The 110,824-nt window shown below is 62.0% G+C and carries 108 protein-coding genes, 9 tRNA genes, 1 other RNA gene and 2 pseudogenes (2 of these 120 cut by a window edge); 32 read left to right on the top strand and 88 right to left on the bottom strand.

The window, feature by feature from the left end:
- The 7 genes in view from pglZ to BJD12_RS18730 are tightly spaced (at most 14 nt apart) and all read right to left on the bottom strand, a layout consistent with a single transcriptional unit that may run on beyond the window.
- A protein-coding gene (gene pglZ / locus BJD12_RS18760; RefSeq protein WP_005996541.1) for a BREX-1 system phosphatase PglZ type B crosses the window boundary here: on the bottom strand, window positions 1–52 show its start. It extends 2,294 nt beyond the left edge of the window; only the first 52 of its 2,346 coding nucleotides appear in the window; its start codon is at window positions 50–52; its stop codon lies beyond the left edge, outside the window.
- Window positions 43–1,875 carry a DUF262 domain-containing protein gene (locus BJD12_RS18755; protein ID WP_005996543.1) on the bottom strand — a complete coding sequence of 611 codons (1,833 nt, stop codon included), beginning with the start codon at window positions 1,873–1,875 and terminating at the stop codon, window positions 43–45. Before BJD12_RS18755 ends, pglZ begins: the two co-directional genes overlap by 10 nt.
- Window positions 1,872–5,228 carry an Eco57I restriction-modification methylase domain-containing protein gene (locus BJD12_RS18750; protein WP_005996545.1) on the bottom strand — a complete coding sequence of 1,119 codons (3,357 nt, stop codon included), beginning with the start codon at window positions 5,226–5,228 and terminating at the stop codon, window positions 1,872–1,874. The genes BJD12_RS18755 and BJD12_RS18750 overlap by 4 nt, the downstream gene beginning before the upstream one ends.
- Window positions 5,229–5,241: 13 nt before the next feature.
- The gene (brxC, locus tag BJD12_RS18745) at window positions 5,242–8,682 is read right to left on the bottom strand and encodes a BREX system P-loop protein BrxC (protein ID WP_042828568.1); all 3,441 of its coding nucleotides are present in this window, start codon (window positions 8,680–8,682) and stop codon (window positions 5,242–5,244) included.
- Between the two features lie 14 nt (window positions 8,683–8,696).
- A complete protein-coding gene (locus BJD12_RS18740; RefSeq protein WP_042828569.1) occupies window positions 8,697–9,248 on the bottom strand; it encodes a BREX protein BrxB domain-containing protein in 552 nt (183 codons plus the stop codon).
- Entirely contained in the window at window positions 9,235–10,035 is an 801-nt protein-coding gene (locus tag BJD12_RS18735; RefSeq protein ID WP_005996551.1) for a hypothetical protein, read from the bottom strand. The genes BJD12_RS18740 and BJD12_RS18735 overlap by 14 nt, the downstream gene beginning before the upstream one ends.
- A gap of 1 nt (window position 10,036) precedes the next feature.
- Window positions 10,037–10,963 carry a helix-turn-helix transcriptional regulator gene (locus BJD12_RS18730; protein WP_005996554.1) on the bottom strand — a complete coding sequence of 309 codons (927 nt, stop codon included), beginning with the start codon at window positions 10,961–10,963 and terminating at the stop codon, window positions 10,037–10,039.
- 337 nt (window positions 10,964–11,300) lie between these two features.
- On the opposite strand from BJD12_RS18730, the pseudogene BJD12_RS23890 reads away from it, so the two are divergent.
- A pseudogene (locus BJD12_RS23890) lies at window positions 11,301–12,052 on the top strand (IS5 family transposase).
- A gap of 421 nt (window positions 12,053–12,473) precedes the next feature.
- Here the strand turns inward: BJD12_RS23890 and BJD12_RS18715 are convergent.
- The gene (locus tag BJD12_RS18715) at window positions 12,474–13,064 is read right to left on the bottom strand and encodes an IS5/IS1182 family transposase (protein ID WP_005996556.1); all 591 of its coding nucleotides are present in this window, start codon (window positions 13,062–13,064) and stop codon (window positions 12,474–12,476) included.
- A 435-nt stretch (window positions 13,065–13,499) separates the two neighbouring features.
- Between BJD12_RS18715 and BJD12_RS18710 the strand changes: the two genes are divergently transcribed.
- Both BJD12_RS18710 and BJD12_RS18705 read left to right on the top strand, forming a co-directional pair.
- Window positions 13,500–13,787, top strand: coding sequence for a helix-turn-helix transcriptional regulator (locus BJD12_RS18710; RefSeq protein ID WP_005996558.1), 288 nt, complete (start codon window positions 13,500–13,502; stop codon window positions 13,785–13,787).
- 216 nt (window positions 13,788–14,003) lie between these two features.
- Entirely contained in the window at window positions 14,004–15,290 is a 1,287-nt protein-coding gene (locus tag BJD12_RS18705; protein ID WP_005996560.1) for a YagK/YfjJ domain-containing protein, read from the top strand.
- Window positions 15,291–15,454: 164 nt separating this feature from the next.
- On the opposite strand, the gene BJD12_RS18700 is transcribed toward BJD12_RS18705, so the two are convergent.
- The 4 genes from BJD12_RS18700 to BJD12_RS18685 are packed head-to-tail and all read right to left on the bottom strand — an operon-like array spanning window position 15,455 to window position 17,293.
- Window positions 15,455–16,093, bottom strand: a complete 639-nt coding sequence (locus tag BJD12_RS18700) for a hypothetical protein (RefSeq protein WP_005996562.1) — start codon at window positions 16,091–16,093, stop codon at window positions 15,455–15,457.
- A gap of 4 nt (window positions 16,094–16,097) precedes the next feature.
- On the bottom strand, window positions 16,098–16,367 hold the full coding sequence (locus BJD12_RS18695; protein ID WP_005996564.1) for a hypothetical protein: 270 nt from the start codon (window positions 16,365–16,367) through the stop codon (window positions 16,098–16,100).
- Window positions 16,368–16,369: 2 nt separating this feature from the next.
- A complete protein-coding gene (locus BJD12_RS18690) occupies window positions 16,370–16,588 on the bottom strand; it encodes a hypothetical protein (RefSeq protein ID WP_005996566.1) in 219 nt (72 codons plus the stop codon).
- A 24-nt stretch (window positions 16,589–16,612) separates the two neighbouring features.
- The gene (locus tag BJD12_RS18685) at window positions 16,613–17,293 is read right to left on the bottom strand and encodes a J domain-containing protein (protein WP_005996567.1); all 681 of its coding nucleotides are present in this window, start codon (window positions 17,291–17,293) and stop codon (window positions 16,613–16,615) included.
- A gap of 156 nt (window positions 17,294–17,449) precedes the next feature.
- Here BJD12_RS18685 and BJD12_RS18680 point away from each other — a divergent pair, with 156 nt between their 5' ends.
- Complete coding sequence (locus BJD12_RS18680; RefSeq protein ID WP_005996569.1) at window positions 17,450–17,836, top strand: helix-turn-helix domain-containing protein; 387 nt, start codon at window positions 17,450–17,452, stop codon at window positions 17,834–17,836.
- A 108-nt stretch (window positions 17,837–17,944) separates the two neighbouring features.
- Here the strand turns inward: BJD12_RS18680 and BJD12_RS25260 are convergent, their stop codons facing one another.
- The 8 genes from BJD12_RS25260 to BJD12_RS18645 form a co-directional block, all read right to left on the bottom strand.
- Window positions 17,945–18,454 (bottom strand): JAB domain-containing protein, encoded by a 510-nt coding sequence (locus BJD12_RS25260; protein WP_005996572.1) that lies wholly within the window; start codon window positions 18,452–18,454, stop codon window positions 17,945–17,947.
- Window positions 18,454–19,407: a DUF932 domain-containing protein gene (locus tag BJD12_RS18670; protein WP_005996574.1), complete on the bottom strand. Its 954-nt coding sequence runs from the start codon at window positions 19,405–19,407 to the stop codon at window positions 18,454–18,456. The genes BJD12_RS25260 and BJD12_RS18670 overlap by 1 nt, the downstream gene beginning before the upstream one ends.
- An 83-nt stretch (window positions 19,408–19,490) precedes the next feature.
- Entirely contained in the window at window positions 19,491–19,616 is a 126-nt protein-coding gene (locus BJD12_RS25125) for a hypothetical protein (RefSeq protein ID WP_255171906.1), read from the bottom strand.
- 235 nt (window positions 19,617–19,851) lie between these two features.
- Entirely contained in the window at window positions 19,852–20,502 is a 651-nt protein-coding gene (locus tag BJD12_RS18665; RefSeq protein ID WP_064509796.1) for a hypothetical protein, read from the bottom strand.
- A 40-nt stretch (window positions 20,503–20,542) separates the two neighbouring features.
- The gene (locus BJD12_RS18660; RefSeq protein WP_074059443.1) at window positions 20,543–24,544 is read right to left on the bottom strand and encodes an AHH domain-containing protein; all 4,002 of its coding nucleotides are present in this window, start codon (window positions 24,542–24,544) and stop codon (window positions 20,543–20,545) included.
- A gap of 31 nt (window positions 24,545–24,575) precedes the next feature.
- Complete coding sequence (locus BJD12_RS18655) at window positions 24,576–25,172, bottom strand: DUF1629 domain-containing protein (protein WP_005990057.1); 597 nt, start codon at window positions 25,170–25,172, stop codon at window positions 24,576–24,578.
- 587 nt (window positions 25,173–25,759) lie between these two features.
- Complete coding sequence (locus BJD12_RS18650; RefSeq protein ID WP_005990059.1) at window positions 25,760–26,668, bottom strand: hypothetical protein; 909 nt, start codon at window positions 26,666–26,668, stop codon at window positions 25,760–25,762.
- Between the two features lie 245 nt (window positions 26,669–26,913).
- Complete coding sequence (locus BJD12_RS18645) at window positions 26,914–28,146, bottom strand: tyrosine-type recombinase/integrase (RefSeq protein ID WP_005990061.1); 1,233 nt, start codon at window positions 28,144–28,146, stop codon at window positions 26,914–26,916.
- 264 nt (window positions 28,147–28,410) lie between these two features.
- On the opposite strand from BJD12_RS18645, the gene ffs reads away from it, so the two are divergent.
- Window positions 28,411–28,507, top strand: an RNA gene (gene ffs, locus BJD12_RS18640) — signal recognition particle sRNA small type.
- A gap of 499 nt (window positions 28,508–29,006) precedes the next feature.
- On the opposite strand, the gene BJD12_RS18635 is transcribed toward ffs, so the two are convergent.
- The 6 genes from BJD12_RS18635 to BJD12_RS18605 form a co-directional block, all read right to left on the bottom strand.
- On the bottom strand, window positions 29,007–29,450 hold the full coding sequence (locus tag BJD12_RS18635) for a molybdenum cofactor biosynthesis protein MoaE (RefSeq protein WP_005990063.1): 444 nt from the start codon (window positions 29,448–29,450) through the stop codon (window positions 29,007–29,009).
- The gene (locus BJD12_RS18630) at window positions 29,447–29,692 is read right to left on the bottom strand and encodes a MoaD/ThiS family protein (RefSeq protein ID WP_005990065.1); all 246 of its coding nucleotides are present in this window, start codon (window positions 29,690–29,692) and stop codon (window positions 29,447–29,449) included. The genes BJD12_RS18635 and BJD12_RS18630 overlap by 4 nt, the downstream gene beginning before the upstream one ends.
- The gene (moaC, locus tag BJD12_RS18625; RefSeq protein WP_005990067.1) at window positions 29,689–30,186 is read right to left on the bottom strand and encodes a cyclic pyranopterin monophosphate synthase MoaC; all 498 of its coding nucleotides are present in this window, start codon (window positions 30,184–30,186) and stop codon (window positions 29,689–29,691) included. The genes BJD12_RS18630 and moaC overlap by 4 nt, the downstream gene beginning before the upstream one ends.
- A gap of 385 nt (window positions 30,187–30,571) precedes the next feature.
- The gene (gene moaA / locus BJD12_RS18615) at window positions 30,572–31,606 is read right to left on the bottom strand and encodes a GTP 3',8-cyclase MoaA (RefSeq protein ID WP_005990073.1); all 1,035 of its coding nucleotides are present in this window, start codon (window positions 31,604–31,606) and stop codon (window positions 30,572–30,574) included.
- On the bottom strand, window positions 31,606–32,355 hold the full coding sequence (locus BJD12_RS18610; RefSeq protein ID WP_005990074.1) for an MBL fold metallo-hydrolase: 750 nt from the start codon (window positions 32,353–32,355) through the stop codon (window positions 31,606–31,608). Before BJD12_RS18610 ends, moaA begins: the two co-directional genes overlap by 1 nt.
- Window positions 32,355–33,104, bottom strand: coding sequence for a 3-deoxy-D-manno-octulosonic acid kinase (locus tag BJD12_RS18605; RefSeq protein ID WP_005990076.1), 750 nt, complete (start codon window positions 33,102–33,104; stop codon window positions 32,355–32,357). The genes BJD12_RS18610 and BJD12_RS18605 overlap by 1 nt, the downstream gene beginning before the upstream one ends.
- A gap of 20 nt (window positions 33,105–33,124) precedes the next feature.
- On the opposite strand from BJD12_RS18605, the gene BJD12_RS18600 reads away from it, so the two are divergent.
- Window positions 33,125–34,174 (top strand): glycosyltransferase family 9 protein, encoded by a 1,050-nt coding sequence (locus BJD12_RS18600; protein WP_039424924.1) that lies wholly within the window; start codon window positions 33,125–33,127, stop codon window positions 34,172–34,174.
- A gap of 208 nt (window positions 34,175–34,382) precedes the next feature.
- On the opposite strand, the gene BJD12_RS18595 is transcribed toward BJD12_RS18600, so the two are convergent.
- Both BJD12_RS18595 and BJD12_RS18590 read right to left on the bottom strand, forming a co-directional pair.
- Window positions 34,383–34,787, bottom strand: coding sequence for a DUF6165 family protein (locus BJD12_RS18595; protein WP_005990080.1), 405 nt, complete (start codon window positions 34,785–34,787; stop codon window positions 34,383–34,385).
- Window positions 34,788–34,886: 99 nt separating this feature from the next.
- Window positions 34,887–34,977 (bottom strand) — tRNA-Ser (locus BJD12_RS18590).
- A gap of 196 nt (window positions 34,978–35,173) precedes the next feature.
- Here BJD12_RS18590 and BJD12_RS18585 point away from each other — a divergent pair.
- Window positions 35,174–35,878, top strand: coding sequence for a PP2C family protein-serine/threonine phosphatase (locus BJD12_RS18585; RefSeq protein WP_005990082.1), 705 nt, complete (start codon window positions 35,174–35,176; stop codon window positions 35,876–35,878).
- Window positions 35,879–36,134: 256 nt separating this feature from the next.
- Here BJD12_RS18585 and dnaQ read toward each other — a convergent pair whose 3' ends face one another.
- Genes dnaQ through BJD12_RS18570 form a run of 3 tightly spaced genes read right to left on the bottom strand, consistent with a single transcriptional unit; the run spans window position 36,135 to window position 38,012 of the window.
- The gene (gene dnaQ / locus BJD12_RS18580) at window positions 36,135–36,869 is read right to left on the bottom strand and encodes a DNA polymerase III subunit epsilon (RefSeq protein ID WP_005990084.1); all 735 of its coding nucleotides are present in this window, start codon (window positions 36,867–36,869) and stop codon (window positions 36,135–36,137) included.
- An 8-nt stretch (window positions 36,870–36,877) separates the two neighbouring features.
- Complete coding sequence (rnhA, locus tag BJD12_RS18575) at window positions 36,878–37,330, bottom strand: ribonuclease HI (protein ID WP_005990086.1); 453 nt, start codon at window positions 37,328–37,330, stop codon at window positions 36,878–36,880.
- Window positions 37,331–37,358: 28 nt separating this feature from the next.
- Complete coding sequence (locus BJD12_RS18570; protein WP_042827744.1) at window positions 37,359–38,012, bottom strand: hypothetical protein; 654 nt, start codon at window positions 38,010–38,012, stop codon at window positions 37,359–37,361.
- 12 nt (window positions 38,013–38,024) lie between these two features.
- On the opposite strand from BJD12_RS18570, the gene gloB reads away from it, so the two are divergent.
- A complete protein-coding gene (gene gloB, locus BJD12_RS18565) occupies window positions 38,025–38,792 on the top strand; it encodes a hydroxyacylglutathione hydrolase (protein WP_005990089.1) in 768 nt (255 codons plus the stop codon).
- Window positions 38,789–39,973 carry a lytic transglycosylase domain-containing protein gene (locus tag BJD12_RS18560; protein ID WP_039428320.1) on the top strand — a complete coding sequence of 395 codons (1,185 nt, stop codon included), beginning with the start codon at window positions 38,789–38,791 and terminating at the stop codon, window positions 39,971–39,973. The genes gloB and BJD12_RS18560 overlap by 4 nt, the downstream gene beginning before the upstream one ends.
- A 638-nt stretch (window positions 39,974–40,611) precedes the next feature.
- On the opposite strand, the gene BJD12_RS18555 is transcribed toward BJD12_RS18560, so the two are convergent.
- The 10 genes from BJD12_RS18555 to BJD12_RS18510 all read right to left on the bottom strand — a co-directional run bounded on the left by BJD12_RS18555 (window position 40,612) and on the right by BJD12_RS18510 (window position 50,036).
- Entirely contained in the window at window positions 40,612–42,582 is a 1,971-nt protein-coding gene (locus BJD12_RS18555; RefSeq protein WP_042827754.1) for a peptidyl-prolyl cis-trans isomerase, read from the bottom strand.
- A gap of 281 nt (window positions 42,583–42,863) precedes the next feature.
- Window positions 42,864–42,940 (bottom strand) — tRNA-Asp (locus BJD12_RS18550).
- A 92-nt stretch (window positions 42,941–43,032) separates the two neighbouring features.
- A tRNA-Asp gene (locus BJD12_RS18545) sits at window positions 43,033–43,109 on the bottom strand.
- A gap of 27 nt (window positions 43,110–43,136) precedes the next feature.
- Window positions 43,137–43,211 (bottom strand) — tRNA-Val (locus BJD12_RS18540).
- Window positions 43,212–43,222: 11 nt separating this feature from the next.
- Window positions 43,223–43,495, bottom strand: coding sequence for an HU family DNA-binding protein (locus BJD12_RS18535; RefSeq protein ID WP_002806049.1), 273 nt, complete (start codon window positions 43,493–43,495; stop codon window positions 43,223–43,225).
- Window positions 43,496–43,709: 214 nt separating this feature from the next.
- Entirely contained in the window at window positions 43,710–46,181 is a 2,472-nt protein-coding gene (gene lon, locus BJD12_RS18530) for an endopeptidase La (RefSeq protein ID WP_005990095.1), read from the bottom strand.
- A gap of 144 nt (window positions 46,182–46,325) precedes the next feature.
- Window positions 46,326–47,612: an ATP-dependent Clp protease ATP-binding subunit ClpX gene (gene clpX / locus BJD12_RS18525; RefSeq protein WP_003483788.1), complete on the bottom strand. Its 1,287-nt coding sequence runs from the start codon at window positions 47,610–47,612 to the stop codon at window positions 46,326–46,328.
- 125 nt (window positions 47,613–47,737) lie between these two features.
- Window positions 47,738–48,364 carry an ATP-dependent Clp endopeptidase proteolytic subunit ClpP gene (gene clpP, locus BJD12_RS18520; RefSeq protein WP_002806026.1) on the bottom strand — a complete coding sequence of 209 codons (627 nt, stop codon included), beginning with the start codon at window positions 48,362–48,364 and terminating at the stop codon, window positions 47,738–47,740.
- A gap of 95 nt (window positions 48,365–48,459) precedes the next feature.
- A complete protein-coding gene (tig, locus tag BJD12_RS18515; protein WP_005990098.1) occupies window positions 48,460–49,752 on the bottom strand; it encodes a trigger factor in 1,293 nt (430 codons plus the stop codon).
- A 199-nt stretch (window positions 49,753–49,951) separates the two neighbouring features.
- Window positions 49,952–50,036, bottom strand: a tRNA-Leu gene (locus tag BJD12_RS18510).
- Between the two features lie 272 nt (window positions 50,037–50,308).
- Between BJD12_RS18510 and BJD12_RS18505 the strand changes: the two genes are divergently transcribed.
- Both BJD12_RS18505 and BJD12_RS18500 read left to right on the top strand, forming a co-directional pair.
- Window positions 50,309–51,577 carry a two-component system sensor histidine kinase NtrB gene (locus tag BJD12_RS18505; protein ID WP_005990100.1) on the top strand — a complete coding sequence of 423 codons (1,269 nt, stop codon included), beginning with the start codon at window positions 50,309–50,311 and terminating at the stop codon, window positions 51,575–51,577.
- Between the two features lie 666 nt (window positions 51,578–52,243).
- Window positions 52,244–53,506, top strand: a complete 1,263-nt coding sequence (locus BJD12_RS18500) for an alpha/beta hydrolase family protein (protein ID WP_042827745.1) — start codon at window positions 52,244–52,246, stop codon at window positions 53,504–53,506.
- Window positions 53,507–53,761: 255 nt separating this feature from the next.
- Here BJD12_RS18500 and BJD12_RS18495 read toward each other — a convergent pair.
- Window positions 53,762–53,837 (bottom strand) — tRNA-Lys (locus BJD12_RS18495).
- 84 nt (window positions 53,838–53,921) lie between these two features.
- Window positions 53,922–53,998: transfer RNA gene (locus BJD12_RS18490), tRNA-His, on the bottom strand.
- A gap of 576 nt (window positions 53,999–54,574) precedes the next feature.
- Between BJD12_RS18490 and BJD12_RS18485 the strand changes: the two genes are divergently transcribed.
- On the top strand, window positions 54,575–55,150 hold the full coding sequence (locus tag BJD12_RS18485) for a hypothetical protein (protein WP_229003528.1): 576 nt from the start codon (window positions 54,575–54,577) through the stop codon (window positions 55,148–55,150).
- Window positions 55,151–55,535: 385 nt separating this feature from the next.
- Here the strand turns inward: BJD12_RS18485 and BJD12_RS18475 are convergent, their stop codons facing one another.
- On the bottom strand, window positions 55,536–56,474 hold the full coding sequence (locus tag BJD12_RS18475) for an SOS response-associated peptidase family protein (RefSeq protein WP_005990109.1): 939 nt from the start codon (window positions 56,472–56,474) through the stop codon (window positions 55,536–55,538).
- Window positions 56,475–56,483: 9 nt separating this feature from the next.
- On the bottom strand, window positions 56,484–56,708 hold the full coding sequence (locus BJD12_RS18470; RefSeq protein WP_042827755.1) for a hypothetical protein: 225 nt from the start codon (window positions 56,706–56,708) through the stop codon (window positions 56,484–56,486).
- Window positions 56,709–56,769: 61 nt separating this feature from the next.
- Here BJD12_RS18470 and BJD12_RS18465 point away from each other — a divergent pair, with 61 nt between their 5' ends.
- The gene (locus tag BJD12_RS18465) at window positions 56,770–56,973 is read left to right on the top strand and encodes a hypothetical protein (protein ID WP_005990115.1); all 204 of its coding nucleotides are present in this window, start codon (window positions 56,770–56,772) and stop codon (window positions 56,971–56,973) included.
- Window positions 56,974–57,759: 786 nt separating this feature from the next.
- On the opposite strand, the gene BJD12_RS18455 is transcribed toward BJD12_RS18465, so the two are convergent.
- The 23 genes from BJD12_RS18455 to BJD12_RS18345 all read right to left on the bottom strand — a co-directional run bounded on the left by BJD12_RS18455 (window position 57,760) and on the right by BJD12_RS18345 (window position 78,279).
- Window positions 57,760–58,554, bottom strand: coding sequence for a DNA adenine methylase (locus tag BJD12_RS18455; protein WP_042827748.1), 795 nt, complete (start codon window positions 58,552–58,554; stop codon window positions 57,760–57,762).
- A gap of 143 nt (window positions 58,555–58,697) precedes the next feature.
- Entirely contained in the window at window positions 58,698–59,351 is a 654-nt protein-coding gene (locus BJD12_RS18450) for a hypothetical protein (RefSeq protein ID WP_005990119.1), read from the bottom strand.
- A gap of 2 nt (window positions 59,352–59,353) precedes the next feature.
- Window positions 59,354–60,031, bottom strand: coding sequence for a hypothetical protein (locus tag BJD12_RS18445; protein ID WP_005990120.1), 678 nt, complete (start codon window positions 60,029–60,031; stop codon window positions 59,354–59,356).
- Complete coding sequence (locus BJD12_RS18440; protein ID WP_005990122.1) at window positions 60,031–60,342, bottom strand: hypothetical protein; 312 nt, start codon at window positions 60,340–60,342, stop codon at window positions 60,031–60,033. The genes BJD12_RS18445 and BJD12_RS18440 overlap by 1 nt, the downstream gene beginning before the upstream one ends.
- Window positions 60,339–64,943 carry a host specificity factor TipJ family phage tail protein gene (locus BJD12_RS18435; protein ID WP_005990124.1) on the bottom strand — a complete coding sequence of 1,535 codons (4,605 nt, stop codon included), beginning with the start codon at window positions 64,941–64,943 and terminating at the stop codon, window positions 60,339–60,341. The genes BJD12_RS18440 and BJD12_RS18435 overlap by 4 nt, the downstream gene beginning before the upstream one ends.
- Window positions 64,934–65,326 carry an NlpC/P60 family protein gene (locus BJD12_RS18430; RefSeq protein WP_005990126.1) on the bottom strand — a complete coding sequence of 131 codons (393 nt, stop codon included), beginning with the start codon at window positions 65,324–65,326 and terminating at the stop codon, window positions 64,934–64,936. Before BJD12_RS18430 ends, BJD12_RS18435 begins: the two co-directional genes overlap by 10 nt.
- A complete protein-coding gene (locus BJD12_RS18425; RefSeq protein WP_005990128.1) occupies window positions 65,326–65,787 on the bottom strand; it encodes a DUF1833 family protein in 462 nt (153 codons plus the stop codon). Before BJD12_RS18425 ends, BJD12_RS18430 begins: the two co-directional genes overlap by 1 nt.
- The gene (locus BJD12_RS18420; protein ID WP_005990131.1) at window positions 65,784–66,140 is read right to left on the bottom strand and encodes a hypothetical protein; all 357 of its coding nucleotides are present in this window, start codon (window positions 66,138–66,140) and stop codon (window positions 65,784–65,786) included. Before BJD12_RS18420 ends, BJD12_RS18425 begins: the two co-directional genes overlap by 4 nt.
- Entirely contained in the window at window positions 66,140–68,830 is a 2,691-nt protein-coding gene (locus BJD12_RS18415) for a phage tail length tape measure family protein (protein WP_005990133.1), read from the bottom strand. The genes BJD12_RS18420 and BJD12_RS18415 overlap by 1 nt, the downstream gene beginning before the upstream one ends.
- A gap of 161 nt (window positions 68,831–68,991) precedes the next feature.
- On the bottom strand, window positions 68,992–69,468 hold the full coding sequence (locus BJD12_RS18410) for a DEAD/DEAH box helicase family protein (RefSeq protein ID WP_005990136.1): 477 nt from the start codon (window positions 69,466–69,468) through the stop codon (window positions 68,992–68,994).
- Window positions 69,465–70,220 carry a phage tail tube protein gene (locus BJD12_RS18405; protein ID WP_005990139.1) on the bottom strand — a complete coding sequence of 252 codons (756 nt, stop codon included), beginning with the start codon at window positions 70,218–70,220 and terminating at the stop codon, window positions 69,465–69,467. Before BJD12_RS18405 ends, BJD12_RS18410 begins: the two co-directional genes overlap by 4 nt.
- A gap of 30 nt (window positions 70,221–70,250) precedes the next feature.
- Window positions 70,251–70,685 carry a hypothetical protein gene (locus tag BJD12_RS18400; protein ID WP_005990142.1) on the bottom strand — a complete coding sequence of 145 codons (435 nt, stop codon included), beginning with the start codon at window positions 70,683–70,685 and terminating at the stop codon, window positions 70,251–70,253.
- Window positions 70,678–71,004 carry a hypothetical protein gene (locus BJD12_RS18395; protein ID WP_005990144.1) on the bottom strand — a complete coding sequence of 109 codons (327 nt, stop codon included), beginning with the start codon at window positions 71,002–71,004 and terminating at the stop codon, window positions 70,678–70,680. The genes BJD12_RS18400 and BJD12_RS18395 overlap by 8 nt, the downstream gene beginning before the upstream one ends.
- The gene (locus BJD12_RS18390; protein ID WP_005990146.1) at window positions 71,001–71,831 is read right to left on the bottom strand and encodes a hypothetical protein; all 831 of its coding nucleotides are present in this window, start codon (window positions 71,829–71,831) and stop codon (window positions 71,001–71,003) included. Before BJD12_RS18390 ends, BJD12_RS18395 begins: the two co-directional genes overlap by 4 nt.
- Window positions 71,828–72,043: a hypothetical protein gene (locus BJD12_RS18385; protein ID WP_229003530.1), complete on the bottom strand. Its 216-nt coding sequence runs from the start codon at window positions 72,041–72,043 to the stop codon at window positions 71,828–71,830. The genes BJD12_RS18390 and BJD12_RS18385 overlap by 4 nt, the downstream gene beginning before the upstream one ends.
- Before the next feature lie 20 nt (window positions 72,044–72,063).
- The gene (locus BJD12_RS18380) at window positions 72,064–72,636 is read right to left on the bottom strand and encodes a hypothetical protein (RefSeq protein WP_005990150.1); all 573 of its coding nucleotides are present in this window, start codon (window positions 72,634–72,636) and stop codon (window positions 72,064–72,066) included.
- The gene (locus tag BJD12_RS18375; protein WP_005990152.1) at window positions 72,633–72,911 is read right to left on the bottom strand and encodes a hypothetical protein; all 279 of its coding nucleotides are present in this window, start codon (window positions 72,909–72,911) and stop codon (window positions 72,633–72,635) included. Before BJD12_RS18375 ends, BJD12_RS18380 begins: the two co-directional genes overlap by 4 nt.
- On the bottom strand, window positions 72,908–73,369 hold the full coding sequence (locus tag BJD12_RS18370) for a hypothetical protein (RefSeq protein ID WP_005990155.1): 462 nt from the start codon (window positions 73,367–73,369) through the stop codon (window positions 72,908–72,910). The genes BJD12_RS18375 and BJD12_RS18370 overlap by 4 nt, the downstream gene beginning before the upstream one ends.
- Complete coding sequence (locus BJD12_RS18365) at window positions 73,369–73,797, bottom strand: hypothetical protein (protein WP_005990157.1); 429 nt, start codon at window positions 73,795–73,797, stop codon at window positions 73,369–73,371. The genes BJD12_RS18370 and BJD12_RS18365 overlap by 1 nt, the downstream gene beginning before the upstream one ends.
- A gap of 80 nt (window positions 73,798–73,877) precedes the next feature.
- The gene (locus BJD12_RS18360) at window positions 73,878–74,234 is read right to left on the bottom strand and encodes a capsid cement protein (RefSeq protein ID WP_005990159.1); all 357 of its coding nucleotides are present in this window, start codon (window positions 74,232–74,234) and stop codon (window positions 73,878–73,880) included.
- Between the two features lie 57 nt (window positions 74,235–74,291).
- Window positions 74,292–76,505 carry a ClpP-like prohead protease/major capsid protein fusion protein gene (locus BJD12_RS18355; protein ID WP_042827749.1) on the bottom strand — a complete coding sequence of 738 codons (2,214 nt, stop codon included), beginning with the start codon at window positions 76,503–76,505 and terminating at the stop codon, window positions 74,292–74,294.
- A gap of 2 nt (window positions 76,506–76,507) precedes the next feature.
- Window positions 76,508–77,935: a phage portal protein gene (locus BJD12_RS18350; protein ID WP_229006104.1), complete on the bottom strand. Its 1,428-nt coding sequence runs from the start codon at window positions 77,933–77,935 to the stop codon at window positions 76,508–76,510.
- 128 nt (window positions 77,936–78,063) lie between these two features.
- The gene (locus BJD12_RS18345; protein ID WP_005990165.1) at window positions 78,064–78,279 is read right to left on the bottom strand and encodes a hypothetical protein; all 216 of its coding nucleotides are present in this window, start codon (window positions 78,277–78,279) and stop codon (window positions 78,064–78,066) included.
- Between the two features lie 252 nt (window positions 78,280–78,531).
- Between BJD12_RS18345 and BJD12_RS18340 the strand changes: the two genes are divergently transcribed.
- The gene (locus BJD12_RS18340; RefSeq protein WP_005990167.1) at window positions 78,532–80,073 is read left to right on the top strand and encodes an N-acetylmuramoyl-L-alanine amidase; all 1,542 of its coding nucleotides are present in this window, start codon (window positions 78,532–78,534) and stop codon (window positions 80,071–80,073) included.
- A 342-nt stretch (window positions 80,074–80,415) separates the two neighbouring features.
- Here the strand turns inward: BJD12_RS18340 and BJD12_RS18335 are convergent, their stop codons facing one another.
- The 10 genes from BJD12_RS18335 to BJD12_RS25120 all read right to left on the bottom strand — a co-directional run bounded on the left by BJD12_RS18335 (window position 80,416) and on the right by BJD12_RS25120 (window position 87,766).
- On the bottom strand, window positions 80,416–82,500 hold the full coding sequence (locus BJD12_RS18335; RefSeq protein ID WP_005990170.1) for a terminase gpA endonuclease subunit: 2,085 nt from the start codon (window positions 82,498–82,500) through the stop codon (window positions 80,416–80,418).
- A complete protein-coding gene (locus BJD12_RS18330; RefSeq protein ID WP_005990172.1) occupies window positions 82,497–83,063 on the bottom strand; it encodes a hypothetical protein in 567 nt (188 codons plus the stop codon). Before BJD12_RS18330 ends, BJD12_RS18335 begins: the two co-directional genes overlap by 4 nt.
- 432 nt (window positions 83,064–83,495) lie before the next feature.
- Complete coding sequence (locus BJD12_RS18325) at window positions 83,496–84,905, bottom strand: virulence-associated E family protein (protein ID WP_005990174.1); 1,410 nt, start codon at window positions 84,903–84,905, stop codon at window positions 83,496–83,498.
- Window positions 84,902–85,081, bottom strand: coding sequence for a hypothetical protein (locus BJD12_RS18320; protein ID WP_005990176.1), 180 nt, complete (start codon window positions 85,079–85,081; stop codon window positions 84,902–84,904). The genes BJD12_RS18325 and BJD12_RS18320 overlap by 4 nt, the downstream gene beginning before the upstream one ends.
- Entirely contained in the window at window positions 85,071–86,129 is a 1,059-nt protein-coding gene (locus BJD12_RS18315) for a DNA primase (RefSeq protein ID WP_005990178.1), read from the bottom strand. Before BJD12_RS18315 ends, BJD12_RS18320 begins: the two co-directional genes overlap by 11 nt.
- On the bottom strand, window positions 86,126–86,341 hold the full coding sequence (locus BJD12_RS18310) for a hypothetical protein (RefSeq protein ID WP_005990180.1): 216 nt from the start codon (window positions 86,339–86,341) through the stop codon (window positions 86,126–86,128). Before BJD12_RS18310 ends, BJD12_RS18315 begins: the two co-directional genes overlap by 4 nt.
- On the bottom strand, window positions 86,338–86,538 hold the full coding sequence (locus BJD12_RS18305) for a hypothetical protein (RefSeq protein WP_005990182.1): 201 nt from the start codon (window positions 86,536–86,538) through the stop codon (window positions 86,338–86,340). The genes BJD12_RS18310 and BJD12_RS18305 overlap by 4 nt, the downstream gene beginning before the upstream one ends.
- Before the next feature lies 1 nt (window position 86,539).
- Window positions 86,540–87,070 (bottom strand): hypothetical protein, encoded by a 531-nt coding sequence (locus tag BJD12_RS18300; RefSeq protein WP_005990183.1) that lies wholly within the window; start codon window positions 87,068–87,070, stop codon window positions 86,540–86,542.
- Complete coding sequence (locus BJD12_RS25015; RefSeq protein ID WP_228861043.1) at window positions 87,067–87,642, bottom strand: hypothetical protein; 576 nt, start codon at window positions 87,640–87,642, stop codon at window positions 87,067–87,069. Before BJD12_RS25015 ends, BJD12_RS18300 begins: the two co-directional genes overlap by 4 nt.
- A complete protein-coding gene (locus BJD12_RS25120) occupies window positions 87,632–87,766 on the bottom strand; it encodes a hypothetical protein (protein ID WP_267473993.1) in 135 nt (44 codons plus the stop codon). Before BJD12_RS25120 ends, BJD12_RS25015 begins: the two co-directional genes overlap by 11 nt.
- Before the next feature lie 127 nt (window positions 87,767–87,893).
- On the opposite strand from BJD12_RS25120, the gene BJD12_RS18285 reads away from it, so the two are divergent.
- Complete coding sequence (locus tag BJD12_RS18285) at window positions 87,894–88,133, top strand: hypothetical protein (RefSeq protein ID WP_005990190.1); 240 nt, start codon at window positions 87,894–87,896, stop codon at window positions 88,131–88,133.
- Window positions 88,134–88,315: 182 nt separating this feature from the next.
- On the opposite strand, the gene BJD12_RS25370 is transcribed toward BJD12_RS18285, so the two are convergent.
- Window positions 88,316–88,528, bottom strand: coding sequence for a transcriptional regulator (locus BJD12_RS25370; protein WP_074059441.1), 213 nt, complete (start codon window positions 88,526–88,528; stop codon window positions 88,316–88,318).
- A gap of 497 nt (window positions 88,529–89,025) precedes the next feature.
- Here BJD12_RS25370 and BJD12_RS25010 point away from each other — a divergent pair, with 497 nt between their 5' ends.
- Window positions 89,026–89,409 carry a hypothetical protein gene (locus BJD12_RS25010; protein WP_228861044.1) on the top strand — a complete coding sequence of 128 codons (384 nt, stop codon included), beginning with the start codon at window positions 89,026–89,028 and terminating at the stop codon, window positions 89,407–89,409.
- Between the two features lie 7 nt (window positions 89,410–89,416).
- Window positions 89,417–89,749 (top strand): hypothetical protein, encoded by a 333-nt coding sequence (locus BJD12_RS18270; RefSeq protein ID WP_042827751.1) that lies wholly within the window; start codon window positions 89,417–89,419, stop codon window positions 89,747–89,749.
- A gap of 341 nt (window positions 89,750–90,090) precedes the next feature.
- On the opposite strand, the gene xopE is transcribed toward BJD12_RS18270, so the two are convergent.
- Complete coding sequence (gene xopE, locus BJD12_RS18265) at window positions 90,091–91,167, bottom strand: XopE/AvrPphe family type III secretion system effector (protein WP_005990199.1); 1,077 nt, start codon at window positions 91,165–91,167, stop codon at window positions 90,091–90,093.
- An 811-nt stretch (window positions 91,168–91,978) separates the two neighbouring features.
- Between xopE and BJD12_RS18255 the strand changes: the two genes are divergently transcribed.
- The 6 genes from BJD12_RS18255 to BJD12_RS24660 all read left to right on the top strand — a co-directional run bounded on the left by BJD12_RS18255 (window position 91,979) and on the right by BJD12_RS24660 (window position 93,705).
- Window positions 91,979–92,191 (top strand): hypothetical protein, encoded by a 213-nt coding sequence (locus BJD12_RS18255; RefSeq protein ID WP_005998156.1) that lies wholly within the window; start codon window positions 91,979–91,981, stop codon window positions 92,189–92,191.
- Window positions 92,188–92,460, top strand: a complete 273-nt coding sequence (locus tag BJD12_RS18250) for a hypothetical protein (protein WP_005998159.1) — start codon at window positions 92,188–92,190, stop codon at window positions 92,458–92,460. The genes BJD12_RS18255 and BJD12_RS18250 overlap by 4 nt, the downstream gene beginning before the upstream one ends.
- A complete protein-coding gene (locus BJD12_RS18245) occupies window positions 92,457–92,735 on the top strand; it encodes a hypothetical protein (RefSeq protein ID WP_005998161.1) in 279 nt (92 codons plus the stop codon). The genes BJD12_RS18250 and BJD12_RS18245 overlap by 4 nt, the downstream gene beginning before the upstream one ends.
- 186 nt (window positions 92,736–92,921) lie before the next feature.
- The gene (locus tag BJD12_RS18235; RefSeq protein WP_042828785.1) at window positions 92,922–93,221 is read left to right on the top strand and encodes a hypothetical protein; all 300 of its coding nucleotides are present in this window, start codon (window positions 92,922–92,924) and stop codon (window positions 93,219–93,221) included.
- Window positions 93,222–93,232: 11 nt separating this feature from the next.
- Window positions 93,233–93,532 carry a hypothetical protein gene (locus BJD12_RS18230; protein WP_005998167.1) on the top strand — a complete coding sequence of 100 codons (300 nt, stop codon included), beginning with the start codon at window positions 93,233–93,235 and terminating at the stop codon, window positions 93,530–93,532.
- Window positions 93,529–93,705, top strand: coding sequence for a hypothetical protein (locus BJD12_RS24660; protein WP_005998169.1), 177 nt, complete (start codon window positions 93,529–93,531; stop codon window positions 93,703–93,705). Before BJD12_RS18230 ends, BJD12_RS24660 begins: the two co-directional genes overlap by 4 nt.
- Window positions 93,706–93,715: 10 nt before the next feature.
- Here BJD12_RS24660 and BJD12_RS18225 read toward each other — a convergent pair whose 3' ends face one another.
- A complete protein-coding gene (locus tag BJD12_RS18225) occupies window positions 93,716–94,195 on the bottom strand; it encodes a hypothetical protein (RefSeq protein WP_005998171.1) in 480 nt (159 codons plus the stop codon).
- Between the two features lie 404 nt (window positions 94,196–94,599).
- Here BJD12_RS18225 and BJD12_RS18215 point away from each other — a divergent pair, with 404 nt between their 5' ends.
- Both BJD12_RS18215 and BJD12_RS18210 read left to right on the top strand, forming a co-directional pair.
- The gene (locus BJD12_RS18215) at window positions 94,600–95,838 is read left to right on the top strand and encodes a site-specific integrase (RefSeq protein WP_228861089.1); all 1,239 of its coding nucleotides are present in this window, start codon (window positions 94,600–94,602) and stop codon (window positions 95,836–95,838) included.
- Window positions 95,835–96,728 (top strand): DNA adenine methylase, encoded by an 894-nt coding sequence (locus BJD12_RS18210; protein WP_005998176.1) that lies wholly within the window; start codon window positions 95,835–95,837, stop codon window positions 96,726–96,728. The genes BJD12_RS18215 and BJD12_RS18210 overlap by 4 nt, the downstream gene beginning before the upstream one ends.
- Here the strand turns inward: BJD12_RS18210 and BJD12_RS24345 are convergent.
- The 4 genes from BJD12_RS24345 to BJD12_RS18195 form a co-directional block, all read right to left on the bottom strand.
- Window positions 96,703–97,713: a hypothetical protein gene (locus tag BJD12_RS24345; RefSeq protein ID WP_126936635.1), complete on the bottom strand. Its 1,011-nt coding sequence runs from the start codon at window positions 97,711–97,713 to the stop codon at window positions 96,703–96,705. The genes BJD12_RS18210 and BJD12_RS24345 overlap by 26 nt on opposite strands.
- On the bottom strand, window positions 97,710–98,840 hold the full coding sequence (locus BJD12_RS18205; RefSeq protein WP_005998178.1) for a ParB/Srx family N-terminal domain-containing protein: 1,131 nt from the start codon (window positions 98,838–98,840) through the stop codon (window positions 97,710–97,712). Before BJD12_RS18205 ends, BJD12_RS24345 begins: the two co-directional genes overlap by 4 nt.
- Window positions 98,841–98,987: 147 nt before the next feature.
- A tRNA-Arg gene (locus BJD12_RS18200) sits at window positions 98,988–99,064 on the bottom strand.
- Window positions 99,065–99,106: 42 nt separating this feature from the next.
- Window positions 99,107–99,183 (bottom strand) — tRNA-Pro (locus tag BJD12_RS18195).
- Between the two features lie 150 nt (window positions 99,184–99,333).
- Here BJD12_RS18195 and BJD12_RS18190 point away from each other — a divergent pair.
- Complete coding sequence (locus tag BJD12_RS18190) at window positions 99,334–100,095, top strand: Bax inhibitor-1/YccA family protein (RefSeq protein WP_005998179.1); 762 nt, start codon at window positions 99,334–99,336, stop codon at window positions 100,093–100,095.
- A gap of 138 nt (window positions 100,096–100,233) precedes the next feature.
- Here BJD12_RS18190 and BJD12_RS18185 read toward each other — a convergent pair whose 3' ends face one another.
- The 3 genes from BJD12_RS18185 to grxC form a co-directional block, all read right to left on the bottom strand.
- Window positions 100,234–101,241: an isocitrate dehydrogenase gene (locus BJD12_RS18185; protein WP_005998180.1), complete on the bottom strand. Its 1,008-nt coding sequence runs from the start codon at window positions 101,239–101,241 to the stop codon at window positions 100,234–100,236.
- A gap of 312 nt (window positions 101,242–101,553) precedes the next feature.
- Complete coding sequence (locus tag BJD12_RS18180) at window positions 101,554–101,949, bottom strand: carboxymuconolactone decarboxylase family protein (protein WP_005998182.1); 396 nt, start codon at window positions 101,947–101,949, stop codon at window positions 101,554–101,556.
- Entirely contained in the window at window positions 101,946–102,251 is a 306-nt protein-coding gene (gene grxC / locus BJD12_RS18175; RefSeq protein ID WP_039423641.1) for a glutaredoxin 3, read from the bottom strand. Before grxC ends, BJD12_RS18180 begins: the two co-directional genes overlap by 4 nt.
- Window positions 102,252–102,400: 149 nt before the next feature.
- On the opposite strand from grxC, the gene BJD12_RS18170 reads away from it, so the two are divergent.
- From BJD12_RS18170 to BJD12_RS18145, 6 genes and pseudogenes are all read left to right on the top strand, one after another.
- Window positions 102,401–104,047, top strand: coding sequence for a M48 family metalloprotease (locus BJD12_RS18170; protein ID WP_042828789.1), 1,647 nt, complete (start codon window positions 102,401–102,403; stop codon window positions 104,045–104,047).
- Window positions 104,048–104,219: 172 nt separating this feature from the next.
- Window positions 104,220–104,909 (top strand): phosphate regulon transcriptional regulator PhoB, encoded by a 690-nt coding sequence (gene phoB / locus BJD12_RS18165; RefSeq protein WP_002806631.1) that lies wholly within the window; start codon window positions 104,220–104,222, stop codon window positions 104,907–104,909.
- Window positions 104,910–104,985: 76 nt separating this feature from the next.
- On the top strand, window positions 104,986–106,314 hold the full coding sequence (phoR, locus tag BJD12_RS18160) for a phosphate regulon sensor histidine kinase PhoR (protein ID WP_005998188.1): 1,329 nt from the start codon (window positions 104,986–104,988) through the stop codon (window positions 106,312–106,314).
- A 112-nt stretch (window positions 106,315–106,426) separates the two neighbouring features.
- Window positions 106,427–108,529, top strand: a complete 2,103-nt coding sequence (gene ppk1, locus BJD12_RS18155; protein WP_042828790.1) for a polyphosphate kinase 1 — start codon at window positions 106,427–106,429, stop codon at window positions 108,527–108,529.
- A gap of 63 nt (window positions 108,530–108,592) precedes the next feature.
- A complete protein-coding gene (gene ppx / locus BJD12_RS18150) occupies window positions 108,593–110,113 on the top strand; it encodes an exopolyphosphatase (protein WP_172797177.1) in 1,521 nt (506 codons plus the stop codon).
- A gap of 229 nt (window positions 110,114–110,342) precedes the next feature.
- Window positions 110,343–110,824 (top strand): annotated as a pseudogene (locus BJD12_RS18145) (glycosyltransferase family 4 protein); it runs 654 nt beyond the window's last position.

Raw genomic sequence — 110,824 nt, 5'->3', positions numbered from 1 at the left:
TGAAGATCGCCGAGTCGCGCAGGGTCTTGACCAGATGTTCGATCACGCGCATGGCTGGCCCTCCGTCATGGCGAAGAGCCCCATCACCTGGCCCACCAGCTTGGACGTCCGCGCATCGATCTGCGCCACGCTCCAGGCCTCGGCCGTTGCCAGTTCGGCGTTCAGCTTGAGCCCGTTCTTGTAGCCCACCTCACGGCCCTTGCTGTCAGTGCGGTCGCGCTTGTCTTTGAAGCTCTTGTTGCCCAGCGCACTGTTGAAGCCCGAAATCGTCAGGTTGCCCAGGTTGTGAACGCGGGTCTCTTGAACGGCCTTGGCCTTCTTCGCATCGCCGTCGGCAATCATGCTCACCCAAGACGCGGGGATGTTGTCGCCCTGTGGGAAGATGTGTTCGATGGTCCACACGAAGAGCTTGCCTTCGTACTTCCACAGATCGACCCAGGTCTCCTTGGTCATGCTTTGCTCGGCCAAAGCGCACAGCACGAACCGGGTGACCCCGGCATTCTCCTCGTAGATGGCGCCTTCAAGCTTGCTGCGGAAAGTTTTGTCGCTGGCCGATACAGCCAGCAGCTCGCTGCGGATATTGGTTACCACGGCATCGCCTGACAGTGCGGCCACCTTGTCGATGATGGCCATGAACAGGCGCGTCAGATCGCGGGTGGGCGGTGTGTCGGTGAGATTGCGTCGAACAAAGAAGCAGACCAGCAGCCGCGCGATCTCTTCCAGCTGCGCCACGTTGATGCCCAGCGCCTCACGACGCACCAGCAGGTACAGCATCAACAGGTAAGACGGGGCGCCCTGAATGCGGTCCAGGTCCTTCAGCGGCTTGTCCAGAGGAGCCCAGGCCTCGTCTGTGTTCCGGGCCAGCATCAGTGCATAAAGCTGGCCAGCGGAACGGATGGCCTGTAGGTGGTGCTTGGCGTCCTGATTGATCAGCTTCTCGTAGATCTGGATCAGGTTGGACCTTGCGGCCACCGGCCCCAAGGGGTCCTTTCTCTTGTCCTCGTCCTTGCGGAACGGTACGTTCAGCGGGTCTTTGAATGCGTTGTAGTAGTGCCGGAAAAAGCGCTCCTGGACACTGTAGTCGTCGCCCAGATACCCCAGCAGCTTGTTCCACACGTCAAAGTAGTGGTCGACCTTGCCGGGCTCGGTGGTCTCCAGCCGTGCCAGCAGCTTGTTCTTGATCAGGTCGATGGCCGTGAGCGGCATGCCCCGGTTATTGAGCGACTCGAACAGCGTGTAAGCGTCGGCGTGGCTGGCCACCTCGATCTTCACCAGGCAGGCCTGACTCACCTTGTCGAGGAAGGCCATGATCGACGCCAGGCGATCGTTCTCGCCCTGCACCATCTCTTCGATGCGACCCTGGAAGTACCGGAAGGCGCGGAAGATCTTGCGATTGCCCGCGTAGGCTGGCGTATCGAACGGGCTGATCACGCCCACGTCGGACAAGACGGCGCGGTAGTCGTTCTGGTTGTTGTTCTGAATTTGCGGGATGACGCGTAACTGGTCGTCTCCCTTCTTCAGCACGAGCTTGCGCTTGAGGTTGATCAGCTCCACGCGCTGGTCGTCGTCTAGGTCTTTTTCGTGCAGTTTCAGCGACTGGTACAACGCAGCGAAGAGCAGCGACAGCGTCGTCAGCCGCTGTTGCCCGTCGACCACCTCCAGCCGCTGCACCGCCAGGGTGTCAGTGGTCTGGTTGATGCAGATAATCGAACCCAGAAAGTACCCGGGATCGTTCTCTTCGACGTCATCGAAAAGCGACTCCCACTGCTCCATCTTCCAGGTGTATTCGCGCTGATAGCGCGGGATCGCATAGACGACCCCTGCTTCGATGTCGAAGAGCTGCGAGACCGGGTAGTTGTTGACCGACTTGATCATTTGGCCTTCTCCCGCGCCTTGCGCTTGTCGGCCAAGCTCAAGTGGTGGTCGTTGATGCGGTCGCCCACCTTGCCGCCGTACTGCAGGCCAAGCTCGTACCAAGGTGCAGACGGCACATCACTGCCACGGTCCTTTTCCCAATGCAGACTCTTTGGTTTGTCTCGCAGAACACCGGCACCCTTTTTTCCGACATCAGCAACAGAAAGGAAGGGGCGGATGTTGAGGCGCACACCATCGTTGAGATCGGGGTTCCAGCCAATGGGCTGCTGCTCAATGGGCTTCCAGCGGACGAAGATGTCGTAGGGCGCCTCACCGGCCAGGATCAACTCCAGGCGCTTCTTCAGTGCATCAGCCGCCGCCAACTTTTCCTGAGCTCCGTCGACGCCGCTCTCAGCATCGCGCTTCTGGCGGCTGATCCAGTCACCCAAGTAGGTGTAGATCAGGGCTTCAAGCGTCTTGTAGTCAAGCTTGTGGTAGCTGACCAAGGCGGCAAAGCCATCGCGCAGGCCGTCCCAGATGTGCCACACAAACGGGCGATTGCCGAACAGTGCGCAGTGCTGGGTGAAGAACTTGTCGCGCAACCAGGTTTCGAGCGACTTGCCGGCGTGGTCGGCGGCCGTCAGCAGCTGTGCCAGGACGTCGTTGCTCCAGTCTGCATCGTAGGCATCCACCAGCAGATTCAGCAGACGGTCGCTGGCTGATGCCTCCCGGCCCACGGGCGGAATGCAGACGATGCCGTCTTTGTCGGCATGACTCGCGAGCGTCTTGCTGCGCGAGACCCATCCCCGCGCCTCATCTGACAACTCCATCTTGTCGTCAGATTCGGCTGGCCAGGTGTAACCGACTAGGCGAGCGACTGCGACTTGCAGCGGGTCGGAAGCTGATCGTGGATGGCCGTGAAACAGCCATTGGGTCGGATCGTCCGAATACGGTTTTGACAAACCAGTAGGGTATTTTTCCTTTGCTACTTGGCTCCAATAGGTCGCGTCGAAGGGAACTTTGGTAAGCGTTCCGGCAGTAACCTTCAGGGCCCGATCAACTTCGCGAACAGCTTCCCGATAGCTTGGGTCCGACACGAACGCCCAGATGGCTGGTATGAGCGATTCGTCTCCTGGAACAATTGGGCAAACGTTATCGTCAAAAACTTCACCCGAATAAAGGAATGGCTCCAATTCCTTCATTTTATTTACAGCAACACCACGCCTCCCCCACACTGCGTTACCCCGTAGCCAACAGCCTAACTGGGCGTTCAGGTTCGGATCGTCTAGACACACGGTGGTAACAAGCGACCTGCCCGACCAAGGTGCTCTAGGGGTTGGTGAATCGACCCAGGGCACATTTGAGGGTTGCAGTCGCGCAATCTGCCAAAACTCAATCAAGAACCTCGGACTATCGCCTGTTGTGCTTCCTTTGCCAAAATCGCCAATATCGGCGAGGAGGCTTCCCGATTGAATATCAGAAAGTGCAACTCGCGAGTCGGGATTGCTCAATTGGTTGGATTGAGACACAGATGCCAATGGCTCAGTTACAAGGTTTTTTGCCTTCTGTTGTGCCGGCCTAGACGTACTGACATCTATTCCCCTGAGCATGAAATTGGGAGTGGGCTGCTTCCGCGTATGGGTCATGAGAATGACGTTTACAACCTCCCCGCCAATTGTTTCGAATGCGCCCGGTCCAAGCCGAACCAATAGATTCCAGAGGGTCGTCTTGAGCAATTTTTCTCGCTGCTTTTTGTATCCTGCGAGAAATAGCCAGTTCTGCGGCATAACAATCTGAGTTACGCCCGCGTCTCGCGCCAACTCCAAACAGCGCTCCAGAAAAACATTGGCGAGATCGTTCTTTGCCTCCTGATAGTGCCGTTCGCAATAGTCCTTTAGAACGTCAGATTGTTTGGCCCGTGAGAGGTATGGGACGTTCGTTATCACCAAGTGATAGCGCGCATCCAAAAGACGCGCAGCTTCAAGCAATCCTTGAGCACTTAGCGCCAGATCCCACCGGTCATCGTCCTCAGCCAGCAGGTTGGCTGGGCGTTCAGTGGCCAAGGCTTTCCGCAACAACGCCCTCAACGTCTCATAACTGGAGGTGGCGAGGTCATTCTTCAGGCTACGTGCCGGGTCCAGCAGACTGCCAAGCAGTGGCGCATCAGAAAAGCTGGCGTGCAGTTGGCGCAACTCTTGACGCACGTATTCAGCGTTGGGGGCTTCGTCTGGAACCAGCGCTTCCCAGTCTTGCGCCTTCGCCGCAACCTTGAGGCCACAGCACGCGATGTTGGGGGCCGGAATCTCTCCAACACCGAGCGGCCTGCCAGATGCATCCGGATAACGCCATGCCTCCAACGCCACCGCGAACACGGCGATCTCCACGCAGCGCGGGTCCAGCTCCAGCCCATGGATGTTCTCGGCCAGCACGCGATTCACCGCCTCCTTGGCCGTCAGACCCTCCGCAGCCATGCGCATCGGCACCAGCATCAGGAAGGCGGCAACCAGGAAGTGACCCGAACCGCAGCATGGGTCGAGCAACTTGAAGTCGGCCAGCGAGTCGGGCCAGCCCTCGAACTTGCCTGCGGCCGGGGTGCCGTCTTCCAGGGTGCGGAAATAGTCGAGGTTCACCGGACATGGCTTGCACGGATGCCGGGTGGCCCACCAAGCGCCGAGCGAGTTGTGCAGCAAGAAAGCCACCATGTACGGCTCAGTGAAGAGCTGGGTGACGGCGGGCAACTCGTCGGCGCCGATCTTCACTTCCGACTTGTTGATGCGTTCCTTGTTGTCGGCTTGCCAGAACTGATACACCCAGCCCAGGCTGTCGCTGGCCTTGAACACGGCATCGGGCAAGTGCTTGAGCAGGCGTTCCAGTTCGCTCTGGTGCTCGGGCGCAAAGGTCAGCTCAAACACTGGTGAGCCGGGCTTGAACACCTGCGGCAGCATGCGGGCGGCCAGCCTGCCGGCTAGCTCCCAGCCGCTCTTGGCGCCTTCGTCGGGCGCCAGCTCATCGCACTCTTCGATGGTGACGGCCACGCTGTCGTACATCAGCAGATTGTTGTCGGCCAGGAAGCGCGCGAACAGCATGCGGTGCCAGTGCTGGTAGGCCACTTCTTGCACCAGGTGCTGCACGGCTTGCTTGCCGTAAGTTGGGTTGGTGCTCTTCGAGTCGCGGGCGTCACCAAGCTGCTTACCGTGGGTGCGCAGGCGGTTGCGCAGCGCCTTCTCGTCATTGCTCAGGAAAGCTTCGGGCTTGTCGTGCCCGACACCCAGTTGCTCCACGGCCGCGTTCGCAGCCGTCTCCGCCACCGTGCGGGCCGCTTTGACGGTCTTTTCCAGCGCGCTGCGCAGGTCTTTGTCGAGTGCTTGCATCATGGGGAATGAGGCCTCAGTGAAGGATGACCGGGCCGTTCTTCAAGGCCTGTGCGATGGTTTGCTTGGCGTCCAGCAGCCAGGCCTCGATGTCTTCGTCAGTCTTGATGGTGCGGCTGGGCAGCTTGACGAACTGCGCCTTGGGCTCCATCAACTCGGCGGCAGCCACCAGCACCGCGTCGAAGCGCGAGTCGATAGCGGCTACGCGGTCGGCAAACGACGACAGCGACAAGCGATCGACCGTGGCCAGCACTTCGTCGGTATTGGCCACTTGCACCTTGGGCGCGTCGGTGAGGGTCAGTTTCTGGGCGACCAGAAGGCTGTTGCGCTGCTCGGGCTCCAGCTGCTTCCAGTTGGTATCGGCGTCCAGGCGCGCCATTCCGTTCTTGTGGCGGGTCTGGTAGTCGGTGTGCAGCCGGTTCAGTTCGTCGCGCAGCAACTGAGTGAGGCTGGCCACCAGCGGCGTGACGGGATCAGGCTCCTCCAACAACTGGCGCTGCTGCTCCAGGTGCGTGACCTGTGCCACCAAGACCTCAGCCCCCGACACCCCATCGGCCTGGGCCAGCAGGCGCTTGAGCGTGTTCCAGGCGGGCATGCGCTTGTCGATGCGCTCGGCCAGATCCGTCCAGGTGTGAATGGCGGCGCTGAGTTCGTCGCGCTGGTTGTACAGGGCCAGCAGCTGCTCGTTGCCTGCCGTCAGGCGGATTTCTTCCAGTGTGGTGGTCACGGGGCGTGCCGGACGTGGGGCCTCGCCCCCGGCGCGGTTGGCCAGTTCTTGCGCGCTGACCAGGAACTGCGGCACGTAGGCCAGCTCTTCGCCTTGCTTGGCGATGAGGCCGACCTTCTGCAGCACCTTGCGGATCTGGATGCGCTGCGCCGCTGACACTGTGGCCGACTCGACCTTGAACATGGTCTTGCCGATAACCTTGCGTTCCAGGTCCTTCGGGTCGATGGTCTGACCCTTTTCGTCCTGGGCGCGGATCAGCCCTGCCACCAGCAGCACCTGCAAGCCGCCGTCCACCGCGTCACCCGGCCAGCCGTAGGTTGCACCCTCGAAGTTCTTGCGGATGTCGATGCCTTTCTTGCCACCGGCAATGAAGGCCAGGATGGCTTTGCAGACCGGATTCTTGGCGGGCTCGCCGTCGTCGCCCACGCTCTTGAGGGCATCTGGCGCACCCTTCTGCGCCTTCTCGTAGACCTTGGGCCAACCGGCGTGGTCGGCGATGTTGAACTGCGGGTAGAGCCGCTGCAGCGCGTTGGTGGCAGCCTCCAGCGTCATGTCCTGCAGGTCGGTCCCCAGGATCTCGTTGCCACCGCCTTGGAAGACGCGGGCGCCCGAGAAGGCCTCTTGCAGCAGCTCGCGGATCTTGCCTTCAGCGGTCTGCTTGGTGGTCTCCATGGCCGAGCGGGCCTCGGTGCCCTCGGCGGTGTTGGGTACGCCGCGCTTGTCCAGCGTGGCGCTGGCGGCCTTGAAGTCGATCAGGTAGTGGCGCAGATCATCGGCCGAGCGCTTGGGGATGAACACGAACACGGTGGGCGACTGGTTGCCCGCCTGGCGCGCATCGGCCCGCACCGAGTTCTCATCAATGCTCCAGCCATCGCGCACCCATACGCAGACCTTCTCGGCGGCGTCGCCCGGCAATTGGGCATCGAACACCGGGAAGATATCGCGCGTGACCTTAGACGTGCCTTGGGTCAGCGACAGTTTGCGCACCATCTCGCCGAAGCGGCGGCGGATGCGATCGTCGCGCTCCGCGTCTACCCGGTGGGCTTCGTTGGCCAGGCTGTTGCGCTGGCTGAGGAACTCGTCGTTCCAGGCGGCGCTTTCTTCTGTCTGGATGCGGTACTCGTCACCGACCGTCATCAGCAGCTCGCACTTATCGAGCACGCTCGGGAGCTTGCTGCGCAGCGCGCTGGAGCCTTGGGTGAGGTCTTCCACCAACAAATCGGCCAGGGTGTCGACGGTGGCGCGAATGCCTATTTCGTTGTTGCTGCTGGCCAGCTTGTTGATCAGAAACACTAAACCACAGGCGCGGCCCATCAGGCGCTGGTCATCGGTGCCTTTGACCCAGACCATGGTCTTCTCATGCACCTTGCGCGGCAGGATGCGCGACTGCAGCAGCTTGTCGGCCGCATCGAAGTACAGGTAGTCCGCTGGCACCACGCTGCCGACCGGTGCATCCACATTGGTCTGGATGACCTTGTGGATCATCGAGAGCTGGTTGCGCAACTGACTGTCGGTGCCGGTCTGGTCCAGCACACGCAGGGTGTTTTCCCAAAAGCGACGGCGCACCGGCAGGATGGGATAGTCCTGCGGGAAGAATTGAATGTCGTCGGCGCGGTGGCCGATGGTGGTGCCGGCTAGGTGGCGTGAGATTTCGCCCAGGTTGGTCTGCATCACTTTTTCGACCGGTGCCTTGGCCTCGGGCTTCTTGGCCAGGATGACCTGACGGATCACGGCATCGACGTCAGCGTCGGACAGCTCCACACGCACAGTGAAGCGGCCCTCAAGCTTCTTGAGGTTGGAGGTGCCGGTGACGGCTGTTTGGCCGGTGCCGATGAACAGCATCTTGGCGCCGATGTTTTTGCAGCAGGCCTCGACCACTTCCTGCACATCAATGGAGCGCTGGCTGTCTTCACCGATGTACTGCTGCACCTCGTCGAGCACTACCAGGGTCAGCGGGAATTTGCCGTCGCGGGTCAGCGCCTGGCGAATGGCCTTGAGCATGTCGCCGCTGGAGACATCCTGCACATAGGGGTACAGGTTGTTCAGGGTCTCGACGCAGGACGCTGGCGACGTGAACAGGTTGGGCTTGGCCTTGACCAGGGCTTCGTGCAGGCCCTCCGCCACGTAGAAGTTGTCCAGCTCTTCGTTCCAGTCGAAGCCGCTCTTCTCTACATGGCCCCGCACGGCGTCGTAGATGCCTTCATGCTGGAGCCACATGACAAAGCGCGCCACCGGGTATTGCTCCGGCAGGCCGACGGACTTGAAGAGGATGCCCAGCAGGGCCATGCGAACGGACTTGTCGCGCGAACTGGAACCCAGCGTGCCAGACGCCGCATGCAGACCGCCGTGGCGCTTCGCCTGGGTACTGAGTTCCTTGAACTGGTCGCTCACGCCTTGTGGCAGGTTCGCGATGCCCCGCGCGGTGGCGTTGTCGTCAAAGGCGCTGTCGACCCAGAGCGCACGCAGCATCTTGACCAGGTGCGACTTGCCCGAGCCGTAGAAGCCGCTGACCCACACGGCAGGCTGCTCGGCCTGCTCGATGTTTTTCAGGTAGACGTCGAGGATGTGTTCCAGACCCTTTTCGTACTGGCCATCGCAGACGAAGGTTTCAAGCTCGTACCGCAGGACGGACAGTGCCTGATTGGTTTTTTCGTCGTTGACGCTGGCCACACCCTCGTTAACCAGCTTTCGGGTCGACGGGTCCTTTTGATAAATGTCGCGATTGAGCATTTGCTTCCCCTTGTTCAAAATTCTTTGTCCGCGGTAATTGGTATGGCTAGGTAGTTCCAGCCGTCGTACCCATCCAGTAAGCGGTAGTTATTTTCCTCGTAGCTGCCGGGGAAGAAGACCAGCAGGCGGCCCTTCACCTTGGGAGCGAGCTTGTCCACGACTTCCTTGACCTTCAAGAAACCAAACAGCGAACCGACGCCCTGGAGTGCCACGACGAAGTGGTCGCTGACATTTTTTTCTTGTAGAAAGGCATCGAACTCGGTCTCGATGTAGCCCAGGTACTTGGGCAACAGCGTCGTAAGAAGATTGGGCCTCTGAAAATAGCTCTTGGCGTAGCGCTGGGATGCAAGCCAGTTCGGGAAAGAGTCGGTCAGGTCGAACTCAGCCCAGTCATGACCCGCCGCGCGAGTCGCGATCTCGAACTCATCGACCTTCGCACGCAAGCGCAGCTCTTCCGTTTCGTGGTACACGCAGAAAATGACGCGCTGGGCAGCGGCGGCGTCTTTACGCCATGGCACAGAGACGTATTTGCTGTATGACTGAGTCAGTCGTTTAATTCGGCTCACGTAACCACTCCTGTTCCTGCGCAGTGATCAGATTAGGGAAAAGCACTTCGACCACTTGGCCGACGCGCTTGAGCGAGATCCAGCTCCGGCGCGAGGCGTCCTCGGCCAACTCGATCGTTCGTTCGAAGGAGCACTCGAGCATCTTCGTATAGTCGCTCTTGAACAGCGACTCGCCACGCAGACCGCTCACGTAGCCAAGCAGAAGTGCCACGGATACCGCGCCTGGCGTCGCCACTGCACGAGCTCGCACCTTGCGGACGCGACCAGACAGGTGACCTGATTGGGTCCAGGACGAGTTGATGTTCTGTGCGGTGGACTTAAGCGTGGCTTTGCTGAAGCGCCCAGGCTCCTGCGCATCGATGAACTCTTCCATCAACTCACGAGTGATGGTTGCTCCTTCCTGGAACCCCAGAACGAAGGGTGCGGTAGCTCGGAACATGGGATCACGGGTAGAGGCGCACAAGGCGGCCGACAGCGGCTGCCCATCTACATCCCGCTGCCAGAAGAAACGCAGAGCGCGGAACACCAACAAACTGGGATCGAGCGCGTAGAGGTCAGCCAGGTGTCGAAATGTCAGCGTCCGCGTCTTGCCGGAGCGTTTGCCCAGGCAGTTGGCGGTGTGAACGGCTTCCAGATAGTCGACCCTGGGCGCGTCCGCCTTGTGCACAAATGACAGCAGGGTACGTAGCTCGACGAGCATCATCGTCCGGGCGGTATGGACACCGCCGCGTTCGTAACTGAACCCCAGGCGCTCCAGCCTGTTGTTGTGATTGTTCTCTACGGCCACGTTAAGAGTATTCCTGTAGTTCAGCCGGCATCGGCTTAGCCCCATCGGGGGATCGGTAACCCGGCGCCAGCCCCACGTTGCGCACACCGTAAATGGCAAGGTGATCCTTCAACCAAAGCCGGAACTCACGCCCACGCAAAGAGTGATCCGGTGAGCAGTCGACACTCCATCTCCGGAGGGTGTACCCGGCTGTGGCGGCGCGTAACTTCATGTGCAGCACCCCGTTGCACATGCCGTAGTCCATTTCAGTGATCTCTGGTCGGGGCTGATCTGGGTGGGGAACCAGCTCAAGCTCCACGATCCGCGTCCACTGAATGTCCTGATCGCTTGTCTCGTGGGGTGCCACTGGCTGGCCTTTGAGCACCGCGGGACGCCTGATCCGTGTGATAACGAAATCCCGGAACTCATTGGACTTCCTGTCAAAGGCGCGGACATGCCAGCGGAGGCCGTTGTCGATCAGCGCGAACGGAATGATCTCTCGCTTGGTGCGACCACCTGAAATGGAGTGGTACTCAATGTCAAGCGGGCATTCCTGGTGGATCGCACGGGTCACGCTTGCAAGGACGTCCAGATCGGGAAGCGTCAGCCAGGACGGGCTTTCGCTCGCTACCCATGCTTTGAACCCCATTGGCTCGCCATCCCCGAAGCCCTGCGTCAGCCACGACAGCGCGCGCTCCGATGGGAACTCGAAGACCGGCTGAAAACTTGGGCCAATGACGTAGGACTTGCCCTTGGCGTCATATTCGAGGTTGCCGGACGCCAGCTCTTTGTACAGTGCCAGATCTCTGGATGCAGCTGCCGACTGGATACCAAACCGCGTGACCAAATCCTGGCGGCGTATCTCCCCGATGAAGCGCACACGCAACTCCACAAACGCGAGCCGGTCGCGTTGTGGCTGGGTTAGATCTGTAAGCTGTTCGTTCGACATCCCGCTCACTTGTTGGGTTGGCAATGACTTTCCAAGTTCTCGTGTGCCCAAGTGCTACTCCGCTCCTTGCAACCATCCTCGCAATGTTCGCACAAGCGTCGCATTTTGATAACCACTAGCGTGAAGGCAGCGCCGGGTGCAAATTCAGCCGCCCAAAGACGATCAGTCACTTTCGCTTCCTGAAGGTGGGCTGCGGAAGCTGGCTGCACCACAGCCCCCAAGGGTCTGGACCCACCGGAAGACAAAAAAGAAGAATGGTGACCGTCCCTCCACTTGGACGCTAAAGCGTCCAAGTGGAGGGACGCACTAGTACCTCGCAATGGCCACCTGACCACCGCTGATTCCGCAAGTAAGGCGTTCGCCTAAGGGCGGGCGGCCGCGTATCGGCGATCAGCAAGCCCTCAACGGCATCGTCTATGTCTTGCGCACGGGCATCCCGTGGAAGGACCTTCTCATGGAACGTGACTATGGCAGCGGCATGACCTGCTGGTGCAGGTTGCGTGATTGGTAAGAGGCGGGTGTTTGGCACCGCTTGCATCAAGTGTTGATGGCCGAGCTAAGACGGGCCGAGAAGCTGGATCTGAGCCGAGTAAGCCTGGACGCTACTAGTGTGGCCTCCCCGTGGGGCGCCTACACCGGACCAAAACGCGACAGATCGCTGCAAACCGGGCAGCAAACAGCATCGGATCGTCGATCGCAACGGCGTGCCTTTGGCGGTGTGCGTCACCTGCGCCAATCGGCACGACTCGGTGGTGTTTGAAGAGTTGCTTGATACCTTGCCTGCCATCGGCAGAAAACCAGAGCGTCCGCGAGGCTGGCCGAACGAGCTGCATGCCGACAAAGACGACGAAATCGAACGGTGTCGCAGCTGTCTCAAACGGCGCGGTATAACCTCGCGGATCGCACGCAAGGGGATCGAGGGCAACGACGATTGGGTCGTCTTCGCTGGGTCGTTGAGCGCACCCATGCCTGGTTTGCAGGCATGGGCAAACTGCACACCCGTTTTGAACGCCGCATCTATATCCACTAGCACTGCTCTCACTCGCTTGCTCCAGCGTCTGCCTACGGCTCCTTCCTGGGTTTTGTTGACGACTCTTGAGGGTTTCAGATTTTTTTGAATCGCCGCAGCGCGAGACGAATGCGACTAGATCGATAGGCCAAGCGCATCAGAAGGCCTCGCCTCTTTGCCACCCAGATCGCCTGAAAATTCTCACTGGGTCCAGCGTGCCCAGTTGAAATACTCCCGCCAAGTCAAGGGCTGCCGCATGACCTGCAGCACAGACACCGATGTAAAGCACGCCGGCTCATCGGCACGCCCGTTGCTCCTCCAGCGAAATGCCGACGCGCTCGGGAGACCACGCCATCACCCTAGCCCACTTCGGAAGCGCCCCCTAAGGAAGGTCTGAATAACGAGGCCTGAGAGTGCGGGATGTCGCGTCGGTCCGGAGAGTCGCGTTTGGATCTTCGGATCTTCCGCCATTTCTGGCGCTTTCCTTGGGAATTCCCCGGGTTACAGGCGCACGCTCCCCATAGCAGGCAGTAACTGCTTTCGCTTCATCCACAGATTGGAGAGCGCAAACAAGGTCAGCACGTGTGCGGTGTTCTTGGCCAGGCCGCGATAGCGGACCTTGGTGTAACCGAATTGCCGCTTGATCACCCGGAATGGATGCTCCACCTTCGCGCGCACGCTGGCCTTGAAGTGTTCCCAACGCTGTTCCCGATCACGCTCGCGTTTGTTGCCGATGGCTTGCAGCGTCGAACGCTTGGCGGCAATGAAAAATGCAGCCTTGCAGTTTTGCAGTTCTTCGCGTTTGTCCCCGCCACCGAGCTGGGCAAACCTCCGCAAGATCGGGATCTCGTGCAACGCTTCTTCCATCGCCGGATCGCTTAACGCATACCACTGCTGCAGCAAATGAATCCGCAACATCGTCGCCAGTGCGTATGGCTGTCGACCAGGGCGCCCCGACACCGGATAGTGCGGTTCGATCAGACCGAGCAAGTGCTGCCACGGAACCACCTGCTCCATCTCGGCCAGAAAGATCTCGCGCAGGGTCTGCTTGCGCTTGCCCAGGCCTTCAGCATCACCGAACGTCAGTTGCATGGATCACTCCTCAACATGAGGCGGGTAGTGTCGCGTATCTGTGGTGCGTTGTTCAGAGGTTCCCTAAAGGGCAGGAGGCATGCCGGCAAGCTGCGGCCCAGGCCACGACACTGGACTGTTATGCCATCCGGCCGACCACGACTGGGCAGGCTGGGAACCTGGACCTAGTGCCGGCTCCGCTACGACGGTCCGGCGCCAGCGCGGAAACGCCATCAATTGGGCCGGGTTGGGCCGGCAAGTTGGTTCCTCGGCAGGGGATCCACCAATGGATCCGCGCTTGGCAGCAAGCGCCAGGCAAATGCCTGGGTCCAGGGGTCAATTTCCCCACCCCTTTTTCCCGTGATCGCGGTTTTCCGGTCCTTATACATCTCCCCAGAAAACGCGCATCGTTCCGGCAGGCAGGCAAGGGGCCTGTCGCTGCACCGAGATCGCGTTATGAACCTTCGCTACAACCGTTCGACCCATACGAACCATTCGCAAAATACAGAAACGGGGGGCGTCGTGCCCCCGCCTACGCGCTCCAAGCGGGTCATCCGCAAGAAGGACCTGGCAAAGAAGCTCTCGTGCTCCGAGAGCACCATCGATAACCGCCTGAATCCGTCGAGCCGCTGGTATGACGAAACGTTCCCTCGACCCGTTCCCTTGGGTGCTGGCGGCTCGCGCAGTTCCGCTAAGGGTTGGATCGAATACGTCGTGGACGAGTGGCTGGAAAGCCGCATCTAAATTCCCCGCCACACGTAACGACCTCACTAAGTCGACGCAGCAACTCAGCACACAAAGACCCAAAGGAGCTGAGGTTTTTTAGTTTCTAAAAACGGAGAATCAGGCCATCGATCGCGCCTGAATTCCGGTTTATATCCTATTGAATTAGTGAATTAAATTAGATTAACTAATTAATTTAATATTCAATCAATCAGCACATGACAGCGAGGAATTCACATGAACGAGATCGATAAGTCCAACTCGTACAACCAGGTAACTAACTTTGACAGTGAACTGCCTAAAGAGCAGATGACCGACCGTCTCATCACTCCCCAGCCCAAGGGCACCCAGATGCGTCCGGCAGAGCAGAACCACCACCTCTTCGTACGTAAGACCAGTCAACGCTACGGATACACCTGGATCGGGCAAGAGTACGACTTCATCTGTTGGCTTATCCGAGCGGAGAAGCTGGTTAATGCCATCGTCCAGCATGACGACCAGCCCATTGAAGTTGCGTACGATCGAAGGGGACAGCCCCGCCATCAGCTGACCAAGACCGGCAAAGCGTTCTTTAACGTCTGCAAAGGCTACAACCAAGACCGTGCGGAGTACTACAAGCACCACCGCTTCAATCCTCCACTGACCGTCATCCTGAATGTCATCGACCAATGGTCGTCTGAGCTCCTTAACCACACGAACCGCAACGGCGACGCACTGATGAGTGAGCCACGAACGCGTGAGATTGTCGAGCGCGCGGTTGCCTCCATCCGCGCGTCATGTCGGAACCAGGCATACAAGGACCAAGTCGACAATTACAAACGCAACGAAGAAAAGAACATCGCCAGCTGCTGCGATTATCTGGCAGCCCAGTTCCAGCGGCGTTCGCAACTGCTGATTCTACGGCTCGACCTCTACTTCCGGCCGGCGTTCAAGGGCTGGGGCTATACCCGTGAAGCGGACGGGCACTACGCAAGGCTCCTGCGCGGCCTGCGGGAGAATCGAATCGTTCCCGACGTCCTGGGCTACATCAGCAAGCGTGAGGACGGGATTGATCGGGGCATCCATTTCCACGTCCTCGTCATTCTGGACGGGCACAAGCATCGTGACGCTGCCAATTTGACCCGCATGATCGGAGAAGACTGGGTCCGGCGCTGTGGCCATGGAGATTACAAGGATGGGGTGGATGTCGGCGAGACGGGCAAAAAGGATAAGGCGAGCTACTTCAACTGCTACACCCGGCTGGATCAGTACCGCTTCAACTGCCTGGGTCTGATCCATCCAACAGATGCAGACAAGCTGCGCGGCTTGCGTCTGGCAATCGAGTACATGTGCAAGGAAACTACGCAACTAAAACCCAGCCCACCTAAGTCCCACGAAGGTAACCAGGACCCCGACATCGCGAGCAGGAAGGGAATCCGCAACCTGCGCAAGGGCATCATGCCGAAGGGTCACAGCGGCCGTGGGGCGCCACGGAGCAGCGGCCTTGATACTTCAGCCGTTGATCGAGAGTTGCTGAAGAAGTGATCTCAAATCTAGCTTTCAGACTAAGGGCCGGCTTGCCGGCCCTTAGTCTTGATACGCCCCGGGAAGTGAGCCGTGATACGCCCGGTGTTTCCTGGACACCTTAATGCCATGGAAAATGGCAGATTCGGAGGTTTCCATGAGCAGCAAGCGGTATACGGCGGAGTTCAAGGCGAAGGCTGCACCTGCAGCCACTTGCTCCCATGAAACACGTACAAGGCGTCCTCTTCCGTTGACGGACAGCAGTCCGGATCATCCGGCCCTTGTACAAGCAGCTTCACATGCACCGTGCCGTCTTCCACGCTCGCATTCTGAACAGCAACTCCGAAGCCGGAAACGGACGTGGTGCCGGCCAGCTGCAGTTGGCCGGTTTCCTCGCGCTGGAAAGCCGCTAGGTAGCTACCAGCTCCGTTGCCACCGCCACCACCTTCCAGGGTGTACAAGGCCACCACTTCTGGCTTGCCATCTCCGGTCAGATCGCCCTCCACTAGTTTCCGTGCCTCCGTGTACTCGGTAGCTCCGTCGGCCTTCTTCGCCTCCTGGGCGATGGCTGCGTTGATGACCTCAGCGTCCGGCGTGATCTGGACAGCTTCCTGCGAAGGCGCTTTCTCTGCCTCGGCTTTTACGCCCTTGGCGGCATCGCACTGGATAGCTTCGGCCTCTACTCGCTTGGTACCCGCCGGAACCTTACAGCCAGCCAGATTGAGCTCGCCGGCTTTCGTTACCTCATCTGCTTTGCCACACCCCGTTACGGCTAGCGCGGCTAGCAGGATCGTTGCGGACCGGTAAATCTGCTTCATCTTCATTTCCTTATCGCTTCCTGCACTGTTGTGCGGCATTGGCCAATTGATCGATGAAGTCCGGAGGCGGAGAACCCTCGGACTGAATTGCAACAATTCCTTCTTCCCCGTAATGCGCCTGCAGCTTGTCGAAAGCGCATTCGCAGACAGCCTCGTTCCCTCCACTGCTGGCGCAGCTTCCAATGAATTCGCTGCGTGCCTTGTCCGCCTTGCTGCCGCATGCTCCAAGCATTAGCAACGCCGCCAGAGCGGCCGCAATCTTCGCGACATCTCGTGCCATGACTAAGCCCTCCTTTGCACAAGGACCAGCACGCCGCCGATGACGACAAGCCAAATCAACCCGCTGAGAAGCCCCCCGAACGACGGGAACGCAATTGCTGGCCAGACCAGCGCGCGGCCGAGGTTGTAGGCAAAGCCTTTGTAAGCGTATTGCCCCCAATTGGCGAAACAGATTGCAGCAACTACGAATGAGGCTCCGTAGAGCCCAATCAGATATTTCATTTCTTTCCCCTGTTGTTGTGATGGTTAATGGCCTTGCTGCAGATAGCGGCTTACGGCCTTGAAGAGCGCCTTCAAGTCGCCTTTGTTAGGCATGTTCAGCTCGGCGAAGCGCTCGCCATTGATGTAGACGTACTTCCCTTCTGTCGTGATCGCCGACAGGACTCCAAGCAGGCGAATCTCCACTGCTTGGAACACGGCTTTGCATCTGATCTGTGCTTCAGTGATCAGGACACCTTCGCGTGCACCGCCAAAGAGCGTGTCGTCGATCAGCACAACCACGTCCGGTGGTTGCAGTCCTTGCCCATAGGACTCCAGTGCGCCGGCAAGTTTTTTATGAGGGATACGCGGGGCGACGAAGATCCGCTCAAGCGGTTCACCGTTCAGCGCCAGGCCGTCCAGCGCCTGCACCAACGTCAGTGCATACGACTGTCCCGGCTCGGGCGCGCGGGTGGCGTCTGCTGGGCGTGCTGGGCGCGCTGACTTATTTCGCACTTCTTCATCCACGCGCGCACGACTGACCGGATCCCGAAGTGCCGCGTAGGCCTGGTTGACCTCCTGCATCTTCGAGGTCGCCCAGTTCAGCGTTTCCGCGTCCGCGTTTGCGTAGCGGTCCGGGTGGTACTGGCTACGTCGTCCTTTGTAGGCGAGCTCGATTTCCTCACCCCCAGCGCTTGGACGAATGCCCAAGATTTCGTATGGATCCATGCCTGCCTTGCTGTCCTTCCTGTCGTTTCCGTCGCATGCCGGACGCGCAAGCCCCTCCTGACTTGCAGCGGCCCGCCCTCTATCTGGAAGATAGAGTCTGCCACACCGATAGAGCCTTCGTCATGATTCCGGACATCTTCGTTTCACGATTCCCCTGTGCCCGAGTCCTCCCCCCGAGCGCTTTTCGCTGCCCGCCTAGCTCAGGCCAGGCAGTTGCGCGGTTTGAGCCAGCGCGCGCTGGGGGATCGCATGGGCCTCGGTAAGGAGAAAGGGTCTTCACGGATCAACCGGTACGAACACCAGGTCACAGCCATTGGTTTCGACAACCTGAACACGCTGGCTCAGGTCCTGGATGTCCCGGTTGCTTACCTACTTGCAGACGACGCATCCATGGCAGATGCAATCCTTGCCCTCTCTCAAGCAGATGAGGCTCAACGCAAAGTTCTGACCAAGCTGATTCCAGCTGTGCTCCAAGACCCGAGCATGCTTTCGAAGTTGGTAGAACTGCTGCAGGCACCCAATGGAAGCGACACAGGGGAGTAAACGCACTTGGCCTCATGCGCCTGGCTTTCATCCAGCCCAATCAGTCGCACCTAGATGCCCGGCCCAACGGGACCGGGCGACCCGCCATTGCTTTCAGGGAACTTACGCTTACACCCATCCCCGGGTAGCCATCGAAACCGCCTGGTGGGCCGTGACCACGAAATGGTCCAGCAGCCGGATTTCCACCAGCTGCAAAACGGTCTTCAACTGGACCGTGACAGCTCGGTCGGCTGCTGAAGGCTCAGTGTGGCCACTCGGGTGGTTGTGAGCCACGATGACTGCCGCGGCGTTCAAGGCCAACGCGCGCTGGACGACGATGCGCGGATGCACCTCCGCGCCCTCCACAGACCCGGAGAACAAGCGCTCTACCCCGATGAGCCGGTGCTGGTTATCGAGGAAAGCAACCTCGAAGTGCTCCCGTATCTCACCGCCCAACCGCAGCCGGAAGAACGCCCCGCACTTGGAGACGTCACCTAGTCGTGGCCCTGGTTCGCTGGCTCGCTGTTCGAGGATGCGTAGGGCGCGCGCGACGATCTTGTCATCCCGTGCGCGGATGACTTCCTGTGACGGTGCAGGCCCGCCATCAGACGGCGCACATGTGCGTGTCCCGACCTGCATCACGCCACCATCCCCATCACTTCCTCCCACGCGCGCTGCTTGATCTTGGCTCCCTGCCCAAACCAGGCCGCATCCCGGCGATGGTCGTCACTTCGAGCACGTCGATGATGATCAACGTGCTCTGTGATGGCGTTGAGCAGACCCCAAGCCGTTGCTCGGCTGGAAGCAAGCTTGGATCCTCGCCCATCGCCGTCATACAGCGCGCGCACTTTAGCTACTGCCTGTTCGTTGACCACCTGCGCCGCATTGGGAGTGGCGTAGGTCAACACACGGCGCAGCAGAGCATCAGCAGCGTCTGGGTCTACTGGGGATTCGCACAGTGCTTTCATTCGGTCTACGAAACCGCCCCAGGCTGAAACCGTAATGCCGAGCTGGCGCTTCACGCGGTCCGGGTCGAAGTGGCTTCGGTGCGGCACCTTGATGGCGCCACCACTGTCTCCCAAGGCAACCGCCAGGGTGTTGTTGCAGACCACCCTAATGGAGGTGAACTGAGCTGTCGTGGCCAGTGTCCCATCACAGGCGGTCGCCAGTAGAAGATAGCCGTCCACTCTGTCCCTCCCCCTAAGCACAATGCTCTGACCTGTCCTGGCCAGCGCCCAGAACTTGCGCCCCTCTCGCAGGACGCCGGCCGTCTCTAGCTCGAATCCGTTGTTCGCCGTCAGGTCCCGGTAGAACTCCAGGATCTCCCCTGGCTGGACGACTTGGAAGCGCTTCGAAACCACTGCCAGAGGCGCTTTGGTATCAGAGCGATAGAGAACCTTGTTCCCAGGAAACGCATTGATGGCTCCAATGTTCTGACTGCCAGTGATGTATCGAACCTCGGACTCCTCGATCTTCCAATCCATCCCAGCCTGTTGCTTCCATGTCTCGATAGGTTGCTGTCGAGCGAGCTGATTACCCAGCCCGTGCCAGGGCTGTTGGCCAACATAGGCCATTGATTCAAGCAAGTGCATTGTCGATTCCCAGTAGTTGAAGACATAAACGCACAAGGCCCGGACGAGCCGGGCCTTGTGAGGGATAACGTTGGTTGTGCTGATCAGTGATCGAAGAAATCGCTGCAGTTGGGGCAAGTTGCCGCCACCGTGCATTTGACGATGCCCGCCATGACGGCGGTGGCCACAACCATGATGCAGTAGATCAATTCGACCTTACTCTTCATCATTACGTGCATCCTAAGCTGGCGCTGCAATGCGGAGCGCCGGACGCGAAACGGGGAGTATCCCGCCTCACATAGGTAATATGGGTTTCAAATAATTTTTAGTGGCAGCAGGTGAACGGTGGCCGTCAGCGGACATCGCTTACGCCTAGGGCTCCTATCGAATGGAACCGGAACGAGAAGGACTAGGACAACCACCAAAAACGTTGACGCTCCACTGATCAAATGCGGTCTAAAGGCATCACTGCGCAGCCGATGTTGTGCGCAAGTTGACCGCTCTGTACTGCCTCTGGTTGCCATAACGCGGCCCGTTCTTCTCTAACGTGGCGCAAAGCCTGCCTTCGCCACAGGGCGCCAGGTCTGCGCGAGCAACCCGCTCCCAATAGTCGATAGAGGTGCGGAGCTGCACCAGCTCGCTCCGCTTCTCGTTGATGATGCCCACCGAGTAAGCCACCGCCCCCAGGCCCAAAACGCCCGCCACGAGCATCGTGGCGGATGCAATGCCCGCGCGCCGCGTGATCCGCGTCTCCAAGGATTGCTGGGCCTGCGCGTAACGTCGAGTGGCTTGCTGCAACGTCTCGTCCGCATGGGCCATCTCTTTGTTGAACCGCTTGGCGGCCGGTTCCAGCGTCTGCGTCAACGCCTGATTGGTCAGCTGCGTCAGCCTCGGCAATGCGTTGTCCAATACCCGATTGACCTTGGCATCGGCGCTGCTGGCCGCGTGCTGGAGCACCTGGAGTTGCTCGGCGACCACCTCGCGCAGCCGTTGTTCGCGCTGCTGCATGGATGCCACCAGCGTCGTCAGCACTTTGACCGTCTCCTGCAGCGAGGCGTTCGACGCGTTCAACGTCGCCATCATTTCCGCCATTGCGGCAGCGTCTTGCCTGTCCATGAGGTCTCCTAAACGTGGCTGGTCATGGAAGAGATTCTGACTAACCACCGCCCCCTCCACCACCGCCTCCTCCCCCACCGCCGTCACCACCTCCCCCGCCGTCCCCTTGGGGACCGCTCTGCATCGGCCCCTTGGCGAACTCCGGCAAGGTCATCACCATCACCGGCCCGCGGCTGGTGTTGATCTCCGCTGAGACATCCATTCCCAACGCCTGGCGTGTAGCGACGTGCTCCTGGGCCTCCTGCTGGGCCTGCGCTTCCAGGAACTCGTTGCCTCTTTTGATCAGTGCCTGCGTCGCTGCGCTGTTGGCCACCCGATTTAAGGCCTGCTCGATCGCCAGCTCGTTCTTGCTGTCGAGCGCGTAGAGGACCTCGTCCACGTCCGGGTCACCCGTGATGGATTTCCGCTCAGCTTTCAACGAGTCGTTTGGCGCATCCCCTCCCCCTGGACCGGTGGAGCGCTGAGCTAGAGGTGGAAAGGCATCGGTTTGCTCAGCAGCTTCACTGGGCGAGCGGCGACTTGGTTGGTGTGCGCTGAATGCATCAATGCTTCCACTTTCCTGGTCTCGCGCGCCGTCGCGAACGAAGGGATAGGGTTCTCCGCGCTCGCGATACTCCCTCCATTCCTTGTGGAAGCGTTCATCTTCCCGATCCGCCGCCTCAATCTCCTGCTGCAGTTGACGCAACGAGCGCATGGTCTCTTCCAAGAACAGGGCTCCGCCCGGATCTGCGACGTTGCGTTCCTGCGCCGGGGTCGATTGGGCCAGCTGGCTTTCCGCGCCTGCTGGCTCCGTGGGAAAGCGATTCTCTACGCTATCTGCCAGCGATTGCCCGTATGTTTGCGCGAGAGTTGTTGGGGCCAGCAAAGCCGCCCCATGCTTAGCGAGCGAAACATCTGAGGCACGGGGCTGCTCTGTCTCCTCATGTCGCGCAGAAGTGGAAGACCCCGCGGACTGCGATGCAATCATCGGTTCTTCTGAAGCAGACGTTGTTGGGGTCATGACGCGAACCCGCTCCGCACCCTGCTCACGCGCCACGTCTTGCTGACGGACCGACGCTTGCTCCATCTCTCCTTGCTGCGGTTGCGCCTGGTGATGCAGTGCTGGCGGCACCACATTGGCCTCTGCGCTTTGCGGAAGGTGGCTGCGAGATTCTGAACTCTCGGATGAAGCCACTTGAAGACGCGTGGCGGCGCGATTCTCCACCGCCTGCATTTCCAGCGCGCGCTCCACTCCTTGTGCTTGTCCCGGCTGCGCATCGCCTGGACCGGGCGTTTGCTTCAGTGGGTCAGGTGTGTTGTGAGCCAGGTAGTCGCCCGCCTGTCGGTTCTGGACCTCTGGCTGCTGACGCGCATCCTCCTGCTGTAACTCAGCACGCGTCGTTTGTTGAGCCAGCGCGGCATCTGGAGCACGCGTCTGAGTGTCCGGTTGCTGCGAGGCTTGCTGGCGTTGGTCCTGCTGCTGCGCTTTCCGAGACTGACCTTCCTGAACCTCAACTCGTTGGGCCTCTTGAGCCTGGCGGTCTTGCTGTTCCCGCTGCCGGTTGTCCTCGGCTTGGCGTTCCTGCGCCTGACGTTGCTGGGCATCCCTTCCCTCACGCTCCTGGAGCTGGCGCTGTTGGCTGGTTTGCGTTTGGCGCTCCTGCACCTGGCGCTCTTCCTGTTCGCGTTGCTGCTCCGCTTGGCGTTGACCTTCCAGCATCGCGTGCGCCTGGATGGCCTGCTCGCTCGGCGACTGATCTTCGCGCTCTGGCTGTGCCTGCTGGAGGTGCTCGCGCACCAGTGCGGCATGCTGCTCCTGTGCAAGGCGATCTTGCTGTTCGCGCTCTTGCCGCGCCTGTGCCGCAACAGATGCCTGCATGCGCGCCTGAATGTCGAGCACCTGATGCGGATTGGAAGAGTCAGACGTAGAGCTGTCTGTCTCCCCCGTCACTTCGGGTGCCCGTGCAAGGGTTGGCGACTCTCGTCGACTACCTTGCGCCTCACTCAACGCCTGCCGGATGTCGTCGCTGCTGGTGACAGCTACCACGCGAGTGACCCCATCGCTGCCGCGCTGGAGGTGTGCGATGGGGCTGTCATAGCCGTATTGCCCGGACTCGTTGCGCTGCAACTGCTGCATCGTCGGCCCGGTGATGCCGTTGGCGTCCATGGTTCGCTGCGAAGCCAGCGCCACGGCCTGCTGGGTCTGCGGGTTGACGTTCAAATCAACGCCGGCAGCCCGGTAGCGGTGCAGCAGCTCGTTCTGCTCCATCTGCGCCGCCGTAGGCGCGGGAAGCGCCTCAATCGCCGCCAGGGTTTCCTGAGCGCGCTCCAGCGAGGCCTGGCGCATCTGGTTGGTGAGCTCCAGCTCCGCCGCCAGGTTGCCGGTCGCCAGCCCTTCCTTTCCAAGCCACTGCCCAGCCTCGTTGCGCTGGTAGGCCAGACCATCGTGGCCTTGAACCCGGTCCGGCTTGGCCTGGGCAGCTTGCACCGCCGCCGGCACTTCCACTCCATAGTCGCCGGCGCGCTGCGCGGCGTGGTTTTCTAGGTAAGCGGCGGCAATGGCTTCGCGCCCCGTGGCGATGTTGCTCTCGATGCGTGCCAACGCCTCCTGGTTGAGTTGCTGCACGCGTTCCGGGGGCGCGAGTTGGAGGGCGTAGCTGCCAATCTCATCGGTGCCGGACGCGGTGGACCTGACCTGGCGCTCCCAAGTCTGACGCTCGGGATTGCGCTCCCAATTCGGGTTGTCCAATCCCACTTGGTCGCTTGCCCGTGCGGGGAGGTTGAACGGGTTCTGGGGCTGCGGTGCTTTGCCCAACGCCAGCTCCACCGCCTTCGCGTTGGCCAGGGCACCCAGCTCCTGCGATTTCTCATAGCTTGCAACCACGGGCTGCTCGCCCGACGTGCGGCGGCCATCCTGGGCGAGGTCAATGGCGGCTTCGCGCTGGAAGTTGCGACCGTTGAAATTCCACTCCACGTCCTCTTTGTCGGTCTGGTGGTAGATGGCGCGGTTGTCCAGCAAATCGGCGCCTTTGTCGAACGCCTTGCTCATCAACAGCGCGTCGCCCACCACCAACGCCGCAGGCACGAAGCCGCTGCCACCAATCGCGGCGGCGGTGGACGCGCCACCGGCCCAGCCGCCGACATTGCGCGCCAAAGCATGGGTGACCTCGGACTGCGCGGCAATGGCATTGCCTTGTTCCAGCAACTCGGCCGAGCGGCGTGCTGTCAAAACCGCATCTGCGCCAGTCGCCAGCAAGCCACCCGAACGCACCAGGGTTCTGGCCGAGGCATTGCCGAGCAACACTTCCATGGACGCGGCACCGCTTTGACCGCGAGGAACTCGCAAAGGTCTGGCGGCTTCCTCGCCCAAGGTGTTCTCCACTACAGCCACGCCACCGGGTGACATGGTCAAGCGGCCATTGTGGTAAGCGTCGGCGATGGCCTGGGATAGCCCATGGCGCTGGAGATCGAGGTTGCCGCCAGCCAGCAGCGGCTGTCCAGCGCTGTGAAAGTGCTGCAACGTGGAAACGATACGGCCTTCGTTGTGTGTCACTCCGCCCCATTGGCGTGCATTGGCACTGGCCTGAGCGTGTGCATCCAGCTGCGTTGCGTTCTGGGCCGCGTAGCTGTCCGGGCCACCGAAGAATGCCCGAGTGAGAGCTCGAGTTTGGTCTATCGTTTGCCCCAGCGCTTTGTTGGTGCGCAAGTCGCCATTGATGAGCGCAACCTGCACGGTGTCGCTCAATCGTTGGACCTTAAGCGCGACTCGATCTAAGGCATCAGGATCCGGCTTTTGGAGCAATATCGCCTGCCCATCTTTCGTAGATGCCAAATCTTCAAGGGCATCTTTCATACCAAGAGAATATTCCTTGATATGGCGTCCTGTATGTGGCGTAACCCCAATGGCACGGGCAAGGGCTTTGTCGTTTGGCAAATTAATCAGATTAGTGGCCGCATCCTTATTTAACCGGCCGTTGTCGACAAGCACCTGTAATAAAGGATCAATCTCAAACGACTTCTGATCGACACCGTGATGCTGCTGAAAGAGGGGCTTGCCTGCCATGATCTAGGGTCCGTCCTTGTCAGCTGATGGATCAGATATCCGACGCGTCAATGAAAGAGATGCCGCTGAGTTCTGCCTCGCCAGGTATTCCGGCTTCGTGAACAGCGTCCTTAAACGTCCGGTCACAGAACACAGATGGATTAAACGGCAACCGGAACACATGCGACTGCCCCAAGACTTCATTTCGGAAGGCAAGGCTGGCTCCGCCCCCAAACGAATAGAACTTCCCACGCACATAATCGTCATTGACCTTAATCTTAAGCCTCGACAATCTTTCATCCAAAGCATCCATCTCTCGAACAACGTCGCATAAGAAACGACGCGGGCCCTTGATGCCATCGGCCAAACGGTAGTCCACCTCAGTGAATGCGAAGGCATTTGGATCGACCGAGCACATGACGTCATGGAGTTGCTCAGACACCAACCAATAGCCGCCGAAGCCTGGCTCCAGATCACGAGGCTCGGGACCTGCACTGGGGTCATAGGTCATCTGCGGTTGTTCGAGCATCGAGGGGAACCCGCCTTCTTGCGGACGCAGGATCACACACGGTGGCGAAAGCAGCTGGCGGAGATTGTTGAACTTAACTCCGCAGCGCGGCCTGTTGCTCTCCATGTCCGACACGAACATATAGAAGGCACCCGGCGTTGGCTGATTAGGTCTTGTTGATTGCATACGTTTCGCCTCATCTTTGATGCAGTGATCTCAACTTCCGTCAACAGCTTAACTCCTCCACCTTCCCGCAACAGGTCGCGGAGCATCAGGCAACTGCCCACCTTGCCGCAAGGCCGACGTTCTGCAGGCCACCGATGGTCCGTTAGCCCAGCAACCTTGATGCCCAAAAGACCGAAGTCTCACTGCAGGCGCTCGGTGCCCCTCCGATCGGCTTGGCTCAGTTACAGATTGCCCCAAGCCTGCGTTGGTTAGAAACGGTTGGACATCCCTTCCTTATGAGTATTTCAGCTCAGCAGTTCCGACGGGAAGACCGCATCGTGAACTGCAAGCGCGTGGAGCGTTGTTCCGCGAGCAGCGGTTGCAGCCCGGCGCCTCAAGCGCAAAAAGGTAACGGTTGCGAGCTTCAGCCGCTGCTGCGGCCAACCAGGCGTGGTCGCATATAGGTGGCTCAAACAAACGAGCCTCACGGGAATGCCTGGGCGATTCATGGATAAGTTTAAGTTGACTTGGGTGTCCGTTACCCATCTCTCGACCCGATATCATCATCGATCGCTGCGGATGTGCCTAAATTCGCTCTTGTGCTTGTTTCGCTTGTACTTTTCACCTGTGATGAAGTAAACCAACGACTGCACCTGGTCGCTGTCTTCCCGGTCAAAAAAGCCAAGCCCAACCAAGAGATCCACCAACTTCTCTCGATCGTCCCCAAGTGCTGGTTCCTTTCTACCACTCCAACGACAGGCGGCGTAAAGGAGTTTTCTGAGAGTTGGATTGATGAAACCCTGATCGAGGAATTTGTCAGCAGGAATCTCTACGGTCTCCTCGGGAGAGTCAATCTCCCCAAGGCCGGCGGACGAATATCTGTAATTCGGGTTTGCAAGCATCGCCGCAAACTCATGCCGCCCGTCGTTGAAAGGTTTGGGATTTTTTTTGTAACCGGCATTCAACTCTCGAAATTCTGCTGCAAGCAATGGCACATCGATCTCGCTGCGTGTCTTGTCTCGATTTCGACTGGCTCTGCGGAGGATCTCGTAGACTAGTGGCGACGAGTCTTTCAGCCCATAAGGATCATCCGGTACATGTTCACAGCCTGCCAGAGACACGTCCTTAGCAGGCAACCTACTTTTCAAAGCATCACCGAGTGCCAGTGCATCAACAAAAACATCCTTGAAACTGACACCGTGAAGAATGTACGAATACTGGCTTCTGATGCGATTCAATACCTTCACGACCGTAGGAGCACCAGAGGCGACATCAAATTCCGTTGGCACCTTGTCGGCGATGGCCCCCTCAGTGGGCAGGAGACCACCTAGAAAACCCTTCCGATACTTAAAATTGATTGAAGGAATGCCATCGTGGGTCGACGCGGACTCCAGACCTCCCGCGTTGAATTGGCGCAAAACGACGGGGGGATACTCAAGAAGCTCGCGCAACTGAGGTGTATCGAGCTGCATGTAACGTATCTGGTCCTGATTGCCATGAGGTCGTGCATGGCCTTGGGTGGATTGCCGGTTTCCCCAAAGCTGGTACCCAGGAGGAAAAGGGTCAGTGGGGATAAGGCTGATCCGGAATCCCTTCGGAACCTTTACATAAAACCTGTCGTACCCAGCTCGAAGGAGCCTGTGAATGAACTCAACAGGGTCGTTCCCATCAAGTACACTGACTAAGGACCGGACTCGAATGGGTGGCGATTCCGAAGTCATGCGGGCGATATCCTCTTCCTGATCTTGGTCGCACGTGGGTGAATGAAGTCGGCCCAGGCCTGCATCATCGGACGACGTTGCTCCAAGAGATCTGTACGGTGGTAGGCCGCCTCTACCTTGTCCTTCACCGTGTGCGCCAATGCCCGCTCTGCGAGGTCACGCGCATACCCTTGCTCGCTGCACCAGTCGCGAAAGCTCGAGCGGAACCCGTGGGCGGTCGCAATTCGCCCAGCCGTGTCGCTCGGTGCATCCGTCCTACGCAGAAGTGCTGTTAGCGTCATATCTGACATGACGGAACGAGCCTGTACAGATGGAAAGACAAGCTCGTCGTGATGGCCGTTCTGGCGCTTTAGCAGTTCGAGAGACTGTTCCGACAGCGGAACTCGATGATGTTGCTTGGACTTCATACGAACAGCCGGGATCGTCCATAGCTTCTCGTGAAAGTTAACTTCCGCCCAGGTCATCCCACGCACCTCGCCAGAACGACTAGCGTTCAGAATGAGGAATAGCAAGGCATTTCTCGTGACTTCGTACTCGCCCGCTCCAGCAAGCTCTGCACTGACGAAGGATGGGATCTTCGCCCAAGGCATTGCTGGTTGATGCTCCTGTCTGACTGCTTTTCCTGGTTGTAGCGGGAGCAGGTGTGTTACGACATCGACAGGGTTGACTTGGTTAAATCCGTGCGCCCAACCCCAGGCCATTACCGCGTGTAGACGTTGCTTTACGCGACTTGCTGTCTCTGCTTTGTCGAGCCAGATGGGACGGAGGACATCTGCAATGTGTCGGGGCTGCAATTGATCGATGGGATGGGACCCGACCTGCGGGAACGCGTACTCGGTCAACGTATTGAGCCATTGTTGTGCGTGCTTGGGATTCTTCCACCCGGGCTTCAGTTCTCCGTGGAGCTGCACTGCTGCTTCCTGGAAGGTTGGTGTTTTCGGCTTGGCGCGGTCAGTTGCCTTGGACTCCAAAGGATCCTGCCCACCGGCGATCTGCTCGCGCATTTCACGGGCCAGCTTACCCGCCAAAGCTATCCCCACCTCGGGATAGGCCCCTAGGCCGGCATTGCGTCGCTTGCCCGTGATAGGGCTGACGTAGCGCAGTACCCATTTTCCCTGCCCCTTCTGTGACGGCGAGGGATGCAGGGTCAGACCAGTTATGCCTCCGTGCGGGACAGCCTGACCACCCGGGCTCATGCTGCGAGCCTTAGCATCTGTGATCAAAGCCATGCCCTTCCTCGATCTCTTGTTTCCGGTATGCCATCCAGTATGCCATCCTATGTTCGCTGCCCTTGGGTGTCGTTGGACTTGATTGGCGTGCAGTAGTAGCTAAGCTTCTGAACTGCGTGCTAAAATTCTTTTCAGTTGAGGATGTCTGGACCGCGTTGGGTGTTCCCCAAGCAGCCCCTCTCTCCGCCAGTTTCATGATTTGCGCAATGACACCAATGCCGCAAATCGCAGGGCCATGCCAGTGGCCCACGTCTTATGGTGGCCCCGTCGGTCCCTCGCGACGCTAGATCGAAAATCCCGCCAGGGCCGGAAGGCAGCAACGGTATCGATTGATGCGGGCGCCGAGGTCAACCGGCGGGGACACCACCCTTACTGCTTTCGCACGTGCCGGATCGACCTGGTCGATGTCCCTGCACGTTTTGCCTGCCCTCAGCACATTCCACCACGGATGCGCCTGCGCCACGCCCAGGAGCCTCGCCAATCGTGCTCTCGGCCATGGCGGCTGCTTCAGACATCCAAGCTATGACGATAGTGTGCCCGGCGGGTGTCGATCGAGGCAGGCGCCGAAGTCGACCGATGAGGGGATTACCCGCCCTTCGACCGATCTCCGTTCGCAGACCAGCGCCGTGCGTGGTTCAGCGCAGCTGTGGAAACCTGATGGATCACACGCGCTGCGCGTACCGGCTGTCCGGGTAGCCGCCATCTGCGGTCTCGGCGTGCGGCAGCGGTGTGGCCGGGCCGCCCATCACACCGCAGGCCCAGTTCTGACGCGCTCGATAGCACGCAATGAGGCCGGTCGAACCTACAGCGCAGCGCGCCACTGTAGGCGCGCTGTTGCACACATCATTGCGACCAGGACGTCACGGCGAGTCAGGATGTAACCAACCCGCGTCGCCTTCCAGGTAATGCTCGTGCTTCCAGATCGGCACGCGCGCCTTGACCTCGTCGATGATGTAGCGGCACGCGTCGAACGCCGCGCCACGATGCGCCGCACTGACCCCCACCCAGACCGCCATGTCACCGATTTTCAGCTCGCCCACCCGATGCACGCAGTGCGCGTGCACGATGGCAAACCGGCCCATCGCTTCGTCGAGCACGCGCTGCCCTTCGGCCTGAGCCAACGCGGCGTAGGCTTCATAGCGCAATCCGGCAACTCCACGGCCTTCGTTGTGATTGCGCACCCAGCCTTCGAAACTGGCGAACGCACCGGCATGCGGGTGCGCGGCGCCGGAACGCAACTGCTCCACCGGCAATGGCAGGTCGGAAAGCGCAAAGATGGACACGATGTCATCGCTCACGTTCAACCTCCCGACACTGGCGGAATAAACACCACTTCACTGCCATCGCGCAGCGCATCGTCCCAGCGCGCGAACGCGCCATCGACGGCAACGCGCAACTGCGCAGGCGTCCAGCGCAGGCTGTGCCGCGCATCGAGTTCGGCATATAGGCCACGCAGATCCGGCGCGCCGGATTGCACACGCTCGTCGGCAATCCCGGCCGCTTCGCGCAGACTGGCGAAATACAACACCGTCACCGTTGCAGTCATTGCACCACTCCGATATCGCGCTTGCCGCCGCGCTTGGACACCAATTTGGTCGGCCCGATCGTCATGGCGTGCGATAACGCCTTGCACATGTCGTAGACCGTCAGCGCCGCCACGCTGGCGCCGGTGAGCGCCTCCATCTCCACGCCGGTGCGATGCACGCAGCGCACCGTGCAGTGAATCGCAAGCACCTGTTCGCCCGCCCAGTCGATCTCGAAACGGCAGGCATCGATCGGCAATGGATGACAGAACGGAATCAGCTCGTGCGTGCGTTTGACGGCCATGGTGCCGGCGATCACCGCGGTCTCGACGATGCCACCCTTGGCGCTGCGCAGGCCATTGGCGCGCAACTGCGCGGCGACGGCCACCGGGAACCGCACCTGGCTGGTTGCCGTGGCGCTGCGTGCGGTGACCGCCTTGTCCGAGACATCCACCATGGTGGGGAGCCCGGCATCATCCAGGTGGGTCAGGCGCGTGGAACGTGTCTTGGCAGGCATGGGAAAGCGACGCAGTGATAGATGGTCAGGATGGGGCATTCTCGGTGAACGGGGTGCCTTGATGGAACAGCCGCCGTCATCCCGGGACGTCCCTGCGCCATAACGAGCTACGCAACGCTTGCCTTTCGACACGATCGCGAGGGTCGAGCGTGCGGTCGCGCCGCTGCGCGCCCGCAACACGCACGCCGAGGGATTTGACACGCAATCGACAGCAGCGGCAGTGGCACGCGGTGCGACGACAACCGCATCCCGCGATTAGCGCCCGGACGCGGCGAACTCAAGGAATCCCGTCTCTAGCAGCACTGCCAGCACCCGCATGCCGTCCCCCATCTGTGGATCGAGCGAGTGCGGTTCTAGCGCGTGCAACCGCTACAACAGCGCACCCTCATCCGCCAATCAGGAACATCTCGACCGGCTTGCCACGCCGCGGCGCCGCCGATGCACGTACTTCGCTGTAGCGGTCACCGCGGATGCTCCAGCGTTGACGCAAGTGCGTTGCCAGGCCCTGCTCGCCGTCGGCCAGGGCTGGCTTGAGATCGTGGCCCTGGCTGGCGAACAGGCAGGTGTACAAGTGCCCATCGGCCGACACGCGTGCGCGCTGGCAATCGCCGCAGAACGGCACGCTGACCGAGCTGACAAATCCCACCTCGCCTGCGCCGTCGACAAACGCATGGCGTTGCGCGACTTCGCCCGTGTAATTGGCGTCCAGCGCCATCAACGGCCAGCGCGCATGGATCCGCGCGTGCAGCTGCGCAGAACTCACTACCGCGTCCGGCGTCCAGCCATTGCAGCTGCCCACATCCATGAATTCGATGAAGCGCAGCACGTGCCCGGTGCCGCGGAAGTGCTCCACCAGCGGCAGCACCTGATCTTCGTTGACGCCACGCTGCACCACGCAATTGATCTTCAACCGCGTGAAGCCGGCTTGCTCGGCGGCAGCAATGCCGGCAAGCACCTGCGCGATGTCGCCACGGTCGCCGCTCATGCGCCTGAACAGCGCCGGCTCGAGCGCATCCATGCTCACCGTGATACGCCGCAACCCGGCTTGGCGCAGTGCCGTGGCCTGGCGCGCGAGCAGGACGCCATTGGTGGTCAACGCCAGATCCTCGATCCCTGCGATGGCGGTGAGTCGCGTAATCAGGGTCGGCAGGTCGCGACGCAGCAGCGGCTCGCCACCGGTGAGGCGCACCTTGGTGACGCCCACCGATACGAACGCCCGCACCAGCGTTTCCAGCTGATCGAAGCTCAGGCGCTGTTGCGCGTCGAAGCCGTAATCGTCGGGCACGCGGTCGGCCGGCATGCAATAGCCGCAACGGAAATTGCAGGCCTCGATGACCGACAGGCGCAGATCGCGCAGCGGACGGCCGTAACGGTCCTGCATCGAGGCACCGGCCAGGGTCGGCAGCGACAAGGCGCCCATCAGCGCACCGCTTCGGCGGTCGGGTCCGCCAGCGTCAGGTATTGCCCAGGCACGGCGACGCGATGGCCGCGTGCACGCAGCACGTCGCCGTCGGCGTCGCTGGCGTAGTGGTACAGCAGCATGCGGCTCAACAGGTCCTGCGGGTATTCCCGCTCTAGATCATCCACGCCAGTATGCGACGGGTTGCCGTGAACGCCGCAGTCATGGGCGATCAGCTCGTTGTCGCCCGCATAACGCTTCAGCATTTCCGGGATCGGCCGGGTATCGCCAGTCCACACCAGCGCCCCTTTCAGGCGCAGCCCGTAGGCCGTCTCCGGCCAGTGGTGGCGCACCGGGAACACCTCCAGCCGCACCCCGTCGTGCCAAAAGGCATCGCCAACCGGCACCAATTGAAACGCATCCCAGAAGTTGGCCCCGCCCTCGGCCAGCACATTCGGGTAGTCCGCAATGCGTCGCTGCAGCAGCGGCACCACCGGCGCCGGCACGTACAGGCGCGTGCGCCCGCGTCGCTCGGAGAAATAGCTGTCGACGAACACCCGCTCCAGCCCGCCGACGTGGTCCAGATGTACATGGGTGATGAAGATCGCCTGCGGCAGGTGCCCGTAATGCGCCTGATAGGCGGTGAGCCCCTCGCTGCCGCAATCGATGGTCAGCCACGGCGCGCCAGCGCGCTCGAGCGTGGCCATCGGCGAACCAAGCGCCACCGCCGACGCATTGCCGACCCCTTGCACACGCAATGCCCACTGCATCAGTAGCCCCGGCCCCAGGCCAGCTCGTAGGCGCGGTGCAGTCGCTCGTAATCCTTGTCGACCTCTTCCCGACTGCGATTGCCGCGCAGCTTCAGCAGCGACCGATGCAGCCGCTTGAGATTGCGCTCGCGCCAGCGCGTGGCCGGAATGCGCAGCACGCCCCGGTCGAAATCGATCAGCCAGCCATGTCCACCGGCATCGAACAGGATGTTGTGGGCGTTGAGATCGGCGTGATCCAGCCCGGCGCGATGGAAACGCGCGATCAACTGCCCGGTGGCTTCCCACGGCGCGCCGCGTCCGGCCACCTGTGCATGGTCGGCCAGCGAGCGCACGTCTTCCAACCGCTCCATCAACAGCGCCGCCCGATAGCCCAGGCCTTCGCGCAGATAGCAGGCTGCCAACGGACGCGGTACCGGCAACTTGCGTTTGATCAGTTCGCGCATCAAGCGGAATTCGGCAAAACTGCGCGTGCGTCCGGCACCTTTCCACAGATACTGATCACGGCTGACGCGTGCGGCCATGCCGCCACGCAGGTACTGCCGCAACACACTGCGCCCGAACGGCGCATCCACGAACCACGCACCGCCACGCCCGCCTTCGTCGACCGGCCGCGCCCTGTCGCCCCAGCGTTGCGGCGAAAACAGCCCGGCATCAGCTTGCCGCAGCCGTTCGCGGTCGAACAGAATGGCGCCATAGCCGCGGGCCTCGCGGTACGGCGTCAGCGCTTCGGTGGCGTCGAAAGAAACCATCTATCGAGTCTAACAACACCATGGCTGTAACGCCTGCATCGCTGTGTTTGCTGCGCTTGTCCGCCCTGGGCGACGTGACCCATGTGGTGCCGCTGGTGCGTACGCTGCAGGCGGGTTTCCCGCAGACGCAACTGCATTGGATCATCGACAAGGCCGGCCTGAAGCTGCTCGACGGCCTGCCCGGCGTGCAGTTCCACGCCTACGACAAACGTAGCGGCGTGGCCGGCATGCGCGCGCTGCGCCAGCAGCTGGCACCGCTGGGGCGCTTTGACGCCTTGCTGCAGATGCAGGTGGCGTTGCGCGCCAATGTGCTGTCGGCATTCGTGCCGGCGCGGCGCCGTATCGGTTACGACCGCAGCCGCTCCAAGGATCTGCACGGCCTGTTCGTCAACGAACGGATTGCCGACCGCCCCGGCATCCATGTGCTGGACGCCATCGGCAGCTTCGCCGAGCCGCTGGGCCTGCGCCAGACCCAGGTGCACTGGGACCTGCCGGTGCCCGAGGACGCGCATGCCTGGGCGCGGGCGCAGTGGGACGACGATGGCCGCCCGGTGCTGATGATCTCGCCCTGCTCCAGTCACGTGCGGCGCAACTGGTATCCGGACAGCCACGCCGCGCTTGCCGACCATGCAGCGGCACAGGGCTGGCGCGTGGTGCTATGCGGCGGCCGCAGCGAACTGGAGCGCAGTACCGCCGATGCCATCGTCGCGAATACGCAAGCGCCGGTGCTGGATCTGGTCGGCAAGGACACACTCAAGCAGCTCCCCGCACTGCTCGCGCGTGCCAATCTGGTAGTCACCCCGGATTCGGGCCCGATGCATATCGCCAATGCGATGGGTAGCAAGGTGCTGGGGTTGCATGCGGCCAGCAATCCGCGACGTAGCGGCCCGTATTCGGACATGCGCTATTGCGTGGACCGTTACGACGCAGCCGCGCGCAAGTTTCTGCACAAGCCCGCCGATCAACTCAGTTGGGGCACCAAGATCGAGTTCGACGATGTGATGTCGCTGATTACCGTCGACGACGCAATTGCTGCATTTGAGCGCTATCGGGCGGATCATTCCGGCTAAGTTCCGCCGAACGATCCCGCCCAGCCGATCGTCAAGTCGGGGCCGACGGAAGAAACGCCACGCCGTTTTTCATCCGCGCCGGAAGTTACTTGGCAGCTGGCCTTCAGGCCGAGATCACCCATATCGCATAGGCCGTCTATCGCGATAACAGACGGCCCGGCGTATCAGAGCGCCGGCCCATAGCGGCGCAACCGGCTTATCAATCCGCTCAGCCGCCGGTGGCGCGATAGTCCTGGTAGGACTTCTCTTCCACGTACGAAGAACCCAGCGCCAGGTTGATTTCCTTCTTGATTCGCGCGCGCTCGTCGTTTTCGATGTAGACGCTGCGTGCCAGCTGTACAAACTCGTCGTCGAAGCTCTGCGCCTGTTCCTTGAGCCGGATGTCATCTTCGATCACCCACAGCCGCTCGTTGACGGCCTTGAGCTCGGCGCGCAAACGCACGATGTCGTGACCGGCAGCCGGATGCGCCATCCAGCTGGTTTCCAGGGCGGATAACTCATTGCGTACATTGGCCAGCTTGGCGGGGTCGCTCATGCGCTCGGACTTGATCTGCAGGATCGCGATCTTGTCGAGCAGCTCACCAAAAGACACGGGCACCAGGATCTCGGACATGACAGGCCTCCAACGGGGATCGAGCGGATTGTAGTGATCGCGGCCACGGCCGGCTGCGACACATAAACAAAAGCCCCCTTGCGGGGGCTGATGCGAATCTGGCGGAGAGGGGGGGATTCGAACCCCCGAGGCGCTATAAACGCCTGCCTGATTTCGAGTCAGGTACATTCAACCGCTCTGCCACCTCTCCAGATGGTCCCCAGTGTCCTGGGGCCGTGCATCATACGGGCACACGCGCCAAGCCACAAGCGGCCTGAGCCAGCGTGGCATGGGCCGGCAGTCGTCCCGGCGTGAACCGGCACTGCGACTGGCGCGAGCGCGCTGTTGCCGCTGACCGGTCGGGCCGCGATGATGGGCATGCATCTTCTCCCTGGCGACCCGGCCCCATGCTCGAATTCGGACACCTCACCCATGTCGGCCTGCGCCGTGACCTCAACGAGGACACCTACTACGGCGACAGCGAACTGGGGCTGTGGCTGGTGGCCGATGGCATGGGGGGGCACGCCTGCGGCGAGGTGGCAAGCGCGCTGGCACGCGAAACCATCGTGCGCGAAGTCCGCGCCGGCACACCGCTCGCGCAGGCCGTGCGCATCGCAGACGAAGAAATCATCAAGACCTCGCGCCGCTGCAACGATACCCTGCCGATGGGCACCACCGTGGTCGCCGCACGCGTGCTCGGCCAGCGTTTCGAAGTGGCCTGGGTTGGCGACAGCCGCGCCTACCTGTGGCGTGACGGCCGGCTGGCGCAACTGAGCCAGGACCATAGCTACGTGCAGGAACTGATCGCGCAAGGCTCGCTCACCAGCGAGCAGGCGCGCGCGCACCCGCATCGCAATGTGGTCACCCAGGCGCTGGGCGTCACTGATCCGGCGCACCTCAACGTTGCCACCATGCAGGGCGAGCTCAAATCCGGCATGCAGCTGTTGCTGTGCAGCGATGGGCTGACCGAAGAAGTGGACGACGCGGCAATTGCAGCGACCCTGTCGCAAGCCGATTGCAGCGCTCAGGAATGCGTGGAATGTCTGGTCGCCGCGGCGTTGGATGGCGGTGGCTCGGACAACATCACCGCGATCCTGGTGCGTAGCTACTGAGCAAGGCCGTACGGCGTGTTCGAAAAGTCGTCAGCCTTCGAACACGCCGCGACCCGATGACACCCCGACCTTGCGCGTGGCACGCCGTCGATGCCATGTGCCGCAAGCAGGCTCGGGGCCGGAGCCGCAGCCGCCGCGAGCTGCCAGTCAAGCGAGAATCGCTAGGCGGATGTTGACGGCGCGCTCTGAACAAAGTGTACCCAGGGCACCAGACGCGCCCGCCTGCAGGGGAGCGTAGTCGTCTTGTCGACGGCCCCTAACCGGCAATAGCGCTCTCTTCGACAGGCGCGTCCCACAGCGCGCGGCCGGCTTTCTTGCGCAACTGCGCCAACCGCGCCTCGTGCGCCTGCGATTCCGAGGCAGTTACCACGACGCGTGGTCGTGGCAGCAGCAACGCGGGGTCGAACGCGATCATGCCGCTGCTTTCATTGCTGTTCTGGCCGGCATCGGCGCTGGCAAAGCCAATTTCTTCCTGACCCGAGGTCAGCGCGATGTACACATCGGCCAGGATCTGCGCATCGAGCAAGGCGCCGTGCAACTGGCGATGCGCGTTGTCCACGCCCAGGCGTTTGCACAAGGCATCCAACGAATTGCGCTGCCCCGGGTAACGCTCGCGCGCCATCATCAAGGTATCGACCACGGTGGCGCGGTCGATGATGCGGCCGTAGCCATCGCCCAGCAGCGACAACTCGTTGTCCAGAAAACCCAGATCGAACGCCGCGTTGTGGATGATCAATTCCGCGCCGTCGATATAGGCGAGGAATTCCTCCACCACATCGCCGAATAATGGCTTGTCGGCCAGAAATTCCAGGGTCAACCCGGTGACTTCCTGCGCACCCGGCTCGAAGTCGCAATCAGGCTTCAAATAGCGATGAAAATTGTTGCCGCTCGGGCGCCGCTCCAGTAGTTCCACTGCACCGATTTCCACGACGCGGTTGCCCTTGCGCCATTCCAGGCCGGTGGTTTCTGTATCAAGAATGATCTGACGCATGAATCCTCTTACGCAGTTGCAGCGCCGCCGCGCTGGGCGATGGCCTGATTGCGGGCAAGCACGTCAACGCGCTCGTTGTCCGGGTCGCCATTGTGGCCTTTCACCCACCGCCAATCGATGCTGTGGCGTTGCGTCGCCGCATGCAGCCGCTCCCACAGCTCGCGGTTCTTGACCGGGTCGCCGCCGGCAGTTTTCCAGCCGCGCCGCACCCAGCCGGACATCCATTCGGTGATGCCCTGGCGCACGTACTGCGAATCGGTATGCAACACGATCTGACACGGCTCGGTCAGCGTTTCCAACGCCTTGATCGCCGCCATCAATTCCATGCGATTGTTGGTGGACACCGCTTCGCCGCCGGCCAATTCCTTCTCGCGGCCGTTGTAACGCAGCAGGGCCGCCCAACCACCCGGCCCCGGATTGCCGAGGCAGGAGCCGTCGGTATGCACTTCAATTGATTTCATCAGCTTCCAGAATTGTCGCGTACTAAGGTCAGATCGTGGCCACGGGTTGCGGCCAGCGCGTTGGCAGCGCGATCGGCGTCGGTGCGATCGGTGCAGAGGCGCGTTTTTCCACTTCGAGTAAATACACCGCACGCCAGGGCGCACGGCCAGGATCGGAGGAACCGCGCCCGGCCCGCCAAATCGGGCCGAGGAAGCGTTCCGCTTCGACACACTGCAAGCCGGCATGCAGCGCCAGCGATCGCCAGCGATCCGGGCGCAACGCCACCGGACCACGTCGCGCCCAATGGAAACGATATGGGCTCAACGGATTGAGCGTGAACAGCCATAGCCGGCCGCCCGGCATCAGTAGCCGCTCGCATTCGGCCAGAAATTCCGCCGCACCACCAACCACCGCATGCTGCACCACGATCGCCTGCAGGCTTTCAGTGGGCAACGGAAACGGCATTGCGCAGCGCGCATCACCTGCGAAACGTCCGGCAGTACGAAACAGGCGCAACCCGCGGCCATCGAGCAACTCGCGTGGCGGCAATACCTTGGTCGGCGCCACCCATAACCAGGGCTGGGATGGCCGTGTCTGTAGCGCCTCTAGCGCCAGGCGGCGCTCGGACTGGAGCAGGCTGCGCCCCGCCCCAGTATCAAACCAGGATGAGACAGCTTGACGGGAGAATGAGACGGCAGGCATGGTCCCAATTCTATGCGACTGACTGCCCTGCCCGCATTCGACGACAACTACATTTGGGCGCTGGTCGCCGCGGATGGCCGCGCGGTTGTTGTCGACCCCGGTCAGGCCGAGCCGGTGATCGCTGCTGCTGAGCGTGAAGGCTGGACCCCCAGCGCCGTGCTGCTCACCCATCACCACGGCGACCATATTGGCGGCGTGGCAGCGCTGCAGCAGCGCTGGCCGCAGCTTGAGCTGTTTGGCCCCGAAGACCAACGCATACCGGCAGATGCCCGTCGCGTCGGCCAGAACGAGCGTCTGCGGCTGCTGGGGACCAGCTTTGAGGTGCTAGCGGTGCCCGGCCACACCCGCAGCCATATCGCCTTTGTGACAGACCGCCATCTGTTCAGTGGTGATACCCTGTTCAGCCTAGGCTGTGGGCGGATGTTCGAAGGTACCGCTCCTCAGATGTTCGACTCGTTGCAGCGCCTGGCCTCTTTGCCCGGCGAAACGCTTGTGTGTTGCGGCCACGAATACACCCTGGCCAACGCAGCCTTCGCGCTGCACGTCGATCCCACCAACGCTGCCTTGCAGCGCCGTCAACAGGAAGCCCAGGCCATGCGTCAAGCAGCCCGTCCTACCCTGCCGATTTCGCTCAAGAGTGAACTGGCCACCAATCCTTTCTTACGTACCAGCCGTCCCGAAATCCGTGCCGCAGTCGCACCGCGTACAACTGGCGCACTTTCCTCTGAAGTAGACGTTTTCGCCGAACTTCGGCACTGGAAAGACGAATTTCGCGCATGAGGCGCTTGGTTTTGGCAGTGATTGCCGCTCTCACGGCGATCGCACCGGCAGCGGCCTCATCTAACGACGCAAGCCGAATTAAATCCGTCGACAACGCCGCTGTCGCATCTAACGCGCCCAGCACGCGCAATGGCCGCGAGATTTTTTCGTCGTTTCTTGAAGGGCGTGCCGATCCGGGCTGCGACAGCGAACACAGCGATACCCGCTGGGAACAGCATTTCTCACGTGCCCCGGCCCGGCTGGCTGACGATGCCCAGGACGTCCTGCCGTTGTTTGGCTACGTTGTGGATGAGTTGCGTGCAGCCGACATGCCTACCGAATTTGCGCTGATTCCGTTCGTCGAGAGCGGCTACCGCCCTGGCGCGCGCAACGGCAGTGGCCCGGCAGGACTATGGCAATTCATCGCCACTACCGCACGCAACCATCATGTCCCGGTTGGCGCGCAATACGACGGCCGCTTGTCCGCAGTGGATTCCACCACCGCGGCGGTGCGTTATCTCAAGACGCTGTACGGCATGTTCGGTGGCGATTGGCGCCTGGCGCTGATGGCCTACAACGCCGGCGAATACCGCGTGCTGCAGGCCATGCGCAGCGCTGGCATGAACGCGCAGAACGCGCGCCCGGCAGAGCTGCCCGGCATGTCCAAAGTGACTTACGACTATGTCGAAAAGCTGCACGCGCTGGCCTGCGTGCTCGATCATGCACAACAACAGGGCACCTTGCTGACCTCACTGGATCGCCAGGTGCCTGTATTGACCGAACACGCGCTTCCGGCCGGCACCAGCCTCAACACCTGGGCCGGGCAGCGCGCGATCGAGCCGCAACTGTTGGCGCGCCTGAACCCTGCAGTGGCGAGCGCCCGTGCGGCACCAAAAGGCGTGCACGTGCTGGCCCCTGCCGCGCCGGCGCAGCCTGGCTCCAGCAGCGCAGTGATGGCATCCGCCTCTGCGAGCATGGATGCTGACACGACTGGCTCCGCACCAGCGCTCGCCAGCACCGCAACCGCCAAGGCGCCCCACCCCTCGCCCGCCCGCACCCACACTGTGCGCAATGGCGAATCCGCATGGGCCATCGCTCGTCGCTACGGTATTACCGTTGCCACCCTGCTCGCCAGCAATGGCCTGGACAAGCGTGCCGTTTTGAAACCTGGCATGGTGCTTTCGTTCAACGACACGCCTTGAGCGAGCCTGTGCTCAGCGGCATACGCGGCTGAGCATCAAGAGCTGGGAGTTCTTGATCGCTGTCGTTTAGGAACATATCTAAGCCTCGCAAAACGCCGTCACTGATCGCTGCGTGTGCAGTGGGTTGCATTGCACGGGGCTTGGTAGCTCGCCGGCATGGCTCGACGCGGCAAAACCTGCATTGGCGAACCCCTCATCCAACTGCAGCTTCAGGCAGGAATTTCAGCTTGCCGAATTTGAGGAAGCCGCGCCGACACAGCCCAAGAGCGGTTACCGCAGCGCCGGCTAGGTACCCGCACCCCCAGCACTCAAGCCTCGTGATCACGACTAGCGCAGCACCTCGCCAAACCGACGAGAAAGGCTCGGAGAACGTTGAGAATAGTGTCGGCGCACTTGGAATCGGAGCGGGGGAACGGGACACGCCGCAGCGTGCCCATCTGGTGGCGATGCAACTGTTTACTACCTGATCGTGCCCGCGCTGTGCATGTTCGACCGCAGACGGGCAAGCCCTGACTGCTCACCACCGTGCGCACCGGCGGCTGAAACACGATCCCCATACCGATGCGCAACGCCAACAGCGCACAAAGAAAAAGCCCGGTCACCCGGGCTCTCTCTTTCCATCCGGTGGCAGCCAGCCGTTACAGCTGCGCCTCTTCGATCTGGATCTTGTAACGCTTGCGCATTTCCTTGACGTAGGCCTGCGCAGCATTGTTACCGTCGATCTGGCTCAGCTGCTCGCGCAGCATCGTCTGCTGCTCGGCAGGCATCTGCTTCAGGTCGCCCGGCGTCGCCTTGCTGATCACAAAGACCGCAAAGCGACCGCCATCCAGTTCCACCTTGCCCACCGACGGCTTGCCCTCGGTCGGACGCGGCGCACTGAAGATGGCGCGATTTGCGGCGGGCGTCGGAATCGGCGCAGTGCGCGGCAGGCCCGGGATCGGCTGCACCTGCAGCTTCTCGCTCGCAGCCAGTGCCTGCAATGTTTCACCCTTCTGCACGCGCGCCAGCAGCGCGTCGGCAACAGCAGCAGCGGCTTTCTCGCTGCGGTCGGCATGCACCGCTGCGGTTACCTTGTCGCGCACCTTGTCCAACGGCAACGCCTGCTCGGCAGTGTGATTGGTCACGCGCAGCATCACGCTGTGGTTCGGAGCGATGGTGATCGGGTCGCTGACCGTGCCGTCCTGCACTAACGTTTCGGAGAACGCCGAACGCAGCACCGCCGGATTGGCCGCAATCCCGCTGGCAGTGGTACGCGAGAACGGACCAAGGGTCTGCACTGGCACACCGACCTGCTTGGCAGCCGGCTCCAGCGCAGTCGGATTCTTGTAGACCTGGTCCACCAGCTTGCCACTGATATCGGCATACGCCTTGTCGGCATCGGCCTTGAGCTGCTCGGCAGCGAACTGGTCGCGCACCTGTTCGAACGACTTGCCCTGCCCGCCCTTGACCTCACGCAGCTGAATCACGTGATAGCCGAACTCGCTCTTGATCGGCCCGACCACATCGCCGGCCTTCATCGAAAACAGCGCGTCTTCGAACGGCTTGACCATGGTGCCCTTCTCGACCCAACCCAGGTCGCCACCGGCATCCTTGGAGCCAGGATCCTGCGAATTGGCCTTGGCCAGCGCAGCAAAGTCGGCGCCTGGCTGCTTCGCATCGGCGGCCAGCTTGGCAGCCTTGGCTTCTGCTGCCTTCTGCGCAGCAGCATCGCTGCCGGCAGTGATCAGGATGTGGGAAGCCAGACGTTGATCCGGCTCGACGAAACGCGCCTTTTCTTCTTCGTAGCGCTTGCGCAACGTCGCTTCGTCAGCCGCCGTGGCCGGCGGCATCGTGGCGGCATTGAGTTCGACGTACTCGATGCTCACGGTCTCCGGTTGGCGGAAATCCTGTGCATGCGTGTCGTACCACTGCTTGATCTGCGCATCACTGACCGGTGCGGTATCGGCAGCCGGCGCCGGCAACATCGCCAACTCCACATCGCGCGTTTCGCCCATCAGCTTGAGCAGGCGCTCGAACTCGGTTTTGGTCGCAAAACCCGATTCGGCCACGGCCTGCGGAATCACCGACTGCTGCAAGCTGTCGCGCACCAGCGCATCGAACTGCGCCGGCGTGCGCGGCGGCGTGCCCTGCGCCAATGCGGCGCGGTACTGGTCAGGGCTGAACTTGCCATCGACCTGGAACGCCTGGATGTTGGTGATGTAATCGCGCACCGTCGCATCGCCGATCACGATGCCGGCATCTTCGGCGCCAAGGCGCACCACTTGCTCGTCCACCAACTGGTCGAGCACCTGCAGCTTGTTTTCGCGCGATTCGAAAGTGCGTGGGTCGAATTTCTCGCCCTGCCGCTGACGCTCCTGCATCCGCGCCTGTTCGAAGCGCGCGCGGAAATCCTGGGTGCTGATTTCATGGTGCTGCCACAGCAACGAGACCGGCCACCAGGTCGGCGCGGACTTCCACCAGGTTGGCGGCGCCTGCACTTTGGCCACATTGTTGGCGCCAATGCCGCCCAGGTAGCTGTTGTCGATGACGAACAGGAACGGAATCATCAGCAACCCCAGGATGGCGGTAGCGATCCAGCCTGACGTCTTGTCGCGAAGTTTCTGCAGCATTGGCAAATCACGGCCTGTGGGCGAGCCGCGCAGTGTAACCCGCTTGACGCCACGCACCCAGCCCAACACCCGTTCGGCCTTGGCCAAGATGCAGCAAAGACGCCACGCTGCGTCAGCAAGACCGGTCGCGGCGCAAATACCCGTCGTCATCGCGCCGCGCAGCCACCGTGCCACGCCTTACTTCCAGCCCGCAAAGGCCAATGCGCCGTCCCACCCACGCGACAGCGCTCACACAGCCAATAAAAAAGCCCCCGGCACACGGCCGAGGGCTTGGGTATAACTGGCGGAGCGGACGGGACTCGAACCCGCGACCTCCGGCGTGACAGGCCAGCATTCTAACCAGCTGAACTACCGCTCCGCTTTAAACTTGGACATCTCCCCCACCGCACTCGCATCGCAAATGCTGTGGAGAAAACGAAGCCCCCAATTGCTCAGGTGCTTCGGTGTAACTGGCGGAGCGGACGGGACTCGAACCCGCGACCTCCGGCGTGACAGGCCAGCATTCTAACCAGCTGAACTACCGCTCCGCGCTTAAAACTTTGCCTGGTGCTTAGTGGTGGGTGCTGAGGGTTTCGAACCCCCGACCCTCTCCGTGTAAGGGAGACGCTCTACCGCTGAGCTAAGCACCCTAGCGAGTCGATTAGTTTACTGCATCCTTCAGGGCTTTACCAGCCTTGAATGCAGGATTCTTCGAAGCAGCGATCTTGATGCTGTCGCCGGTCTTCGGATTGCGGCCGGTACGCTCAGCGCGCTCGCGGACCTGGAAGGTGCCGAAGCCAACGAGGGTGACAGCGTCGCCCTTCTTCAGCGCCTTGGTGATTTCGCTCACAACCGCGTCAACAGCACGGCCGGCCTCAGCCTTGGAGATGTCAGCGGCAGCGGCAACGCCATCGATCAATTCGGTTTTATTCATTCTTGAAACTCCCTTTGCGGCAGATGCCGCGGAATCGACAATCGGCGCTCTTGCCGTTAGCGAAGAACCCGACACAAGTGGTATCGCGTGACGCATCACATTTTGCCGCGCCCACGAGTCGTGCATTTATACCAGCGCCCCCAACAGCACGCAAGCCAAAACCCAATAACGACGCGGGTTTTGGCTTGTTTCGGGACGTCTTAGACAGCGCACGTTAGTGCTTGACGCGGGTACCCGGAGTAGTGCGTGACTTGCCGCGCACGGCAACACGCGAAGCGGTCTTGCGAGCTTTTTCTTTGCCTGCCTTCTTGGGTGCCAGCGGGCGCTCCAGCGCCAGATCCAGCACTTCGTCGATCCACTTGACCGGCACGATCTTCAAGTCGCGCGTGACGTTGGCCGGAATGTCGGCCAAGTCCTTGCGGTTCTCGTCCGGGATCAACACGGTGCGAATGCCACCACGCAGTGCCGCCAGCAATTTTTCCTTCAAACCACCGATTGCCGACACACGGCCGCGCAGCGTGATCTCGCCGGTCATCGCCACATCGGCGCGGATCGGTACGCGGGTCAGCACCGACACCAACGACGTCACCATGGCGATACCTGCGCTTGGACCATCCTTCGGTGTGGCGCCATCGGGCACGTGCACATGCACGTCCTGCTTCTGCAGGAAATCCACATCGATGCCGAGACGCTCGGCACGCGAACGCACCACCGACAACGCGGCCGATGCCGATTCCTTCATGACGTTACCGAGCTGACCGGTGAGGATCAGATTGCCCTTGCCGGGCACCAGCGTGGATTCGACCTGCAGCAACTCGCCGCCGACTTCGGTCCAGGCCAGACCCGTGACCAGGCCGATTTCGTTTTCTTCTTCGGCGCGGCCGAAGTCGAAGCGACGCACGCCCAGGTACTTGTCCAGATTCTTCGCGTTGACGGTGACCAGCGCCTTCGGCTTGCCCTTCTTCGCCGCCGCCTTCGTGGCCGCCGGCTGCGGACCGGCAAGCGCGATTTCCTTGACCACCTTGCGGCAGATCTTGGCGACTTCGCGTTCGAGATTACGCACGCCCGACTCGCGCGTGTAATACCGCACGATGTCCTGGATGGCGTCGCTGCCGATCTCGATCTCTTCCGGCTTCAAACCGTTGGCCTTGATCTGCTTGGGCACCAGATAGCGCATGGCGATGTTGAGCTTCTCGTCCTCGGTGTAACCGGGGATACGGATCACTTCCATGCGGTCCAACAGCGGGCCGGGGATATTGAGCGAGTTGGAGGTGGCGACAAACATCACCTCCGACAGATCCAGGTCCACTTCCAGGTAATGGTCGTTGAAGGAGTTGTTCTGCTCAGGGTCGAGCACTTCCAGCAACGCCGATGACGGGTCGCCGCGGAAGTCCATCGACATCTTGTCGATCTCGTCCAGCAGGAACAGCGGATTCTTGCTACCGACCTTGTTGAGGTTCTGCACCAGGCGCCCCGGCATCGAACCGACATAGGTCCGGCGATGGCCACGGATCTCGGCCTCGTCGCGGATACCGCCCAGGCTCATGCGCACGAACTTGCGGTTGGTCGCCTTGGCGATCGACTGACCGAGCGAGGTTTTGCCCACGCCCGGCGGACCGACCAGGCACAGGATCGGGCCCTTCATCTGCTTCACCCGCGACTGCACGGCCAAGTATTCAAGGATGCGCTCCTTGACCTTGTCCAACCCATAGTGATCGGCGTCCAGCGTGTCTTCGGCCACTTTCAGATCCTTGCGGACCTTGGTGCGCTTCTTCCACGGCACGCCCAACAACCAGTCCAGATAATTGCGCACCACTGCGGCTTCAGCCGACATCGGCGACATCTGCTTGAGCTTGTTGAGCTCGGCCTTGGCCTTGGTCTCGACCGGCTTGGGCATGCCGGACTCTGCGATCTTGCGCGCGAGTTCTTCCAGCTCGCCCGGCGCGTCGTCCAGATCGCCCAGCTCCTTCTGGATCGCCTTCATCTGCTCGTTGAGGTAGTACTCGCGCTGGCTCTTCTCCATCTGCGACTTGACGCGGCCGCGGATGCGCTTTTCCAGCTGCTGCACGTCGATTTCGCCGTCCACCAGCCCGACCAGCAGCTCCAGCCGTTCGCCGATCTCGGTGATCTCCAGCAGGCGCTGCTTGTCGGCCAGTCGCACCCCGATGTGCGCGGCAATGGTGTCGGCCAAGCGACCCGGCTCGTCGATGCCGGCCAGGGTCTGCAGCAACTCCGGAGGCAGCTTGCGATTGGTCTTGACGTACTGCTCGAACAGCGACATCAACGAACGCGCGATCGCCTCCACTTCGCGTGGCTCGCGCGCATCGCTGGCTTCGACTTCGGTGCCCTGCCCCTGCAATGCGCCGTCCAGCTCGACGACCTTGTCGACGGTGACCCGCGACAGGCCCTCGACCAGCACCTTGATGGTGCCATCGGGCAATTTGAGCAGTTGCAGCACCTGGGCCAGGGTGCCGACGGTGTACAGATCGCCAGCGGCCGGGTCGTCGGTCTCGGCCGACTTCTGCGCAACCAGCAGGATGCGCTTGTCCGCCTCCATGGCTTTTTCCAGCGCGCGCATCGACTTGTCACGGCCGACGAACAGCGGGATCACCATGTGCGGAAACACCACCACGTCGCGCAGCGGCAACACCGGCAGATCGAGAACTTCTGGTTGGGACTGGGCCATGGGGCGCTCCGCAGGAAGAGGGATTTTGAGGCGTAAAAAAAGCCGATGGCCCCGTTATGGGGCCATCGGCGAGGTGTTGCAAGTAGCGCTTGGATCCCCTTTAACCGCGAGCCGGGCCGGGGCCTGGCTCCACGGCAACAGGACTCAGTCGCCGGACGCGGCCTTGGCCGGAGCCGGTTGCGCCTGGTAGATCAGATACGGCTCGGATTTGTGTTCGATGACCGACTCGTCCACCACCACCTTGCTGACATTTTCCTGCGAGGGCAGCTCGTACATCGTATCCAGCAGCACCGATTCGACGATGGTGCGCAGACCACGCGCGCCGGTCTTGCGCTTGAGCGCCTTCTTGGCGATCGCAGACAACGCGTCCGGGCGAAACTCCAGTTCCACGCCTTCCATATCGAACAGCTTCTTGAACTGCTTGGTGATGGCGTTCTTCGGCTCGGTCAGGATCTTGATCAGCGCCGGCTCGTCCAGCTCCTCGAGCGTGGCGACCACCGGCAGGCGGCCGACGAACTCCGGGATCAGGCCGAACTTGATCAGATCTTCCGGCTCGACTTCAGCCAGGATCTTGCCGACTTCCTGCTTACGCTCGCTGCTCTTGACCTTGGCACCGAAGCCAATGCCGCCGGCATCGTTGGAACGCTGCTGAATCACCTTGTCCAGACCGGCGAATGCGCCGCCGCAGATGAACAGGATGTTCTTGGTGTCGACCTGCAGGAATTCCTGCTGCGGATGCTTGCGGCCGCCCTGTGGCGGGACCGAGGCCACGGTGCCTTCGATCAGCTTCAGCAGCGCCTGCTGCACGCCTTCGCCGGACACGTCGCGGGTGATCGACGGGTTCTCGCTCTTGCGCGAGATCTTGTCGATTTCGTCGATGTAGACGATGCCCTGCTGCGCCTTCTCGACGTCGTAGTCGCACTTCTGCAGCAGCTTCTGGATGATGTTTTCCACGTCCTCGCCGACATAGCCGGCTTCGGTCAGCGTGGTGGCATCGGCGATCGTGAACGGCACATTGAGCAGGCGCGCCAGCGTTTCGGCCAGCAGCGTCTTGCCCGAACCGGTCGGACCGACCAGCAGGATGTTGGATTTGGCGAGTTCGACGTCGTCGTTCTTGCTGCGGCTTTCGATGCGCTTGTAGTGGTTGTACACCGCCACGGCGAGCGTGCGCTTGGCGCGCAACTGCCCGATCACGTATTGATCGAGCACTTCGAGGATCTCGCGCGGCTTGGGCAGGCTGGAACGGGCCGACTGCGCCTTTTCTTCGAGTTCTTCGCGAATGATGTCGTTGCACAGCTCAACGCACTCATCGCAGATGAATACGCTGGGACCGGCAATCAGCTTGCGGACTTCATGCTGACTCTTACCGCAGAAGGAGCAGTAGAGAATCTTGTTGCTGTCGCCGGAACGACCTTGGCGGTCTTCGCTCATGCTTCTGTTACCCAGTTACCCCACCCGATACACGGGGGTTCGATTTCGAGAATAGCACAGGGTCGGGAGGAGGTTCGCCCCACCCGACCCTGCCGGATTTTCCTGCAATTTCAGCGACCTGGCGATCAAGACGGCTGGATCGACTCTTCCGGACGACGCTCCAGCACCTGATCCACCAGCCCGTAGGCCTGTGCATCGACCGCGCTCTTGAAATTGTCGCGCTCAGTGTCGCGCGCAATGGTCTCAAGGGATTGGCCGGTGTGCTTGGCCAGGATCTCGTTCAGGCGCGAACGCAAGGTCAGGATCTCGCGCGCATGGATGTCGATATCGGTCGCCTGGCCCTGGAAGCCGCCCAGCGGCTGATGGATCATCACGCGCGAATTCGGCAGCGCATAACGCTTGCCGGCCGCACCGGAAGCCAGCAGCAGCGCGCCCATCGAGGCAGCCTGGCCGACGCAGATGGTGCTTACGTCCGGCTTGATGTACTGCATGGTGTCGTAGATCGCCATGCCGGCCGTGACCACGCCGCCGGGCGAGTTGATGTAGATGCTGATGTCCTTTTCCGGGTTATCCGCTTCCAGAAACAGCAGCTGGGCCACGATGACGTTGGCCATATGGTCGTCGATGGGACCGACCAGGAAGATCAGACGCTCCTTCAGCAGACGCGAGTAGATGTCGTACGCACGCTCGCCACGGCTGGTCTGCTCGACCACCATGGGCACCAGGTTCAGGGCTTTGGTCACAATGCTCATCAGTCTTCCCGTTGTGGCAGCGGCCTGTGCCGATGCCCGTGTTCGATATCCGCGCCCTCGATATGGCAGGGCGCAGTCCTTCTGTTACTACCGCATCAGACGCGAATGGCGTCCTGGAACGACAGCGGCTGCTCTGTGTGCTGGGCGCGCTCGGCGATCCAGTCGATCACCTGCTCTTCCATCACACGGCTCTGCAGCCCACCCATCAGTTGGGGGTCGTTGCGGTACATCTCAATGACCTGTTCCGGCTCTTCGTACGTCGAGGCGATCAGACGCAGCGTTTCGCTGACGCGCTTGGATTCCAGGCGCAGCTCATTACGGCGCGCGACTTCACCGACCAGCAGACCGACCAGCACGCGCTTGGCGGCGGCGTCCATGAACCCCTGGTACGCATCATCCGGCACCTGGCCCGGATCGCGACCGCTGCGACGCACCTGATCGACCTGCTGGGCCAGCATGGAACGAGCTTCGTTCTCGACCAACCGCGGCGGCATTTCGACATGCGCATAGGCAGCGATCAGCTGCTCGCCCACTTCACGACGCAGACGATTCATCAGCGCACCCTTGAGCTCGCGCTCCAGGTTGGTGCGGATGTCGGCGCGGAACTGCTCGGCATCGCCACTCTTCACGCCGAAGCTCTTGATGAACTCCTTATCCACCACCGGCAGGACCGGCTCGGACACTTCCACTGCCTTGACATGCACCTGCACGGTCTTACCAGCCAGCTGCGGCACGCGCCATTCGGCCGGGAAGTCGACGGTCAGGGTCTTGTCTTCGCCCTTGGCCAGACCTTCCAGGCCTTTTTCGATCTGGTCGAACATCACGCCCGAGCCCAGCACGCTGCTACCGGTCTCCACGCCTTCGGCGGGCAGACGCTCGTCGCCGGCCTGCGACCAGGTCTCCAGCGCGACCAGATCGCCGACCTGCGCGCCGCGCTCGACCGGGTTCCAGGTACGGCGCTGCAGACGCAGGTTTTCGATCATCTGGTCGATGTCGGCATCGGTCACTTCAGCGGTGTGACGCACCACCGACAGCTTGGCCACATCGATATCGCCGAAGTCCGGCACCACTTCGAAGGTGGCGACGAAGTCGAAGTCGCTTTCGCCCTGGTCGATGCGCGGATTACCGGCCAGACGCAGCGAGTGCTCGCGCACGGCCGTGTCGAAAGTCTCACGCAACAGGCCCTCCATCGCCTCGGCACGCACCTGCTGACCGAAGCGCTGCTCGATGACCTTGGTCGGCACCTTGCCGGGACGGAAGCCCTTAATGCGCGTGGTCCGCGCCAGTTCGCGCAGGCGACCACCGACGTGGGTCTCCAGACGCTCCTGCGGCAGGGTGAAGGTCAGGCGGCGTTCCAGATTGCCGGTGGATTCGATCGATGCTTGCATGTTGACTCCTGCCACCGACAGCGCACAGCGTCGGCACGAGATGGAAGATGCGGGTTGACGGAGGGCGAGAATGCCGCCGAGCCTTGTAGTTTCGCCGATAACGGCTGCGGCTACCAGCGGGACGCGCGCGACGGCGTCTGCAGCGTCAAGCCGGATGCGGGGACCTGCAGCGGCCGGAGCACTCACGGCCGCACTGTGTTGGTGCGAAAGGGGGGACTCGAACCCCCACGCCTTGCGGCGTCAGAACCTAAATCTGGTGCGTCTACCAATTCCGCCACTTTCGCGATGTCGCAGTTACCTACGCATTGTTGCAGGGATGCCGACAAAGAAAAAGCGCTGCGAACCAGGCGGCACGCCAAACAGCCGGCGTGAGGCGGACTAAGCACGGCGGCGCCTGACAATTCGCGCCTCTGGACGCGGGTAGCAACCGAGCTCAAGTGAATGGTTCACGACCGCAGCCTGATCGCAGCCAAAACCTGATGACTTCGCATGTGCATCAGCCCATCAATATTTGCGAAAATTCCGTTAAACCACGTCGAGAGAGCGCCCCGTCGCAATGAGAGACCGATATCGTCAGATCGTGGCACTGTCGCGTGACTGCATCAAAGAGATCGACCTCAACGGGCGGATCACGGCGGTCAATGCCAACGGGCTAGCCGTCCTGGGCGCCAGTGGCCCCGAACAGCTGATCTCTCGCCCGTGGCGGGAATTCTGGCCGGCCGAGGCCGTCGCGTTGATCGATGCGGCAGTTGCGTCATCGCTGGCGGGCTCGGTGCATGAATTCGAGGCCAGCTGCATCAACTTCGTTGGCGTGCGCCAGACCTGGCAGGTGGTCACCAGCCCGCTGTTTGATGAGGCGGGTCATGTCGAAGCGATCCTGGCGGTCAGCAAGAACATTTCCGACCGTCGTGCGCTGGAAGCGGCATTCCACACGCTGGATCGCACCCTGAAGGCGGAACGCGAGTTCTCCATGGGCGCGTTGATGCTGGCGCGCACGCGCGAAAACTCGCTGTCGACCGAGTTGCACAGCCTGCGCGATCTGCGCGAGCGCATCGAGGACGATCTGGACATTGCGCGCGCCGCCCAGGGCGCTGCAGAAAAGATCTCCGAGCAAGCCCAAAAGGGCGAAGCGGTCGGGCAGCTGCTGGCTGGCGTCGTGCACGATCTGAACAATGTGCTGCAGGCAGCGACGTCGGCGATCGAGCTGGTGATTCAGCGCGGGAAGATCGATGCGCAGGACTCCAAACTGCTCGGCGTGGCCGATGCCGCACTTCAGCATGGCTCGGTCATGGCGCAGCGGCTGGTCGGATTTTCGCGCCAGTATCCCTATAGTCCCGAGCCCGTTGACCTCGCTGCACTGGCCGATCAGCTGAACCCGTTGCTGGAACAGGTGGTCGGCGCAGACCTGCGCTTGCAGGTGAACACCGCGGCAGGCGGATGCTGCGCCATGGTGGACCGGCATACGGTGGAACGCGCGATCTTGAACCTGGTCATCAATGCACGCGACGCCTGCGCGAGCGGCGGCTTCATCCGCGTGGAGACCGGCCAGACGCGGGTCGCCAGCGCCGATGCAACCTTGACCAAACCTGCCGGCGAGTTCGCCACCATCGCGGTCGCCGATGATGGGCACGGCATGGATAACCATGTGCAATCGCGGCTGTTCGAGGCGTACTTCACCACCAAGAGCGCAGACAAGGGAGCCGGCCTTGGTCTGGCGCAGGTGTATAGCGCGGTACGCCAGGCAGGCGGCTTTATCGACGTGACATCGGCCCCCGGCGAAGGCGCGCGCTTCCTGCTTGCGTTTCCGCGGGTAAAACAGGCCTAGGATGCTATCGGCGACTGCGAAAGTGCAGTTGCACCTGTGTGCGCGGTTCACTGCCTTGAAGTGAATCGACAGTGGCGCGATTGCATGCGGCACTGCCAATGCAAAGGGTCTCACTACCGTCCGCAATGTACTGGCAATGCCGTTGCCTTGATCGACGCAAAGTCGATTGCAAATACCTTCGGCAGCGGAGCTTGGTAACCCGCTGATCGTTATAGCAGCAGCCATTCTGCGTCGATAATTCTTATCAGATGCCCATCTAGTTCATTCCGGCATGGATAAGGAAACGTAAGCCGCGCACATCGCGGTCTTCAAATCACTCTGCAAATTGACCGCATCAACCGCCTGATAAACGTAGAGCACCGGTTGGGGGCGTCACCGAGCGCGCATTCGCGTGAGGGGTGCGGGCTTCGCTATTGGGAAATCCTGCCCCGCTCCACAAGCACATCATCTGGCGACCTTAAATCCACCCGCATTCCCGGAATAGCACCTTTCGTTTTCTTAGAAAGCCGATTGCCGATTGCCGATTGCCGATTGCGCATCGTTGCGGGAGAGAAGACCTGCCTCACCACCTGCAAAAGATTGCTCCTACGACGGGAAGCCTTCGAATTGCCGGTCGCCCCACACAACCCACCACCTGCCGGGTAATTACAGATGAGACACCACACCATGGTCCAGATACGAGATCGCAACGCCTCATGCCTGTTCATTGCCATTGGAACTGCGTTGGCCTTTTTGCCAATGGTCACACTGGCATCACCTGCGCGCGGCACGCTGCTCAGCAGCAATTTCTTGACCAGCTACACCAGCGCGGCACTCAGCGCATTGCTGCCTGAAGACAAGGCCAGCGAGCTCCCGACATGCGATGTGCGCGTGGCGGAATTCACCTATTCCACGGTCGGCGTGCAGGGAGAGCCGACCACCGCGTCTGGCGTCCTGCTGGTGCCAGGCGGCACACGTTGCACGGGCCCCTACCCATTGCTGAGCTGGAACCAGGGCACTCAACCAAAGCGCACTGCGGAACAGGCGAAGGACATCCGCGATGCGAAGGGCGACGACCCGCTTGTCACCCGGTTGGCAGGCAAGGGCTATGTGGTAGTCAGCACCGATTACCTGGGATTAGGCAAGTCGCAGTACCCGTTCCACCCTTATCTGCACGCGGCCACCGAGGCCAGTGCAAGCATCGATGCAATGCGTGCTGCGCGCCAGATTCTGTCGCGTTTGAACACACCACTTTCTGGCAAGGTCATGCTATCGGGCTATTCACAAGGCGGGCATGCGGCGATGGCGACCCAGCGCGAGATCGAGGCGCATGAGTCCAAGGAATTCAATCTAGTCGCCAGCGCGCCGATCTCCGGACCGTATGCGTTGAGCCAGACCTTCCTGGACAGCTGGAGCGGGACTAATGCGGTAGGCGAAAGCACCTTCGGCCTGGTGCTGGCGACCTACGCGCTGGTGGGCATGCAGCATGCGTACCACAACATCTATCTCGCCCCGTCGCAGGTTTTTCAGGACCCGTGGGCGGGCAAGGTCGAAGGCTACTTCCCTGGCGCGGATGAGCTGACCGATCTTGCGATCGGTGGCGCACTGCCGGACATCGACAAGATCGGCAGCTATTTCCAACCAAGCTTCTACAAGGACGTCCCTCGCAATCCGAACAACCCATTCCGCAAGGACCTGGCACGAAACGATCTGCTGGACTGGACGCCGCGCACGCACACGCTGCTCTGCGGCTCGTCCAATGACGCCACTGTTCCGCTGAAGAACGCCATCACCGCCATCGACAGCTTCAAGCGGCACGGCAGCACGCAGGTATCGGTGCTCGATCTGGGTACCGGCAACCGCGACGACAACAGCGCCATTGAACATCTGCTCACCAAGGAGAGCTGCATGATTGCCGTACGGCAGCAGCTGCTGGACAAGCAGCGCTGAGACGAGCGCGCGACGTGACCATGGTCGGGTTGCGAGAAGGCGACACCCCAGGCGAGGCAGCGCGCGCCCATCTGCGGGCAGCCTTCATGTCCTGTGATAAAGAGGCCGAGCACATTCATTCTGGTGTCGACACGGCACCAGGCACTGCGCTGGAAGCGCACAAGGCTGCGTAGCGTTAAAGGGATGCAGTACGCCCGGCCAGCCATCGACACAAAGAAAAACAGCCACTCAACTTGCGCTGAGTGGCTGCCTGTCTGGTGGGCCGTCAAGGATTCGAACCTTGGACCTATTGATTAAGAGTCAACTGCTCTACCAACTGAGCTAACGGCCCTGAAACTGAGTCGCGCATCATATGCGCTTTTTTGCTTCTTTGCAACACCTTGCGATGCAGCGGGTCAAACTTTCTTGCAATCAGTGGGGTGGCTGAGGGGACTCGAACCCCCGACATCTGGAATCACAATCCAGTACTCTAACCAGCTGAGCTACAGCCACCACTGAAAACCTACTTCCTACCGTACCGCCGATGGCGCGCCCGACAGGACTCGAACCTGTAACCGCCGGCTTAGAAGTCAGGACAACTAAGCCGAAAGATCAACAACTTGCCTCATTTCTTTTTCAGGAGTGGGCACCTTGAAAGCCGCACCACGCCGAAGCAAGTCCGCTATTTTTCAGGAGCCGAGCGCGGATTGCAAGTGTTCGTTTCCATGGCCTTGGTCGAACAGCCTCGCTAACCCTCTTTTGCCGTGCGAACCGGCCGCCGGGCCATATGGGGAAGTAGCTCACGAACAGCGGGCGTGAACAGCCAATGGGGCCATAGTCCTAGATCTGCCCGGAACGTGAGCTTCGCTGGATTCGCGGCACCCGCCGGACTGACGGGCCCAGGGAAGATCCGCAGGGGCTTGCCCTGGCAACGTCGGGCTCTGCATTCCTTGATCCCGGCGCACACCTTAGTCCCGTGTTCCACTCTCCGTTAGCAGGGCATCAGCCAGGATCAGGTGATGGCGTGGGAGGGTCTCGCCTGTCGCCCCACGTACTATCCGACGACGCCTGGACATGAGAAACATACCCGTGACGGAACAAATTGCGCACATAGAGCTGAAGCCGCTGACCTGGACCCTTGGCATCGGCGCCGAGGCTGCCCAAGGATCGCCTGCAACGGTCGGCTCCATGCAGATGACAGCTGTCGCCAGCATGTATGCCCTAGTCACCACGGACGGCCTCGACCTGGCCCCTTTCACCTGGGAGGTGTCGATCAGCGATCGCCCGGCGATTGGCCTGCCGCCGCCACCGCATACCGTGGGAATGGTTTCCTGCTACCCGCTTGTCGGCGGAACTGAGCCAATGGTTTCCTGCTACCCGCTTGTCGGCGGAACTGAGCCAATGGTTTCCTGCTACCCGCTTGTCGGCGGAACTGAGCCAGGCGCCGAGCTCGCCGCGTTCGTCACATTGACGACAGAGGCCATGCGGAATCTCGTGAGCTCAGCGGCCAACGGCTTCGTGCCTACCGCGATCACACTTGAGGTCCGAACGAAGCCAGGGGAAGCCACACCGGAAGGGTTTGCCTTCAGCTGGGACACGGACAACGAGCCTGAGATCGAGATTGCAAAGGTCGAGGTATTCACCACCCGCGCTGGCACGCCTTAGACAAGTGAATCGGCACGTCAACGACGGCGCCGCCGTTTGGTGAAGGTTGCCGGATCCAAATCAGGGTATTCGGCACGTGCGGCGGCGGCCGACTCATTCTGCCGCTGTATGGAACTGATCGCGTTGTCGATCTCAGACTTGGCCTGGCCGCGCCACTTCAAAAGCCAAGCGTCAGCGTAGCGGAGGGTGCCAGCCTCCGTTGCCATGTGCCGTGTGACGGTTGGCCCCTGGCTATACGCGCGTGTCCGGATGCTGACTGTCCCATCCTCAAGCGCGCAGATTGTGATCACAGGCGAGCCGCGATAGACAAGGTCTAGAAACTCTCCCGATCGCTTCCACTGCATCTCTGCGCCCGGCGACACCGGCTCGCTGTCAGCATGCGCGTTTATGCCGCAATTCGGTGCTCGTAGAACGGATGGCGCTTGTCGTCGAAGATCGCCTGCAGCGCCTGGAGGTTGGCCGGGTCCGGGTTGAGCCAGGCATCGATGTGCTCGGGCTTGATGTTGATGATTGTCCGGTCGTGCCCAACGGCAGCCACTTCCGGCTCGGGCTCGTCAGTGATCGCGGCAAAGCTCAGTAGGTCCGGCTGCTGGCCACTCGGATCCGTCCAGCGCGACCAGAGGCAGGCCACCAGCATCGGCTCGCGGTCGCTGGGCTGGAACTGCACAACGCGGTTCTTGCCGTCCGGACCTTCCACATTCTCGTAGAACCGACCGACAACGATGAGCCCGTGGGTGTAGCCGAACTGCTCGCGCCAGAAGCCCTGTAGGTTTTCCCGGCGGGCGTTGTAGGTTCCCGGGTACTTCGTGTCGTAGATCGGGGGCTTACCAGCCGGGCGGCACTGGTAACGCATCGGCTTGATGACGCGGCGCCCGCCCTCGGAGATCATCACCGGGACGTAGTAGCCCGGAAATATGCGGTAGTCCCGTGCTTTGGGCTCGGTCCGCTGCAGGTCCGCGATGCGACCCTTGATCTGCTCGATCTTGGTGGTGGCAATGCGCTGATCGGTGGCCGCCTTTTTGGTCGGCTTGGCGCTGGCCAGCACACGCTCGGCATCGGCCAGGCGCCGGGCCTGCTTGAACAGCTCCTGCTCCAGGCCCTGCATGTCCTCGGCGTCCCAGGCAGCCAGCTCTGCAGCGATTACGGCCAGCCCGCCCTCGCCGCCCGCCCGGAAGGCGTCGTCCATCGCCTTCGGAGTTTTGGTCCGCTTCTCGCCTCCGTTCTCACGCAGCCACAGCTTTGAGAACTCCTCGATCGACATGATCGCGCCGAAGTTGCGCACCAGCTTCCGGTAGTCGGCCTGTATCTCGGCGGAGTAGCACATGGCAGCCCCTCAGCAGTCGCGGTCGCCGTTTTCCAGGCCATGCCAAGCCAGGATCTCGTCGAGCCGCCGGGACACGAATTGGGCATCGTCCCCCGTGACGGCGCCGTCCTCGATCACGTCGGCCATGCCGGCGAAGGCCTGCCAAAAGTGGCAGCGGTCGGGGCTGCTCTTCAGGAGCGCAGACACCGCGGCATCGAGGTGCTCTAAGTGGGTTCGCAGTTCGGATCTGTCCATGCTGGCCAGTATCGGCCGGGGCGTCTCACCGCTTGAGACGAGGCGCCGTAGACTGAGATCCATGGACACGCCTAAGCCCAGCCTCTTCGAACAACTGCAGCAGCGGCTGGCGTGCGCGTCCGAACCGCTGGAAGTACTCAATCAGTTCGAAGCGGAGCTGCTGCATGCATTCCCGTTTGAGGCGACCGCCATTGTCGAGCTGGTTTCGTCCTGGGGTCATCGCCTGGGCGTGCTCACACACGACGACCTTAGGGGTTACGTATAGGGCGCCGGCTGGGCGCTGCTCAGGCGCCACGCGGGTTGAGCGGCCATCATGGCGCCGCGTCCGGCATCTAAAGTTTGTATCGATGTGCGGCTGCTAAAAATAGGAAAAAGTAACAGGACCCTGTAGGAATGCACCTCATTACTTGTAGGACTCCAACGGTTAGGAGTTCCACGTTATGACTTGACCTACAGAGCTTCCGCCCCAGCCAGTTCGGACTTCGACGCAAGCACCTGTCTTCGATGCGTCCACCTCGCCTTCTCCAGCCATAGATTCAACGCGAGTCGCTCTTAGCGCAGCAAGATGTATTTCGACTTGCACTCCTCAAGTGCAATCCTTATTTTTTTAAAATTCCCACCCTTAATTACGCTTCTAATTTCGGCGATGGAGCCTTGCGTTGAGGGTTTCAACGTAATAGTGCCTAGAACTGCGGGGTCGGCTACGACTGCATAGACCACCGACTCACCATCGGGTGCTCCTGTTATTCGCGGTGCAATTTCCCGTAGTTTGGGGGCAACGCACTGCTCAAGTTCAGTAGCTGATCGATCACTAGTCATAGTGAACCAGGGAGCTTCCGCCTGTCTCTCAGAGTAAGACGCGCAGCCAGCCAGGATAAGGACAACCGTGGTCATCAGAAGTGCTTTCATTGAAGGTCCAGTCCATTAAAGAGTCATCGTAACGCTCAGCGGGCGCCGAAAAGCAAGTAATCCCGCACCTTGGCTCCCCGTTAAAGACGAGTTCCGTTGCAAGTCGCACCCTTTCGTAGTTCAAGCAGCCGACATGCGTCCATCAAAACAGCGTGGTACCGCTGTCGTCCCACGATTTGATGATCAGCTCTCCAAACTGCCTGTCGCGAGTGCCTGCGCTCCCGATGGTGTAGTTCACCTGCAGCGGCACCATCTCGAAGCCCGCGAACACTCGCCTGATATCTGTATGGTCGTTCAGCGACACGACAATCTTGCCGCGACTAGATCGCATTAGATCGGCCATCCGTTCGTACTCTGAAAATGAAAATTCAACGCCATAGCCCTCGGTCTGCCAATAAGGCGGGTCTAGGTAGAACAACGTCTCCGGCCGATCATAGCGGCCGATGCATTCGTGCCACGGGAGCCGTTCAATGACGACGTTGGCTAGGCGCAGGTGCACGGCACTCAGCTCCTCTTCGATCCGTAGCAGATTCAGTCGCGGCCCCAGGCCGCTGGCTACGACACCGAAGGTCTGACCTTCGATCTTGCCACCGAAGGCTAGCTTCTGGAGGTAGTAGAACCGGGCGGCACGCTGGATGTCGGTGAGGGTCTCGGGATGTTCCATCTGCGCCCACTCGAACATCTGGCGGGACACCAGCGACCAGCGGAACATGCGCACGAACTCGTCGAGGTGATGCCGCACGCAGCGGTACATGCAGACCAAATCGCTGTTGATGTCGTTGAGCACCTCCAGGGGTGCTGGACGTGGCCGCATCAAGAGCGCGGCCGCGCCGCCGGCGAAGACTTCGACATAGGTCTCGTGGGCGGGGAAGTGGGGATAAAGGTGCTTGATCAGGCGGCGCTTGCCGCCCGGCCAGGGAATCATGGGTCGGGTCATAGGTTTCTCAGCATTTGCGATGTCGGTAGCCGACACTGCGTCCGCTCTCGCGAGGGTGCAGGGTCTTGGCCAATGCCAGGTGGTGAGAACACCTGTGTTGCGGCGCTGGGCGTGCAGTAACAGCTGCACGTCCAGCGCCCTGTTTAGGCTTCTGCCAATAGCTTGGCGGGCGCCAGGCTTGTGGAAATGGCGGCGTTGGTCGCAGCCTTGATGAGTGCCTGCAGCTTCCATCCCTGCAGCGTGCGTGACGTTGGAGCGCCGGGGTATCGGATCACGTATACGGGCGCAACCAGATCAGTGATCGACTCGGCCAAGACCCCCAGGGTAGCGCCTCGGTCCTCCACCTGGAAGGTCACATTTCCGGTGTCGTTGATTGGGTTCCAGATGATGGTGATGTGCCGCGCGATCGGATCTGCTTCGGTGGCGGCCGCGGCCACGTTTGCATCGTAGGCCGCGCGGGTGGCTGCCTTGATGCCGAGCAACAGATGCACACCGGGCTCGGTGACAGTCTCGCCAGGGACTTTGATGGACTGCCCGGTGGCCGGGTCGACTTCGGTCGTCGCGGGCGCGGTGGTCTCGTAGCTGCGGCCGATCAGGTCGCTAATCTGCACGGTGAGCACGCGCAGAAAAAAGCGCTCCAGCGTCTGCGTCCAGCCATCGGGATGCGGCTTTGTGGTGATCTGCTCGAGGTGGAACTCGACTGAGCCATCGTTCGTGGCCGGGTCCCATCGGATCTCGATCCGCGGCGACACGATCCGGGTCTCCGTGCCGAAGGTGGGGTTTTCGCTGATGAGCATGATCAGTATCCAGTAACGTCGAGGATGGGGGCGCGCACCCAGGGCTGGCCGTACTGGCCAGGAGCAGGGAATGGGGTTCCATTCGCGCCCGTTTGGGAAAAGTTGCCGGTATCGATTGCACTGATGCTGGCAACATTGCCGTTGATGTTGACGACTCCCTTGCGCCACACCACGCTGATCAGCCATTGCGGCCCGCCGCCAACGACGCCACCGACGGCCAGCATGATGTTGCCTGCCGATCCAGCAAGCGCCGCGTATGTGCGACCTGCAGGAAGGGTGATCGACCCGCCTTGATTGGCATTGCCCTGCAGCAGCCCGCGCACTTTCATGTACTTGAGGGTCGCATCGAAATGCACCTCATTGGTGTCGGGATTGGTAATCACCAGGTAGTCTCGGCGCCCAAAGTTCGGCTCGTCGAAGACGTAGGCGGTAAAGCTTCCGCTGGTGGTAAAGCCGGTGAACGTGAAGCTGTTCCCGCTCTGTGTTCGCGTTGCAAGCGCGGCGTTGCTTTCACCCAAAAACGCAAGAACTGGATTGGTGCCGGCAACGGTCAGGCTCCATGTCTTGAGCACGCCACTGCCGGCGGGCGTGATCGTTTGTTTCGACGCCATCGCCAGGTTCTTCCACGTTTCGGATATCACTACTCGGTTCGGACCGGCCTCGAAGATTGCATAGGCCATCAAAACCTCCCGTAGAACAGGGTGCCGCCGGCGCGGGCGGTATTGCCAGAGTCAGGCGAGCTCCAGCTGATCGCATTGCCGTTGTCGCTCAAGATCGGTAGCAGCGCGTTCCCCGCGCTGCTATCTGCCACAAACCAGTAGTACAGCTGGTTGGCGCTCCCTGTGACCGGCACTGGCACAGATCCATTGCTGCCGCTGGCAATCGTGATCGCCCCCATGTGCTGCGTTAGCAGGTCCGAGTCGGGCTGATCGGTCACCTGCAGCAGCACGACGCCGGTATCGGCGTCGTTGATGATCAGGACGTTTGTCATGTCACTCCATACCCGAGGGCAACCACGCGGCGGCCGTTGGGCGCGTAGGCGTAGAACTTCCCGCCGACGAACTCATTGCGGCCGCCACCTGGCGTGGCGCCGATGATCTCCACCACATCTGCTGAAAAAGTGATCTTGCCGATAAACCCATTGTTGAAAGAGCGCATGCCGATCACCTTATTGCTGACGTCGAGTGCCCAGGTATACGAGGCGTAGTAGCTGGCCATGCCGTTCTCGTTGACGGTCATCCGAGCCTCGAGCGATTGCCTTGCAGAAGCCTGGTCAACCACCGATGTGTCATCGGTCCACATCGTTGCAACCAGCCCCGGCTCCAGCTTGGCGCGCCGGAAGTAGGTGCTGCCCGGACTGTTTTCTGCGATAAAGCGGCAGGCAAGCCGGGTTGTGCCGGACGGAGCATTGATACTGATCTGAAACCTCTTCCATGCCGCCCAACTACCCGAGTCAGCAAAAACAGTGACTGACCCGATCAACCCGGACGCGCCATGCGCGGCAACCTCAATCCGCCCGACGCCAGAGCCGCTGTCTTTCCAGATATCGGACGACAGCGTGTAGATGCCGGCAGATGCGTTCACCGACTGCTCGGCAGCAGCGCCACCGCTCGATGCGGCCAGGCCGAAATAGGGTCCGAAGTCTGGCCGATTGAAAAGCGCGGCCCCCGGCGGGAGGGTCCACGCCTGGCTGCCGCGTGCCCACGTTGGATTACGCAGCATGTTGGCGTTGATGTTCGTCTTCGCCACCACGGCCGTGAGCGCGGTGCTGGTGGCGTTGGCCTGGTTGCCTACCTGCTGCACCTGCGAGCTCAGCGCGTTGAGAGCCGCGGTCTCCGCTTTGCCAGCAACTGCGGCGTTGGTCGTGTCGAGCCGCTGCCCCAGCGCCTGGTCACGGGTAACACTGGCCTGCTCCACAGAAGTGACGCTCGCGGAGGTCGCAAGCCCGCCGCTTCCGGCTGGCATGCGACCCTCCACCACGCCAACCCGCTGCGCCATCGCCTCGTCGCGCCGCACCGCCGCCTCATCCACTGCTGTGACTCTTGCCGCTGTCTCGAGGGCACCGCTACCGGCCGGCATGCGGCCCTCTACAGTGCCGACGCGCCGGCCTATCGCAGTGTCTGCACTCGTCAGTGCCGCAAATCCCTCCGAAACCCATGCGGATGGTGCCAGCTGCCCGTCGCCCGCAGGTAGGCGGGCAATCACCCCTGATAGCCGGGTGACCTCGGCCGCCAAGTTGTTCGCCGTCTGCGTCGCCATGTCGACTGCAGCGGCCATCGCCTCGCCCGCGCTCGCGTAGTTGCCGACGTTCTGCCAAGTGGCAGCGTTGCCGGGCGGCACCACACCGGAGTTGGCCACGAGCGCCCGATACAGTCGGCCGTCGTAGCGCACGAAGTCGCCCGCGGGATATGAGCTCGTGGAGGTCCACTCGTCCGCGTTGACCAGATCGCCCAAAGCAGCGTTGAGCGCGTCTGCGTGTGCAATCGCGTCCTCACGTGCCTTGTTGGCTGCCGCCAGTGCGGCCTCGGCGATCTGCCGGTCGCGTGCCGCGGCCTCCAGGAAGCCCTGCCGGACCTCTTCGGTGGTCTGATTGATCGCCTGCTGCATCTCCTCCTGCAGCTCGCCCAGGTTCTTGCCCAGCGTCTTGGTGACGTACTTAGCAGCCAACGACAGCGTGCCGTTGGTGTTGCGCGCGCGGATGGCGAACGTCCACTTGCCCGAGGACGGGATGGGCGAGTCGAATGCGCCGGTGTGGTAGCCGCTGTCCCCGACCGGCGTCATGGCCTCCCACGCCGGCATCGGCGCGCCCTGCTCCGGCGCCTGGGTGTAGCGGATCTCTGCGCCGGCCAGGTTGGCCGACTGGATGGTGTCGTTCCAGAAGCCCCAGGTGTAGCGCCGGATGCCGCCGGAGATCTCCTCAACATCGAACAGGTCGTAGTTCACCGGCGGCGCGTCGGCGCCGATGGTCGTGTAGATCAGCGAGGCGCCCACGCCCATCTGCCCCTCCGGACCGAAGGGGCGCACGTTGATGGTGTAGGTGCCGGCGCGCGGAATACGCCACCGCGCTGTGCGGGTGCGCGTCTGTGCCACTTCCACCAGCTCACCGCTGCCATCGGACGCCGAGGCATACACCGCCGCGTGATCGAATGGCCCGCTGATGTCGAAGGTGGCCACCAGGTCCGTGGCGGTAACGTCGCCGGTGGTGATCTGGTCCTCGCCGATCGCCAGGTTGCTGACGATCGGGCGTGTGGCCAGCGATGAGCCGCTCTCTGGCCGAATGTACTGGCCAGTCTTGACGAAAATCCAGAACCTTGCGTCTTCCGGCACTACGCTAATGCTGGCGCCTTTCAGATCGCCCTCCGGCTCGATCGCCACCACGCGCACACGCAGCCCCGGCGTGGCCTTGAAGTCGTAGATCCAAACCGTGTCATGCGCCGGGTTGTCCTGCCAGCCGCCCTGCACCATCGAATCCGCATAGCCCTCCCCGGGCAACGGCGCGTCATCCGGCCATTCCTCGACCAACTGGATGGTGTCCGTCGCCTCAGCGAAGCTGCGCACACGGAACGTGCGATAGACCGCCTCGCCTGGGATGCGCAGGCCGATGAACGCGCTGCGCGCGTCCGGCGGCGGTACCGGCTCGTCCAGCGTCAGCGTGACTGTGCCCAGCAGCGCGCTACGCTCTGCCGCGACGATGCGCCCGCCGAAGCCCCACTGCGTGAGGTCGTGCGAGATCGACAGCATGGACATGCGGCGATAGGACAGGTACTGCAGATCCTGGGCAAAGCCGATGTCCTTGTACTGGAACAAGCTCTGCGCGAGGTGGTAACGCGCCATCTCGACCGCATGCGCCTCACGGCCAATGCCCTCACCGGTTAGGCGCGCCGGGTTGAGCATGATCTCCACGCCCGGCGCCGGCACGCGCAGGGTCTCGACCTTGTTGGTGGTGCTGTCGAAATAGCTGTACTCGATGCCGTCGGCCGCGCTGGCCAGCGTGTAATCCACGCTGAAGCTGCCCTTCTTCATCTCGGCCATGTTGACGACCCCCGAGAGCGGCTGGTCGTCGGCTGCCCACACCACCGAAAGGCGACCGCCGGCCCAGGTGGTTTGCCCCATGCCGGCCAGGGCGATAGCCTGCAGCACCTCGTCGTGGCTGCGCTCCTCCGTCAGCCAGTAGTCGTAGGTGTAGCCATTCGCTTCGCAGTGCGCCATAAAGCCCTGCAGCGACTCGATATCGATTTCCTCATCGCTCTTGCCCATGCCGGCAATGAGCTTGCCGTCTCGGTCGTAATAGCCGCGGGCGTACTTGAGGATGTGCGCCCCGTTGTTGCTGGTTTCCTCGCTCACCCAAGTGCCGTTACGCCACAGCGGGATCGGTGCGGCTATGGCTTCGTAGCGGAGCTCGTCAGGTTGACCATTGAGCTGGCCGGTCGCCTTCATGATGACGGCGTCCCGCGATATGCCGGCGTAGGTCGCGGTGTCGGCCTGCACGCTCCCCATGGTCGACCACTGGAAGTCGTTGCGCTGGGTGTTGTCGCCCGTGTAGTTGCCCTGACCCAGGATGCGCACGCGCACGTCGTACTGGCCCTTGGCCACATCTGCCGAAACGGTTGCGCGCTTACTGACGTCCAGCTTGTCGCCAGTGAACATCTGCGTAGCCAGCGTGGCCCAGATGCCAGTGCCCGCAGGCGCGTACTGCACCTGCACGGTGTCGGAAACGTTGTAGGCCTTGCCCGAGGTGCCTACGCCGCCCAGCACGTATTCCAGGTTGATCTGGATACGTACGGTGTCGGCGCTGGTGGTGCGGGTGACGAAGTCGGCCGTATCCGGCAGCTCGCCACCGTCGGTGGTATCGACGTTGCTATATAGCGGAATGGTCTCATCCGGCATCTGGCTATAGCCGGAGTGGTAAACGCTCACACCTTCATAGCTCGACAGCGGCGTGTCGGCGTTCGAGAACGTGCCCACGCGGCCCACACCGATACCCGGCGTCAGCACCATGCCGATGTACTGATCGTCGCCCTCATACCAGGTGTAGGGCTTGCTGGCGATGTCGGGCGCGATGCGGGTGCGGCCGAACAGCAGGCCCAGCGGCTCATAGGGGCGCATGCGGTTGCGCGGCGCACCTAAGCTGTAGACGGTGCCCGCGGCGCTTGGTCCCGCCGGGCTTTCGACTTTGGGCCCGAGCACCTTGTTGATGACGATTGAACCGACCACAAACGCAGCCGTGTAGGCCACAGCAGCGCCAGTGGTACCCAAACCAGCAGCCCACGTCGCACCCGCGCCGCCCGTGAAATAGATCAACGCCGCCATCGCAACGATGTACAGTGCATTCCGGCCGACTGCGCCGCGCACCTCGATGACTTGGCGGTCCTTCGGATAGACGTAGGCCCACAGGTGGCGCGGGACCACGCGGCCGCCGATCGACACTGTCCATTCGCTCTGATCCAGGTCGATCACGTGCCGGTGCAGGAAATCGCACAGGCGCTCACCCGGCTGCAGATCCATTGCAATGTGGCGCTGCCCTTCCAGCGTGACCGGGTGCGGCGTCAGCACCAGCTGGCCCTTGCTCGCAGGCGTGGTCATCAGACCCATGTGTAATACCCCTCGATCCTTGCGCCGTAATCCGGCAGCTCGCGCACGCGGTGCAGCCAGCTACTGCCGAGCGCGCTGGTTGTATGAAGCACCCAGCCCTCGTGGGCCAGGTAGAAGAAGACGCCGACGTGTCCGGGCCGGCTCTGCCCCTTGTCGAACATCAGCACCAGGTCGCCGTCGACCGGCGTGGCCGTGGGTGCTGCATACGCGCGAGACAATTCGCCGAGCACCACCTGCCCCTCTGCACCGCGAGGGCGCCGCGCCGGCATCTGCACCTCCCGCCCGAACAGCTCGCGCTGCACCTGCGCCACCAGGTCGGCGCAGTCGTAGGTGTCTGCGTCGTATGGGATGTTGAGGAAACGCTCAACCTCACGCGCCCGCATCAGAAGATCCCAGGTAGCACGTGCGGGTTCGCGCGTAGCTTCACCGCCTGCTGGCGCATGAAGAAGTCGACTCCGATTTGCGCGGTGATCAGCGGGCCAGCTGCGCGCACCTGCGTCAGCGGCAGGTAGAACCGCCGCGCGATCACGTCTGGCTGCGCGCGGTCCGTAATCAGGACACGGCACATCACCGTCTCGTTCGGCTGCATGCGCTCAAGGTCTTCGGTGATGCCGCGCCCAACGTTGTCTACCTCAAGCTGCGCACGAGGCGTCTGCCCTGCCGCATCCGTTGGCGGTGTAAAGCGAAACGGATATCCGATGTAGGTGTTCCCGTTGCTCACCCAATCCTGCGTGTCGTTGGCGATGCGCAGGACCGCGCCAAACGATGGCGCCGTCATCTCCAGCAGCTCAAGCGGGCCGTCCGTGTCGGTCACGCGCTGGCGGCGCTCCATGAAGGTGCTCATCGCAGGTACTCGATCAGCACGTCGCATTGCCAAGGCCGTTCGACGCCTTCAACTGGACGTAGTTCGCCGATGTCCCCACTAACAAATCGCGCTGTGATCTGCTTGCCACTGCGTGGGTGCGGCATGGTGAACTCGCCGACCACTTTTATCTCATCGCAGTACCAGTCCAAGAATGCTTCGGCATCATCCAAGTTGGCGAAGTCGAAGGACAGCGGAAGATTCATCACAAGTCGGGTGCTGACCAGCGCTTGCTTCGCAAGACCGCGCTCCATTTCCGTGCGATTGACTGCCGGCACTGGTCGCTCGCGAATAGCGTCATACAGGACGCCGACGTATGCAGGCAGAGCCACCATTAGCGCCCATCCTTCAAATTTGGGAAGCGGTTCTTCATCGCACCAGCCATGCGACCTCCGCCGGCGATGTCGGCAGCGCCTACATCCACGATAAGTTTGCGCAGCTCGCTGCCGTCGGGAGCCCGCCCGCGCTCCTCGCGCTGCCGCGTCTCCTGCCCCGAGTAATTGTTGATCTCCACCCTGTCGTAGCCGCGCGCACCCGTAGCCGTGGCAGGCATCGCAGCCATGCCTACCAATCCACCGCTGGCATACCCACGGCCACTGCGGATCGCACCAAGCATCGACAGGAACGCGCGCGGCCCGCCGATCGAGGCGATATCTCGCTGACTCAGCACGCCCTCGCCTTTGTGCACGAAGCCGGCTTTCTCGAACTTGCCACCCGGCCCGGTGTAGCCACCGGTGTCCCAGCCCTGCAGCGGAATCGCCTCGCGCTGCACGGTGCCAGCACCGGAGCCACCGCCAAAAACGCCACCCAATAGGCTGCTGATGCCTTTGCGCACCGTGATTCGCGCAAAGTCAGCAATGATCGAGTTCGCCATATCCCGGAAGCTGACTTTGCTGTTGGTCGTAGCCTTGACCACCATGTCCTCGAACGAGGTCAGCGCCGAGGTTGTGGCACTCTCCACCGCGCCAGCTGCGTTGCTCGCCCCGTCGCGGTAGTTGGCCCATGCCGCAGAAGCGCCTCTGCCCCAGTCGGCCTGAGCTTCGGCCATGCGCACGTAGCCTTCGCGGATGACTTGCACGCGCCGCTCGGTCGCGGCGCGTGCCGCCTGTTCTTCGGCGGCGGCGGTTTGTTCGTCGATGGTGCCGACCCGCTTGAGCAAAGCCAGTTCGGTCAATCGCTGTGCCTGCTCGCGGTACACCTCGTTGAGGCGCTGCTGAATCTCGAACTCACGATCGCCGGAGCCCACGCGGGCCACCATCGCATCCATCTCTTCGCGTAGGGCGCCCGTGCTGGCATCGAGTGCGGCTGTGTAGGACGACAGCGCGTCTTCCCGCTGCTTACGCAGCTTCCGCTCGTCGGCTGCCAGCACGTCAAGCTTCGCCGCGCCCTCGGCGCGCACCTTGGCTAGCTGCGCCTCCATTTCCCCCACCTGTTTGCCAACGTCGATGGCATCCTTGCCTGTGACATTGCGGCTCTTGAGGTAGTCGACCTGCTTCTGCAGCGACTGCGCCTCGGCGGCAGTGCCGCGCTCTGTCAGTTCGCGCATGCGTTGGTAGTAAGTCTCGGCCGACAGCTCGCGCGCTTGGTACTGCGCCTGCAGCACCTTGGTACTGGTGTCGATCTGCGCCTGCTCCGTGGTCAGCGCGTCCTTGATTGCCTGCAAGCCGGCAGACCGGCCCGAGGTTGCAAGGCTTGCGGCGCCCTTCGCGCCAGCTGCCGCTGCGGTGTCGCGCATTGCCCGCTCGCGCTGCTGCAGCACCTTCGTGTCGGTGATGCCGGCCTGCGCGGCCAAGGTGCGCATGTCCTTGATGCGTTCTTCCAGCTGCGCCTGTTTGGTCAGGTACTGGGTGCCCTGCTCCTGGAACTTGGTGCGCGCATCCTCCTGCTTGCTGTCCACCTCGGAGTAGATGCCGGCCATGATCACCTTGACCGGCTTCTTGTTGGCCTCCTTCTGCAAGTTCGCTATCTGCTGCTGGAACTGCGCCACCAGCTTGGTGCGGTTGGCATCGCTCAAGCCCTGATACACGCCCGTGCCGCGGTTAATTCCTTCGATGTGTGACTGCAGCTGTTTGATCTTGGCGGTGGGTGTCTCCTGCCGGCCCACACCCAGCATGGTGTCCCACGCCTCGGACGCAGCCCCCTTCACTGCGCGCCAAGCGCGCTCCATGTAGCCCAGGTTTTCCTGCACATCACTGGCACGATCCTTGAGCGTGTCGCCATAGATCTTGAACGCCGCGGCCACGGCCTGGATCTGGTTGCCTTGTTCCACCAGCGTCTTGATGTTGGCAAGCTGCGTCTGGTCCAGGAAGTGCATCGTCTCGTTGAGCTCGAGCAATGCCGCGACCGGGTCGGCCTTGATCTTGGCAAACTCGGCGATGGTCTCACTCACCGCCTTGCCGGTACCGGCGCGCATCGTCTCGGCGGCGATCGCCACCGTCTCCAGCTGCTCGGCGGTGAACTTGCCGGTGGCGGCCACCTCGGTCAGCGCCGCGGCGGCGCTGGAGGTGGTCACCCCGGAAATGTCGTCCATCTGCGCGGCCACTTCGGCTAGGCGCTCGGCAGTCCGCCCCGAGCTGTCCCCGACCAAGATCATGGCCTGACGAAACGCAGTTCCCTCGTCGTTACCCTGCTTCCACGCCAGCGCGACGGCAGCCACGGCGACGGCGGTGATCGAGAGCGGGTTGACCATGCCCAACAGCGCAGTGGATACGCCCGTCAGCGCTGGACCGATGCCGCCAAAGCTGTCCTTGATCTGTCCGCCCTGTTGCACCAGCACGGTGAACCACGGCATGCCCCCCTGGATGCTTGTGACGATGTCGGTGAACTGCATTGGCAGTTGCGCCATCGCCTGACGCGTCTGCCCGGAGGAGACCTTTAGCTGATTGATCACGTTATTGGCAGGCAACGGTTCGCCCGCCTGTTTGCGTACGTCGGCCAGCTGCCCGCGCAACAAGGCGAGGCCTTGCTTGATGTCGTTCACGTCCGCACTGATGCGGACGCGCAGATTTGCAGAAGGTTCGGCCATCTATCTGGTCAGGTCGTTGAGGTACTTGGTAAAAGCGGCAGGCTCGGCGCCCATCGCCATGCGCACGGCAGTGGCCGTCGCAGCTTCCTGCTGGTGCCACTGCGCACGGTCATGGCGCGCGGCGGCAGCGGCAAATGCCCTGGCTTGCGCCAAGGTGTAGGTTAGGACGTCTCGGCGCTGGTGGCCGCGGGCGACGAGGAAGTGAACGATGTCGGCCCAACCGGTGGCGGCTGCATCGCTACCATCGCGGGGATGGCTTTGCCTGCCGCCTGCATCAGGGTCGGCAGGCGCTGGCCGAAAAAATCTTGGTTGAGCTCCACCACCGTTTCCACCAGCGTCGCCGCATCGGCCAGGCTGCCGCCGGCAATCCACGCTTCGGGTTTGCCGGTGACGAGCGCACCAGCGTTGGCGAACGCCTGCCCGTCCTGCTCCAGTACGTCCATCAACAGCGCGGCCACCTCGATCGTTGCGCCGGCACCGACCAGGCTGGCGGCGATCAGCACGCGGCCGATGATCGGCCGCGTGGCTGTCATGAAGGGTCCGATCTGCGCCAGCGTCAGCGGCGCAATTTCCACCTGCACGCCACGGAAAGTGATCGAGCGCGTGGGCGGCGTCAGGATGTCGATGTCCTCGCTCACTTCTCGGCGTCCCAAGTGAAGTACTGCGACACGCCTGCCGGCTTGCTGGTGTCCTTGCTGAGCGTGCCGGTGACCGTGCCAGCGCCATACTGCTCACCGATCAACGCCAGTTCGCCGATCACGCCACCGGACACGCGGTAGGCCTGGGCGCGCACCTTCTTGCCGCTACGCGCTTCGTTGAAGCCCAGAAACAGCAGCTCGTACTCTTCGTTGGGATTGACCAACGCCTGCAAGCGCTCGGCCGCGCCGAAGCTGTAGGTCACCTTGATGTTGGCCGCACCGTCCACCGGGTCGGTGATGGCCGAATCTGCCGGCACATACAGCGCGCCGTTCTTGATGTCCCAATCCTTGCCCTTGGCATACACCGCAGCGCCGGTGGCCGGCTTCACCGCAGTGATCTCGGCAGCCAGGTTGGCCAACGGCGTCACGCCATCTCTGTAAGCCACCACGGCCTCATCCACCGCATTGCCGGCCACGATGGTTGTGGCGGTACCGCGCAACACGTCGGCGAAGTTCTCCGCGCTGAAGTCGTGCATGGTGAAACTCACCTGCACCTCGGTGATGCGGTCCACCGAGTTGCGGTTGCCGCCACCGGGCTGCGTGCTGTCCAGCAGATTGATGCGATTGGTCTGCGGCGAAAAGCTGAAGGCCGAGCAGTTGCCGACACCGCGAAACGGCTTGGCCGCACCACGCTTGCGCAAGTGCAGCTCGCCGCTACCCAGGTAGCTGTAATCGGGGGAATTGATGGGCATGGATGCTCCTCGTAGGTGCCGCAGGCGGCGTCAGGTAATGGGGATGTGGGTTTGGTAGGTGAGCAGCGCGCCGATCCAGCTCATGCCCGCTTCCGGCTTCACCGGCTCCATGGACACGTACTGCGGGAACTGGATGCCCACCGGGTAGCGAAACTGCTGGTCGGACATGGCAAGTTCGATGTCAGACACCAGCGCATCCAGTTGGCTCTGCGCGGTGTCCAGCGGCGCAGGCGCCTTGGCGACGATCACCAGCGTGGTCAGCCGGTGCGTGCGGATCAGTGCGCTCTCGCTGGCGCGCTGCTGCTTGGCCACCAGCACGGTCAACACGGCGGTCGCGTCCTCGTCGACCTGGCCCGGCTCCAGCGTGAGGCTGGCGCCGGCATCGGTCTGGTAACCGCTGGCGCGGCTGATGCGCTGCAGACAATCGCCCACCGCCGCGCGCAGGATCTCGCGTGGGCTAGCCATGGTCGGCCACCCACTGGCTGATGGATTCGTCCTGCCGCACGCGCTCCGCCAGTACCAGCGTCTCCCCGCGCAGCAGCAGCCGGCCGCGTTTGGCCGGCTGCACCTGTGCGCGCTGGAAGGTCACCAGCGTGTAGCCGGTGCTCACGGGCGCAAGGTCGCTGCCAAAGTCGCGCACGTTGCGGTCGATCTGCACCGTGCACGGCGCGGATTCGGTAGCCTCGGGTGCCTGGTAGCGTGCATCGCCATCAGCCAGTCCCACCTCTGCGAAGGCCGAGAAAGCGACCGCATCGAAAGCTTGGAGGAACTCGCGCTGGCTCATGCGCGCACCTTGGCGATCGCGCTTTGGATGGCCTTTTCCAGCTCGCGGTTGAAGTAGAACGGCATCAGCTCGTCCCAGGTGCGCTGGGCCAAGCCGTAGATGTCGTAACGCGGCGTGTAACTGGCGCGCGTGGTGAACACGAACACGCTGCGCACTGCACTGCCGAAGCCAGTGCCGATGCGCTCGTAGATGCCCGGCGCCAACTTGCCGCGCTGGCGCTGCAGCGCGAAGTAGCGCCCACCGCGGCGAACGGTGCGCTGCATCACCGCCACCGTGTTCAAGCGTGTGCGCCCCAGATACTCGGCGCGGCTGCGCTCATTGCTGGGCCGCGTGGGCTTCTTGGTGTTGGCATTCTGGTAGGCGTCGCGTTGCGCGCCCAACTGCGACAAGATCGCAGTCACCTGGCCGCCCGGCACGTTGCCGTACTGGTCAGTGCGCGCACTGCGGCCGGTGACCGCGAACTGCCCGGCCGGCATCAGGCCCTTGGCTTGCAGCAGTACCTCGAAGCCCTTTTTGCGGCGCTGCCCGCCATCCACTTCCGTGCGCAGGTACCTTGCCGGCGGCGTGCCCTTGAAGGCTTCATCGCGCAGGAAGATCTCGGCAAACAGGCGGGCTTTGGTCGCCTTGCGGTACATCGCAGCGTTGATCGTCAGCGACGTTGGCCGGTCGAACACGCGCGGCGCAGTGCGCTTCCACACTTCGCGGATCTCGTAGGCAGTGGCGTTGCACGCCTGCACGATGGCGAACGGCAGCTGCTCGCGCTCCAACGCGCTGAACTGACGGCCCAGCAGGTTGTCGGCATCCACCGCGATGCGGATCTGGCTCACGGGCTGCCCTCGCCAGCGGGGGTGCCCTGCACCTGCTCGATCTCGCCCAGGTTGGCCTCGTAGAACTCCAGGCAGCGCTTGCGCCCACGCGAGACGTCCAGCACCTGCTCCAGCGTGCCGTTCTTCACCCAGGGGCAGCGCTGAGTCAGGCGCCGATCGATCTCCACATAGGTACGCACCGGCACCGCAACCACCGCCGGCGCGGGTGTCACCACAATCGGGCGCGCCGGATCTAGCCGGGCAGCCTTGTTGCCACATCCAGCCAGCAGCGCAGCCAGCAGCGCAGCAGTGAGCAAAGCGCGCAGCAGTAACCTCCCAGGCTGGGGCATGCCGCGGCCAGCGCCTGCAGTGCAGCGGTGCACTCGGCCGGGCGTTGGTCGTATTCCTGCTTGAACGCCTTAGCACTGCGGTCAGCGGCGGCCTTGGCGGCTTCGGTCTTGTCGCGCAGGCCGGCGTTGCGCTCCTGCAGCACACGCAGCTTCTCGGCCTCGGCGTTCAACTTGGCGGCGATGGTCGCCAGCGCAGCGTCCTTGTCTGCGTTGTTGCGCTCCAACTCGGCGCGCTTGAGCTGCGCCGCTTCCAGCGCCGCAGTGCGATCGCTCTGGCACTGCTCCACCTGGCGCGTCACCACAATCACCTGCTGGCCCTTGCGGTAGGACGTGAGCGAGGCAATCGACAGCAGAGCGGCCAGCAGCGCACACACCACCTTGAGCCGGCTACCCGGCTTGCGCAGCCAGGTCAGCGCGTCGGCCGCCCAGCCAAAGACCAACGCCGCCAATGCCTTGAAGAGGGCCAGTATGTTCATCGGTCACTCTCCCGCCGGCGCCACGGGTAGATCAGCAGCACCGTCAGGCACACGCGCACGAGCAGCACGTACCAGGGCGCGGGCGTGTGCTGCGCCAGGTCGCGCAAGAAGATGCCCAGCATGCCGACAGCCAGGCCAATGAGGCAGGCGCCCCGCAGCGCCCAGGCGGCGCGATCACGTGCGCGCTCGCCGCCATGAAAGGTATGCAGCAGCTGCCAGGTCGTGGCGCAGAACACCGCCAGCGTGCTGACCAGGCTCACGAGGTAGATGCTCATGCAGCACCTCCTGCGCGGCCAGCGAGGCGGTCGGACCACTTCTGCAGCGCGCCCAGGTAGTGCGGCAACATCGGCTTGATGATGAAACCGCTCAGCCCGCTCACTGCAATGCCAATGCGGTGCACCGAGGGAAAGTAGTTGGCCAGCGCCACCACGATCCAGCCGGCCGCCAGCGCGAACCCCAGTACGAACAGGCCCAACAAGCCCACGCGCAGCAGCAGCGTCAGCCATTGCACGCCCGGGCCGCCGCTGGGCGCGGACACCTTACCCACGTCGATCTCGCTGAGCAGCAGCAGGCCGACCAGCGCGCCCACGACCGCAGCCAGAAACCAAGACTGCGGAATGCCCAGGAACAGATGCTCACTGCCAGTGATCACCTCGGTGACCACGGCACTGCCGGCGCTGGTGGCCACCAGCAACGCAGCCGTCTTGAGCAGCACAGTCGCGCCGCCGTCCATCACCGGGCAATCCCCGCCAGCTCCACGCCGTCCCAGATGACCGCGTCGCCCCAGAAGTTGCCGCCGTTCTCGTGCTTGGCGATCGCCTTGGCCAGCTGAAACGCAGTGGCCGGCGCCTCCACGTCGATGCGCTGGTCCACGTCCACGCCCAGCGCGGTGGCCACCTGGCGCGCATACGCGCCGGTGTCGTTCTCCACCGGCGGCGCCCACCGGTTGATGATGCCGCGCACTGTGCGCAGGCCGTGCTTGCGCTGGTAGGTCAGCAGCGTTTTGACCAGCGCACGGAAGCCGTATTCGGGCGTATCGAACACCGCAAAGCGTGCCTCGCGTGCGCGTGCAGCCGCGCTGCGGTCTTCGCCCTGCCAGGCCACGCCCGTGCGATCGATGTTGCCTGGATTGTTGTTGCGGACGCCGCGCGGCGGGGCCATGTGCTGATCCTTGGGTCAAGTCAAAAAGAGCCACCACCGCACGCGCCACCCGGGCATCTGCATGCGGTGGTGGGTAAGGCTTAGGCGGCCACCGGCGTGGCAGTACCCGGGGTCAGGCGCACCAGCACCGTGGCGGCGCCGTTACCGGCCGCCTCGATCGCGTAACCGATGTTGTTGGTGTCGCCGGCACCTCCGGCAGCGGCGATCGCCTGCTTGGCGTCGATGTCCCAGTTGACCGCCGCGCCCACGGCAAACACGGCGGCAGGCAACTTGGGCAGTGCAAACACGCCTTCAACGTGTGCGGCAATGCTGTCGCCAATTACGCCGTCGGTGACGGCAATGGCGACGAGCTTGCCGGTGGCGATGACACCGCCGCTGGTGACTGCAGCGGTCAGGGTGACGTCCAGCACGCGGCCGTCTTGGTATGCGTTTTTCATGGGGAGTACTCCAGATGAGAAGAGACGCCGCACCGCGCCTGCGGTGCGGCAGGCGGTTTACTGGCCGGGGTTCTTGTAGATGCCGCGGTAGTCGGCGATCGCGGGCGCCGCGTCCAGGCGCACCTTCCAAGCCACGCCGTCCACCTTGAATCCCTCGTGCTGCTCCAGGTACGGCGTCTGGTTGCCGTCCAAGTAGCCCACCACCAGCGCATCCACGTAAGCCGAGTTGGCCAGGCCGTACCATGCTTTCGGGTCTGCACCATCCAGGCGGCCGTCGCTCTCCACCTCAAAGGTGTTGCGCACGATGTTGGGCGTGGTCTGGTTGTTGGCCCCGCCCACTGCGTACTCGGCGGCACGCACGGTCAGTGCGGCACCGGAGAGCGCCACCGGCGTCAGCAGGGTCTTCATCGGCACGCGGATGACGTTGCCGTCGGCATCCTTCTGCAGCGCCATGCGCGCCTGCATGGCGCTGACACTCTCGGTGGTGATCGTCGCCGCCGGCAGCAGGTTGCCGTGGTCGGCATGGAACAGCGCTTTGCCGTCGGCCAGCCGCGGGTTCTTGGTAATCAGCTCGAACACCGCCTTGGCCAGCGTGCGCTTGGCAGACTGGCCCATCTTGCGCGGCACATCGCTGAAAATGCCCAAGTCGTCATTGATGATGGCCTGCCGGGTGATGGTGAACAGCCGGCCCCAGGTGACGATCTGCATCGACTGCGACTGCTCGCTGAAGGTGCCCTGCTTGTACTCACCGCCCTCGCGTACCGGCAGCAAATCGGAGAACGCACCCAGGCCGACCAGGTTGGTCGGCTTGAAGTCCGGCACGCTCACCGCGCGGGTGAACTCGCTGAAGCGCTCTTCCACTTCCTGATAGCCCTGCAGCACCGAGCGACGCGCGGCATCGCCCAACAGCGCCGGGAAGTCCGAGGTGGAATGGGTGAATGCCATGCCCACGATTTCCCGCCTGTCCATGCCGCGCGGATTGACGCCGGCCTGCACCAGGCACTCGCGTGCCATCTCGGCCAGCGAGTGGCCGCGGTACGGGTTGTCTGCGGCGGCCTGCGCCATGCCCACGCGCGCCTGGATGGCGTTGGTCATCGCCGCCCGCACGTTGTCGCGCTGGTCGCCGCCAGCCACCACGCAAGCGCGGCCGTTGAGCGGCTCGCCGTTGCGTCCCATCAGCGCCAGGATGTGGCGGCCCACGTTGTCGGCGGTGACGTTCGGGTCGGCGGCGGCAATGACGCCGTCCACATAGGCGCGGATTTCCGCATTGCCCATGTGCGGCTCGGCCATCGCCATGATGTCGGTATTGCGCCCGCGCATGGCCACCAGCGCGGCCTGCACGGCAGCGGCGGCGTCCGGCGCGGCGGCAACCAGCGGTACCGCTGCGGCCGCAGCCGGCGGCGTCACCGTGGTGGTTGTGGTTGCACCCTGCCCGCCAGCGGCGTTGGCGAGGATGCGGAGATAGGTTTGCTGGGTCATAGGATCCTCGATGTGGCCAACAACGGCCGTTTGGGTGACCTCGGGAAGTGAGGCGAAAACGCTGGGGCTGAGCGCGGCGGCGATGTGCCCGCGCAGCTGCGCGGCAACCGGGGCCGGCGCTTGGGTGATGGCCTGCAGGTAGCCGGTGAGCGCCACAACGCAGGCGCCCTCAGCGCGGGCGGCTGTGGCGGCGTCTGCAACGCGGTCGGCAAAGCCGAACTCCACCGCCTGCGCGCCGGTGTACCAGTGGTCGGCGCCGTCGGTGAGCAGTTGCTCTACTTCGCTGCGCTTGCCGGTCTTGGTGGCATAGGCCTCCAACATCGCGCCGGCATGCGCGTCGAGCGCGGTGGCGTACTGGCGGAACGAGGACGCGTTGCCGGCGGCAATCGTGTGTGGCGCATGCACCATCAGCAGCGAGCTGGCATACATCACCACCTCATTGCCGGCCATGGCGATCAGCGAGGCAATCGATGCCGCCTGGCCGTCTACAAACACCACCTTGTGCGCGGCGTGCTGGCTCAGTGCGTTGTAGATGGCTATGCCATCGGCCACCACTCCGCCGCCGCTGTTGATGCGCACGTGGATCGTGCTGGCGGTGATCTGGTTGATCTGCTCGGCAAGCTCCAGTGCGGAGACCGATTCCGACCACAGGCTGTCGCCGATGGTCCCGTAGATCATCACCTCGGCGACGTCATTGGCGCGGGCCTCGATCCTGAGCAGGCAAGGGCCGAGCGCCTGGCCGGCATCGGCAAGCACGCGGCCCAAAGCCGCGGTGAGTGCATGGGGTCGCATAGTTAGATGTCCCTCAACATGTCGCGCGAAAGGTCGGCGCGCAGCTGCGCGCGGGCTTCCGCTGGTGCCGGCGTAGCCGGTTGCAATTGCTGCTGCTGTTGCTGCCAGTCCTGGCGCTGGCGCAGCACTTCGTCGGGGTTGTTGCCGTACTGCAGCGTGTTTTGCTGCGGGCTCACCCAGCCACGGTCCTCGGCCTCGCCCTTGGCGTAGGCCTCTTTGAGCGGATCGATCCACGGCATGATCGGCCGCACGTACGTCGATGCCGCCAAATGGCGCAGCGACCAGCCACGCGGCAGGCGCACCTTGCCGGCGAGCACCGCCGCCTCTACGAAGCGCTGTCGTTGAGGCCGCACCGACATCGCAATGAAGCGCTCGGCCAGCATCAGGTAGCTGCCCCACTTCTCCACCAGCTCCTGCCGCTGCGCTGAGTACGTGCCGTTATAGTCAAGCAACAGGCTTGAGAAGCTCACGCCGATACCGCCGGCGGCAGCGCGCAATTGTTCCTTGCGCCAGGTTGCCGCATTCGGGTTCGGGCGGTCGGTGCCCAGGCTTTCAATGGATTCGCCAGGCAGCAGGTCGTCGAAGATGGCGCCGGGCGCCATACGCAGTTCGCGCACCGGCACGCCTTGCTGCACCAGTGCGACGCCGCCCAGGCCCTCGCCGGCCGGCTGGTAGATCTCGCCCGAGCCCTTCTTGATCTGGAACGTCATCGACGCAGCCACCTTGGCCGCGATGCGTTCGGATTCCTCGTAGTCCTTGACGTCTTCGAAGCGCGACATCGCACTGGCAAACACGCTCAGGCCGCGCACCTGGTGCAACCGTTTGAGGTTAGCAATGCAGTGCATCACCTCCGCGCTCACGCGCTTGGTGTCGGTGGTCCAGCCCAGCGGGTCGCCGGGGTGCTGCTTGTACACGTGATACGCCACCGGGCGGCCCCACGCATTGCGCTCCACCCCCTGCAGAATGTTGCGTGCCGGGTCGTTGAAGCCCAGCGGCACCAGGTCGGCTTCCAGCATCTCGATGCTGTACGGCACGCCGCCGCCATGCTCCAGATACGGCACGGTGCCGACCAAATCCTGATAGAACGCTTCGCCATCACGCAGCCAGCTGCGCGCCAACAATTGCTGGCACGCGCCGTAGTCGTGGGCGCGGGTGACTTCGGGTGCGTCCCACCACACGTCCCACAGCTCATCCAGCTGCAGGGCCAGTTCGCGGTTAATTGGCTGGCCGGGCAGCCGCGGCGCCGACAGCACGTCGATGCCGGAACCCACTGTGTTCTGCACCAGCACGTTGAGCGCGTTGTCGGCTAGGTCTAGGTCGCGCTCAAGGTGGCGCGCCTGGTCACGTATCTGGCGCGCATCCATGCCGGCAATGGCATTACCACTGCCCCAGTCGCGCGCTAGCTTGCGGCTGCGGGATGGGCGGGTCACCTCATGGGCACGTGCCACCACGCGAAGCTGCTGCTCACGCACCGCCGTCCGCGCCTCAATTGCGTGCGCATTGCGGTCAGTGGAGATGGCTACGCTAAGACGGTCGCGGGCGATGCGTGCTGAGGCCATCAGGTCCGGCCACCGAAATCGAAAGTGGCCCAGCGAGCACGACGGCCGGCACCTACCTCTCGATCTACCGCCGCCTGCCACTCCTGGCGGCCCTTACGGATCTCTGCAAGATCCGCGCGGGTGAGCATGCGCTCACCGAAACGAAAGCTCTGCCCCTGCAGCACGGCAATCTCTGCCTGCTGGTACGTGGTGAGCATTTCCTGAGCCGTCTTCATGACGAATCAGGCTAGTGATCATGACATCTCAAATCCAGGTAAAAGCCGAAAGCGACCCGTCTGCAAGCCATTGAAATTATTGTTTATTCCGGCATCCATTCTCAATCTTTGCCAAAACTACGCGTACGCACCTCGTGCTGAACTGGATGCCCAAAGCACGCTGCACAAATGACTCGACAGGTCCTGCGGGAAAATGCTTATCCGGACTGCTATTCTGTTACAGCAGGGGGAAATTTAACCAAGGAGCAACACATGAAGTGGATTCAATGCGCGGCTGCTGTCTCGCTGCTGGCACTCTCGCCTAGCTCGGTCACTGCACAATCGAAAGATGCCGCACCGCAAGCAGTGACTGCGACTGTCTGGGCTGACGTGCAGCCGCAGATTCAGGCCGCGATACAAACTTTCGTGAACAAGCAGAAAAGGTATCCAGGTCAAGATACCAAGATAGTCGCGCGAGTCTCGTACGAGCCATCAACTAGACTGGTGATTGTTGATCTAGGGCGCGGCTTCATCCCGAAAGACATGACAAAGTGGAAGGAAGCCTTCAGTCCTACTTACAACCAAGTCAGTCAGTATGGTCATGACTTGGTTGACAATATCTTTGATGTTTCGACTGTATCGCTTCGCTTTGACGGGCTGACCATTAACGAGATATTTCCGGATGATTTCCCACTACAAGTTGCGAAGGTTGAGTCACCCACTCCTCCGACCCCGCCGACTTTGCTACTAAACCCAGGAGGCGGAATTTACTACAATCTTAAAAGTAAAAAGTGGGTCCCGCAGCAGGCCACGGCCAATGAAATAGATGAAGATGGAATGACTGCAGTCATGGCCTCAACGACTGAGAATAAGATTAAAAGCTATTATCCGTTTTTTATGTATAAACCGTACTTTTCAAATATAGTTTTTAGCAGGGAACTCGGCAATTATTGGATTGAGACCCCAAGCAATTTCCCGCACGAAAGGCTTGGCACAAGATATTACACAAAGAAGCTCTTTCCGGAAAAGGGCGCAACATTGTGGAACATTTTTCCCCAAGGCACAGATGACACAGCGCGGAGCCATTTGCGCGAATGGGATGAAGATTATGCCGCTAGGGCGCTATATGCGAACCTCTTGAATGCAGATTATCTCATAACCTTTCATACAAACGGTGGATCAGCTGCGAAGAAAGGCATTGAAGTCGTGGTTCAGACCGGCAGCCCTGGCGCCCAGCAACTTGGTAACAGCATTCTTTGCTACGCTAAGGAACAGATACATGCTGACCCCGCTTACAGCGACTTCAAAATTGCGGGAAGCGTTACTGAGTTAGATAAGATCGAAAATCGCCTAAGCACCATGCCAGCAGTCAGCATAGGCATTGGCTATACCACCGATGCCGGGGATTCCAAAGCACTGAAAGATCAATTTTTTAGAGAGGCTTTTGCGAGAGCGATCGAGAAAGGCTTGAGACTTCGGGCAGAGCCCTGTTCACCCTTTACGCTGGTTAGCGTTGAGAACATCGTAAGCGCCCCTGGGCAGGGAATTATTAATCCGAAGCTCACTTATTCTGGTGATTTTGACGATTGGCTCCACATCGAGACGACGTTCATAAGCTGCCCGACAAATGACTGCAAGGTCAAGAAGTTCTCTGAAGTTCATAATCTCGACAAAACCGACAAGACTAAAAAACTGCAGTTTTATTGCCCAGGAACCTTAAAATCGTCATTAACCTACATCGCTAAAACGAAAATTTTTGACAGATATAACGTGCAAGGCGGCGAATTCCAGCATCAATATACCTGTACAAAATAGTACTTTGATCCCTGGCGCCTAGCGCGCCAGGGAGTCTTTCAAGAGACCACTTTTTGGATCGGGCTTTCACTCCGCCTGGGAACAATCTATATAAGCGCGCCCTGGACAAACCGTATTTGGCGGCCACTTCTGCGACAGGCACGCCCGCACACAGGTCTGACTCCATTTCTTGGATTTGAAGAATTCTTTGTCTCGCGGGGAAATAAGGCCGTTCTCCTGCAAAGCACTCCAAAATGGAGTCCGCCAATGGCGCAGCGAACTGACGACTTATGCCGATGTCTTGCTGCATCGCAGATATAATGCGCTCGCGGAGTTGGTCCGTTGGTTTCTTCTGTTTTTCCATTAGAGCGACCATCCATCCCGTGCAAATCCGGTCACCCGGATCTGATGGGAACCTGCAGTTTCATGGGAATACGCTGGTGCCTTTGGCATGCTAGGCAAATCTTGTTCAGCTGCACTGACTTCCTGATCGAACAAGCCGTTCGTGGCCGGTTGGTACTGTTCTTCCAGCACCGCCCATTGGGACTCACGAATCACATCGGCTTTGACTGCGGGCGCGAGCGACGCCCATATTGCATACACAGCCGTGTCCAGAGGCTCGTTCCGTGCGCCCTTCGGTTTAATCCAATAGCCCGATTCCTTGTCGTAAAACTCGACCGTAAGCCCTTTGTAGTACGCCGGCAGCAGTGACCCCGTATCTGGATTGATCGGATCCGGCACCTCGTCGCCACGGCCGCCTGGGAAACGCAGCATTCGCGCCGTCAGATCCTCCGCCTGCCCTTCCGCGTCGGCCTTGTCCTTTGCCGTGAGTGCAGCGGTGAGCCAGCCATACACCATGGTTTTGAGCACCGACGTACCAACGCCCCACACTCCCACGCTTCGCGCCACCGTCTTGTCACGGTTGTTGACCTCGGTCTTGGCCGGGCGATACACCGCGCGCTCGGACTTGCGCTCGTTGCGGCCGCGGATCAGGTACACCGTCTGCTTGATGTAGCCGTTCGGTGTCTCCACGATGCGTGCCTGACCGCTCTGGTTGACCAGCTGTTTCACAAACTGAGCCACGGTCTCGGTCCAGTTGCCGCCGTCCAGCGCCACTGCGGTAACCGGCATATCAATGCCGCGTGTGGTCTTCCAGGTACCGCGCAGGTATTCGTCCAGCGCCGGGTAGGTATCGAGGATGGTCGGGTCCAGGTCGATCACCGCGTAGTCCACCACCCAGCGACGCTGGCCGCGGCCGGTGGCGATCACCTGCACCTCTGCGCGGTCGTGCTGGAAGTCCACGCCTGCTGTCAGCACCAGTCCACCCAGCGGCACGATGCCGCGGTGCACGCCGGGCTCGCCCAGCTTGGCCACTTCGTCTGCGTCCTGCTCCTGTCGCTCGCCGGCAAACGGCAAGCCAAGCTTGAGGTTGTGGAAGCCTGCCGCCTTGTTCGGGTCGCGGTCAGCCTCGGCCTTCGCATCGGCCAGGTCCTTCCACGACGGCCCTAGGCCCAACGGCGCGTATGCGGCCCACGCGTAGTAGCTGCGGTGATACGGGTCAGCATCTGGGTTGGTCGGCTTCCAGTATGCCGTGCCGCCGTGTCCGCGCTCGGCAAACATCAGATCTTTGTGGTGCTCCTCGATCACGCAGCCGCTCGCCAGGCAAGCGAACGTCCCGTCCGGCTGCAAGCGTTCCACGTCGAGCGTCTGCTCGCCGCCGCAATGCGGGCACTGCACCATGTACACGCGCTGGTCGCCTGCTGCGTGGCCGGCCTCGATCGCGCTGGCGCCGGCAATGGTTGGGGTGCAGGCGCGGTAGATCTTGGCGCGGTCGCCATAGGACATTGCGCGGGCTTCCAGCTGCTGGTCGGCCGGCCCTTGCCCGCCGATGTCCTTGGGGTATTCGTCCACCTCGTCCATGAAGATGTAACGCGCGGTGCGCTGGCGTAGCTGCTTGGCCGAGTTGCTCCAGATCACCCATAGCGTGCCGCCAGGGAAATGCTTCTCCAGCATGTTGTCGGTGTGGAGCTTTGCCAGCAGCTCGGGCATTTCCATCACGGCTGGATCGAACTTCGACGCCGCCCAGCTGCGCGCCAGATCCTTCACAGGCTGCGCCACGATCATCGAATCAGCGCCGCGGTCGATCACGTAGCCGGTCCAGTTGATGCCGATCTCGGTGGCGCCGATCTGTGCGGACTTCATGAAATCCACCAGGCGCACCGGCGAATGGTCGCTCAGGCAATCCATGATCTCGCGCAGGATCGGGTTGCGGCTGGTGCGCCACGGGCCAGGCTCGGCACCTGAGCCCTTCGCGATGATGCGGTTGGCATCGGCCCACTCGCTCACCGTCTGGATCGGCGGCAGCTCCCACGCGCGCGCCCACGCGTCGCACACGATCGCTGCCGGCTCTGCCAGCTCCACGTCGAAGGCATTGAGATCTAGCGTCATGCGTCGTCCTCGGTAGTGTCGTTGCGCTGCCCTGGCGGCGCCAGCAGCTGCCGCGCTTCTTTCTGCATCGTCTGTGCGATCAAGCGCACCTCAGCGTCGAGCATTGCCTCGATCGCACGCGGGTCGCTTTCAGCGGCCAGCTTGGCGCGCAGGCGGCCCGACAGATTCATCATGCTGTTGAGCGCCTGGCGCACCAGGGTGAACACGGCGCGCTCTACGCCCTTTGTGCGCGTCAGCTCACGGGACTCTTCGCCCAGCTCCAGCTCTGCCAACCGCGCCCGCGCCAGCCTTTCGCGGCGCACCGCTTCCTGCACGCTGGGCACATCGCTAGGCAGTACGCGGGCGGTGGGCACATCCAGCCGCGCGTCGGCGCCAGCCGTGCGATCGCCGCCGCGCAGCGGGTCGGTGATGTCATCCAGCAGCGCATCGCTGGCAGCCACGTTGATCCGCTTGCCGTCGGCGTGCATCACGAGCTTGCCGGAGCGACGCATGCGGCGGATGTACGAATCGCTGCAGCCACGGTGGCTCGAATACTCGGCAACGCTCATGGTTTCGGAACTCATGCAGCCACCCGAGTTCCGACCGGAACCAAAGTCCGGAACGAAAGATGCACGAAATGTGGGGTCCGAATTACCCGCAGACGGCCAAGGCCCGGGAGGACCCGCGCCACGGTCGGGGTCGCTACGGTCGCGGCCGCCTTGACTGCCGCCTGCCCGCCCACGCGGCGATTCCCGTGGAACACGACGCTATCGCAGCGCGTCCACACTGTCCGCACCTCGGCGACAAGGTCTGGACGGTCGCAGCCCTTGGAATCATTGAGGTGTCCAGAATGTCCAGACTGTCCACACCTGTTGAGAGTTTTTGATTGATGGTGAAAAAGGGTCATGTACGTAGGCGCGCGCGAAAGGTGTGGACGGTGTGGACAGCCTTGCCGTAGTAGGCGGGAGGTCTGGACGCAGGTGTGGACAGGTGTGGACGTTGGCGGCGAGGTCTGGTCAGAAGTCAGGGGCATCGGTCGCGTCCTGGCTCGCCTGCTCTCGGCTGGCGCCGGCCAGCCACTCGTCCACCGTTAGCCCAGCACGAAACCATCGCGGCTCGCGTCCACCGTCCGGCCATCGCCGTCGGTGGTTCTCCCAGCCCAATGTCTTGAGGATCGCGGCCACGCGCATCTGCTCGGGCTTGCCGTGCTTGCCCGGGTCCAGCCCGATGGCATGCATGAGGATCTCGTCGGTGCTCGCCCAGTCCACCTTGGCAGCGCTGAACTTGAGGCGCGCGGGGTAGCGGTCTTCGGCCATGCGGCCATCTAGCCATTTCTCCACACGCCCCTCCCAGCTGTCGCCCACGTAACGCGCCGCCTGCTCTGCGGCTGCTTCTGCTGGTAGCTGCCACCATTCGAAGCCGGCATCGAACATGTGCACCGCCTCGGCCCAAAGTTGCTCGCGCTGTGCACCGATCGCATCGATCAGCACCTCACCGTCGGTGCGCACGGGCAGAAAGCGCCGGCCACCAGTGGGGTCGCGCAGATATTGGTGCTCGTTGGTAGTGCCGGCGAACACGCACTCGCGCCGATAGGAGCGCGGCACGCGCTCGTAGGGCGCTCTGAACTTGTCCACGCGTCGGGTGATTGCGGTCTTGACGCTGGTGACGTCGGCCTTGGAGAAGCTGTCCATCTCGCCGATCTCCACGCCCCACGCACCCTGGATGACCTGGTAGAAGTCCTTGCCGCTGGGCGACTCGCTCGTTTCCACAAACCACTGGCTGCCGAAGATCGCGCGCAGCGCGCTGGACTTGCGCTTGCCCTGCTCGCCTTCGAGTACCAGCATGAAGTCCACCTGCGCGCCCACCGATGGCTGCTTGGCGTCGAACCACAGCACGCGCGCAACAGCGCTCACCATGAAACATTGCGCTGCGCGTCGGCTGTAGGTGGAGTCCGCAGCGCCAAACAGATCCACCAGCATCCGCTCCACCCGCGCCTCGCCATCCCACTGCAGGCCGGTAAGGAATTCGCGGATGGGGTGGCGCCGGTAGCGCCGGGCCACGGCGATCACCGACTTGAGCACCAGCTCGTCGCTGCACTTCATGGCGTAGCGGTCTGGATGCTGCAGCCACGCCGCAAGCTCATACGCATCGGAGTCGATGAACTCCTCGCGGCTACCACCGCGCCACGGCGGGTCGCGCTCCAGCTTCACCTGGTTGCTCGAATCGTTGAGCCACCAAAGCCCAGCCAGGCGCTCGTCGTGCTCCATGATCAGGATCAGGTTGTGCAGCGTTCCCTCGACGTTGCGGTCGCGGTTGTATGTCAGCTGCGCTTTCCATGCGTCCGGGTTGTGATCCCCGCCGCCCGGTGGCGCAGTACCTAGCCCACCGTCTACGACGGTGAGCGTCTTACGCTTGGTCAAAGTCATCCCCGCTCGCCCTCTTCGCAGCGTTGCGCCTGCTGTAGGCAGTAGTCGTGCCGGCGCTGGCAGCGCGCCGGTGTCTCGAATGGATTGCGTAATGCGGCCTCCGCCGAAGCGCGCCAATCGGCGGCGGTCGGCTGGCGATCGCGCCAGATGTCCTGCTGCGTGGTGTCACTGCGCATGGCCTGGCACCACGGTGACTTCGATCACTCGCCCGGCTGCCCAAGCTGACAGCTGCCGTGGAGTCCAGCCATCGCGCTCGAGCGCGTCGGCAATGTCCCAGCCATCCGGCATGCCGTCGGTGTCGATCAGCCGCACGCTTTGCGCGCCTGCGCGCATGGCCAGCTGCGCCAAGCCCGGGATGTAATGGCCGGCATCGTTCCGCCAGCCCAGCATCGCTTTGCGCCCGGCCGCATCAGCGTCCGGCCATAACACCACGTTGCGTCCGGCCAATGGCCGCCAGTCCGTCTTGGGCACGGCATTGCTGCCACCCGGCCACGAGGCGACGGCATAGCGTTCCCACGCGCCAGCGCCAGCCGCGCGGCATTTTTCGCCTTCAACCAGCAGGACGTCGGCCTGCGGTTTGGCAGCAAGCGCGTCCAGGCCATAGATCGGGCGCGGCGCCGGGAAGTGCTGGATGCACCACTGCCGCTTGCCATCCGGTCCGACGCACCACGTCACTTGTGGTGTCCACTTCTTCACCTTGCGCGTCTGCCGGTCGGTGAACTCGGCGCGCAGCACATAGCCCAACAGCCGGCCCTCGCCATCGCGGTAAGCGTCGGCACGCGTCACACGCATGCGTCGCAACCGGCCCCGCTTCGGATTCCAGATCGGCACCGTCCAGCCATTGCCAGCGAGCAGGTCCGGCGCATCATCCGGCACCGGCATCAGCGGCACCCAGGTCACATCGAGCGGCGCTTCGATATCCACGCGCACGCCATCGCGCGCCTGGCGGAAGTCTTGCGCGCCCAGTTGCACGCATGCCTCGTGGAAATCACAGCCAGTGATCGCCATCAGGAAGCCAATCACGTCAAAATGCGCGCCACAGCCGAAGCAGTGCACGAACCCCTTGGACGGGATCACGGTGAACGACGGCGACGACTCGTTGTGAAACGGGCAAAGGCCCGCGTGTTCCTTGCCTGTGCGGCGCAGCTGCACATAGCGCTCCACCACGGCCACCAAATCCACCGCAGCCTTGAGCTGCTCGACGTCGATCTTGTTGTGCGTCATCGGCTCCCTCCCCCTTTCAACTGCTCGCGCCGGGCCTGCGCCCGGTACTGCACCCGCAGGTAATCGGCGATGCGTGCACGACACCCGGTACCGCCCGTGCAGATGGCCGTGTGCTGGCAGTGCTCTGGCAGCACATCGATTGCGGCTTTCCACTGCTGGCGCGGTGCTTTGGCGATATCCAGCGCCTTGGTGATGCAGCGGCTCACGCTCATCGCTGCACATCCAGCGGCAACGCGGCTTGCGGGTTTTCTCGCGCTTCGTCTTGCACTCGGTAGCGCTCACGCTGCGCAAGTGCCTCGTCACCAGCGATACCAGGCGCATCGCCATACAGCAGCTGCAACGCTTCAGCCACGTAGCGCTGCGCGGTGGCGCTCAGCGTGCGGGTGCGTGGGGCGCGGTCGATGGTCATCTCAACCACGCTTCCGGCCTTTGGCGGCCGCGCGGCGCACGTTGCGCTCCAGGCGGTGGCACATGGTGCGGATCGCCTGCAGCTCGTCCACCATCAGGTCGGCTTCCTGCAGCGACAGGTGTGCATCGTCCAATGCTTCGAGCGCCACGCCGGACAGGCGCCCTGCGTGCTTGGCCACGTGCAGCAGCTTGGCCTGCATTGCCGCCACCTCGTCCGGCCAGCCGTTGTCGGGGGCCGGCGGTACAAAGTCCATCGCCAGATCGAACTGCGCCCCCAGCGATTGAATCCAGCACGTCGCCTGCGCCTGCCCGGCGCTCAGCTCCTGCATCCACTCGGTGAGCATCTCCGCCATCTCCATCGACAGCGACTCACCCTCTAGGCCGCGCAGCTTCTTGCGCAGCGATTCCGCCGCGATGGTTTTGCCGCGGCGCTCTGTCAGGTAAGCAGCAGCCGCACGCACATTGCCAGGCATCTGCGACACCGCGTTGTACAGCGCGTCGCGCCAGTAGATGTCTGAGCGTTGGCACGTCATTGCGCGCCACCCTGAAATGCGGTGCAGTTCATCGTGGTAGCAGCCTGGCCGGCCGACGCACCATGTGCGTCATGCACACCACCACCCCACTCCTGCGGTTCACTGCCTTGCGGCGCTACGACGTGCGCACCGGCGTCGGCGATGTCGTCGCTGTCTTCTTTGTTGCCGAGCAGACCGGAGCAGAACGCGGCCAAGCCGGCAACGGTCAAAGCAATCGCGACACCGTTGCGAAGCATTTCCGGAATGGCTGAGCTCGCCGGCGCCCGCGCGCCCTGCTCCCATCGCCGACGCACCACATCGAACGCTGGAGGAGCAGCTTCGGGTGGCAAAGGACGTTTCGCAGGTTCTCCAAGCGAGTACGTCCGAAGCTCCACCCCAGCAACTTGGCCTGTCAACGCGTCAACCGCCACCGACGGCACATCAATCGAAGCGCGCTTCATGCGAGCAATATTGGTGGCCGCTGTTCTGACGACGGCACGTTCCAATTGGCTGCGGCGCGCATGCTCGGAAGCACTAGGCCTGCTGAGCCAATCGCGAATCCACAGCCGCGGATTCCAGCGATCAGACACCATCAGCAACCTCCAAGAAATTGAGCGGCCAACCCACGCGACGCCGGCGCTCGGTCAGCGCTGCCCACTCGTCGGCGGTCAGCGACAGGTCGGCGGTGTCGCCGTTGTTGTGGAGAGGAAGCCCCACCAGGGACGCAATCTCGCCCGCGTCCAGGCCATCGCTGAGAGGCGTGACGTATCTGCCGTCCTGCGGGCAACCTGCGGCGCTGTACGATCGGCCGTCAGACCCAATCTCACCTCCAGAGGCCACAGGCATGCCCAACAAATTCTCCGAGAAGGAAGTCAGCGACCAGCGGCTCGACGCGATCGAATTGGTGCTGGAAGTCGTGCTGCCCATGCTCATCAGCAACGCTCCGAATCAACGCCAGATCCGACGGCGATTGTTGGAACTGGCCGATGCACCACCCGCCCACATGTCGGACAACACGGCGCTGCCTCTGCTGGTGGATGCGATCGAGTCAGCTTGCCCCGACAACGACGCATCGCCTCTTTGACGAACGCCAGGCCCGTAGGGCCAAGGGCATGCGCCAACCGAATCTGTTCGTTTCGGTTTGCAATGCCTGCCCTGACCTTGGATTCAAGGCGTTGGAGGTACTGGGAGTTGGTCACTTTCGCGACTCCTCATTGAAGGCAAGTTCGACATAGACAAGATCATTCGGCTGCGGACGACCGGGGCTCATGCAACCTGCCGCTGCGGGCCGAAGACATCGGGGCGCAAGGCGTGGCGCGATACACCAGTGCATATTTCAATGACAAGAACGTGGTGAGCGGCTACCGGCCGGCGTGCGGTGGCCCACTGCGACACCATTGCCGGATGGACCTTGAGCGCATTCGCCAGGGCGCGTTGTCCACCGGCTGCTCGGATCGCTATTTGTATTGGGGTTTCCATGATTTGAGCATAGCAACGCTATCTACGACTGTAAATAGCACTGCTGATGGTGGCAGCCAGGACCTATCAATAGCATTGCTACATGCCTAGACCCGCAAACCCCAAGACCCCCGAAGGCCAGGCCATCACGGACGCGATACAGCGGTCTGAGCAGTCACAGGCCCGGCTTGCTGACGCACTTGATGTAAGCGCGGGATTCATCTCTCAATTTGCCAGCGGCCACCGGCCGGTGCCATGGGACAAGGCGGAGCCACTTGCTGCCCTGATTGGGCTACGCCCCGACCTGATCAGCTCGGAGTATCGACGGCTACAGAATCACTTCTCGCGATCTCATCCGCAGCGACTCGATGCGGAAATAATCATCGCGGCGGTTGCGTATGCGAAGCGAGTGGCAGGCCTTATGGCTGATGACTCATTCGCTATCGAAGATCGGCCACAAGAGATGGCGGATGCGATCAACGCAACCTTGGAGATGAAGAAAGTGATGGAGGGAAGTAGTGAGTTTGAAGGAAGAGATGGAGCGGTTAGCCGAGTCAGTAGCCCTGCGCGCGCAGCGCAAGTTGGGAAAGAAAGCGAGCCTGCGCCTCGTAGGGCGAGAAAATCTGCATAGGGAGGTCGTTGGTGCCCCCCTACCCGCGCCGAGATCGCAGATGGATGAAATCACTCGCGAGGGCCACTATCGGATGATCCGTCACTATCGGCACTTCTGGGGGCGCGCCATGCAAATTCTGATAGATCAGGCATGTAGGGACGTCGCTGGTTTTGAGCAATTAGGTGACGACGAGCTGCGCCAGCTTATGCGTGACATGGACAGAGGCATCGAGTGCATCCGGGAAGACGTCAAGTTCGAAGATGCCGGATTGCTTCGATCAATACTTTAAGGAAAGCATGAAAAAAATCACTTGTATGGCTTTGCTCCTCCTAGGCGGATGTGCAACTAGCCCCAAGGGCTTGGAGAAGCCGGAGCTCGCCTCCTCTTTCTTCGTAGACATCCCTTACCAGCTCGCATTGAAGCGCATCGTTGAAGCGGACGGAGAGTGCAGACGCGGCCCGCTGGTCCCAGTGGGACAGATGATCAATGATGTGCAGAACTACCCTGACCTTCGCGAGGCAAAAATCGTGCAGGGCGCGTCTGGCGTAGGAACGCAGCTCTACACGGGGCTCAGCCGACATACGGGTAAAAATGACTCGCAGAATCCGATTTCTTTTCTGAAGACATGAGGTTACCGGATAAAATGGCGCTTCCATCGGCGCATCCACTACCTCGTCCCTTTCGAGGTTCGGCACGCTGCAACTGTCTTGCGGCGAGTGTGCGAGACCGTTCGGTCACCGGATGGGTAATAAACGGATGCCGCCGCCCCATGTAGCGGCGGTCATCAGGGTCGGCAGGGATTAACGACGCCCTACCGACCCTCATGCCGGGCTACTGCTGCACGTGCGCCACGTGACAGGCCCGGCCTGTAGCACCGCGCATCGCCTGGTCGTGCTTGGGCGCGTAGCGCGCCCAAGCACGCTCCGGTTGCGTCATGGACGTGTCGACGCTCATCCGGTTTAATCCATCGTCACCAACTCAAGGGTGGGCGATCCAAGGCGTCCAGGTGCTCTGCATCTTCAAGGATCGCAGCAGTTGTGCGCGGCGAGATTGGCTGTGCGTGATCCAGCCCGTAGGCCTGCCGCGCAGCATCGGCGGCTAGAGCCTCACGCGTCCGCGGTGAGTGCTCTTGCAGCCTTTGACGCGTGTTTTGGGCCAGATCGGGGTTGATGACCGGCATTGAGGAAAAGATATCGCCAGGTGCGGGGTTGGCTAGAAAGGCTCTCTCCAGATCACGCGCATTTGCATAGAGCTCAGTTTGCGGGTCCTCGATCCCAGCTCTGAATGCGTTTGTCCTGGCAAGCGCGTCGATTGCATCAGGCTTGTCGAAGCGTTCAATTACATTGGTGGATGTTCCGTACGTTTCGGCCCAGTGCGAATCCCTTAGTAGAACGGCCGGACCGTCGCCCCACGAGTCGAGGACTACAGTGGATTCTTCCGCCTCTGCCGAGCTTGGGGGCTGGTACAACGCATAGAGGTGGGTCTGCTCATAGTCGCGTACGGTCATCATCTGCCCGCCATCCTCCATGCGGACCGCATGTCGACGTGCGTTAATCGCTGCATTGTGATCACAGTTGCCTGCCCCTGCAGCCAGCGCACTGCCTGCCAGTAAATTTTCGTCATTTTCACCGAGACAGTAAGACAGGGAGCTGTAAGTGGCGCTCCGTCCGTTGCTGAGCCGCAGATCGCTATCGACATTGCCTCGTCCACGATGCAAGGCGAGTCGTGTCTCGTGCACCGTCTCTGTAGCGTTGGCAAGGCGTTGACGATCGCTCGCGTCTTCGATGGGTCTGCCGTTGAGCCGCATACCAAGCTGGTAGGCCGCCTGCTGAACTTCGTGCGGCTGTAGGGTCGGCTGCCGGAAGCGACCCCGCCTCGTTCCCGAAGAGCCGAGTGCCACCAAGCCATGCAGGCTGGGTGAGATGGGCGCCTCGGGGGATGAAGGCGTAGAGAGCGTGGTCTGCTCTGTGGTGTGGGTTGAATAATGCTCAGGTGAACCCGCTACGGGTGAACCCACCACGCTCGGCTTTGAAGTGCATAGCCCCATCTTGATCTCCTGCAGTGACTGTAGAGGCAAGTTTGGCGGTAAGCACTCCGCTTCGCTTCGCCTCACCGAAACCCTGGCTGGGATGGCGAAGCATGACGCGGGGGATGATCGACCCTCATGACCGCCGCTACATAGGGCGGCGGCATCCGTCTATTACCCACCCGGTGACCGACCGGTCTCGCACACTCGCCGCAAGACAGTTGCAGCGTGCCGAACCTCGAAAGGGACGAGGTAGTGGATGCGCCGATGGAAGCGCCATTTTATCCGGTAACCTCATGTCTTAAAAAAAGCAATCGGATTCTGCGGTCATTTTACCCGTATGTCGGCTAAACCCCTACACCGTTATCGCCATCAAGGAAGTTGAGCCTGGGCGGACACAGGTCACCCTGTATGCCAAGGCCACTCGCGAGCGCCAGGCTGCCCGTCTGAAGAGTTGGGCCGAGGGTGGAAGCGGGTGCAAGTTCTAGTACTTTGCCGGATACACAGTCGTAGATAGCCTTGCTATTGATTGTTTTAGATAGCTTCGCTATTGTTCTCCTGCCGCGGGGTCGCGGCAGGAGAATGCGATGCATATCAACCCCACCGCACTAGACGCGCAGGCAGACGGCGGCGCTGCCAATAAGGATTTATTCGCTACTGCGCGCAGATGCCTTCAGGCCTGCGCAGCGGCTGATCACTTACATGCCAAGGCCTTGAAGCGCCGCGGCATGTCGAAGGGTCCTAGGCGCTACCCAAAACGTAGCGATCGCATTGAGCTCATCGGCTTGCGGGCCGAAGCGACTAGTCGCGACTTCGTACGGGAGTTGCGTGCATGAGCAAGTGCACCGGCACACTGACGACCGACGATTACGTCGCGGCGATCATGTGGGCAGAAGACGCTATCCGAGAGGACGAGCACGTTCTCCAGACGCTGGGCCAAGCTGCCTCGGCGAGCTTCACCACGTACCTGCAAAAGAAGATCGCTTGCCGCAAGGAACAGCTGCAGCGCTTCCGCGATGCCTTGGCCGAAGCGAGCCACGCATGAGCGAGATCCCATGCGCCAACTTCCGGCTGGGCCGCGGACAGGGCACGTTGCTGCGCCTGCGTATTAAGCCGGCCGCCGTCAGCGCTGCTCTCTATGGCACCGACCGGAGTAGCGAGCTCGCGGTAACGGTGTGCCGCCATGCCGATGTGCATCGTGTCGATGGCGCGCTGCAGCTCGGGCAAACGGCATACACCGCCGGCGACGACGCCCTGCAGGCCATGTGCGAATGGCTGGCTGCACACGGCGTGCCTGTGCGGGTGTCGCCATGAGCACGCGCCCAGTGGAAGCGCTCTTCCCCACCGGCCATGCAGGCCAAACGCTCGCGCTCATGATCTGCACAGATTGGATCTGGGCCGGCCTGTACGACGGCAAGGTCACGCCATCGCTGGATGGCTGCGCGGTGGCGCCGCGCCTGCGCGCGCGCACCACCACGCGCCATCTGTGCATCGGCCGCGACACGTATGCGCTGGCCCCGCGCGTGCTGCAAAGGGCAACGCGCTGGCTGCGGCAGCACGGCGTGCACGTACAGGAGGCCCGCGCATGAGTCGCCGTTACCAACGCGTCGTCGCCGCCGGCTGGGCGGCCGTGGCCGTCATGGCTGTGGTCTGCATCCCGCTGCGGCTGGCAGAGCTGCACGCCGCGCACCGCAGTGCTAGCACCCACCGCACGTATGCCGACGAACAAGGGCCCGCCCTCCCCCACGTTCGGCTAGCGCGGGCGCAGGACTGACATGCGCCAGGAAGCCACGCCACTCCCGACCAGCATTCCCGCGTGCCAGCCGGGCCACCGCCCGCAGCTGGTCACAACGCATGGCGCACCACACCGCTACCGCATCGGCGGGCCGGCGCCGACCACGTTCCACATCGAGTGCTGCCGCTGCAGCCAGGCCACCACGCCGAGCACCAGCCGCGCACTCACCGAAGGCCGCTGGACCGAACCCACCGGCCAGCACCGCATTCCGCTGTCCCACCTGAGCCGCGCCCGCGAACAGCTGTTCGCGCACCTGGCCACCGCGGCATACGCCGCCTGATCGAGGTCACCATGCATCTACAACCCAAAGCACAGGCCGCGCTCAAGGCGGCATACAGCGCACAGGGCCGCACCCTGCGCCGCACCCGCGGCGGCTTCGCGGCCATGCCCGCACAAGTGCAAACCAGCGGCCCCGTGCAGATCCAAGCATTCACCCGCCGCTGCATCAACTGGCTCGACCAAGCTGGCTTGGTGCAGTTCGACGACCCGCAGTTCCCCAACACCATCACCCTCAACCAGCGCGGCATCGCACACGCCGAGCAGTTGCTCCGCGAAGAACCCGCTGCGCGTGGCAAGGCAGGTGCGCAATGAGCGCCTTCGCCCTCTCCACCGTCCGCCACAAAGACCGCGAGCGCGCCGACCTGGCCGCGCACCTCAAAGCATTCGCTAAGCGCGGCGGCAAGGTGCAGAAGCTGGGTGCTACGCCGGTGCGTAAGAGCCTGTCGCGGCGCGAGGCAAACGATGCGCGAGTGATCAAGGTCTAGTTGTATGCGGTCAATATTTCACTATCAAGCCGGACCGATTGAACTTGCTGTCAGAGCCAACGCAGGACTCAGGAAAAGGTCGGTCTCTACGAGCATCTTTGATCACGTCCATCGTGATGAAGAACGTGAAGGATGCCGCCAACACAAGAGCCGAAAAGACGCTAACGCCCTTAGCCCTCGCACGCCACTCGGAGGGAACGTTGTGCATATATGGCTTCACAAAGATCAAGACAGCACAAGTAACTGCCAGGGCGCCGCCGATCGCGCAACCAGCTACTCCCACAACCTTCGCACGGTCTGCAATCCCAGACGCTGCTACTGCCGACCCACCAATGCCGAACGACACCCCAAGAGCCATGCATTTCATCAGCTCCACGAACCGTTTGAGCGATTGGTCAAAAGCATCTGCGTCAGCATCCTTCAGCTGCTGTACGTGTTGCTCAGCAGGAATATCCTCGTTGTGGCAACTGCAAGTACAAGTGTCCGACATAAGCGTTCCATCGAGATAGCAGGCGCGCAATGGTAGGACAAGCAGCCACAGCAAACATTGGCACTGGCAGCATTACCTTTCTGCCGCTTAAAGAAATCGCAATCAGGTCCGCAACATGATTGGAACCGTATTGCAGTTTGAGGATATGCAGTCCCTGTGCCGACCGGGCGAGCGCCCGCGTCTATCGACCGTCGAGCAATGGGCACGTCGCTGCGGCATTCGCTATCACTACGATGGCAAGGGAGGCATCTGGACCACGACTGATGCCCTGAACGCCGCAATCGGGCTTACGCCAAACGCGCCAAACGCTGACTGTTACAGCGCTAGCGATCTGCTCTGAGAACCATTGCTCGAACCGACTCGCCATACGAGTCCGGCATACTCATTTTTCGGTGTCAATCAGCATGGCTACACGCGGCCGCCCAAGGAAAGAACCAGCAAACCTTCCAGGTCATATCGACTACAGCAAGGTACCCAAAGGCGTCTACTGGGATAACAGTGGCAGAGGGCGCTGGTACGTACTGAATCCGCACCCGGAAGGGCGAGGCTACAAAGCAAAGACCGTTGCACAAGCGACCGCGCGCCTCTCCGATCTGCATGTGATCGCAGAACAACGCAGCGGAGTGGCTGTACGAGGAACGATCTCATATGTGATTGATCTGTTCGAAGGCAGCCTGACATTTGCTCAGTTGGCGAGCACAACCCAGCAGCACTATCGGGACTATGCCAAAGCGATCAGGCTGTACCCCTTGAAGAACGGAACAATGCTGGGCGACGCTGTCGTGGATCGCCTTACCCCAGGCGTCATTCGTCGGCTGGTGGACGTGATCGCCCACGGGAGACCAGCCGAAAAACCTGGGCAGAAGGATGTGCCTGGGTACCCCACCAAGGCAAATCACTGGCTGCGCTATCTACGCCGAGTCTTCGGCTGGGCACGTGAACACGACCATGTCCAGACCAACCCGGCCAGCGGCGTGAAGCAGGTAAAGGAAAGGCGTGCCCACCGAATGCCGAAGCCGGAGGTGTTCAGAGCGGTGCAAGCCTATGCCCGAGAATGCAGTACCCGGGGTCCAAGAGAAAAGGGTGCAGTACCTCTCTATCTTTGGGCTGCCATGGAGCTCGCATATCAAGCAAGGCTCAGGGGCATCGAGGTTCTCACCCTCACCGACGCTCATGATGTTGGGCAAGAACTGATGACTAACAGACGCAAAGGAAGTCGCGACAATCTTGTCCGAAAAGGCGGGCCCCTCACTGAAGCAATTCAGGCCTTGCAAACCTATCGCTTCAACGTCTGGCAGCGTCAGAAACGGCCTGTGCCACTAGATGCGTCGGAGCGCTATCTGTTCGTCGGCGAAGACGGTGGCCCACTCACCAGGTCAGGCTTCAACACCTCGTGGCAACGTCTCATGAAAAACGCGCTACGAGACGGGGTGCTAGTTGAGGCAGATCGCTTTGCACTGCACGGGCTGAAGCACCGCGGCGTCACGGATACAGACGGCGACAAGAAGCTGGCCAGCGGGCACAAGACGGACGCGATGCTCCACGTGTATGACCACTCACTGCCTGTCGTTTCCTCCACAAGTGGGAGCATCCACCCCGTGGCGGCTTATACTGCTAACCGCATCATGGAACCCGACAAATGACCCAATCGCATGGCTTCTACACCCCTCTTCGCTACCCAGGAGGCAAGGGAAAGCTGGCCGACTACGTTGAGAAGGTCCTGGAGCTGAACGGTCTCTTCGGTGGAACCTATGTCGAGCCATATGCTGGCGGTGCCGCTGTGGCTATGGAATTGCTGATTCGTGGACTTGTCAAGCGGATACATATCAATGACCTCAATCCAGCGGTGCATGCCTTTTGGTCGGCAGTTCTGACAGATGCTGAACGGCTAATTCGCCGAATTCAAAAATGCAACGTGGATATGGACACCTGGCAATGGGCCAGAACTGTCCAGCAAGAGGCTTCGCCAGATACATTAGATTTAGCTTTTTCGACATTCTTCCTAAATCGAACTAACCGTTCAGGAATTTTGCTGGGTGGAGTCATTGGCGGCAAAGAACAGACTGGTCCTTGGAAGATTGATGCCCGCTTCAACGTTGAAGATTTGATCTGGCGGATCGAAAGAATCGCAGAGAGAAGCGAGGGCATCCGCCTGCATAACGAGGATGCTCAGACTCTCGTGAAGAGGCTTGCGCCGAAAATTGCAAAGAAAAATCTGATTTATTTTGACCCACCTTATTTCACCAAGGGCCAGGGGCTTTATATGCATCACTACAACCCGTCAGATCACGCTGATGTAGCAAAAACAGTCGGCAATCTTCCCAAAAACTGCAATTGGATGGTTTCATACGACGACCATCCCGTAATCAGAGGCCTGTACTCCGGATACGAAGAACTCACTTACACTCTCAATTATACAGCCCAGGAAAGAGGGCGCGGCACAGAGGTTATATTTTACTCACCAGGCCTGGTCGTCCCAGCTCCAGTGAAACCTATGCGCGTCATGCCTATGAATAATCTTGCGTTCGTCTGAGCACTTTAATAAATGCCTTCTCACGCGCTATTAATCGGGGCAATTCATTAGAGCGGTGACAAAAGATTGAACCCGAGCGTTCTAACAACAAACCGCGCGCGGCATATGCAGGAAGAATCTCTCGATAAAATATTGATCCGTACATCGCTGAGAAATATCGAACCTGCTCTCTGTAGGTAGCTCCGAAGAGAGGGACGATAGAAAATGGAATAAACATTGCTGGTTGAGGGGGAATTATCCATGGACTCGCCAGCCAATTCTTCTGCAGTGCATCTATATATGGCGAAATAGGCTTATCGCGCCAATTTGCGCCACTTGCCACCTGCCCAAATAGATTTAATTTTCCACTAGACTTATCTATTCTTTCTTTCCATGCGATAACGTCAATCCCTGCATCTTTTTCGCGACCGGCTGAACCAGCGGGGGCATTGCTATGCGGGACAATCTCACCATCAGCCATGAGCGTGACGAATACATCATGCAGAGCAACTTGGAAGTCGCTTCCGTCAACTCGCGGCCATCCAAACACATACGATGAACCATCAATCGACCCGGCTGCGGCCCAGCCTGAGCATGCCTGAAAGGCATCTCTCATCCATGGCGTGATGGGAATTGGATCTATGAAGACGGAAGTATCTCTGGCGACTGATAAAAGGAGACAGAGCAAGTAAACTGCCTCACCATCAGCAATTTCTGCATCACCTTTAAACCTAAGAGCAGTGTCATCATCGGAGAATTCGAATGGATACGACTCTCCAAGTAGCTCGATGCGTCGTTGAATAATCATGACTCTAGCGTTGAGCCACTCGTCAAACTGTTCAAAACCGCCACCCGGGTCTTGATCCTCTGATTCGCGATTTGCTTCCCAAGCCCTTTCTATATCGGTAAACGAAAGCCGATCCTTAGGACCCAAGATCGCCTTCATTTCCATCCAGTCCGCGGCCGTGTGCGTGTCGGCGTCAAATGGAACAGCTTGCAGCCTCATTCTTGACCCTGCTTACCTTTCATGGCTGCACTTACAAGTAACGTAAGGCCTTTTGCTTGCGTGTGAATTTCCTTTGCTATTTCAGCTAGTGCTTCCGGTAACGTTTCGGCGCGAGCAGCCAACTGGGTAGCCTCTCTCAAACGCAGATTAATTGTCACCAAAAGCTCGTTGAGCATTGTTTCCGGAGGCCTAAATTCCTGCCGAGCCTCTTGCAAACTTGCGCCACCACGCAGCACGTGCAGAGCAATATTGTTCCTCAGCGCCTCACCGAGATGCGCAAGATCAGGGTTTTGCGATTTGATTAGCGACGGTTTTTTTTGCGACTTGCTACCGTACAAATAAAGCAGAACCTCTGAAAGCTCCTCCGACTTTTCAACAGGAATAGGATCAACCTCAAGCTTCTGAGCCCACCCCTTCCTGAGGCCAAGATGATCCATATACTCTGCTCGGGACAGGGCAGTGTACAAATGCGAGAACGCGAAACGCCCCTTGTTAGCTCTATCCGATATCTCGAAGCCGATTCTCTTTCCCTGCTCGAGCACCAACATGCCGGCAATCATGTTACGAATGGTGTTGTTATCGTCCCCAAGCCTATCCGCTATTTCATTAATGGTGAGCCCGGTCTCGCGCTCATCAAGCCACCAACTGGTAACGTACTTCGCTTTTGCAAAAGATTCCCAGCGATGCGGGCCATTGATGTGCTTGAAGCCAATGAATGCCCTTGCGTCAGAGGGGTTATGTACCCGATAGACAGGAACCGTCTGGATTGAATCAAGAACTGATAGTGGTACCGGCCTTGGTACTGAGACACCTAATTCGTCAGCCAAAGCAGTATTTTTGAGCAATCTAATGCACGCAAGCCGCCGGTTGCCTTCCAGTACCGTATAAGGCCCGCCGTCAGGGCCATGGATCACTAGTGGCTCAATCCGCTTGAAACCGTTATGCGTGATGGAAGATATCAACTCATCCAAAGCTGCCAAGTTGCGCAGCCACTGAATGATCTCCTTTTCACTGGTCGGCTCATTGCCGTCTACGCCGTCCTCCAGACGTGGATTTTGGATATCGAAGACCAAGCCCTCAGGCGCAATGTCTTCAATTTGCTCGAACACAACATTCTTGGAGGGCATAACTCACAGCCGGACGGATTCACGGCTATTGTTACGCGAGCAGCCACCAGATGAACAGCCCCAATGACACAAGGCCGCTCCACATCTAAAAATTCAGGAGATTTTTAGGGAAAACGGACAGAGGCAAAGCTAAGTCATTGATCCATATGGCGCGCCCGACAGGACTCGAACCTGTAACCGCCGGCTTAGAAGGCCGGTGCTCTATCCGGTTGAGCTACGGGCGCCCGGACCGAACTTCGCATTCCCACGCCGTCAAGAGCTCGGAATGGTCGGGGTAGAGGGATTCGAACCCCCGACATCCTGCTCCCAAAGCAGGCGCGCTACCAGACTGCGCTATACCCCGGCGGGACCTTTCCGTCCCGAAGGCTGGAAAGGTCGGCTATTTTGGGAACGATTGGACGCGCTGTCAATCATTCTGTGTAAATCGGGCGATCCGGTATCCTCACTGCAACGCTCACCTGCAAGACGAGCATCACTTTCATGGAGAACACGCATGCGTAGCGGTAACCCGGCTCTTCGGGAATCCACGTTCCTCGACCTCGGCTCCGGCTCGGTGGTCACCCGCGACGGTCAGGCGATGACCCTCAACGGCACCGTCAACAAGACCGGCCTGCTGTTGCTGATGGCCGTCGCCACCGCCGCTTTCGCTTGGTCGCAATCGATCGGCGCCGACGGCGCGCCGTTGCCGGCGGCACGCCTGTACATGATTGCCGGTGCGATCGGCGGGCTGGTGTTTGCACTGGCGACCAGTTTCAAGCCGACCTGGGCGCCGGTGACCGCACCGTTGTACGCGCTGGTGGAAGGCTTTTTCTTGGGCTCGATCTCGGCCGTGTACGAAGCACGTTTCAACGGCATCGTGTTCCAGGCGGTACTTCTGACCTTCGGCACCATGTTTGCGCTGTTGTTCGCCTATCGCAGCGGCATGATCAAGGCCACCGAGAACTTCAAGCTCGGCGTGGTCGCGGCCACCGGCGGAATCGCGCTGGTGTATCTGGCCACCATCGTGCTGGGCTTCTTCGGTGTGCGCATTCCCTTCATCCACGACTCGGGCCTGATCGGCATCGGCTTCAGCCTGTTCGTGGTGGTGGTGGCAGCGTTGAATCTGGTGCTGGACTTCGACTTCATCGAAAGCGGCGTCGAGCAGGGCGCGCCCAAGCACATGGAGTGGTACGGCGCATTCGGCCTGATGGTGACGCTGGTGTGGCTGTACATCGAGTTCCTGCGCTTGCTGTCGAAGCTGCAGTCGCGAAATTGAGCGGGGAATCGGGATTGGGGAATCGCAACGGCGGCTCCCTTCGCTTGAACGCGTAACACTGGCTTCAAGCAACCCGCTGCCAACAAAAGAAAAGGGCGCCTAGGCGCCCTTTTCTTTTTGTGCGATCAACCAGTGCGCTCAGAGGCGGCTGGCGATAGCCTTGGCAAAGCCCATGGTGTTGCCGGTGCCGCCCAGGTCGGGGGTCAGCGAGTCCTTGGCTTCCAGGGTGGCGACGATCGCTTCGCGCAGGCGCTCGGCGTTCTGCGGCTGGCCGATGTGGTCCAGCATCTGCGCGGCACCCAGCAACAGCGCGCACGGGTTGGCCTTGCCCTGCCCCGCGATGTCCGGCGCCGAGCCGTGCACGGCTTCGAAGATCGCCGCGTCGACACCGATGTTGGCGCCCGGGGCCAGGCCCAGGCCGCCGACCAGACCGGCACACAGGTCGGAAATGATGTCGCCGAACAGGTTGGTGGTCACGATGATGTCGAACTGCTCAGGACGCATCACCAGCTGCATGCAGGTGTTGTCGACGATCATTTCCTGGAATTCGATTTCCGGGTACTGCGTGGCGACATCGCGGGCGACTTTCAGGAACAGGCCCGAGGTCGACTTGATGATGTTGGCCTTGTGCACCGCGGTGACCTTCTTGCGGCCGGTGGCGCGCGCCAGGTCGAAGGCATAGCGCACGATGCGCTCTGAGCCCTTGCGGGTGACGCGGGCGCCGGAGAACGCAGTCTCGCCGTCCTCGGACACGGTCTGGCCTTCGCTCAGGTAAGCACCTTCGGTGTTTTCGCGCACCGTGATCAGGTCAACGCCATCGGCGAAGCGCGACTTGGTATTGGGGAACGACTTGGCCGGACGCACGTTGGCGTACAGGTCGAACTTCCGACGCATGGCCACGTTGATCGAACTGAAGCCCTCGCCGACCGGCGTGGTCAGCGGGCTCTTCAGCGCCACCTTGTTCTTGGTGATCGACGCCAGGGTGGACTCGGGCAGCAGATCGCCGTGCTTTTCCAGCGCGACCAGGCCGGCGTCGGCGTACTCGTAGGTCAGGCCAGCTTGCAGCGCGTCGAGCACGAACAGCGTGGCATCCATGATCTCCGGGCCAATACCGTCGCCGCGGATGACCGTGATTGTCTGCGTCATAACGTTGGGTTTCCGAACTTGAAGGGGGGAGCGCCAGCCGTCAAACCCGGCAGATCGGCGCAAGGAGGTTTCACAGGCAATTATGCCCGATGCCGGTGACCGCGCCCAAACCGACCATCGTCTAAGGGTCTGGGCAACAGCCGTAGCGGCCGCAGCGCGCGTGGCCCGGACTGACGCCGAACCGGGTTTACTCCCGGCCCCCGCAGGCTCACGGCAGCGCGAACAAGATCGCGTGCGCCCGATGACCGCCCTGCTCCCAGACACAGCGCGCCGCCTCGCCGGGCGACGCACCGGTACCGCAGCGGTGGCGGATTAGCCGTGGCTGTGTTCGGCCGGCGCAGGCGCGCCGCCTTCGAGCTGGTCGAGGAAGTCCACCGCGCGGCGCAGATGCGGGATCACGATGGAGCCGCCAACCACCAGGCCGACCGAAAAAGTCTCGAAAAACTCGTCGCGAGTGACGCCGGCGTCCTTGCATTGCGCCACGTGGTAGCTGATGCAGTCGTCGCAGCGCAGCACCATCGACGCAACAAGGCCGAGCAGCTCCTTGGTCTTCACGTCCAGCGCGCCGGCCTGGTAGGTCTGGGTGTCCAGCGCGAAGAAACGCCGTACGACCTGATTGGGCTCGGCCAGAATGCGTTGGTTCATGCGCTGGCGGAAGTCGGTGAACTCGCGCAGGCGATCGGCGCTGCCGTCGTCGGAACCACTCATGCCTGACCGCCTGCGGCGGCGAACAGCGGTTCGAGTTTGCCGGCGCGGTGCATGGCCATCATGTCGTCATAGCCACCCACATGGACGTCGCCGACAAAGATCTGCGGCACGCTGGTGCGGCGCGCCAGGGCGACCATCTTGTCGCGCTCGGCCGGGTCGAGGTCGATCCGCACCTCGGTCCAGGTCTGGCCCTTGCTCTTGAGGAAGTTCTTGGCCGCCACGCAATACGGACAGATGGCGGTGGAATACAGGGTGATCTGCGGGCCGGTGGCCGCGTCCTGCCCGGTGTGGTCTTGGCTCACAGGAAACTCCATGGTGTGTCTGAGGTCTGACACATGGTAGCGGGCGACTGGAATTTCCATGTCGTCACCGCAACACTGTGGATTAATTGCCGATTCACGCCGCTGCGCTGCGCTGCCCGCATGCTCCGCGCATCACCTGGGAGTTCCACTTGCGCCTGCTTCCGCTCGCCACTGCCCTTACCCTGGCCCTCGCCATGGGCGTGGCACCTGCGCAGGAAAGCCGCCTGCCCGATATTGGCTCGTCGGCCGGCGAGCTGCTGACTCCCGCCCGTCAGGCCGAGTACGGCAAGATGATGCTGGCCGAGTTGCGCAACTACGACTACGTGCTGGACGACCCGCTGATCGGCGACTGGCTGCAGACCATGGGCACCCGGCTTGGCGCCAACAGCGACCAGCCGCAGCAACCGTTTACCTTTTTCATGCTGCGCGACCGCCAGATCAATGCGTTCGCCACCCTAGGCGGCTATATCGCGGTCAATGCCGGGCTGGTGCTGACCGCCGAGCGCGAGGATGAAGTGGCGGCGGTGCTGTCGCACGAAATCGCCCACGTCACCCAGCAGCATGTGTTGCGCGGGGTGGAACGGGCGCAGCGCGACCAGATCCCGATCCTGCTCGGCATGCTGGCGGCAGTGGTGGCGGCGCAACAGGCCGGCGGCAACTCCAAGGGCGATGCCACCATGGCTACCATCACCAGCGCGATGGGGCTGATGCAGCAGCGCCAGATCGACTACACCCGCTCCAACGAATCGGAGGCCGACCGGCTAGGCATCCGCACGCTGGTGCGCAGCGGCTATGACGTGGACGCGATGGCCGGCTTCTTCGAACGCATGTCGGTGGCGATGCGCGCCAACGAGGGCGGCTACAGCGCACCGGACTTCCTGCAGACCCACCCGGTGACCACCACCCGCATCAGCGAGGCCAAGGCGCGCGCCGAGCAGATGAAGAAGAACACTGTGGTATTGACCACCTCGGTGCCGGGCGGAACGCGCCAAGAGCGCGTGGACCCGGCCGACCCCTCGTTGTCGGAGCCGTTGAGCCGCAACGGCAACGCGCTGCTGCCGTATGCGCTGCGGCTGCCGGTGGACGCGTTGAGCCGTGGCGGTGACCAACAGGGGTTCGACTGGGCCAAGGAGCGCCTGCGCGTGCTCAGTGCGAGCACGCCCGATGCGGCCATTCGCGAATACGAAAATCTGCGCCGCAGCGCCAAGCAGGGCCTGACCGATGCGCAGCGTTATGGGCTGGCGCTGGCGCAACTGCGCAACAGCGGGAGCCGGCCAAGCGAGCCGGTGGCCGAGCTGGTAGGCTTGCTGGAAGCGCATCCGGACAACCTGTGGCTGGCACTGGGCCTGAGCGAGGCGCAGGCGCGCGTGGGCCAGCGCGAAGCAGCCAATGCGCGCTTCGATGCGTTGCTGAAGCGGCTGCCGAACAACCGTGCGGTGGCACTGACCTACGCCGGCGCGCTGAACGAACAGGCCAGCAAGGAATCCGGTCAGCGCGCGCGCCAGGTGCTCGAACCCCTGCTCTACCGCAGCAGCGAGGACCCGCTGCTGCAGCAGACCTACGCCCGCGCTTGCGAGCTGGCTGGGGACCATCTGCGTGCCAGCGAGGCCTATGCCGAGTCGGCGTCTTTGAACGGGCGCCCCGAGCAGGCCCTGATCCAGTTGGAGGCGCTGAAAAAGAAGGATCTGGACTATGTGACACGTGCGCGGGTGGATGCGCGCATTGCCGCAATCACCCCGACGGTACTGGAACTGCGCCGCCAAGGTATCCGCGACCCCGATCTGTCTACGCAATAACGGCCGCTGCCAATGCGCACGCAACGGCATGTGTGCTGGATCAGGCGCTTGTCGCGGCTGAGTCCGCTCCGCAAAAGCGTCGTTTGGCGCGAGGCAATACCCGCCATGTCACATTAGAGTCACAAAACCGTAGTCTACTGGCGATCAACCAAAGCCAGACGGTAAGCCCCGCGTGCAGAAACGCATTCTGATCGTCGATGACGAACCCGCGATCCGCGACATGGTGGCGTTCGCGCTGCGCAAAGGCGAGTTCGAGCCCATCCATGCTGGCGACGCGCGCGAGGCACAGACCGCCATCGCTGACCGCGTGCCCGACCTGATTCTGCTGGACTGGATGCTGCCGGGCACCAGCGGGCTGGATCTGGCGCGGCGCTGGCGCAAGGAACAGCTGACCCGGGAGATCCCGATCATCATGCTGACCGCGCGCGGCGAAGAGAACGACCGTGTCGGCGGGCTAGAAGCCGGCGTGGACGACTACGTGGTCAAGCCGTTCTCGGCGCGCGAGTTGCTGGCGCGCATCCGTGCGGTGATGCGCCGCACCCGCGAGGACGACGAAGACGGCAGCGTAGCGGTGGGCCGCCTGCGCATCGATGGCGCAGCGCACCGCGTATTTGCCGGCGATGCGCCGGTGCCGATCGGCCCGACCGAGTACCGGCTGCTGCATTTCTTCATGACCCACCCTGAGCGCGTGTACACGCGCACCCAGCTGCTGGATCATGTCTGGGGCGGCAGCGTGTATGTGGAAGAGCGCACCATCGATGTGCACATTCGCCGGCTGCGCAAGACGCTGGAACCGTTCGGCCTGGAAAACATGGTGCAGACCGTACGCGGCTCGGGCTATCGTTTTTCGTCGGCAACCTGAGTACGTGCCGCACGGCAACCCGGCCGCTGACCGGCTGGGCCGCCTGCCTACCTGACGCTTCGTGGTAACCCCTTCCATGCCTCAACATATTCGTTCCGCCTGGCTCAAGACGCTCGGCACCCTTGCGCTTTTGCTGGGCGCTGCCGTCGTGGTGGGCATGCTGATCGAGCATGTGTGGATGGCATTGACGCTCACCGCGCTGGGCGTGCTGAGCTGGCACTACTGGCGGCTGCGTCAGGTGCTGCGCCGCCTTACCGCACGTCAGCGTGCCGAGCCTGCCACCGGCGTCGGTGCCTGGAACGAGCTGGACCGCCTGCTGTACCGCAGCCAGGCAGAAATGCGAGGGCGCAAGCGCCGTTTGATCGACATGCTGCGCACCTACCGCGCCGCGGCGCAGGCGCTGCCGGACGCGGTGGTGGTGGTGGACCGCAACAGCCAGCGCGTGCAGTGGTTCAACAAGGCCGCCGGCGGTTTGCTCGGCCTGCACCATCCTGGCGACATGGGCGTGTCGGTGGTGGAACGCCTACAGCCATTGCCGCTTGCGCACTGGCTGGCGGCCGGCCGCAATGCCGAGCCGATGCTGGATGCGGCCTCGCCGGTGGACCCGGACCTGCGCCTGAATCTGCGCCTGATCCCCTACTCCGACGACTACTGGCTGCTGGTGGCGCGCGATGTCAGCAAGCTGCTGCGCCTGGAGCAGGTACGCCGCGACTTCGTGGCCAATGTGTCGCACGAACTGCGCACGCCATTGACGGTGGTGCACGGCTACCTGGACATGCTCGACCCGGAAGACTTCCCGGACTCTGGCCCGATGCTGGCCGAGATGCGCAAGCAGTCGCAGCGCATGGCGCAGCTGGTGGAAGACCTGCTGACCCTGTCGCGGCTGGAATCGCAAGAAGAGCTCGGCGAAGAACATGTGGCGATGGCACCGATGCTGTCGACCTTGCGCCGCGAGGCCGAGGCGCACAGCCAGGGCCGGCACACGGTGGAAGTGATCGACGATGCCGGCGTGGATCTGCTTGGTTCCAACAAGGAATTGCATAGCGCGTTTTCTAACCTTGTGACCAATGCGGTGCGCTATACGCCTGGCGGCGGCACGGTGACGATCCGCTTCATGCGCGAAGGCGATGGTGCGGCGCTGGCGGTGCGCGATACCGGCTATGGCATTCCCGCCTCGCATTTGCCGCGCATCACCGAGCGGTTTTACCGCGTCTCCAGCAGCCGTTCGCGCGAAAGCGGCGGCACGGGGCTGGGGCTGTCGATCGTCAAGCACATCCTGGGCCTGCACCAGGCACGGCTGGACATTGAAAGCGAGGTGGGACGCGGCAGCGAATTCTCCTGTCATTTTGTGGCCGCACGCGTCGTGCAGCGCGAGCAGTCCCTGCCACTGTCACGCTCGGCGTGATATGTAGGGAGTGCGCGTCGACGCGCGGCGCGATGCACCTGCGCAAAGCCCGTTGCACGCGCTGCAGCGCACGCGGTAACACGCACACCAATCCGTCTTGATGACCGACTCCATGGGCCACGCCAAACAACTGCACGACGTCACACCTTCCGAGGACATCGCAACCGATCCCTTGCGTGATCCGGCGCTGTACATCAATCGGGAACTGTCGCAACTGGACTTCAATTTCCGGGTACTGGCGCAGGCGCTGGACGAACAGGTGCCGCTGCTCGAACGGCTGCGGTTCCTGTGCATTTCGTGCACCAACCTGGACGAGTTCTTCGAGATTCGCGCTGCCACCGTGCGGCATGCGCAGGAGTTCGGCCTGCCACCGGCGCCGGACGGCTTGAGCCCCACAGCCATCCTCAACGCCGTGCACGACCGCGCGGCCAAGCTGGTGGAGCAGCAATACCACGCGTGGAATGACGTGCTGCGCCCGGCGATGGAAGAGGCCGGCGTTGCGGTGCTCGGCCGCGCAACCTGGACCTCGCGGCAGAAGCGCTGGTTGCGCGCCTATTTCCGCAACGAGATCATGCCGGTGCTATCGCCGCTGGGTCTGGACCCGGCGCATCCGTTCCCGAAGATTCTCAACAAGACCTTGAACATCGTGGTGGTGCTGGAAGGCCAGGATGCGTTTGGGCGCGCCGGCCATCTGGCCATCGTGCGTGCGCCGCGCTCGTTGCCGCGCATCATCCAGTTGCCGGCCAGCCTGTCGCCGGAAGGCGCGCAGAGTTTTGTGTTCCTGTCCTCGGTGTTGTCCGAGTTCGTGGACGAATTGTTCCCGGGTATGCAGGTCAAAGGCTCCTACCAATTCCGCGTCACCCGTAATTCCGAACTGGTGGTGGACGAAGAAGAAGTCGAAAACCTGGCACTGGCACTGCGCGACGAACTGGTCACGCGCGGCTACCGTCCTGCGGTGCGGCTGGAGATCGCGCACGATTGCCCGGCGCCGATCATGCGCACCTTGCTGCAGAACTTCGGCTTGAACGAGAACGCGGTGTATCGCATCGTCGGGCCGGTAAATCTGAGCCGTGTCACCCAGGTCTACGACCTCGTGCAGCGCCCGGAGCTCAAGTACCCCTCGTTTAACCCGCGCACCCTGCGCGACAGCGAGGGCATCTTCCAGATCGTCAGCAAGGGCGATGTACTGCTGCATCATCCCTTCGACGCGTTCACCGCGGTGCTGGATGTGATCCGTCAGGCAGCGGTCGACCCGAACGTGCTGGCGATCAAGCAGACGCTGTATCGCACCGGCAAGGATTCGCTGATTGTCGATGCGCTGATTTTGGCTGCACGCAACGGCAAGGACGTCACCGTGGTGGTGGAGCTGCGCGCACGCTTTGACGAAGAGGCCAACCTGGGCCTGGCCGACAAGCTGCAGGAAGCAGGCGTGCAGGTGGTCTATGGCGTGGTCGGTTTCAAGACCCACGCCAAGATGCTGCTGATCGTGCGGCGCGAGGGGCGCAAGCTCAAACGCTATGTGCACCTGGGCACCGGCAACTACCACAGCGGCACCGCGCGGCTGTACACCGACATCAGCCTGATCACTGCCGATGCGGAGATCGGCAACGACGTGCACATGCTGTTTCAGCAGTTGTCCGGGCTTGCCCCGCGCATGAAGCTGGACCAGTTGCTGCAGTCGCCATTCACCTTGCATGCCGGCGTACTGAAGCGGATCGACCGCGAGACCCGCCTGGCGCGCAATGGCCGCCCCGGCCGCATCATCGCCAAGATGAATGCCCTCAACGAACCGCAGGTGGTGCGTGCGCTGTATTCCGCCTCGCAAGCCGGTGTGCAGATCGACCTGATCGTGCGTGGCGCCTGCACGCTGCGCCCCGGGGTGCCGGGCGTGTCGGAGAACATCCGTGTGCGTTCAATCGTGGGGCGGTTCCTGGAACACAGCCGTGCCTACTGGTTCGGCAACGACGGGGCGGCCGAGTTGTATTGCGCCAGCGCCGATTGGTTGGAACGCAATCTGTTGCGCCGTGTGGAGACTTGCTTCCCGATCCTGGACCCGGATCTGGCCAAGCGCGTGTATCGCGAAGTGCTGCAGAACTACCTGGACGACAACGTCAGTGCCTGGGAGCTGGATGCCGAAGGGGTTTACCACAAGCGCACACCGGGCCCTGGCGAACCGGCGCATTCGGCGCAGATGACCTTGCTCGATCGGATCTAAGAACGCCACGGCCGTGGCCTCTCACGTGGCCAACCGCGCATCGGCTACCATTCGGCCATGCCAATGCCCTCCCCCACGATTCCGCCCCTGCGCGATGGCGATTTTCTTGCCGCCATCGACCTAGGGTCCAACAGTTTCCACATGGTGATTGCGCGCTACCTGATGGGTCAGCTGCGCGTCGTCGACCGCCTGCGCGAAACCGTGCGCATGGCCGATGGTCTGGATGGCAAGGGGGGGCTGTCCAACGAAGCGCGCCAGCGTGCACTCGAATGCCTGGCGCGCTTTGGCCAACGCATCCGTGAGGTGCCCTCGCTGCGCGTGCGCGCGCTGGCGACCAACACGGTGCGTCAGCTGCGCTCGCCGCAGGCCTTTTTGATGCCGGCCGAAACGGCGCTGGGGCATGCGATCGAAGTGGTCAGCGGACGCGAGGAAGCGCGCCTGATCTATCTGGGCGTGACCCATGCGCAACCGCCCAAACCCGATCAACGCCGGCTGGTGATCGACATCGGTGGTGGCTCGACCGAATTCATCATCGGCCAGGGCTTCCAGACGCTGGAACGCGAAAGTCTGCAGGCCGGCTGCATTGCCAGCACCCGGCGCTTTTTCCCGGGCGGCAAGTTGTCGAAGAAAAAATGGAAGGACGCGCTGACCGAGATCGGCGCAGAGTTCCAGCAGTTCGCCGGCCAGTACAAGGCGCTGGGCTGGCACGAGGCTGTCGGTTCGTCCGGCACGCACAAGGCGATCGGCGAAATCTGCGCGGCGATGAAGCTCACCAAGGGCGCGATCACCGCGCAGGCGCTACCGGCGCTGCGCGATGAACTGCTCAAGGCCAAGCGCATCGAAGACATCCAGTTGCCCGGCCTGGCGGCCGAGCGGCGGCCGATCATCGCCGGTGGAATCCTGGTGCTCGAAGCGGCCTTCCAGGCCCTGGGGCTGGAGAAGCTGATGGTCAGCAAGGCGGCGATGCGCGAAGGCATCCTGTACGACATGCTCGGCCGCGGCGGCGAAAACGACCCGCGTGACAGCTCGGTGGCCTCGCTGGTGCAGCGTTATGGCATCGATGAAGTGCAGTCGCGGCGTGTGGAGGCCACCGCCTGCCGCCTGTTCGATCAGGTGTGCGAATCCTGGCAACTGGATGGCGACGATGCGCAGGTGCTGCGGCGTGCCGCACGGCTGCACGAGCTTGGCCTGATCATCGCGCACAGCCAGTACCACGTGCACGGCAGCTACATCCTGGAACATTCGGATATCGCCGGGTTTTCGCGGCAGGAGCAGCAGGTCCTGGCAGCGCTGGTACGCACGCATCGGCGCAACGTGCCCAAGACCGCCTTCGATGCGCTTCCGGACCGGCTGTTGCTGCCCACCCGCCGCAAGGCCGCGCTGCTGCGGCTGGCAGTGCTGCTGCATCGTGCGCACGAATCGGACCCGATTCCGACACTGGAACTCACTGCCGACGACACCCGGCTGTCGCTGATCCTGTCGCAGAGCTGGATCGATTCGCGCCCGCTGCTGCGCGCCGATCTGATCGGCGAAGTCGAAAGCATGGCCGGCCTGGGCATCGCGTTCAAACCATTTGTGACCTGAGGCCGGAGGCCTCAGGCGGCATTTGGGAGTGGGGATTCGGGATTAGTCGAGCACGGGGCTCTGTCTTTACCTGACAGCCAGCGGTTGCGCTAAACGTTGGCCGTTCAGCGCTTTTGCAAATCTCCAATCCCGAATTCCCAATCCCGTCGCGCTTGTCACTGCCGCGACTTGTGCGCGCAACATCCATGCCATCGCCCTGCCGGAAGCTAGCCAAAACCGGAGAACGGGCATGCGCTACGCGATCGTTACCGAAACCTATCCCCCGAGGTCAACGGGGTTGCGCTGACGGTCCACAGCCTGGAAACCGGCCTGCGTACGCGGGGGCATCAGGTGGATGTGGTGCGTCCACGCCAGAGCAGCGACACCGCCCCGTCCGACGCATTGCTGGTACGGGGCGCGTCGTTGCCGCGTTACCCGGGGTTGAAATTCGGGCTGCCGGCGACCCAGCGGCTGATCCGTCATTGGCGAACGACGCAACCGGATGCGATCTACGTGGCCACGGAAGGCCCGCTGGGCTGGTCGGCGATGCGTGCGGCGCGCCGGCTCGGCATTCCGGTCGCATCGGGCTTCCACACGCGCTTCGACGAGTACCTGCCCGACTACGGCGCGGCGTGGCTACAGGGCACCGCGCTGCGCTGGATGCGGCGTTTCCATAACCAGGCCGATGCCACGCTGGTACCAACGCGCGAGCTGCAACAATTGCTGCGCGAC

This window comes from Xanthomonas vesicatoria ATCC 35937, assembly GCF_001908725.1.
Lineage (GTDB): Bacteria > Pseudomonadota > Gammaproteobacteria > Xanthomonadales > Xanthomonadaceae > Xanthomonas > Xanthomonas vesicatoria.
Note: the sequence above shows the minus strand (reverse complement) of the source record. Positions and strands in the feature narration are given on the sequence as shown.

What these genes read in the sequence shown, in the direction of transcription:
- BJD12_RS18755 (WP_005996543.1), bottom strand. Translation starts at nt 1,875, where the DNA reads ATGATCAAGTCGGTCAACAACTACCCGGTCTCGCAGCTCTTCGACATC.
- BJD12_RS18750 (WP_005996545.1), bottom strand. Translation starts at nt 5,228, where the DNA reads ATGATGCAAGCACTCGACAAAGACCTGCGCAGCGCGCTGGAAAAGACC.
- brxC (WP_042828568.1), bottom strand. Translation starts at nt 8,682, where the DNA reads ATGCTCAATCGCGACATTTATCAAAAGGACCCGTCGACCCGAAAGCTG.
- BJD12_RS18730 (WP_005996554.1), bottom strand. Translation starts at nt 10,963, where the DNA reads ATGTCGAACGAACAGCTTACAGATCTAACCCAGCCACAACGCGACCGG.
- BJD12_RS18715 (WP_005996556.1), bottom strand. Translation starts at nt 13,064, where the DNA reads ATGCAACTGACGTTCGGTGATGCTGAAGGCCTGGGCAAGCGCAAGCAG.
- BJD12_RS18710 (WP_005996558.1), top strand. Translation starts at nt 13,500, where the DNA reads ATGAACCTTCGCTACAACCGTTCGACCCATACGAACCATTCGCAAAAT.
- BJD12_RS18705 (WP_005996560.1), top strand. Translation starts at nt 14,004, where the DNA reads ATGAACGAGATCGATAAGTCCAACTCGTACAACCAGGTAACTAACTTT.
- BJD12_RS18700 (WP_005996562.1), bottom strand. Translation starts at nt 16,093, where the DNA reads ATGAAGATGAAGCAGATTTACCGGTCCGCAACGATCCTGCTAGCCGCG.
- BJD12_RS18695 (WP_005996564.1), bottom strand. Translation starts at nt 16,367, where the DNA reads ATGGCACGAGATGTCGCGAAGATTGCGGCCGCTCTGGCGGCGTTGCTA.
- BJD12_RS18690 (WP_005996566.1), bottom strand. Translation starts at nt 16,588, where the DNA reads ATGAAATATCTGATTGGGCTCTACGGAGCCTCATTCGTAGTTGCTGCA.
- BJD12_RS18685 (WP_005996567.1), bottom strand. Translation starts at nt 17,293, where the DNA reads ATGGATCCATACGAAATCTTGGGCATTCGTCCAAGCGCTGGGGGTGAG.
- BJD12_RS25260 (WP_005996572.1), bottom strand. Translation starts at nt 18,454, where the DNA reads ATGCAGGTCGGGACACGCACATGTGCGCCGTCTGATGGCGGGCCTGCA.
- BJD12_RS18670 (WP_005996574.1), bottom strand. Translation starts at nt 19,407, where the DNA reads ATGCACTTGCTTGAATCAATGGCCTATGTTGGCCAACAGCCCTGGCAC.
- BJD12_RS25125 (WP_255171906.1), bottom strand. Translation starts at nt 19,616, where the DNA reads ATGATGAAGAGTAAGGTCGAATTGATCTACTGCATCATGGTTGTGGCC.
- BJD12_RS18665 (WP_064509796.1), bottom strand. Translation starts at nt 20,502, where the DNA reads ATGGACAGGCAAGACGCTGCCGCAATGGCGGAAATGATGGCGACGTTG.
- BJD12_RS18660 (WP_074059443.1), bottom strand. Translation starts at nt 24,544, where the DNA reads ATGGCAGGCAAGCCCCTCTTTCAGCAGCATCACGGTGTCGATCAGAAG.
- BJD12_RS18655 (WP_005990057.1), bottom strand. Translation starts at nt 25,172, where the DNA reads ATGTTCGTGTCGGACATGGAGAGCAACAGGCCGCGCTGCGGAGTTAAG.
- BJD12_RS18650 (WP_005990059.1), bottom strand. Translation starts at nt 26,668, where the DNA reads ATGCAGCTCGATACACCTCAGTTGCGCGAGCTTCTTGAGTATCCCCCC.
- BJD12_RS18645 (WP_005990061.1), bottom strand. Translation starts at nt 28,146, where the DNA reads ATGGCTTTGATCACAGATGCTAAGGCTCGCAGCATGAGCCCGGGTGGT.
- BJD12_RS18630 (WP_005990065.1), bottom strand. Translation starts at nt 29,692, where the DNA reads ATGACTGCAACGGTGACGGTGTTGTATTTCGCCAGTCTGCGCGAAGCG.
- moaC (WP_005990067.1), bottom strand. Translation starts at nt 30,186, where the DNA reads ATGCCTGCCAAGACACGTTCCACGCGCCTGACCCACCTGGATGATGCC.
- moaA (WP_005990073.1), bottom strand. Translation starts at nt 31,606, where the DNA reads ATGGGCGCCTTGTCGCTGCCGACCCTGGCCGGTGCCTCGATGCAGGAC.
- BJD12_RS18610 (WP_005990074.1), bottom strand. Translation starts at nt 32,355, where the DNA reads ATGCAGTGGGCATTGCGTGTGCAAGGGGTCGGCAATGCGTCGGCGGTG.
- BJD12_RS18605 (WP_005990076.1), bottom strand. Translation starts at nt 33,104, where the DNA reads ATGGTTTCTTTCGACGCCACCGAAGCGCTGACGCCGTACCGCGAGGCC.
- BJD12_RS18600 (WP_039424924.1), top strand. Translation starts at nt 33,125, where the DNA reads ATGGCTGTAACGCCTGCATCGCTGTGTTTGCTGCGCTTGTCCGCCCTG.
- BJD12_RS18595 (WP_005990080.1), bottom strand. Translation starts at nt 34,787, where the DNA reads ATGTCCGAGATCCTGGTGCCCGTGTCTTTTGGTGAGCTGCTCGACAAG.
- BJD12_RS18585 (WP_005990082.1), top strand. Translation starts at nt 35,174, where the DNA reads ATGCTCGAATTCGGACACCTCACCCATGTCGGCCTGCGCCGTGACCTC.
- dnaQ (WP_005990084.1), bottom strand. Translation starts at nt 36,869, where the DNA reads ATGCGTCAGATCATTCTTGATACAGAAACCACCGGCCTGGAATGGCGC.
- rnhA (WP_005990086.1), bottom strand. Translation starts at nt 37,330, where the DNA reads ATGAAATCAATTGAAGTGCATACCGACGGCTCCTGCCTCGGCAATCCG.
- BJD12_RS18570 (WP_042827744.1), bottom strand. Translation starts at nt 38,012, where the DNA reads ATGCCTGCCGTCTCATTCTCCCGTCAAGCTGTCTCATCCTGGTTTGAT.
- gloB (WP_005990089.1), top strand. Translation starts at nt 38,025, where the DNA reads ATGCGACTGACTGCCCTGCCCGCATTCGACGACAACTACATTTGGGCG.
- BJD12_RS18560 (WP_039428320.1), top strand. Translation starts at nt 38,789, where the DNA reads ATGAGGCGCTTGGTTTTGGCAGTGATTGCCGCTCTCACGGCGATCGCA.
- BJD12_RS18555 (WP_042827754.1), bottom strand. Translation starts at nt 42,582, where the DNA reads ATGCTGCAGAAACTTCGCGACAAGACGTCAGGCTGGATCGCTACCGCC.
- BJD12_RS18535 (WP_002806049.1), bottom strand. Translation starts at nt 43,495, where the DNA reads ATGAATAAAACCGAATTGATCGATGGCGTTGCCGCTGCCGCTGACATC.
- lon (WP_005990095.1), bottom strand. Translation starts at nt 46,181, where the DNA reads ATGGCCCAGTCCCAACCAGAAGTTCTCGATCTGCCGGTGTTGCCGCTG.
- clpX (WP_003483788.1), bottom strand. Translation starts at nt 47,612, where the DNA reads ATGAGCGAAGACCGCCAAGGTCGTTCCGGCGACAGCAACAAGATTCTC.
- clpP (WP_002806026.1), bottom strand. Translation starts at nt 48,364, where the DNA reads ATGAGCATTGTGACCAAAGCCCTGAACCTGGTGCCCATGGTGGTCGAG.
- tig (WP_005990098.1), bottom strand. Translation starts at nt 49,752, where the DNA reads ATGCAAGCATCGATCGAATCCACCGGCAATCTGGAACGCCGCCTGACC.
- BJD12_RS18505 (WP_005990100.1), top strand. Translation starts at nt 50,309, where the DNA reads ATGAGAGACCGATATCGTCAGATCGTGGCACTGTCGCGTGACTGCATC.
- BJD12_RS18500 (WP_042827745.1), top strand. Translation starts at nt 52,244, where the DNA reads ATGGTCCAGATACGAGATCGCAACGCCTCATGCCTGTTCATTGCCATT.
- BJD12_RS18475 (WP_005990109.1), bottom strand. Translation starts at nt 56,474, where the DNA reads ATGTGCTACTCCGCCGAGATACAGGCCGACTACCGGAAGCTGGTGCGC.
- BJD12_RS18470 (WP_042827755.1), bottom strand. Translation starts at nt 56,708, where the DNA reads ATGGACAGATCCGAACTGCGAACCCACTTAGAGCACCTCGATGCCGCG.
- BJD12_RS18465 (WP_005990115.1), top strand. Translation starts at nt 56,770, where the DNA reads ATGGACACGCCTAAGCCCAGCCTCTTCGAACAACTGCAGCAGCGGCTG.
- BJD12_RS18455 (WP_042827748.1), bottom strand. Translation starts at nt 58,554, where the DNA reads ATGACCCGACCCATGATTCCCTGGCCGGGCGGCAAGCGCCGCCTGATC.
- BJD12_RS18450 (WP_005990119.1), bottom strand. Translation starts at nt 59,351, where the DNA reads ATGCTCATCAGCGAAAACCCCACCTTCGGCACGGAGACCCGGATCGTG.
- BJD12_RS18445 (WP_005990120.1), bottom strand. Translation starts at nt 60,031, where the DNA reads ATGGCCTATGCAATCTTCGAGGCCGGTCCGAACCGAGTAGTGATATCC.
- BJD12_RS18440 (WP_005990122.1), bottom strand. Translation starts at nt 60,342, where the DNA reads ATGACAAACGTCCTGATCATCAACGACGCCGATACCGGCGTCGTGCTG.
- BJD12_RS18435 (WP_005990124.1), bottom strand. Translation starts at nt 64,943, where the DNA reads ATGGGTCTGATGACCACGCCTGCGAGCAAGGGCCAGCTGGTGCTGACG.
- BJD12_RS18430 (WP_005990126.1), bottom strand. Translation starts at nt 65,326, where the DNA reads ATGCGGGCGCGTGAGGTTGAGCGTTTCCTCAACATCCCATACGACGCA.
- BJD12_RS18425 (WP_005990128.1), bottom strand. Translation starts at nt 65,787, where the DNA reads ATGAGCACCTTCATGGAGCGCCGCCAGCGCGTGACCGACACGGACGGC.
- BJD12_RS18420 (WP_005990131.1), bottom strand. Translation starts at nt 66,140, where the DNA reads ATGGTGGCTCTGCCTGCATACGTCGGCGTCCTGTATGACGCTATTCGC.
- BJD12_RS18415 (WP_005990133.1), bottom strand. Translation starts at nt 68,830, where the DNA reads ATGGCCGAACCTTCTGCAAATCTGCGCGTCCGCATCAGTGCGGACGTG.
- BJD12_RS18405 (WP_005990139.1), bottom strand. Translation starts at nt 70,220, where the DNA reads ATGCCCATCAATTCCCCCGATTACAGCTACCTGGGTAGCGGCGAGCTG.
- BJD12_RS18400 (WP_005990142.1), bottom strand. Translation starts at nt 70,685, where the DNA reads ATGGCTAGCCCACGCGAGATCCTGCGCGCGGCGGTGGGCGATTGTCTG.
- BJD12_RS18395 (WP_005990144.1), bottom strand. Translation starts at nt 71,004, where the DNA reads ATGAGCCAGCGCGAGTTCCTCCAAGCTTTCGATGCGGTCGCTTTCTCG.
- BJD12_RS18380 (WP_005990150.1), bottom strand. Translation starts at nt 72,636, where the DNA reads ATGAACATACTGGCCCTCTTCAAGGCATTGGCGGCGTTGGTCTTTGGC.
- BJD12_RS18375 (WP_005990152.1), bottom strand. Translation starts at nt 72,911, where the DNA reads ATGAGCATCTACCTCGTGAGCCTGGTCAGCACGCTGGCGGTGTTCTGC.
- BJD12_RS18370 (WP_005990155.1), bottom strand. Translation starts at nt 73,369, where the DNA reads ATGGACGGCGGCGCGACTGTGCTGCTCAAGACGGCTGCGTTGCTGGTG.
- BJD12_RS18365 (WP_005990157.1), bottom strand. Translation starts at nt 73,797, where the DNA reads ATGGCCCCGCCGCGCGGCGTCCGCAACAACAATCCAGGCAACATCGAT.
- BJD12_RS18360 (WP_005990159.1), bottom strand. Translation starts at nt 74,234, where the DNA reads ATGAAAAACGCATACCAAGACGGCCGCGTGCTGGACGTCACCCTGACC.
- BJD12_RS18355 (WP_042827749.1), bottom strand. Translation starts at nt 76,505, where the DNA reads ATGCGACCCCATGCACTCACCGCGGCTTTGGGCCGCGTGCTTGCCGAT.
- BJD12_RS18345 (WP_005990165.1), bottom strand. Translation starts at nt 78,279, where the DNA reads ATGAAGACGGCTCAGGAAATGCTCACCACGTACCAGCAGGCAGAGATT.
- BJD12_RS18340 (WP_005990167.1), top strand. Translation starts at nt 78,532, where the DNA reads ATGAAGTGGATTCAATGCGCGGCTGCTGTCTCGCTGCTGGCACTCTCG.
- BJD12_RS18335 (WP_005990170.1), bottom strand. Translation starts at nt 82,500, where the DNA reads ATGACGCTAGATCTCAATGCCTTCGACGTGGAGCTGGCAGAGCCGGCA.
- BJD12_RS18330 (WP_005990172.1), bottom strand. Translation starts at nt 83,063, where the DNA reads ATGAGTTCCGAAACCATGAGCGTTGCCGAGTATTCGAGCCACCGTGGC.
- BJD12_RS18325 (WP_005990174.1), bottom strand. Translation starts at nt 84,905, where the DNA reads ATGACTTTGACCAAGCGTAAGACGCTCACCGTCGTAGACGGTGGGCTA.
- BJD12_RS18320 (WP_005990176.1), bottom strand. Translation starts at nt 85,081, where the DNA reads ATGCGCAGTGACACCACGCAGCAGGACATCTGGCGCGATCGCCAGCCG.
- BJD12_RS18315 (WP_005990178.1), bottom strand. Translation starts at nt 86,129, where the DNA reads ATGACGCACAACAAGATCGACGTCGAGCAGCTCAAGGCTGCGGTGGAT.
- BJD12_RS18310 (WP_005990180.1), bottom strand. Translation starts at nt 86,341, where the DNA reads ATGAGCGTGAGCCGCTGCATCACCAAGGCGCTGGATATCGCCAAAGCA.
- BJD12_RS18305 (WP_005990182.1), bottom strand. Translation starts at nt 86,538, where the DNA reads ATGACCATCGACCGCGCCCCACGCACCCGCACGCTGAGCGCCACCGCG.
- BJD12_RS18300 (WP_005990183.1), bottom strand. Translation starts at nt 87,070, where the DNA reads ATGACGTGCCAACGCTCAGACATCTACTGGCGCGACGCGCTGTACAAC.
- BJD12_RS25015 (WP_228861043.1), bottom strand. Translation starts at nt 87,642, where the DNA reads ATGGTGTCTGATCGCTGGAATCCGCGGCTGTGGATTCGCGATTGGCTC.
- BJD12_RS18285 (WP_005990190.1), top strand. Translation starts at nt 87,894, where the DNA reads ATGCCCAACAAATTCTCCGAGAAGGAAGTCAGCGACCAGCGGCTCGAC.
- BJD12_RS25370 (WP_074059441.1), bottom strand. Translation starts at nt 88,528, where the DNA reads ATGGAAACCCCAATACAAATAGCGATCCGAGCAGCCGGTGGACAACGC.
- BJD12_RS18270 (WP_042827751.1), top strand. Translation starts at nt 89,417, where the DNA reads ATGAAAAAAATCACTTGTATGGCTTTGCTCCTCCTAGGCGGATGTGCA.
- xopE (WP_005990199.1), bottom strand. Translation starts at nt 91,167, where the DNA reads ATGGGGCTATGCACTTCAAAGCCGAGCGTGGTGGGTTCACCCGTAGCG.
- BJD12_RS18255 (WP_005998156.1), top strand. Translation starts at nt 91,979, where the DNA reads ATGAGCAAGTGCACCGGCACACTGACGACCGACGATTACGTCGCGGCG.
- BJD12_RS18250 (WP_005998159.1), top strand. Translation starts at nt 92,188, where the DNA reads ATGAGCGAGATCCCATGCGCCAACTTCCGGCTGGGCCGCGGACAGGGC.
- BJD12_RS18245 (WP_005998161.1), top strand. Translation starts at nt 92,457, where the DNA reads ATGAGCACGCGCCCAGTGGAAGCGCTCTTCCCCACCGGCCATGCAGGC.
- BJD12_RS18235 (WP_042828785.1), top strand. Translation starts at nt 92,922, where the DNA reads ATGCGCCAGGAAGCCACGCCACTCCCGACCAGCATTCCCGCGTGCCAG.
- BJD12_RS18230 (WP_005998167.1), top strand. Translation starts at nt 93,233, where the DNA reads ATGCATCTACAACCCAAAGCACAGGCCGCGCTCAAGGCGGCATACAGC.
- BJD12_RS24660 (WP_005998169.1), top strand. Translation starts at nt 93,529, where the DNA reads ATGAGCGCCTTCGCCCTCTCCACCGTCCGCCACAAAGACCGCGAGCGC.
- BJD12_RS18225 (WP_005998171.1), bottom strand. Translation starts at nt 94,195, where the DNA reads ATGTCGGACACTTGTACTTGCAGTTGCCACAACGAGGATATTCCTGCT.
- BJD12_RS18215 (WP_228861089.1), top strand. Translation starts at nt 94,600, where the DNA reads ATGGCTACACGCGGCCGCCCAAGGAAAGAACCAGCAAACCTTCCAGGT.
- BJD12_RS18210 (WP_005998176.1), top strand. Translation starts at nt 95,835, where the DNA reads ATGACCCAATCGCATGGCTTCTACACCCCTCTTCGCTACCCAGGAGGC.
- BJD12_RS24345 (WP_126936635.1), bottom strand. Translation starts at nt 97,713, where the DNA reads ATGAGGCTGCAAGCTGTTCCATTTGACGCCGACACGCACACGGCCGCG.
- BJD12_RS18205 (WP_005998178.1), bottom strand. Translation starts at nt 98,840, where the DNA reads ATGCCCTCCAAGAATGTTGTGTTCGAGCAAATTGAAGACATTGCGCCT.
- BJD12_RS18190 (WP_005998179.1), top strand. Translation starts at nt 99,334, where the DNA reads ATGCGTAGCGGTAACCCGGCTCTTCGGGAATCCACGTTCCTCGACCTC.
- BJD12_RS18185 (WP_005998180.1), bottom strand. Translation starts at nt 101,241, where the DNA reads ATGACGCAGACAATCACGGTCATCCGCGGCGACGGTATTGGCCCGGAG.
- BJD12_RS18180 (WP_005998182.1), bottom strand. Translation starts at nt 101,949, where the DNA reads ATGAGTGGTTCCGACGACGGCAGCGCCGATCGCCTGCGCGAGTTCACC.
- phoR (WP_005998188.1), top strand. Translation starts at nt 104,986, where the DNA reads ATGCCTCAACATATTCGTTCCGCCTGGCTCAAGACGCTCGGCACCCTT.
- ppk1 (WP_042828790.1), top strand. Translation starts at nt 106,427, where the DNA reads ATGGGCCACGCCAAACAACTGCACGACGTCACACCTTCCGAGGACATC.
- ppx (WP_172797177.1), top strand. Translation starts at nt 108,593, where the DNA reads ATGCCCTCCCCCACGATTCCGCCCCTGCGCGATGGCGATTTTCTTGCC.